The sequence below is a fragment of the Mesorhizobium subarcticum genome (genome assembly GCF_055456085.1).
This window is the reverse complement of the sequence record NZ_CM144237.1, coordinates 2,672,896-2,788,238: the sequence shown is the minus strand read 5'-3', so window position 1 is coordinate 2,788,238 and position 115,343 is coordinate 2,672,896. Positions and strand designations below refer to the sequence as shown.

Here is a 115,343-nt window from a genome sequence, read left to right as displayed (position 1 = left end):
TCGACGGAAACCGGACATTGCGCGTCATCGCCGCCCATCTCGGCCTGCTGCGCCACTCGCGCTCCCAGCAGGCCCGTGTCGTGCTCGACATCATGAGCAGCGCCGATGAAAAGCCGACGCTGCTGCTTGGCGACCTCAACGAATGGCGGCTCGGCAACCGCTCCGCGCTCAACACGCTGCATGCAACGTTCGGGCCGCAGCCACCCGCAGTCCCCACCTTCCCCTCGAACCTGCCGCTACTGGCGCTCGACCGGATCATGACCAATCGGCATGGAATGATCGCGGCGGTGGAAGCGCATGATACGCCGCTCTCGCGCGTTGCCTCCGATCATCTGCCGCTGACGGCGTTTGTTCGTCTGGACCGTATGGTTTCCGCCGATAACGCCATAATATCCTAGAGCATGATGCCGAAAAGTGTGAAGCGGTTTTCGGATGACATCATGCTCTATCTCTTTGATTTAGAGGCGGATTCAGATTTCAGGTCGATTCGACCTGAAATCATCCGACTCTAGGCGTCGCAAAGCGTGTAAATTTACGGTGGAACGCTCCGTTCTTCCGCGAGTTTATATGTCGAGTTTATGTCTTAACTCGCAGGAGGACGAAATGAAAAAGTTGATTTTAGCTTCCCTTTTGGCATTGAGCGCAACGGCGGGATTCATTGCGCCAACGCAAGCTGCAAGCGTGATCATCCAGTCTGATGACGGCAACCAGTACTCACCCGATAATAACGACCAGGTCGTCGTTCGCCGCCATCACCGGCAGAACAACGACAACCAGTATGGCGACGACCAAAACGTGCAATATGATAACAACAACGATGGCGAGTATCGTCGCCACCACCGGCACCACCGCTGTCATATGGAGACAGTCGTGCATTGGCGCCACCATCACAAGGTGGTCGAAGACGTTCGCGTCTGCGGCTGATCGATAAGAGCAGACCCGAAACAAATAGGCCTGTCCCAACTCCATTGGGATAGGCCTATTCGTTCGCGCTCCTTCACGGGCGTGGCCATGCCGCATTGCACAATCCTGCGGCCTTGCCCACACTGCAGGCATGGTCCGATCTTCCCTAGCCGTGCTGGTGATCGATGAAAATCGCATCCGCGCCTCGATTATCGAGGCCGGCCTGCGCGAGGCCGGCCATCAGCGGGTCACGGTCATCCATGACGTGACCGGCATTGCGCGGCGGATCGCGGAGATCGAGCCCGACGTTATCGTCATCGATCTCGAAAATCCCAACCGCGACATGCTCGAAAACATGTTCCAGCTGTCGCGCGCCGTGAAGCGCCCGATCGCCATGTTCGTCGATCGTTCGGACCAGGCCTCGATCGAGGCGGCCGTCGATGCCGGCGTCTCAGCCTATGTCGTCGATGGGCTGAGACAAGAGCGCGTCAAACCGATCCTCGACATGGCTGTCAGCCGCTTCAACGCCTTCTCGCGGATGGCGCGCGAGCTGGAAGAGGTTCGCGGCGAGCTCGAGAGCCGCAAGGTGATCGACCGCGCCAAGGGCATATTGATGAAGTCGCGTGGCCTCTCCGAAGAGGCCGCCTATACGCTGCTGCGCAAGACAGCGATGAACCAGAACCGCAAGATCAGCGATATCGCCCAGAGTCTGGTGACTGCCGCCGGGCTGCTGGGACCGGCGGAGGATGAATGAGCATGACTGCTGCGCACCAGATCAACGCCGGCTTCATGCCACTCTTCGACAGCGCCGTGCTGGTCGCCGCAAGTGAGCTTGGCTTCGCCGCACGCGAAGGCGTCGACCTCACGCTGCACCGCGAGACGTCCTGGGCCAACATCCGCGACCGTATCGCCATCGGCCATTTCGATCTCGCGCATATGCTGGGACCCATGCCGCTCGCCTGCAATCTCGGGCTGACGCCGCTCGCTTCCAAGACGATCGTGCCGTTCTCGCTCGGGCTAGGCGGCAATTGCGTCACCATCTCCAACGCCGTCTGGGCCGGCATGGCAGCGCATGGCGCCGAACCCGATCTCGATCCGGGGCGCGCCGGTGCCGCCCTTCTCGCGCTCATTCGCGAGCGTGTCGAGACCGGCCGCGATCCACTTCGCTTCGCGGTCACGCACCCGCATTCAGGGCACAATTACGAACTGCGCTACTGGCTCGCGGGCTGCGGCATCGATCCAGAGCTGGAGATCGAGATCGTCATCGTGCCGCCGCCTTTCATGGCCGACGCGCTGGCCACAGGCCGCATCGACGGCTATTGCGTCGGCGAGCCCTGGAACAGCGCCTCGGTCGCCGCCGGCACCGGCCATATCGTCACCGTCAAGGCGCTGTTGTGGAAGAACAGCCCGGAGAAGGTGATCGGCGTGCGCAAGGCCTGGGCCGACGAGAATCCCGAGGCTCTCGCGGCACTGCTGCGTGCGCTGCATCATTCGGCGCGCTGGTGCCAGGATCCGGCCCACCACGCCGAATTGGCCGATGTGATGGCGCGCCCGGGTTTCCTCGGCCTGCCGCCGGCCGTGCAGATGCCGATCCTGACCGGCCATCTCCGATTGGGCGGCGGGGCGGAGCTGGACATCGACGACTTCTTCCTGCCCTTCGACAAGGCGGCGAACTTTCCGTGGACGAGCCATGCGCGGTGGTTCTACACGCAGATGGTGCGCTGGGGGCATGTCACGCACACGCCTGAGAACCTCGCCATCGCGCGGGATTGCTACCGCCCCGACCTCTACCGCTCGGCGCTGAAGCCGCTTGGCGTCGCGCTTCCCGGCGCCAACGCGAAGGTCGAGGGCGCGCTCAAGGTCGCCACCGCCGTCGGCGCCACCGGGGCCGGCCTGGTGCTCGGCCCGGACGGTTTCTTCGACGGCCAAATCTTCGATCCCGACGAGATCGAGGCGTATATCGCGCGCCAGAAATCGGCTCACGCGGAAGCCTGATGATTTCCGCGCCATTCTTGTGCATTGCACAACAATTGTGCTGATGGCGGCTCTAATGAACAATCTTTGGCCTGCTCACCATAGTGCTTGGCACGCCGTCAACAGGCACGAGTCGCTGATTTCATTGATGGTTTTCCCTTCTCCGCAAACTGGCATGGTTCCTGCGTTGGCATAATCAGGCCCTTTGTGGGTCATGGAACAGGCGTCCAATGGCGGGCGCCACAGGCAAAGCTGCCGCTCAGGTCAAGACGCGCTCCCGGTCTCTCGGGCGCGAAGACCTGGCCGGCGGCTTTTTTGTTTTGCAATCGCGTTCAACCGGAGACGACGATGAAGAAGACGATGAAGAATTGGATAGGGACTGGCACATCGCTCGGGGATGTGACGCGCCGCGATTTTCTTGTCAGCAGTGCCATGACGGCCGGGCTGTTCGTAGCGGCCCGCAAGCTCTTCCCCTCCGGCGCCTATGCCGCCACAACCGCTCCGGAAGTCACCGGCGCCAAGCTCGGCTTCATCGCGCTTACCGATGCGGCACCGCTGATGATCGCCAAGGAGAAGGGGCTGTTCGCCAAATTCGGCATGCCCGACGTCGAGGTGCTCAAGCAGGCTTCCTGGGGCGCGACGCGCGACAATCTGATGCTCGGCGGCGCCGCCAACGGCATCGACGGCGCCCACATACTGACGCCGCTGCCCTACCTCATGCACACCGGCAAGGTGACGCAGAACAACCAGCCTATGCCGATGGCGATCGTGGCGCGGCTCAACTACGACTGCCAGGGCATTTCGGTCGCCCAGGAATATGCCGGCACCGGCGTCGGCCTCGACGCCTCGAAACTGAAGGATGCCTTCGCCGCCAAGAAAGCGGCCGGCAAGGACATCAAGGCCGCCATGACCTTCCCGGGCGGCACGCATGATCTCTGGCTGCGCTACTGGCTGGCCGCCGGCGGCATCGATCCCGACAACGACGTCTCAACCATCGTCGTGCCGCCACCGCAGATGGTCGCCAACATGAAGGTCGGCAACATGGACGTGTTCTGCGTCGGCGAGCCGTGGAACGAGCAGCTCGTCCACCAGGGCGTCGGCTTCACCGCCGCCACCACGGGCGAGTTGTGGAAGGGCCACCCGGAAAAGGCGCTCGGCCTGCGTGCCGAATTCATCGAGAAGAACCCGAACGCCACCAAGGCGATCCTGATGGCCGTCATGGAAGCCCAGCAATGGTGCGAGGCCAAGGAGAACAAGGACGAGATGGCCGCCATCATTGGCAAGCGGCAATGGATGAACGTGCCGGTCGCCGACATCATTGGCCGCCTCAAAGGCGACATCAACTATGGCAATGGCCGCGTCGCCAACGGTACCGACCTTTACATGAAGTTCTGGAACGGCGGCGTCTCCTACCCGTTCAAGAGCCACGACAGTTGGTTCCTCGCCGAAAATATCCGTTGGGGTAAGTTCGCGCCGACCACCGACATCAAGGCGCTGGTCGATCAGGTCAACCGCGAGGATCTGTGGCGCGAGGCGGCCAAGGATCTTGGTGTTGCGGCCGCCGATATACCGGCTTCTTCGTCGCGCGGTACGGAAACCTTCTTCGACGGCAAGGTCTTCGATCCGGCCAACCCGTCCGCCTATCTCGACAGCCTGAAGATCAAGGCATCCGCCTGATCGCCGGCGCTCCCACGGAGTTTTTCCCAGACATGTCGATCCAGACTATCGAGGACACCAAGGTGAAGGCATTCCCCGCCAAGCCGGCCGAGGTGATCGCCTTCACCCCCAGGGCGCGGCACCGCTTCGATGTCGTCGCGATCGCCGGCAAACTGGCGAGCACGCTGGTGCCGCCAATCATCGTCATCGCCCTCATGCTCGTCGTCTGGCAGATCGCCTGCTCGTCGCCCACATCAAGCCTGCCGCCGCCAAGCCAGGTGTGGAACGAGGCCTACGATTTGATCGCGCATCCGTTCTTCAACAATGGCCCGCAGGATATCGGACTGGCGTGGCGGGTGCTGATATCGCTGCAGCGCGTCGCCATCGGCTTTGGCCTGGCGGCGATCGTCGGTGTTGCGCTTGGCGCGCTGGTCGGCCAGTCGATCTGGGCGATGCGCGGCCTCGATCCGGTGTTCCAGATTCTGCGAACCGTGCCGCCGCTGGCATGGCTGCCGCTGTCGCTGGCGGCGTTCCGCGATTCCAGCCCGTCGGCGCTGTTCGTCATCTTCATCACCTCGATCTGGCCGATCATCATCAACACCGCCGTCGGTGTCCGCAACATCCCGCAGGATTACCGCAACGTCGCGCGCATCCTGCGGCTCAACCAGTTCGAATTCTTCGTCAAGATCATGGTGCCGGCCGCCGCGCCCTACATCTTCACCGGCCTGAGGATCGGCATCGGCCTGTCCTGGCTCGCCATCGTCGCCGCCGAAATGCTGACCGGCGGGGTCGGCATCGGCTTCTTCATCTGGGACGCGTGGAACTCGTCGCGGCTGCCCGACATCATCGTCGCGCTCGCCTATATCGGCGTCACCGGCTTTTGCCTCGATCGCCTGGTCGCTGGCCTCGGCGCCTTCGTCACTCGTGGCACAACGGCAAAGTGAGGACAGCGCGATGACCGCCTATCTGAAACTCGACCATATCGACAAATCCTTCGCTCGCGGCGGCCAGGTCAGCGAGGTGCTCCGCGACATCAGGCTGACCATCGACAAGGGCGAATTCGTCTCCATCATCGGCCATTCCGGCTGCGGCAAGTCGACCTTGCTCAATTTGATCGCCGGACTGACCAAAGTGTCCGCCGGTGCCGTGCTGCTCGAAGACAAGGAAGTCGACAGCCCCGGACCCGAACGTGCCGTGGTGTTCCAGAACCACTCGCTGCTGCCGTGGCTGACCGTGTACGAAAACATCAACCTGGCGGTATCGAAAGTCTTCAGCCGTTCGAAGAGCAAGGCCGAGCGGCATGACTGGATCATGCGCAATCTCGACCTCGTGCAGATGGCGCATGCCCTGGACAAGCGCCCTGCGGAGATATCCGGCGGCATGAAGCAGCGCGTCGGCATTGCCCGGGCGCTGGCCATGGAGCCGAAGATCCTGCTGCTCGACGAGCCGTTCGGCGCGCTCGACGCGCTGACCCGCGCCCATCTGCAGGACGCGGTCATGGACATCCATTCCAGGCTCGGTTCGACGACAATCATGATCACGCACGATGTCGACGAGGCGGTGCTGCTCTCCGACCGCATCGTCATGATGACCAACGGTCCCGCGGCGACCATCGGCGAGGTGCTGCCCGTGCCGCTGGCACGGCCGCGCCGGCGCGTCGAACTCTCGTCCGACCGCACCTTCCTGCGCTGCCGCGAGGCGGTGCTGAAATTCCTCTACGAACGCCACCGCTTCGTCGAAGCCGCGGAGTAACGCCATGACCGAAAGACTCGTCATCATCGGCAACGGCATGGCTCCCGGGCGCATGCTGGAGCATCTCCTGGAACAGGCGCCGGGCCGCTACGCTGTCACCATCTTCAACGCCGAGCCGCGGGTCAATTACGACCGCATCATGCTGTCGCCCGTGCTGTCGGGTGAAAAGGCGTATGAGGAGATCATCATCCACGGCGACGGCTGGTACATCGCCAACAACATCACCCTCTACAAGGGCCACAAGATAACAGCCATCGACCGGACGGCCAGGACGGTCACCTCCGACCACGGCGTCACCGAGCCGTACGACAAGCTGGTCATCGCCACCGGCTCGGTGCCATTCATCATTCCGGTGCCCGGCCATGATCTGCCGGGCGTGCTCACCTATCGCGATCTCGACGACGTACAGGCGATGATGCTCGCCGCGCAGTCCAGAGCCAAGGCAGTGGTCATCGGCGGCGGCCTGCTGGGTCTCGAGGCCGCGGCCGGCTTGAACCTGCAAGGCATGGAGGTCACCGTGCTGCACGTCAATCCGACCTTGATGGAGCGTCAACTCGACCCGGCTGCCGGCTACCTCCTGCAGCGCGCCATCGAGGAGCGCGGCATCAAGGTCATCACCAAGGCGAACACAAGGGCGATATCAGGCAATGGCAAGGTCGAGCAGGTCGAGCTTGCCGACGGCACCATCATTCCAGCGACGCTCGTTGTCATGGCGGTTGGCATCCGGCCGAACGCCGCTCTGGCCAAGGAGGCCGGCATCGCCGTTAACAGAGGCATCGTCGTCGACGCCGGCATGCGCAGCAACGACCCCGACATTTACGCGCTCGGCGAGTGCGCCGAGGTCAACGGCATGGTCTACGGGCTGGTGGCGCCGCTCTACGAAATGGCGCGCGTTGCCGCCAGCCAGTTGGCAGGCAACGAAGCAGCCGCGTTCGTCCATATGGACACACCGACCAAGCTCAAGGTCACCGGCATCGACCTGTTCTCGCTTGGCGACTTCGCCGAGGGCGAGGACCGCCAGGAGATCGTGCTGCGCGATGCCTCGGCCGGTGTCTACAAGCGCCTGGTGCTCAAGGACGACCGCATCATCGGCACCGTGCTCTATGGCGAGACGGCGGATGGCGCCTGGTTCAACGACCTGAAGAAGAAGCAGACCGACATTTCGCAAATGCGCGATACGTTGATCTTCGGCCAGTCCTACCAGGGGGGTGCCCCGCTGGACCCTATGGCGGCCGTTGCAGCCTTGCCGGATGATGCGGAAATCTGCGGCTGCAACGGCGTTTGCAAAGGAAAGATCACGGGCGCGATCACGGCCAAGGGCCTGACTTCGCTCGACGATGTGCGTGCCCACACCAAGGCCTCGGCCTCCTGCGGTTCCTGCACCGGGCTGGTCGAGAAGCTGATGGTGATGACGATCGGCGACAAATACAATCCGGCCGCCGTCCAGCCGATGTGCGGCTGCACGACGCTCGGCCATGACGAGGTGCGCCGGCTGATCATCGCCAAGCGCCTGAAGGCCATTCCAGCCGTCATGCAGGAACTGGAATGGACGACCTCCTGCGGCTGCGCCAAATGCCGGCCGGCGCTCAACTACTATCTCGTCTGCGACTGGCCCGACGACTACGCCGACGACTACCAGTCGCGCTTCATCAACGAGCGGGTCCACGCCAACATCCAGAAGGACGGCACCTATTCGGTGGTGCCGCGCATGTGGGGCGGGGTGACGAACGCCGCCGAACTGCGCGCCATCGCCGACGTCGTCGACAAGTTCGAGATTCCGATGGTCAAGGTCACCGGCGGCCAGCGCATCGACATGCTGGGCATCCGCAAGGAAGATCTGCCGGCGGTGTGGGCCGATCTCGGCCAGGCCGGCTTCGTCTCCGGCCATGCCTACGCCAAGGGCTTGCGCACCGTGAAGACCTGCGTCGGCTCTGACTGGTGCCGCTTCGGCACGCAGGATTCGACGGGGCTGGGCATCCGCATCGAGAAATTCATGTGGGGCTCATGGACACCGGCCAAGGTCAAGATGGCGGTGTCGGGCTGTCCGAGGAATTGCGCCGAGGCGACCTGCAAGGATGTCGGCGTCATCTGCGTCGATAGCGGCTACGAGATCCACTTCGCCGGCGCCGCCGGTCTCGACATCAAGGGCACCGAAGTGCTCGGCATGGTCAAGACAGAAGACGAGGCGCTGGAGCACATCGTGGCGCTGACGCAGATGTACCGCGAGCAAGGCCGCTATCTCGAACGCATCTACAAATGGGCCAAGCGCATCGGCATCCCCGAGATCAAGCGCCAGATCATGGACGATGCCGACAAGTGCCAAGCCTACTACGAGCGCTTCGTCTTTTCGCAGAAATTCGCGCAGGTCGATCCGTGGTCGGAACGCGTTTCCGGCAAGGACAAGCACGAATTCCGGCCAATGGCTTCGGTTGGGTTTGCCCAGGCGGCGGAGTGATGGAGATGTTAGCGCGAGGCACCCCCCTCTGGCCTGCCGGCCATCTCCCCCTCAAGGGTGGAGATCGAATGTCGTTTCGGCTTTCGCCAATCTCCAACGTTGCCGGACGGTCGCCGTCATTGAGGCTGCCAATCTCCCCCCTTGAGGGGGAGATGTCCGGCAGGACAGAGGGGGGCGCCCTGGCGCAATCCCATCAAGCAAAGGCACGTCAATGAAATGGATCGCCATCGGCTCCCTCTCGGACATTCCGCGACGCGGCGCGCGCTGCGTCGATACGCCTGAAGGCAAGGTTGCGGTGTTCCGCACCCAGGACGATCAGGTCTATGCTATCGACGATCATTGCCCGCACAAAGGCGGGCCGCTCAGCCAGGGCATCGTGCACGGCACGGCGGTGACCTGTCCGTTGCACAATTGGGTGATTTCGCTGGAGACCGGCAAGGCGCTCGGTGCCGACGAGGGCGTGGTGCGCACCATTCCTGTCAGAATCGAGGGCGAGCATCTGTTCCTGGCGCTGGAAGCGCTGGCCAGCCGCGCCGCCTGACCATGGAGATAGACGCGGCACGCGAGGTGAGGACCACTTGCCCCTATTGCGGGGTGGGTTGCGGCGTGCTGGCGAAAGTCGCTGCGGACGGGCAAGTGTCCGTCCGCGGCGACCCCGATCATCCCGCGAATTTCGGCCGGCTCTGCTCGAAGGGCTCGGCACTGGCCGAGACCATCGATCTCGACGGCAGACTGCTTTATCCGGAGATCCACGACCACCGGGCCGGCTGGGACGACGCGCTCGACCTCGTCGCTTCGACCCTCTCGCAGACCATCGCCGAGCACGGCCTGGACGCGGTCGCCTTCTATGTCTCCGGCCAGTTGCTGACCGAAGATTACTACCTCGCCAACAAGCTTATGAAGGGATTCATCGGCTCGGCCAACATCGACACCAATTCGCGTCTGTGCATGGCCTCATCGGTGGCCGGCCACCGCCGCGCCTTCGGCTCCGATACTGTGCCAGGGAACTACGAGGATCTCGAACTCGCCGACCTGATCGTGCTGGTCGGCTCCAACCTCGCCTGGTGTCATCCGGTGCTCTATCAGCGCATTGCGGCGGCCCGGGAAAAGCGGCCGCAGATGAAGATCGTGCTCATCGACCCGCGCCGCACCATGACCGCTGACATCGCCGACATGCATCTGGCCATCGCGCCGGATGGCGATGTCGCTCTGTTCACCGGCCTGCTCGCCTGGCTCGGCCAGCACAATGCGCTGGACCGCCCCTACATCACCGCGCACACGACCGGTTTCGGGCAAGCCCTCTTCGCGGCCTCGAAACTCGACCTTGCCGGCATTGCTGCGGCCACAGGCTTGAACGAAGACGAACTGGACAGCTTCTATGGCCTGTTCGCCGCGACCGCCAAGACAGTGACCGTCTACAGCCAGGGCGTGAACCAGGCATCGTCGGGCACCGACAAGGTCAACGCCATCATCAACTGCCATCTCGCCACCGGCCGCATCGGCAAGCCGGGAACCGGGCCGTTTTCGGTGACCGGCCAGCCCAACGCCATGGGCGGCCGCGAGGTCGGCGGCATGGCCAACATGCTGGCCGCCCATATGGAGATCGAAAACACCGAGCACCGTGACCGCGTGCGGCGCTTCTGGAATGCGCCAGCCGTTGCCGAAAAGCCCGGTCTGAAGGCGGTCGAAATGTTTCAAGCCGTGGCCGACGGGCGCATCAAAGCACTGTGGATCATGGCCACCAACCCGGTCGATTCGATGCCGGATGCCGACGCTGTCGAAGCGGCGATCAAGGCTTGTCCTTTCGTCGTTGTCTCGGACGTGCTGGCCAGCACCGACACCATCCGCCACGCCCATGTCCGGCTGCCCGCCGCCGCCTGGGGCGAGAAGGACGGCACCGTCACCAATTCCGAACGCCGCATCTCGCGCCAGCGCGCGTTTTTGACGGCACCCGGCGAGGCGAAGCCAGACTGGTGGATCATCGCGGAAGTGGCGCGGCGGATGGGATTTGGCAAGGCGTTTGGGCACGAGACGCCGGCGGAGATTTTTGGCGAGCACGCGACACTGTCCGGGTTTGAAAATGATGGTGCGCGCGATTTCGATATTGGGATTTATGGTGGGGTCGATGATGCGACCTATCAAAAATTAGCGCCATTCCAATGGCCAGCGCCTGCCCGAGGCACCCCCCTCTGGCCTGCCGGCCATCTCCCCCGCAAGGGGGGTGTTCAAGCTCGACATCGGCTGGAAGAAACCGCACACACTCCCTCCACCATCCGCTTCTTCGCCAACGGCAATTTCTACACCCCCGACGGCAAAGCCCGCTTCATCGCCATCCGCACCACCACGGAAACTCGCACCAGCCCCGATTTCCCGCTCATCCTCAACACCGGCCGGATCCGCGACCACTGGCACACCATGACACGCACCGGCAAAAGCCCGCGCCTGTCCCAGCACATCGCCGAGCCCTTCGTCGAAATCCACCCGGCGAACGCGCGGCAGCACGGCATCGGCGACGCCGACATCGTGCGCATCTCCAGCCCGCGCGGTGACGTGCTGGTCCGTGCCCTGATTACACCCCGCCAACGCCGGGGCAGCGTCTTCGCGCCGATGCATTGGACCGATCAGTTCGCCGCCAGGGGCCGGCTCGACGCGCTGACCACGCCGCTGACTGATCCTGTTTCCGGCCAACCGGCGCTAAAGCATATCGCAGCCCGCATCGAGAAATTTCCCGCCAAGGTCTTTGGTTTTGCCGTAACGCGGCAACGTCCCGAAGCGATCAACGCCGACTATTGGGCAGCAGCCCGCTGCAAGGGCGGCTGGCGGGTCGAACTGGCCTTTGCCGACGATGACATTGACTGGGCAGCCTTCGCCGGCTCGCTCTTCGATATACCCGGAGCAGAAATGCTCGCCTATCACGACCGCGACGCAGGCCAGCATCGCATCGCCGCCTTCGACGGCGATCAACTGGCCGGAGCCCTGTTCATCGCACCCGGCCCGGTCGCGGTGTCGCGCGGCTGGGCGGCACAACAACTCGAAGAGGTCCACGCCAGCCAGCGCGAGCGCTTCCGGATCGTCGCCGGCCGCGCCGGCGCCCATCGGCCTGATGCCGGTGCCACCGTCTGTTCCTGTTTCAACGTCGGGGTCAACCAGATCGTGGCGGCGGTGGCGGCCGGCCGCACGACCGTTGAAGCTATCGGCGGCGCTGTGAAGGCCGGCACCAATTGCGGCTCCTGCCGGTCCGAGATCCGCGCGATCATCGAGGCAAACCGGGTTCAGGCCGCCGAGTGAGCGGCATCCAGGGCGATTAACCGGTCCGCAACGCCGCGCCAAAACCTGTCCAACTGTTAATTCGACTTCGTCAGGGTTCGGTCATATTGGTTGCGCTGGGGGGTGAAAGATGCCGCCATGGACCAGCAACTGGAAATGCCCCTGCAGACGACCGTCACGCCACGCCGTTCGCGTGGCTGGATCCCGTGGCTGATCTTCATTGCCATTGTCGCCGCGACTGGCGCCTATCTCTATCAGCGTCCGCATGTCGAGGCCAGACAGCCCGGCGGCAGGCGGGGCGGGCAGCCGACGACGATCGGCGCCGCCGCCATCGAAAAGGGCACGATAGACGTCATCCTCAACGCTCTCGGCACAGTCACGTCGCTCTCCACCGTCACCGTCAAGTCGCAGGTCACCGGCCCGCTCATCCAGGTGAATTTCAAGGAAGGCCAGGACGTCAAGAAGGGCGACCTGCTGGCAGAGATCGATCCTCGCCCCTTCCAAGCGACGCTCGCCCAGGCCCAGGGCCAGCTGGTGCATGACGAAGCCATGCTCAAGGATGCCCAGCTCGACCTCGTTCGCGACCAGAAGCTGGTCGCCCAGGGGGCTGTAACGTCGCAGACCCTCGATGCGCAGGTCGCCCTTGTCGCGGAGGACCAGGGCACCGTTCAGGTCGACCAGGCGACGATACAAACCGCCACCCTCAATCTCGACGATTGCCGCATCCTGGCTCCGGTCGACGGACGCGCCGGCCTGCGCCAAGTCGATCAGGGCAACTATGTCACCTCCGGCGATGCCAACGGCATCGTCATCATCACGAAGGTGCAGCCGATCAGTGTGCTGTTCACCGTGCCCGAAGACGAATTGCCCGCGATCGCGCATCGCATGCAGCAGGGCGCCACGCTGCCCACATCAGCCTTCGACCGCGCCGGCGCCAAGAAGCTCGCTGACGGCCAGCTCGAGACCTTCGACAGCGAGATCGACACGAGCACCGGCACCATCAAATTGAGGGCGAGCTTTGCCAACGAAACACGCGTCCTCTATCCCAACCAGTTCGTCAACGTCGCGCTGCTGGTCGACGAGCACAAGGACGTGGCGATCGCCCCGATCGCCGCGATCCAGCGCGGCCTGCCCGGCACCTTCGTCTACCTGGTCAACCCAGACAGCACCGTCTCCGTGCGCAAGATCACGCTGGGCGTCACCAATGGCGAGCGTGTCGAGATCCTCGCCGGCCTGAACCCCGGCGACCGTGTCGTCGTCGATGGTGCCGACAAGCTTCGCGACGGTGCCCATATCAACCTTCAGCAAGACGGCCAGGCGCCGAGCCCGGCGCAGCCCTCGCCACAGGCACCGTCGCTGCCATCAACACCCGCAGCGGCAGGGACAACCCCGCCAGCTCAAGCCCAATCTGACGCTCAATCCCCACCCGAGCAGCCGGCAGCGGGTGCGCCAGATCCGGACAACTCAGGCAAGCACAAGGGCAAGGGCCACAAGCATCGGCATGCGGACTCGGGGCAGCCGGAGTCGGGGCAGCCAAGTTCGGGGCAAGCGGAGTCCGGGCAGGAGCAATGAGCCCGTCGCGAGCCTTCATCCTGCGGCCGGTGGCGACATCTTTGTTCATGGTCGCCATCATGCTGTCTGGCCTGCTGGCCTACCGCTATCTGCCCGTCTCGGCCCTGCCCGAGGTCGACTATCCGACCATCCAGGTGCAGACCTTCTATCCCGGCGCCAGCCCTGACGTCATGACGTCGTCGGTCACCGCACCGCTGGAAGTCCAGCTCGGCCAGATCGCCAACCTCAACCAGATGAACTCGGTGAGTTCGGCCGGCTCCTCTGTCATCACGCTGCAGTTCAGCCTGGCCGTCTCGCTCGATGTCGCCGAGCAGGAGGTGCAGGCCGCCATCAACGCAGCCGGCAATCTTTTGCCGGCTGACCTGCCGGCGCCGCCGATCTACGCCAAGGTCAATCCGGCCGACGCGCCGGTGCTGACGCTCGGCCTTACCTCGGCGACGATGCCGCTGCGCGACGTGCAGCAGCTTGCCGACACCAGGCTGGCGCAGAAGATATCGCAGCTGCCGGGCGTCGGCCTGGTCAGCCTCAGCGGTGGGCAACGGCCCGCCGTGCGCGTCCAGGCCGATCCGCGCAAGCTCGCCGCCTACGGCCTCAACCTCGATGATCTGCGCACCACTTTGGGCAGCGCCAACGTCAACACGCCGAAGGGCAATTTCGACGGACCGTCGCGCGCCTACACGATCAACGCCAACGACCAGCTGAAGAGCGCCGACGAGTATCGTTCGCTGATCGTCGCCTACAAGGATGGCGCGCCGGTGCGGCTGAGCGATGTGGCCGACGTGATCGACGCCACCGAGAACAACCGGCTCGCCGCCTGGATGAACAGCACGCCGGCGATCATCCTCAACATCCAGCGCCAGCCTGGCGCCAACGTCATCGACGTGGTCGATCGCATCAAGGCGCTGCTGCCGCAGCTCCAGGCCTCGCTGCCGAACGCCGTCGACGTGAAGGTTTTGACCGATCGCACCACGACCATCCGAGCCTCGGTGCGCGACGTCGAATATGAGCTGACGCTGTCGATCATCCTGGTCGTACTGGTCATTTTCGTCTTCCTGCGCAGCGCGCGCGCCACGCTGATCCCGAGCCTCTCGGTTCCCCTGTCGCTGGTCGGCACGCTTGGCGTCATGTACCTGTTCGGCTTCAGCCTCGACAATCTGTCGCTGATGGCGCTGACCATCGCCACCGGCTTCGTCGTCGATGACGCCATCGTCGTCATCGAGAATGTCGCGCGCTATGTCGAGGAGGGCGCGACGCCGCTGGAAGCGGCGCTGAAAGGCTCCCAGCAGATCGGCTTCACCATCATCTCGCTGACCGTTTCGCTGATCGCGGTGCTGATCCCGCTTCTGTTCATGGGCGATGTCGTTGGCCGGTTGTTCCGCGAATTCTCCATCACACTGGCCACCGCCATCCTGATTTCGGCCGTGGTGTCGCTGACCCTGGTGCCGATGGCCTGCGCCAAGCTGCTCAAGCCGGTGGCGGCTGTGCGCGAGAACGCCCTGCAGCGCGCCAGCCGCGACTTCTTCGACTGGGTGATCCGCGGCTATGGCCGGGCGCTGACCTGGGTGCTCGACCGGCAGACGCTGATGCTGGTGGTGGCGGCGGCGACGCTGGTGCTGACGGCCGCGCTCTACGTGGTCATTCCCAAGGGGTTCTTCCCGGTGCAGGACACCGGCGTCATCCAGGCCATATCAGAGGCGCCGCAGTCGATCTCCTATGCCGCCATGGCAGAGCGCCAGCAACAGCTGGCCGCCATGATTCTTAAGGACCCGGATGTCGACAGCCTGTCGTCCTTCATCGGTGTCGACGGCACCAACACCACGATGAATGTCGGCCGCATCCTGATCAACCTCAAAGCGCATGAACAGCGCACCGCTGATATCACGCAGGTCATCGCGCGCCTGAAACAGGAAGCCGCTTCGGTGGCGGGCGTCACGCTCTACCTGCAGCCGGTTCAGGACCTGACCATCGACGGCCAGGTCAGCCGCACCCAGTATCAATTCGTGCTGCAGGACGCCAATGCCGACGAACTGGGAGAATGGACGCCGAAGCTGCTCGCAAAGTTGAACACGCTGCCGCAGCTTGCCGATGTCGCCAGCGACCTGTCGAACAGCGGCCTTGCCGTCTTTGTCGACATCGACCGCGACCAGGCCGCGCGTTTCGGCATCACGCCAGCAACCGTCGACAACGCGCTCTATGATGCTTTCGGCCAGCGCATGGTCTCGACCATCTACACCACGTCAAGTCAGTACCGCGTCATTCTCGAGGCCGCCCCGTCCGAACAGGATTCGCTCAAGGCGCTCTCCTCCGTCTATCTGCCGTCGTCGACGGGCGGCGCGCCGGTGCCGCTGTCGGTGGTGGCCACCACCCATATCGCCACCACGCCGCTGCAGATCACCCATATGGGTCAATTCCCGGCCACCACCGTCTCGTTCAACCTGGCGCCCGGAGCGTCGCTCGGCGAAGCCGTCACCGCGATCGGCCAGGCGCAGGCCGACATCGGCATGCCGCTCAGCATCATCACCAGCTTCCAGGGCGCGGCGCGCGCCTTCCAGGCCTCGCTCGACAACACGCTGTTCCTGATCCTGGCGGCGGTGGTGACCGTCTACATCGTGCTCGGCGTGCTCTATGAGAGCTTCATCCACCCCATCACCATCCTGTCGACGCTGCCTTCGGCCGGCATCGGCGCACTGCTGGCGCTGATGATCGCCGGTCAGGACCTGACCATCATCTCGATCATCGGCATCATCCTGTTGATCGGCGTTGTCAAGAAGAACGCCATCATGATGATCGACTTCGCGCTCGACGCGCAGCGCCATGAAGGCAAGACGCCGCGCGAAGCCATCTACCAGGCCTGCCTGCTGCGCTTCCGCCCGATCCTGATGACGACGCTGGCGGCGATGCTGGGCGCGCTGCCGCTGATGCTGGGCACCGGCGTCGGCTCGGAACTGCGCCATCCCCTGGGCGTCTCCATCGTCGGCGGCCTGCTGCTCAGCCAGTTGCTGACGCTGTTCACCACGCCGGTCATCTATCTCTGGTTCGATCGCCTTGCCGCCCGCTTGCGAGGTATCGAACCCAACCTGCCCCGTGTCCCTGATCGTCCCCACATCCCCGATCTTCCCCGCGGACATGGCGCGGACGCCAGGCCATGAACCTGTCGGTTCCCTTCATCCGGCGGCCGGTGGCTACGACGCTGCTGACCTTCGGTCTGCTGGCGGCCGGACTGGTGGCGTTTCCGCAATTGCCGGTGGCGCCACTGCCGGCGGTCGACTACCCCGTCATCTCGGTGTCGGCCTCGCTGCCGGGTGCGAGCCCCCAGGTGGTGGCAAACACCGTCGCCAGCCCGCTCGAGCGGCATCTCGGCGAAATCGCCGACGTCAACGAGATGACCTCGTCGAGCAGCGTCGGCAGCGCGCGCATCACCTTGCAGTTCGGGCTGGACCGCGACATTGACGGCGCCGCGCGTGATGTCCAGGCAGCGATCAACGCCGCCCGCGCGGACCTGCCGTCCAGCCTGCGCTCCAACCCGACCTATCGCAAGGTCAATCCGGCAGACGCCCCGATCCTCATCCTGTCGATGACATCGGACACTTTGTCCAAGGGCCAGCTCTTCGATGCCGCCAGCACCGTGCTGGCGCAGAAACTCTCGCAGGTCGACGGCATTGGCGAGGTGTCGGTGGGCGGCAGTTCACTGCCGGCGGTGCGCATCGAGCTCAACCCGCAGGTGCTCTATGACTACGGCATCGGCCTGGAGGATGTGCGTGCCGCCCTTGCCTCGGCCAACGCCCACAGCCCCAAGGGCGCCATCGACGTCGGCCAGCAGCGCTATCAGATCTACGCCAACGACCAGGCCAACCAGGCGGATGCCTACCGCTCGCTGATCGTCGCCTATCGCAACGGCGCGCCAGTCAGGCTTTCCGATGTCGGCCAAGTCAATGATTCCGTGGAGAACATACGCAATGCCGGTCTGGCGAACGGCAAGCCGGGGGTGCTGATCATCCTCAACCGCTCGCCCAACGCCAACATCATCGCGACGGTCGACCGGGTGAAGGCGCTGTTGCCGACGCTGCGCGCCTCGATCTCGCCGGCCATCGACCTGTCGCTGGCGGTCGACCGCTCGACCACCATCCGCGCTTCGCTAAGCGAAGTCGCGCAGACGCTGATGATCGCCATCGGCCTGGTGATCCTCGTCGTCTTCGCCTTCCTGCGCGACGTGCGCTCGGCGCTGGTGCCGATCGTGGCGGTGCCGGTCTCCCTGGTCGGCACGCTGGGCGCCATGTATCTGATGGGCTTCAGCATCGACAATCTGTCGCTGATGGCGATGACGGTGGCGACCGGCTTCGTCGTCGACGACGCCATTGTCGTGCTGGAAAACATCTCTCGCCATACCGCTTCCGGCATGGGCCGCATGGAGGCGGCCATCAAGGGCTCCCAGGAAGTCGGCTTCACCGTGCTGTCGATGAGCCTGTCGCTGATCGCCGTCTTCATCCCCATCCTGCTGATGGGCGGCATTGTCGGCCGGCTGTTTCGCGAATTCGCCGTAACGCTCTCCGCGGCGATCCTGGTCTCGCTCGCAATTTCGCTGACCACCACCCCGATGATGTGCTCGATCCTGCTGCGCCCCGAGCGAGAACTTGAACACGGCCGGCTCTACCGCTTCAGCGAGCGTATCTTCGAGGGCATGCTGGCCTTCTATCGTCGGACGCTGTCCTGGGCACTCGACAATCCGCTGCTGATCATGGCGGTGCTGGCGGCCACGCTCTGCCTCAATGGCTACCTCTATGTCACCATCCCAAAAGGCTTCTTCCCGCAGCAGGACACGGGACGGCTGACCGGCTCGATCCAGGCCGACCAGGCGACGTCCTTCCAGTCGATGTCGCGGAAGCTCAGCCAGTTCGCCGGCATCATCAGCAAGGATCCGGCCGTCGACACCGCGGTCGGCTTCACCGGCGGCGGCCAGACCAATTCCGGCTTCATGTTCGTGTCGCTGAAGCCGCTGGCCGAGCGCAATATCTCCGCCGACCAGGTCATTTCCAGGCTGCGGCCCGAACTGGCGGTGGTGCCGGGCGCCACGCTGTTCCTGCAGGCTGTGCAGGATATCCGCGTCGGCGGGCGGCAGTCGAACGCGCAATACCAGTACACCTTGCAAGGTGACAATTTCGACGAGTTGGCGGAATGGGCGCCAAAGCTCGCCGCCGCGCTGCAGACGGAACCCAGGCTCACCGACGTCAACTCAGATCAGCAGAGCAAGGGCCTGGAAGCCGATGTCACCATCGACCGCGATACGGCGACACGCCTCGGCATAACGGCCAGCCAGATCGACAACACGCTCTACGACGCCTTCGGCCAGCGCCAGGTGTCCACGATCTATGTGGCGCGCAACCAGTATCACGTCATCATGGAAGTGGCGCCGCAATACTGGCAGAACCCGGACGCGCTGAACAAGGTCTATGTCAGCACATCAGGTGGCTCGGTGCATGGTTCGCAGGCAAGCAATGCGGTCGCCGGCACCTTCGCTGTCACAGGCCGGTCCACCAACGCCCAGTCGGTCGCATCGGACGCCGCGCGCAACCAGGCCAACAATTCCATCACCAGCACCGGCAGGACGGCGACCTCGACCGGCTCGGCGGTCAGCACCGGACAAGAGACGATGGTGCCGCTGTCGGCTGTCGCGCATTACGGCCCCGGCAGCACGCCGCTTTCGGTCAACCACCAGGGCCTGTTCGTCGCCACCACCCTGTCGTTCAACCTGGCGCCGGGCGTAGCGCTTAGCGACGGCGTCGCGGCCATCAACGCGGTCGCTGACCGCATCGGCATGCCGGCCACCATCCATGGCAGTTTCCAGGGCACGGCGCGCGTCTTCCAGGACTCTCTCTCCGATCAGCCGCTGCTGATCCTTGCCGCGCTGATCGCCGTCTATGTCGTGCTCGGCATTCTCTACGAAAGCTACGCGCACCCGCTGACCATACTCTCGACCTTGCCCTCGGCCGGCGTCGGCGCCTTGCTGGCGCTGACCCTGTTCAACATCGAGTTCTCGATCATGGCGCTGATCGGCATCATCCTCCTGATCGGCATCGTCAAGAAGAACGCGATCATGATGATCGACTTCGCGCTCGCCGCGGAACGCAACGAAGGCAAGCCGGCGCATGAGGCCATCTATCAGGCGTGCCTGCTGCGCTTCCGTCCGATCATGATGACGACCATGGCAGCACTGTTCGGCGCCGTGCCGTTGGCCATCGGCCTTGGCGAGGGTGCCGAACTGCGCCAGCCGCTCGGCATCGCCATCGTCGGCGGCCTGATCCTGAGCCAGATCCTGACCCTCTACACGACGCCAGTGATCTACATCTATGTCGACCGCTTCGGTCGCTGGGGCCAGCGGTTGCGCTTGGCGATGCCACGCCTGCGGACGCTACGCCCACAGCCAGGTGAATGAACGCCGCCGGGCAGCGTCCTATTGCACCGAGCCGGCGCTACAGACAGCCGCGATCTCGCCGATATTCTGGCAGAAGGCAGGGCCGTCGAGACGCGGGTCCTCGACCAGCGCTTGGGTTTCGCCGGCGGCTGGCAGTCCGGTGAAGAAAACCGGGACAGGCTGCCCGCCACCATGGCTGGCCGCACTGTAGGCGACCACACTGGCGGTGTCGGCCGATGGCGCAACGCTGCTTGGCTGCACCACCAGGTCGGCGCCGACATAGGTCAGGTCGTAATTAGTCGATGCGGCAAGGCTGCCCTGTTCGATGGCGTAGCTGCCCGGCGCACTTGCCGTGGTCGCATCGGTCGAGAGCGAGCCGGCGAGCGTGTCGCTGCCAACCAGCCCGAGCCCGCCGATCGTGTAAGTGAGCGGAGGATTGGCCGAGCCCCGCAGCCGGCTTTGCGCGTCAGCCAAGACGGTAATGGACCGCTTGCCAATTGTGAAATCAGCGCCGGCATAGGTGATGTCGTAGTTCGCGTTTGCCGCATTGGTCAGCGTGCCCTGGCCGATCGCGTAACTGCCGGCATTCTCGCCGGCGACCCGGTCGAGAGCACCAACCAGTCCGACACCATTGCCGAGATCGGAATAGCTGTAACCGTAAGACGACGGATCGGCATTGCCGTAGGTCTTGCCTTGCCCGGCAGTCGCCGTCACCGTCACTGACCGCTTGCCGATGCTGAAATCCGCCCCGACATAGGTGATGTCATAGTTGGAGTTGGCGGCGTTGGTGATCGTGCCCTGGCCGATCGCATAGGTGCCGACATCCTCGCCGGTTGCCCGATCGAGCGCGCCGACAAGCGCCGCCCCACTGCCAAGGTTGGAAACCGAATAGCCCAGGGATGGATCGGCATCGCCGTAAGTCTTCCCCTGCCCGACAGTTGCCGTGACCGTCACCGCCCGCTTGCCGATGACGAACTCCGAACCGACATAGGTGATGTCGTAGTTTGAGTTGGCCGCATCCGTCAGGGTGCCGCGGCCGATGGCATAGGCGTTGGCATCCTCGCCCGCCGCCCGATCGAGCGCGCCAACCAGTGCCGCACCGCTGCCGAGATCGGAAACACTGTAACCGTAGGACGACGGATCGGCGTCGCCATAGGTCTTGCCCTGGCCGGAATTGGCCGTCACCGTAATGGCGCGCTTGCCGATGCTGAAACCGGCGCCGACATAGGTGATGTCGTAGTTCGAATTGTTGCCGTTGGTCACCGAGCCTTGGCCGATGAGGTAAGTCCCGGCATCCTCCCCGTTCGCCCGATCAAGGGTGCCCACCAGCGCAACACCATCGCCAAGATCGGTGTAACTGTAGCCATAGGACGACGGGTCGGCATCACCGTATGTCTTGCCTTGCCCGGCATTGGCCGTGACCGTCACCGCGCGCGGCGTCACGGAAAGGTTCGCGCCGACATAGTTGATCGCGTAGTTGCTGTTGGCGAGCGTGCCCTGCGTGATGCCGTAACCGCCCACACCAGATGTAGTCGTCGCTGTTGTTGCTAACGATCCAGTGAGGCTGTCGCCATTGACGAAATTGCCCGAGGTCAGCTGGTAGGTCAGTGCCGGATTGCCGTCGCCATAGGCACGGCTCTTGGCATCGGCGGTCACTGTGATGGCGCGCTTCGTCACCGACAGGTTGGCGCCGACATAGCTGATCGTATAGTTGCCGTTGGCAAGCGTGCCCTGCGTAATGCCGTAGCTGCCGACGCCGGATGCCGTCGTCGCTGTTGTCGCCAACGAACCGGCCAGGCTGTCGCTGTTAACCAGGTTGCCCGATGTAACCTGATAGGTCAGCGCCGGATTGGCGTCGCCATAGGCACGGCTCTGGGCATCGGCTGTCACCGTGATGGCGCGCTTTGTCACCGACAGGTTGGCGCCGACATAGCTGATCGTATAGTTGCCGTTGGCAAGCGTGCCTTGGGTGATGCCATAGCTGCCGACACCGGATGCCGTCGTCGCCGTTGTCGCCAGCGCACCGCTCAGGCTGTCGCCATTGACGTAGCTGCCTGAGGTCAGATGATAGGTCAGCGCGGGGTTGGCATCGCCATAGATGCGGGTCTTGGCATCGGCTGTCACCGTGATGGCGCGCGGCGTCACCGACAGGTTGGCGCCGACATAGGTGATCGTATAGTTGTTGTTGTTGAGCGTGCCTTGCGTGATGGCGTAGCTGCCAACGTCAGACGTTGTTGTCGCCGATGTCGTCAGGGCGCCGGTCAGGCTATCGCTGCCGACAAGACTGCCCGATGTGAGCTGATAGGTGAGCGCTGGATTGCTGCTTCCGTAGCTGCGGCTCTTGCCCGCGGCAGTCACGGTGATCGCCCGCTGGCCTATGGTGAAATTGCCGCCGACATAGGTGATGTTGTAGTTCGAATTGTTGGCATTGGTGATGGTGTTCTGGGTGATAGTGTAAGTCCCGGCATTGTTCCCGCCCGTGCGGCTAAGGCTGCCGACCAGAGCCACGCCGGCGCCGAGATCCGAAACGGTGTAGGCATATGATGGGTTTGCATCGCCATAGGTCTTGCCCTGGCCAGGCGTCACCGTCACCGTCACCGCGCGCTTGCCGATGGTAAGCAGGCCCGCGCTGTTGTAGGCGAAGCCATAGCCGCTCAACGCCGCGAGGTTGCCGGCGCTGACCGTGATTGCATACGACCCGGCGCCGGCCTGTGTGTTGCTCGGCGGGTTGACGGACGTCACGCTTGGGCCGCCGCTGAACGTCGTGGTGGCGGTGTCGCCGAGATAGGCGCCGATCACGCCCGTCTGGTAGCCGGCCACCGAATAGGTCAGCGGAGGCAGGGCGGTGTCGCCATAGGTCTTCGTCGCATTGTTGGAGGTGAAGGTCAGTGTCGGTTGATAGGCAAAGACGTAGCGGTTGCCGGCTGCGCTCACCGCTCCACCGGCCGTCGTGTTCCAGATCGCCGTGTTGCCGCTGTCCAGATTACCGAATGTGTTGCCGGTCGGACTTGCCGCATAGACCAGCCAGCGTCCGCTGGAAGCGGTGACGGCATCGCTGCCCCGGTTGTTGATGAATTGGCCGCCAGCGGCAAGCACAGGGTTAGCTCCGCTGACCGGCGCGTTCGCCGCGATGCTCAGGTCGCCCGTCGTCTGCAGCTTGACGGAACCTGTGGCGGTCACGCCACTTGCACTGACGCCGCGGGCATTGGAGGCGCTTGCGACCGTCAGGCTTGCGCCGTCGCGCAGATCGACGGAACCGGCGTTGCCGGCGACGGTGCCGATCTGGTTGCCCTCGCCATTGACCGCGAACGAGCCCGTGCCGCCGAGCCACAGCGATCCGGCGGTGATGGCGTTACCGGTCGCCCCTTGCGTCACCGCGCCGTTCGACGATAGCGCCAGCGTGCCGGTGCCGACCGTCTGCGCCTGGTTGAGGGCGAAGGTGGTGGCCGCCGTTTCAATCTGGCGATTGGCGAAGGATAGGCTGCCGACAGAGGTGGATCCGACGGCGGAGGCATAGGCGCTGTTCAGCGCCGACAGCGAAGCGATCGAGCCATCCGCCTCGTCGAGGCGCCAGTCGCCATAGATGTTCAGGTTGGCAGCATTTCCGGAGACGCCGGTCCGGAAGGTCACGCCATTCCTGGCGCCTGAGCTATTGTCCGGATCGGTGTCGGCAGCCGTATAGGCGAGCACGCTGCTGGAAATCTGACCGGTCGGCACAACGATGTAGTAGTAGCCATTGACCCCGGTAGACACCGTGCCGAGGGAGACGCCGTTGGAGACGGCCGACACAAGGCCGGGATTCTTTGTGTAAAAGGGCTGGCCGGTGCCGGAGATCAGCGGTGTGTTGCCGGCGTCCCGGTAGGCAATTCCTGAGATCGCCTGGGCACCATTCGGGTAGAAAGCCTTGAGATAGGGGTAGAGGCCACCCGCGCCGCCGCCATAGGCAGCGCTCAGGCCGCTCAGGCCGCCATTCTGGAAGCTGGCGGTTGACAATCCTACGATATTGACATTGGGACCCGTGGTGCCGCCGCCGATCGCAGGCTTGGCTGACGATGAGGTGTTATAGGGACCGGATGTCGACGTGTCATAGGCGCCGGTGATCGTGCCGTCATAGAGATTGTTGCCTATGAATGCTCCGACATTCCACCCGCCACTGACTGCACCGGTCGAGTAGCTGTCGGTGATCCTGCCACCCTGGCCGACAAACGAGTAGCCATAGTTCGCCCCGACGAGACCGCCGGCATTGGCGCCCGCGCTGCCGCCATCGACGGCGCCCATGGCATAGACGCGATCGATGGTTCCGAAATTGTTGAAGCCCACCGCTCCGCCAGCGCTGTTACTGTCACGCGCATTGACAACAACGGTGGAGAAGCTGTCGGACAGTGCGCCATCATTTTCGCCGATCAGGCCGCCAGATGTGCTGCCATATTGCGTTACGTATATCTGGCCGCTCGAATAGCTCTGGGTCAACGTGCCCGCATTGTAGCCCACGATCCCGCCGAGCGTCCTGAACCCGCGGACCGTTGCATTGGTGACGCCGATGTTTTGGACAAGCCCGCCGGCGCCGACAAAGCCGAACAGGCCGACATATTGGGCGGTTGGCTGCGTCACTGACAGTTTGTCGACGGCATGGCCAAGCCCGTCGAAGGTTCCGGTGAAGCCGTTGGTGTCCAGAATATTGCTGTTGCCGTCGGTGCCCAGCGAGATAAAGCCGAGACCGCTGTTCCAGCCCGACGTGGCGCTGGCATCAATGTTCTTCGCCAGCGCATAGCGGCCGTTCAGTCCGCTGTTGATCGCCTGCAGTCCGTTGACGTCATAGATCAGTGTGTAGCTCTGCCCGTTGATCGACAGCCCCTGGGCTCCGGGCGTGCCGGTGAAGGTAGCCGATGCACCCAGCGCATAGGAGATCGTGCCGCCGCTGCCGCCATTGTTGGTGACCAGCGAAATGCCGCCGACACCGCCGATCGTGGCGCTCGCGTTGAACACAATCGAATGATAGGCGCTGAGCGTCAGCGTGTTGGCGTTCCAGCTGATCGGCGCGGCGATGGTGATGTCGCCGGCCTGTGAGCCACCGCTGCCCGTCGAGATGGTGACGTTCGCCGTCGCCAGCAGGTTCTGCAGCGTGGTGACGTTGATGACACTGTCATTGGTGTTGGCGGACATGCTGCCGCCGGTGTTGCCGGCGGCGTTGGAGATCGTCAAGTTGTAGGGATCGAGCAGCAGATCGCCGGTGTCGCCGAAGCGGGCCCGCAAGTCGACCGAGCCGGTGAAGTCGAGCCGCTGCTTGCCGGACACTTCCGTGAAACCGCCGTCGCCACCACTGTCGCCGCCGCGCGCGGAAATCTTGCCGGCGAAATTCGTCTGCTCGTCGGACCAGACAATAACCGTGCCGCCATCGCCGGTGCCGGTGGCGTCGGCGTTGATCGTCGTGGCTGCATCGATATCGGTCGTTGCCGCGCGCTGCAAGGTACCGGAGCCCTGCTTGTCGCCGCCGATCTTGACCGTGCCGCCGCCATCTTTGCCAGAGGCATCGACCACGGCATGCTTGAGTTTCAGCTTGCGGCCGGTGACGGTGATCTTGCCGCCATTGCCGTCGGCTTTGGCCGAGGCGTCGAGCTTGCCGGAAACTTCGACCGAGCCATCGCCACCGCCCAGCAGGATGGCGCCGGATTGACCGGAGACGGTGCGCGCCTCGATGACACCAGACATGTTGACCGCCTGGCGCGCCGCGTTCCGCACCGCCGCAGCCTTGAGCTCGACCGTTCCGCCGTCGGCGCTGATCAAACCGGAATTGCTGACCAGCGCAGTGCTGCCGTCAACCTTGGTCGGCACGGAGACCTGCAGAAAACCGTCGCCGGAAAGGTCGAGCGTTGCCTTCTCGCCCGAGCCTAGCCCGACCCTGCCCAGCGGCACGCTGATCGAACCGGCATTGTCGACGCTGCCGCCGATCAGAGCGGCATAGCCGCCACGGCCGATGCTGATCGAGCCCTGGTTGGAGACAGCAGCGGAGGCACCCTTGCCCTGGAACTGCAGCTTGCCGGCCTTGAAATCGTCATCGCTGATGTCGAGCGACGAGCCGACAAAGCCGGCGGTGCTGACCTTGCCGGTTTTGGAGATGGCGATGCCGTTGGGATTGACCAGAAAGACCTGGCCGTTGGCGTTGAGCTGGCCGGCTATGGTCGATTTGGTGCCGCCGGTGACACGGTTGAGCATCGTTGAGGTCGACGTCGGCTGGTCGATGTTGACGGTCGCACCCGCACCGATCGAAAAGCTCTGCCAGTTGACGATGGCCAAGCTGGTCGACTGCTTGATACTCAACTGCGAGGAGGACGGGTTAGAGATGGTGACGCCACCGGAGGCCGCCTTGCCGCCTGTCGGCAGTTCCTGCGCTCGCGCCGATGTGAACCCGACAAGCGCCGTCGAGGCCAGCAGCAGCGCCATCAGCGGCGCGCTGGTGCGGTTGAGGTGCCGTGGGGAGAAGGTGTGGCGCTGCATGATCATGTCTTAGAACTGGATAGCGCCGGCGAGCGAAAAGCGGTCGCTGATCGGGACATGTTCATCGCGATGCTGGCGGCCCCATTCCAGCGTCAGGCTGGCATTGGTTGCGTCACCCGCAAGGGCGGTGCCGACTTTCAGGCCAAGCCCGTATGACGCGCCAACGATATCCGCTGTCTCAAGCGCGGTCGGCATTTCGAGATGGACCTGGCCAACGGCGCCGAAGACATAGGGCGACAGCGAAACGATGCCGCCGGTGAACGGCACGTACCATGGCGAGGACACCTCGCCGCGCACCACATAGCCGGAATCACCTTGTAGCGCGCCGGCGTCGAAGCTCGACAGGCCGTTGGCGCCGACCAGTCCGATCTGCTCCGATTGCAGCAGCGGCTTGCCGAACGAGGTCTGCGCGCGGGCATAGAGATCGAGACCGAGATGGGTGGCCAGCGGCTGGCTGTAGCTGGCCTCGACCTCCAGCTTCTGGAAGTCGGCGTCCGCCCCTTGGCGCGACAGCGGCAGCAGCGGCGTGGTGTCGGCGGCGGAGCGCGCACCGAGCCCGTCAATGCCGAACGAGGCCACGACATTGCCGGTGAAGACCCCGCCGAGCGGCGTGAACCAGGTGGCGTCCGTGCCGAACCTGATGATCCTGAGCCGATCCTCGGCGATCGGCAGCGAGATTGGCGTCACCGCATTGAGAAAATCGTTCTGCGCGTCGAAAGAGAGTTCGCTGCTGATGGTCAGTTCGCGGCTGCGGGTCCAGGGATAGCGAAGCCTGGCTGAATAACGCTCGAATTCACTGCCAAAGCCGAGCGTGCCGGGCTCTGCGGTCGGGTTGGCCCGCGTGCGGGTGGCCTCCAGATTGAGCGTCAGCCCGTCATAGCCGATCGGCAGGACGATGCCGGCGGCATAGTTGCGGTTACGTGGACCGTCGGTGAAAACGCCATTTTCGCCACCATTGGGATAGCCCCCAGCGCGCACATAGATGAGTTCACCGAGGCCAAGCAGCGAGTTGAAGTCGACGCCGACACCTGTCGACCAGCGCTGCAGCGACGGCGACAGCGAGTTGTCCACAGTCACCTGGCCACCTATCGGACGGTATTTTCCGTCGATGACCAGCACGCTGGCGCCCTTCGCCGTCCCGGCCTGCAAGGTCGAACGCAGCCTGGCGCCTGGTATGTCGCCAGCCAAAAGCAGTTTGCGCTCGATCGCCGACAGCTTGATGCTTTTTTGCCCGACAAGCGGCGAAAGCGTTGCCTCGACCCGTCCGCGTATGCGCGCGGGCAGGTTGCTGGTGTCGATCCGTTCCAGATAACCATCGATGACGACGAGCCTGAGCCGTGCGCCATCGTTGAGCTTCTGCGCCGGCAGTACGACCCGCACCAGCGCGTAACCCGCCCGGCCATATGCGGTCTCCAGCGCCCGCGCCGCGGCAAAGATCTCCGCCGCCGTCACCGTGCGATGGGCAAGGCCTGCAACAACCTTGCGCGTCGCCTCGGCCATCTCGGGCAGGCCACCTTCGACACTAGCATCCCCGAGCTTGACCTTGAGCTTTTCGGCGCCCGCCGGGGCCTCGAGGCCCGAACCTTCGGGGATGGAGACACCTGCTGTGTTGGCTTGCGACGGCGGCCGGAAGCTTGGCGGCGTGATCTGGCTGGCGGTCTGGGCGAATGCGCCCGACTGAACCGACAGGCATGCCGAGGCGGCCAACACGGCCAGCCATGTTCGACGTGCCGACGACCCGCCGAAAACAGGCGGGCAGTCGGCACTTTTGCCAATCGCGATCTTCTTTCGATAGTTCACTCAGTCACTCGCATTTCGAAGTAGAACGCGGCAAAGCTTCGCCGCCGCGCGATGTCATATCGCTCGTCAAAACCACGGTTGGTCTGCACTCTTGTCCGAAAGGCGTGCCCCCGCCGGTCGGATGAGGCGGAAACTATGCCTGGCCCTTATGAAGGTCAATTCAACGGGCGGCGGTTCGGCTGACTATTATTGGGAGGGGTTTTCCAAGCTATAGCAATCAGTTAGCAAGTTGCGCCGCCAACCTGTCGCACTTTGACCGGTCCTGTCCTCGGCATTTGGTACCTCTGGACACAGGTGTTGAAGGCTGAAAAATGGGGAACGAGACCCCGCTGTCAGAGTTGACTCGGATGAGCAGGAGGATGGCGCTGAATTTGGAAGATATTGCCGGCCATCCGGCGTTGCATCGCTTCGTTCAGGAGCAGTCGCTGGCGTTGATCCGGATCTATGAGGAGAGCCCGCGTCTGGCTTCCATTTTTGCCACGCAGCAGCGCTGGCTTATGGCTCACGTCGGCCTTGCCATGCACTTCAGGCGCGACCCGAACGACCGCCGCAAGGAATTGACGGTATCGCGTTTCATCGAGGTCGTGCACAAGAACGCGGTCGCCAGCCGCAACACAGCGGACGCCTTTATCAAGGAGATGCTGCACTACAACATCGCCGAGTATGTCGCGGGCGGGGATGGTCGCACGCATCCCCTGCAGCCAACGGCGGCCACCATTGAGAGATTTACCGGCTGGGTGGTTGCCCATCTGCGCACGCTCGACCATATCGATGGCGGCGACCGGCTGGCCAGATACCTGGACCGGCCCGACATGCTGGCCACGCTGCAGCCCCTGGTGGCCGACGGCCTGCTTGCCTCAAAGCCGGTGCGCGAACCCAACCAGACCTTTTCGCTGTTCATCTGGCTCAACAATGGCGGCATCGTCATGGACTGGCTGATGTCGGGCATCGATCCCGACCATGCCGGCCTGGAGCGGATTCCGACCAGCGTGGTTTCGATCGGCGACTTCGCCAAATGGCTCAAGCTGTCGCGGACCCACCTCGGCCGCAAACTGCGCACCGCCGAAGAACTCGGCAGCATTGGCTGGCTTGGCCAGCGCGGCCATTCGGTGATGTGGGTGTCGCACAGGTTCTATGAGGAATACATGACCGTCCAGGCCGCCAAGCTGGCCGTCGTCGACGGCGCCTTCGAAGCCTGTTTTCCGCCTTCGCCAGGCGGCGGCTGAGGAGCGCCGCTCCCGCAATTTGCGCCCGCTGTACACATTCAACCACTATTCGCGGCCAGCGTCTGGACACAGGCAGCGAAGGCTGAAAATGTGTTTTTGCGTCTTCGCGGCAAGGGGGCTTATCGCAGCGGGGGAGAATGGCGCTGACGTTGGAGGAAATTGCCGGTCATCCGGCCCTGCATCGCTGTGTTCGCGTCCAGGCGCAGGCGATGAACCAGACCTATGAGACGAACCCGCGGCTTTCCTCGGTGTTCGCCACGCAGCAGCGCTGGCTGATGGCGCATATCGGTCTCGCTTTGTATTTCAGGCGCGAGCCCGACGACTATCGCAAGGAATTGACGGCGGCACGTTTCATCGACGTCATCCGCCAGAATGATGTGGCCAGCCGCAACACCGCCGACGCCTTCATCAAGGAAATGCTGCACTACGGTTTCATCGAATATGCGCCCGCGACACAGGACGGCCGCATCCGACCTCTGCAGCCGTCGGTGGCCTCGCTGGAGCCGGTTACCCGCTGGATGATGGCACATCTGCATACGCTGGACAGTCTCGACGGTGCGAACCGCCTCGCTCTGTTCCTGGCACGGCCGGACGCGCTGGCCATGGTGCAGCCTGGGATTGCCGATGGTTTGCTCTCGTCCAATCCGGTGCGTGAGCCCAAGCAGACGTTTTCCCTGTTCACCTGGCTCAACAATGGCGGCGTCGTCATGGATTGGCTGATAGCGGGCGTCGATCCGGATCATGCCGGTCTCGAGCGAATCCCGACGGGTATCGTGTCGATCGGTGATTTCGCCAAATGGCTCAAACTGTCTCGAACCCATCTGGCGCGCAAGCTGCGCGATGCCGAAGACCTCGGCAGCATCGGTTGGCTCGGCCAACGAGGCAATTCGGTGATGTGGGTGTCACGCGATTTCTACGGGGAATACATGACCGCACAGGCGGTGAAGCTGGCCATCATCGATGCTGCCTTCGCCGAAGCGTTTGCTTCGACGACAGAACACTGACCGGTGCGGCATCCCCCGTGTGGGGGATGCACGAATGCGCGATGGCCGCTAGCACTTCAGTTATCGCCATGCGCGGCATTACGATTGAAGAGGGACCTGCATGAAAAAACGCTACGAAAAGCCGACCCTGGACAAGCGCGAAAGACTGTCCAGCGTCACCGCGTTGTGCACGCCGTCGACCTGCGTGAATTGATCGCCGAAGCGCCGGCGACTGCCTATGGGCCAGCCGCTGGCATGACCACGCACAGGGAGAGGACCGACATGAAGACGGTACGAAAAGCCGACGCTGGACAAGCGTCAGAAGCTGTCCAGCGTCACGGCCGTCTGTGGCCCGTCATGTACATAGACTGATCGCCAGTAGCACTCGCACCTGCGAGAAGCGGGCGCCGGCGTTCTCAATCGATGTCGAATGAGACGCCCTGGGCAAGCGGCAGCGCCTTCGAATAATTCACCGTGTTGGTGGCGCGCCGCATATAGGCCTTCCACGCATCGGAGCCGCTCTCGCGGCCACCGCCGGTTTCCTTTTCGCCGCCGAAGGCACCGCCGATCTCGGCTCCGGATGTGCCTATGTTGACGTTGGCGATGCCGCAGTCCGAACCGTCGACGCCAAGGAAACGCTCGGATTCCTGCAAATCGCGGGTGAAGATCGAAGACGACAGGCCGGCCCCCACCGCATTGTGCTCGTCGAGCACGGCGTCGAAGTCGGAATATTTCATGACATAGAGGATCGGTGCAAAAGTCTCTTCGGTGACAGGAGCCACCTGCTTCGGCATCTCGACCAGCGCCGGATGCACGTAGTACGCATCGGGATGGCCGTTCTCGACCCGCGTGCCGCCGGTCACCTTGCCGCCATGGGCGGTGGCCTCCTTCAATGCCTTCTGCATGGCGTCATAGGCTGCCTTGTCGATCAGCGGCCCGACCAGCGAAGACGTTTCCAGCGGATTGCCGACCGAGACGCTTTCGTAAGCCTTCTTGAGACGTGGAACCAAGGCGTCATAGACGCTGTCATGCACAAACAGGCGCCGCAGCGTCGTGCAGCGCTGGCCGGCCGTGCCCATCGCTCCAAAGGCAATCGCGCGCAAAGCCATGTCGAGATCGGCGGTCGGGCAGACGATGCCGGCATTGTTGCCGCCGAGTTCCAGCACGGCGCGGGCAAAGCGCTTGGCCAGGCGCGGCCCGACATCCCTGCCCATGCGGGTCGAGCCGGTGGCCGAGACCAGCGGCACCTTGGGATGGTCGACCAGGATCTCGCCGACGGCACGGTCACCGATCAGCATCGGCGCCAGGCCCTGGGGCGCGTCGGCACCGAAACGCTTCACTGCGCGGGCAAAAATCGCCTCGCAGGCGAGTGCCGTCAGCGGCGTCTTTTCCGACGGCTTCCACACCACGGCGTCGCCGCAGACCAGCGCCAGCGCCGCATTCCACGACCACACCGCTACGGGAAAATTGAAGGCGGAAATAACGCCGACCACGCCAAGCGGATGCCAGGTTTCCATCATGCGATGGCCCGGACGCTCGGTCGCAATAGTCAAGCCGTACAATTGCCTGGAAAGACCGACGGCGAAGTCGCAGATGTCGATCATCTCCTGCACTTCGCCAAGCCCTTCGGACGGGATCTTGCCGACTTCGATCGAAACCAGCCGGCCAAGCTCGGTCTTGTGCGCGCGCAACTCCTCGCCGAGCAGGCGCACCAGTTCGCCGCGCCGGGGACCCGGCACCATTCGCCAGGCCTGGAACGCCTTGTGCGCGGCATCGATGGTCTTGGCCGCATCGGCGGGCGAGATCGTCTTCAGTGCCGCGATCTGCTCTCCCGTCACCGGGCTGTGCACGATGAGGTCGCCGCCGACAAGCGCGTCCTTGGCCACGCCCAGTTTCGCCAGCAGCTCGGCCGTTTCCTTCGCTATGGTCATTCTTGTCCCTTTCAGATCCGATCATATGGCGTCGGGTCAAAGCCTGGCGCCATGCTTCCCGCGTGCCGAACGGCACTTCAGGCGCAGTCATGGCGTGGCATTACTCGTTTCAGGGGAAAATCGCCACCCCGGCATGGTCCAAGGCCAAGTTACACGATTGAGCCAGAAGACTCTCAGTTCGCCTTTTTCGCCGGCGCGCGTACGGCACCGTCCTTCATCAGCCGGTCGATATGCATGCGGATATGAGCTGCCTCGGCCGCCGTATTGGCCAGCGCGATGGCGCGGTCAAAGGCGACCCGCGCCTCCTCGCCCCGGTCGAGCTGCATCAGCAGTCCGCCCTTGAGGCCGAAGAAGTGGAAATAGCCGGAAAGCCTTTCTTCCAACGGCTCGATCATGGCGAGCGCCTCTGCCGGTCCGCGCACCTTGGAGACCGCAACCGCCCGGTTGAGCGTGATGACCGGCGACGGCTGCATCTGCTCGAGCAAGCGGTAGAGCAGGTCGATCTCCACCCAGTCGGTATCCTCGGCCTTGTCGGCCCGGGCATGCAGCGCGGCAATCGCCGCCTGCACCTGGTAGGGGCCGGGCTTGCGATGACGCAAGGCCTTGTCGACCAGTGCCAGTCCCTCGTCGATCATCTTGCGGCTCCACAGGCCGCGGTCCTGGTCCTCGAGCAGCACGATCTCGCCGTCTTCGTCGAAACGCGCCGGGGCGCGCGCGTGCTGCAGCAAAAGCAACGCCGTCAGCCCCATGATTTCCGGTTCGGTCTGGAACAGCCGCAGCAGCAGGCGGGCAAGCCGGATCGCCTCTTCGCACAGCGGCGCGCGGGCCGGCGCCTCGCCGCTGTTGGTCGAATAGCCTTCGTTGAAGATCAGGTAGACCATGGCCGCAACCGCCGCGAGCCGCTCCGAGCGCTCGACAGCGCCCGGCGTCTCGAATGGCACGCCGGCGTCGGCAATGCGCGCCTTGGCGCGGGTGATGCGCTGTTCCATGGCGCTCTCACCGACCAGGAAGGCACGCGCGATCTGCTTGACGGTGAGGCCGGAGACGATGCGCAGCGCCACCGCGATCTGCTGCGTTGCCGGCAGATCGGGATGGCAGCAGATGAACAAAAGCCGCAAGATGTCGTCGCGGTAATGCGCGCCATCCAGCCGTTCGGCGATGTCGCTCTCGGCATCTTCCAGATCGGAGATCTGGTCCTCTTCCGGCATCGGCGCCTGCTTGGCGCGCTTGCGCACGGCGTCGATGCCGCTGTTGCGGCCGACAAAGATCAACCAGGCCGCCGGATCGCGCGGCGGCCCGTTCTGCGGCCAGTTCTTCAGCGCCCTCAGGCACGCGTCCTGGAAAGCTTCCTCCGCTGTATCGAGATTGCGGAAATAGCGCAGCAGCGCACCCATCGCTTGCGGGCGGGCGACGCTGATCGCCGAGCTGATCCAGGCAAGTTCGGTCATACCGCTACCTTGGTGGGATTAAAGATCGAGACCGGCCGGATCTCATAGGATCCGCCGCTCGGGTTGACCTCGGAGAGCTCACGGGCAAATTCGACGGCCTCGTCGAGATCCGCACATTCGAGCGTGTAGAAGCCGAGGAACTGCTCCTTGGTTTCGGCGAACGGACCATCGATGACCACCGATTCGCCCTTGACCTTCCTAAGCGTCGTCGCCGCCGTGGTCGGCAAAAGCCGCGCCACGGGGCCAAGCCGACCGGCTTTGGCGTACTTGTCCTGGACATTGAGGAGATTGGCCATGACTTCGTCGTCCTGCGCCTTGCTCCACGAGCTGACGACGTCTTCGGAGGCATAGCAGAGGATGGCGTAGAGCATGTCAGATCCTTTTCTGTTCCAAAGGACGAAACAGTAGGACCGATCCCGACACGCAGTCGATAAAAAAATCCGACCGCTGTGGATTTGACAGTCGGCAGTCGCCGCGAGTCAGCTTTCGTGCGTTTCCAGCCACCGCAGCACCAGCGCCTCTTCTTCGTCGAGGCCGTCTATCGAGCGCTTTCGTTTGTTGGCGTCCGCCATTTCGGCAAGCAACCTTCCTTCAGACCAGGCCTCGAAAACCTGCGGATGGATGTAGCATTTGCGGCAGACGGCGCGCGTGTTGCCGAGCCGCTCGGCCACCTTGTCGATGACGCTGTTCATCACCCGCTTCTGCTGTGGCTGGCTTTCCGGCAGTTCCGTCTGTGCAAACAGCGACGCGGCATGGATGGTGCCGCCCCAGGTGCGGAAATGCTTCGAACTGAACTTGTCACCAACCGCCTCGCGGATGTAACGGTTGACGTCGTCGGAACTGACCGGCCGTCTGTTGCCGTCCTCGTCGAGATACTGGAACAGTTTCTGCCCCGGCAGGTCCTGCGCGCCCCGCACGATCCCGGCGATGCGGCGATCGACCAGCTTCAGTTTCCATTCCTTGCCTGACTTGCCCTTGAAGGCAAAGCGCAGGCTCGATCCCTTGATGTCGACATGGCGGTCGCGCAGGGTCGTCAGGCCAAAACTCTTGTTGTCCCTGGCGTAGGCCGCATTGCCGACACGGATCATCGTGTTGTCCAGCAGCCAGACGACCGCGGCGACAACCCGCTCGAACGGCAGGCCGTGACGGCGCAAATCGCTGTCGATCGTGTGCCGCAGCTCGGCCAGGTTTTCGGCGAAAGCGACGAGGCTTGAATATTTGACGCCGTCGCGTTGTTCTGCCCATTGCGGATGATAGCGATACTGCTTGCGCCCGCGTTGATCCCTTCCGGTCGCCTGGATGTGGCCATCCGCGTCGGGCGAGATCCAGACATCCGTCCATGCCGGCGGGATGACGATGGCGTCGATACGCGCCTTGACGTCAGCCGAGACCGGTTGTCCGTCCGGCTTCCTGTAGGAAAATCCCTTGCTTGCCTTCAGCCGGCGTATGCCGGGCTCGGCATCGCTGACATAGGTCAGCGCGGCGTCCTTGGCCGAAATCTGCGCCCGCCCCTGTATGGTGTTTTCCTGCCCGGTCGATCGACCAACGTGCGGCTCTGATTTGTCCAGCATGTGTACTCCACCGGATTTATCGGAAGATAAGCAACGGAGGGGCTGCTGGTTCCGGGGCGGGGCCGAAAAAGCTATCCTTGGGACTCGGCCGTTATATCGCCATCCACATCCCGCCATCATCGATATGCGGTGGCGATAGTCGAGACCAGGCGCGATTGTCTCCAAGGGGAGCATGCCTCTCGTCTGTCAAATAGTCGTATCCAATGTCCTGCATCTCATGTTCGGGATCGAAATACCGGTAGAGGCTTGTCGGCCTGAGCGTCGCCTGGGCTCAATGCGCATCGTAGCGGTAGCTGAACGCCGCTAGCGTTCTTGTGCGCGTCCAGAAAAACCTGTCGCGCCGCCACCGCCTCGGCTTGATATGGCAGTTAATCATCGTGTCTTTTTCAGGTCATTTTTCAAGCGATCGCGAGCGCCCAAATAGATGCCAAGAGACTTCGCAAACAAAGCCAACATGACAATCGGCATCGAACGCATGGCGAAGCTCAACTCCGACCCAGACAGCCCGATCCTCGCCAGCTTTCGAATCTGCCGCCGATCCCTGAAATTGTTGCGGGCAAGTCGAAAGGGCTTGGCCCCGGTCGTCCCGATGTAACAGGCGCCACTGCGATAGCCACGCTTGTACTGGTCGAAGAGCAAACCACGCAATCGCGTTTCGTTGCGATGGATCGTTCTTATCTCCGGTTCCCAGGCCGGCTCAAGCTCCGGGGGCAGCCGTGCGAGAAATTCGGTGTCCTCGGCAACCCGCATCGATTCGTCGAACAGGCCGTATTCCTCGAACAACCGCCGGTCGAAGGAGACGCCGTAGCGCAGCGCCAGTTCCGCGGGAAGGCCTGGAAGACGGCGCGCGAACAGCGCGAGATATGCGGCGCAGGCATAGGGATTGCGAGGATGGCTGTTAGAAATCGCGCTCGAAACCGTGGCAGTCCCCGCAAGGTGCCGGCGAAGCCGTGCCGCCGCCCAACCCGGGCAAGCCAGGCAATCGTCGGCAAGGAATGCAACGAAGGGCGCCTGCGTGGCAACAATCCCGACATTGCGCGCGGTCCCAACGAATACCCGCTTTGCGATTTCAATCACCGGCACTTCGATGCCGGCATCGTGCAGGAGCGACTTCGCATCCCCTCCACCAGAGTTGACTACAAGGATCTCGAGGGGCATGCCCTGATCGATAAGAGATTTGACTGAACCGACGATACTTGCCGGGGCTCGACACCCGATTACAACAACCGCCAATTCTGGCTCGGCTGTCATAAAGCACTTTGCAAGTGAATTCCTGACCGCGAAAACCAGCGTCGGGACCCGATCTTCACCTTGTAGCGCACACAGCGCCAAGCATCCGACCGTCGCTTCGGCGCGGCCACGGCCACCGCCAGGAATCTTGCCGCCATGTCCAGGTCACCGCGCGCATAGTGGACGCGGGCGATCTTGAGGGCGACCAGCCCCTCCCTGGTCTTCAGCGCCGAGACAGGGACGTTGCAATCGGTGAGCGTGTGCAGCTCGCGGCGCCAATCCAAGAAGCGCTTCACCGGCTTGATCGTAAAACGATCGTCGGAGCGCATCGGCGAGACCTCATAAACCATCACAGGCTGCTGGATCATGGCCAGCGACGCCGTGCTCATCAGCCGCGCCCAAAACAACGTGTCCTCATCATAGGCCAGCCTGACAGGAAACCGCGTTTGGCCGATCAGGTGCCGCGATGCAAGCACACTGCCAACCGCGACCGACCTGATATCACCTTTCACATAGGCCGCGGCGTTTGCCAGACAGCCGGTCTGATATCCGTTCGGCACCTTGATCTGCCGGTCCTGGCCATTCACCCGACGCCGGTAAGCGCCAACGATCATGTCGGCCTTTGGCTGGCGTTCGGCCTGCTGGAGCAGCGCCCGCAAGCCGCTCTCAAGATGCAAATCGTCGGCGTCGATCAGGTACACCCAGGGATGCAGCACCTGCGCCAGTGCAACGTTGCGCGCGCCCCCGGCATCGCGACAATTGGCCGGCAGCACGCGCAGCGGCAGGGACAATTTCGCGGCGGCCTGCATCGCCACGGCAGCCGTACCGTCTGACGATGCATCATCGACGAGAAGTATCTCGCCGATAACCCCGGCCTCGCTGGCGAGCGACGCCAGCGTTGTAGCGATGGTTTTCGCCGCATTATGGGCCGGAATGACGACGCTGACCGCTTTCAATACCAAACCCCGCGCCCGCGCGCATCAATACTGCAACTATTGGTCCCCTCGAAACCAACCTAAGGTAGCTGCCACTTCACCATTTGAGAAGTCAACTTTGTTGGCGCTGAATTGTACCCAAGGGGCACCTGGTGCGGACCCGTCCGCTTTTACGCTTTTTCGAGCGCGACCGGAATGACGTCGACAGCCTGCTCGCCAACCTGTCCGCCGGTGGTTTTCAGCACGCCGACGATCGGCGCGACATCGGAATAGTCGCGGCCATAGCCGACGGTGATGTGATCGTTGCTGGCCCGCATGCCATTGGTCGGGTCGAACTCCTGCCAGCCGGCATCGCGTCCGCACCATACCTTGACCCAGGCATGCATGGCATCGGCGCCCTCCAGCCGGGGTTTGCCCTTCGGTGGAATGGTGCGCAGGAAGCCGCTGACATAGCCGGCCGGAATGCCGAGGCCGCGCAGGCCGGCGATCATGATGTGCGAAAAATCCTGACAGACACCCCGCTTCAATTTGAAGGCATCGCTGGCCCGGGTCCGCACCGTGGTCGCCTCGCCGTCATAGGTGAAATCGCGATGGATGCGGTTGCAGAAATTCATCGCCGTGCCGATGGCCGAGTTGCCGACGCTGTCTCGCGCATAGGCGGTGATCGCCGCATCGATGCTCACATGGCCGCTGGCGGCCAGAAAATGATGCGGCGAGGCCGACCCCAGGGATCGCGTCGCGGCCAGTTCCTGCCTGAGCCGGCCGATATCGGGCGACACGTCGAGCCCTGGCTCAGGCCGTGACACGGATATGCGTGCGCTCATCCTTATGTCGAGCGCATCATGTGCGTCGCGAAAAGCGATCGAGGTGACGTTGTTGCCGAAAAAGTCTGAGAAATCAGAACGTTCATTGGGCGCAGGCGAAAAGGAGAGTGAGGCGGCGATAACACGCTGCACCCCTGATATCGTCGATGGCAGCACACGGATCTGATGGCGGCTACCGCCGGCAGCGGCCGCGTAGTCGTAATGAAGATGAAGCCTGATGTCGTAGAGCATGTTCTGCTTTTCTTGTCCTGGCACAGGTTCTTCTTGGCAAAGGTTCTGGTCGCAAAACCGTGCCGAACCTGCTTAGCCGAAATAGGCCTTTGCGAGGCTATTGTAGAGGCCGCCGATCTCATAGGCGAGATCGTCCAGCGCCTTTGCCGTCATGTCGGAAGGCTCCTTGATGGCGATGGCTGTGTTGAGCTGCAGGATCTCCTTCGCCGCCGGCGACATGTGCCCCTCGCCGCCAACCGATGGCAACAGGCCGATCTCGGCCTTCAGTCGTTCGAGCTGGAACAGGATGGAGCGCGGGTTGAGCGGGTCGAGCGCCAGGAGATCGATCACCGTGCGCCGGCCGGTCTGCACCGGATATTGCCGGCGATGGGTCATCACGCTGTCGCCGATCTCCAGCATCATGTCGAGCGCCCCGTCCGGCGCCTTGGCGCGGGTCAGCCGGGACAGCGTGCGGGCAATCTGGATGCCGCGCTCCAGCCGCCGGCCGATTTCGAGGAACCGCCAGCCGGCGAAGCGGTACATGTTCTCGTGCAGCAGGCCGGAGAAGCCGGCCAGCTTGCGCAGGATCACGGTCATGGCCCGTGTCGCATCGTCGCCGGGCGCCACTGTCGTGGCGAACTGATGGATGGTCTTCGACAGGTCCTTGAGCGCCAGCCAGCCATCGGGTGAGAAACGGTCGCGGATCTGCCCGGCGCTGTAGACCGCGCTGTCCAACGTGCCGATCAGTCCAGACGGGATCGCCGTCTCGACGTCGATGCTGAACGGTTCGAGATAGTCCCTGATGTCGGCCAGCAGCGGCATGTCCGGGTCAGAGGTCTCGGCCAGCCGCACATGATAGGCGCGCAGGATGCGCACCGTGTCTTCCGAGCGTTCGATATAACGGCCAAGCCAGGTCAGGTTCTCCGCTGCGCGGCTGGGCAGGCTGCCCGGCCTTGTGCGGCTGAAACTGTCGCCCTCCTGTGGCAGCAGCGTTTCGCGCTCCACCGGCCGATCGCTGACCACCCAGACATCGGCCGCCTGGCCGCCGCGCTGCATGGCGATCGCGGTTGGGTCGAGCGACAGGCCAACGCGGGCAAACCCGCCCGGCATGACCGTCCAGCCCTCCGGGGTCCGCGCCAGATAGACGCGCAGGCTTGCCGGCCGTGGCTCCAGCCAGCCGCCGACAAAGACCGGTGTCGTCGACAGCGTCACCGCTTCCTGGCCGACAAAGGCACCGCCGTCGCGTTCGATGCGCGCCACCAGCTCGGCCCGCTCCCCGGCCGACAACGCCGAGCCGAGCGTGGTCTGGCCATCATCCTCGAAGGCAAGCCGCGTCGACAGCGCCGGCCCGATCACCATGCGGTCGATATTGGCAAGCACATGGGCTCGTTCGGCCTCCTGCCCGCACCACCACGTCGCGACGCTTGGCAGCAGCAACTCTTCGCCGCGCAATTCGCGCGCGATTTTGGGCAGGAAGGCGAGCAGCGCCCGCGTTTCCATCAGACCCGAGCCCAACGCATTGACGGTAGCGACCGCACCCTGGCGGATCGCCTCGACCAGGCCCGGCGTGCCGATCTGCGAATCCGAGCGCAGTTCAAGCGGGTCCGCGAAAGCGGCATCGAGCCGCCGCCACAAAACGCTGATCGGCATCAGGCCGGAGACGGTGCGCACCATCAGCCTGCCGCCGGAAACAGTCAAATCCTCGCCTTCGAGCAGCATGATGCCGAGATAGCGGGCGATGTAGGCGTGTTCGTAATAGGTCTCGTTGAGCGGCCCCGGCGTCAGTATGGCGACCCGGCCGTCGGTGGCCATGCCGATCAGCGCATCGCGAAAACGGCGGAAGAAGCCGGCAAGCCGGTGCACATGCATCTCGCCATAGATGTCGGACAGAGCGCGCGTGGTGGCGACGCGGTTCTCCAAAGCAAAACCGGCGCCCGACGGTGCTTGCGTGCGGTCACCCAGCACCCACCACTGGCCGTCTGGCCCGCGGCCAAGTTCGAAGGCACAGAAATGCAGGTAGTGGCCACCGGCCGGCGTGGCACCCACGACAGGCCGCAAATATTCAGGGCTGGCGGCGATCAGCCCCGCCGGCAGGATGCCTTTTTCGATCAGCCGGTTGCGCCCATAGATGTCGGCGACGGTTTCCTCGAACAGCTCGGCCCGCTGGACGAGCCCGGCACTGATCGCAGCCCATTCGGCGTCTTCGATGAGCAGGGGTACATGCGCCAGCGGCCATTCGCGCTCATTGGCGCCGGCCTTGTCATAGACACGGTAGTAGACGCCGGCATCACGCAGATACTGGTCGGCGCGGGCAAAGCGCTGGCCGAGCTTTTCAGCGCCGAGATCGTCGAGCGCCTCGATGAAACGCTTCCAGACCGGACGCGGATTGCCCAACGCATCGACCATCTCGTCGACGACGCCGTCAATCGGCTGGTAGTGCTCCAGCAAACTGCGGATCTGCGGCTTGCCGCGTACCCTCTTGTGATTCCCCTTTGCCATGTTCGATCACAGTCTGGGTGGACGCCGAAGGTCAAGGGTCATCGGGAAATCTTCCGTGGGTTGTTCCTCGCGCAGCACATAGCTTGACGGCGTATGGCCGCGCGGCTCGAAGCGCGCAAGCCGTCGCGCTTCCGCCTCATTGCCGTTGACCGGGAAGGTGTCATAACTGCGGCCGCCGGGATGGGCGACATGGTAGACACAGCCGCCAACCGCCCGGCCCGACCAGCGGTCGTGGATGTCGAACACCAGCGGTGTGTTGACCGGCAGCGCCGGGTGCAGGCCCGAAGCTGGCTGCCAGGCCTTGAAGCGCACACCCGCCACCGCGACTTCCCGGTTGTCGGTCACCTTCATCGGCACGATGCGGCCGTTGCAGACGATGGCGTGGCGCTCCGGGTTGAGGCCTTCGGTCCTGACCTGCAACCGTTCGACCGAGGAATCGACGAAGCGAACCGTGCCACCGATCGCGCCCTGCTCGCCCATCACATGCCAAGGCTCCAGCGCCTGCCGCAGTTCCAGCTTGATGCCGGCATGCTGGACCTCGCCGCAGAACGGAAAGCGGAATTCGAGCTGCGCGTCGAACCATTCCGGTCGGAATTCGAAGCCATTCAGCTTGAGCTCGTCGAGCACATCGAGGAAGTCAGCCCAGACATAGTGCGGCAGCATGAAACGATCATGCAACGAGGTGCCCCAGCGCACGAAGCGACCATCGAGCGGGTTTTTCCACGCACGGGCAATGATCGCCCTGACAAGCAATTGCTGCGCAAGGCTCATGCGCGCGTTGGGCGGCATCTCGAAGCCGCGGAACTCGACCAGCCCCAGACGACCGGTAGGACCATCCGGCGAAAACAGCTTGTCGATGCAGATTTCCGAACGGTGCGTATTGCCGGTGACGTCGGTCAAAAGATTGCGGAAAAGCCGGTCAACCAGCCATGGCGGGGGTGCCGCGCCATGGTCCGGATGCGGCACCTGCGCCATCGCGATTTCGAGCTCATAGAGCGAATCGTGACGCGCTTCATCAAAGCGCGGCGCCTGGCTGGTCGGACCTATGAACAGGCCGGAGAACAGATAGGACAAGGACGGACGCCGCTGCCATTGCAGCACCAGGCTCTTCAACAGGTCGGGCCTGCGCAGGAACGGGCTGTCATTGGGTGTCGCGCCACCGACGACGACATGGTTGCCGCCGCCAGTGCCGGTATGACGGCCGTCGATCATGAACTTGTCGGCGCCAAGCCGGGTTTGCCGCGCTTCCTCATAGATCGCCGTCGTGGTCGCCACGCAATCCTGCCAGTTGGAAGCCGGATGAATGTTGACCTCGATGACACCGGGATCGGGCGCGACACGGATGACGTTAAGGCGCGGATCATGTGGCGGGCCATAGCCCTCGATATGCACGGGAAGGCCAATCGCCTTGGCCGCGTTCTCGGCGGCGGCGACCAGTTCGAGATAATCCTCCAGCGCCTCGACCGGCGGCATGAACACGCAGAGCCGCCCGTCGCGTGGCTCGACCGAGAGTGCCGTGCGCACCGCGCCGCCGATCTCGGTGATCTCCTGTTCGACCCGGTCTTGCTGGCCGGTTGCTGCGGTGAAAGACGCCGCCTGCTGGCGCCGCGCCATTTCGTCGGCGCCTTCGAGTTCGGCCGGCGCCGCTGCTGGGAGAATAGCTTCACGCGCGGGCAGAGCCCCGCGCGGCAGCGATGGATCGACCGGCACGATGTAGGGGAATTGCGCCGGCGGCACATAAGGCAGCGTGCCGAGCGGCAAGCGGTAGCCGACCGGTGAATCGCCCGGCACCAGGAACAGCCGGCCACGCCGCGTCTTCCATTTTTCCGAGCGCCAGCGTGGCCCCGACGCCTGGCTGTTCCAGCGCTGCACCGGCAGCACATAGCCCGAAGGCTTGGTCAGCCCGCGCTCGAACACTTTCGCCATGCGGCTGCGTTCTTCCGGGTCTTCCAGCTTGGAGTTGGATGGGTCGACATTCTCCGGCAGCTTGCCTTCCTTCAGCAGCCATTCGGCCGGATCCTCATAGGCTTCGCTGACCATGGTCTTTTCGATGCCAAGCTCGCCGGCGATCGCGGTAAGCAGGCTTTCGGCCTGTTTCGGGCCGATATCAGCCGAGCTCTTTTCCCGCGCGATCAACGACGGGTCGCTCCACACCGGCTGGCCATCGGCGCGCCAGTAAAGCGAGAAGGTCCAGCGCGGTAGGCTCTCGCCCGGATACCATTTGCCCTGGCCGTAATGGAGAAAGCCGCCCGGCGCGAAGCGTTCGCGCAGTTTGCGGATCAGCGCATCGGCCTTTTCGCGCTTGGTCGGTCCGACGGCGGCGGTGTTCCACTCGGCCGATTCGAAATCGTCGATCGACACGAAGGTTGGCTCACCACCCATCGTCAGCCGCACGTCGCCGGCCGTGAGCGCAGCGTCGACCTTGTTGCCCAGCGCATCGAGCGCCTGCCAGCTTTCATCGGAGAATGGCTTGGTGATGCGCGGATGCTCAGCGATACGGTCGACGCGCATCTCGAAGCCGAATTCGACATTGGCAAAGCTCGCCATGCCGGAAATCGGGGCTGCGTTGCGGAAATGGGGAGTCGCCGCCAGCGGCACGTGGCTTTCGCCGGTCAGCAGGCCGGAAGTCGGATCGAAACCGATCCAGCCGGCGCCGGGAAGATAGACCTCACACCAGGCGTGCAGATCGGTGAAATCGACTGATGTCCCGGCTGGCCCGTCAAGCGCGACAAGGTCGGGCTTGAGCTGGATCAGGTAGCCGGAGACGAAGCGCGCGGCAATGCCGAGATTGCGCAGGATCTGCACCAGCAGCCAGCTCGAATCCCGGCACGAGCCCTTGCCGGCGGCCAGCGTTTCCTCTGGCGAGAACACGCCGGTCTCCATGCGCACGATATAGGCGATCTCGCGCTGCAGCCTGGCATTGAGATCGACGAGGAAATTGACGGTGTTGGTGGCGCTGCGGTCGACAGTCCTGAGGAAGGCCTGGAGCAGCGGACCCGCCGGCTCAGGCGTACGGTAGATGGCGAGATCGTCGCGTATCTCTTCCGGGTAGTCGAACGGGAACGCCTCGGCCGACGGCTCGACGAAGAAGTCGAACGGATTGTAGACCGTCATGTCGGCGACGAGATCGACCTCGATCTTCAGCTCGCTCACCGGCTCCGGGAAGACGAAACGGGCGAGAAAATTGCCGTAGGGGTCCTGCTGCAAATTGACGAAGTGGTTCGCCGGCTCGACCTTGAGCGAATGGCTGAGCACCTTGGTGCGCGAATGCGGCGCCGGCTGCAGCCGGATGATTTGGGGCCCGAGAACCACCGGCCGGTCGTATTTGTAGTGGGTCAGGTGGTAGACGGCTGCCAGAATTGCCATGGGGCCCCGGAGTTCAGCGTTTAAAACGAAGTCGCTGAACCCTGACACATCTGCTGGCCATTCTCCAAGCAGAGATGTTGCGGTGCACCTAATTTAAGCAGCCATCACCGGTTGAGCACAGCTTTAGAAAAACGCCTGAATGCCCGTCTGCGCCCTTCCCAGGATCAGCGCGTGCACGTCATGCGTGCCCTCATAGGTGTTGACGGTTTCCAGGTTCTGCGCGTGGCGCATGACGTGGTAGCCGATCTGGATGCCGTTGCCGCCATGCATGTCGCGCGCCTGGCGGGCGATGTCGAGCGCCTTGCCGCAATTGTTGCGCTTGACGATCGAGATCATTTCCGGCGCCATCTTGCCTTCATCGAGCAGGCGCCCGACGCGCAACGACGCCTGCAATCCCAGCGCGATCTCGGTCTGCATGTCGGCGAGTTTCTTCTGGTAAAGCTGCGTGCCGGCCAGCGGTTTGCCGAACTGCTTGCGGTCGAGGCCATACTGGCGGGCGCGGTGCCAGCAATCTTCCGCCGCACCCATCGAACCCCAGGAGATGCCATAACGGGCCCGGTTGAGGCAGCCGAACGGGCCGCCAAGGCCCTTGGCGTTGGGCAGCAGCGCGTCTTCGCTAACCTCGACGCCTTCCATCACCACCTCGCCGGTGATCGACGCCCGCAGCGACAGCTTGCCGCCGATCTTCGGCGCCGACAGCCCCTTCATGCCCTTTTCCAGCACGAAACCACGGATCTCGTCCTTGCCGTTCTCGCCCTTCAACTTCGCCCAGACGACGAACACGTCGGCGACCGGCGCGTTGGAAATCCACATCTTGGAGCCGGAAATCTTGTAGCCATTGGCGGTCTTCTCGGCGCGCGTCTTCATGCCGCCGGGGTCGGAGCCGGCATCCGGTTCGGTCAGGCCAAAGCAGCCGATCCACTCGCCGCTGGCGAGCTTGGGCAGATATTTCTTGCGCTGCTCGTCCGAGCCGTAGGCGTAGATCGGATACATCACCAGCGACGACTGCACCGACATCATCGAGCGATAGCCGGAGTCGACGCGTTCGACTTCCCGCGCCACCAGCCCGTAGGTGACGTAGTTGGCACCAAGCCCACCGAATTCTTCCGGTATGTTGATGCCGAGCAGGCCGGCATCGCCCATCTCGCGGAAGATCGCAGTGTCGAAAGTCTCATTGAGATAGGCGTCTTCAATGCGTGGCGCGAGCTTGTCGGCCGCAAAGGCCGCCGCACCGTCACGCACCATGCGCTCTTCTTCCGAAAGCTGGTCCTCGATCAGGAACGGATCTTCCCAGACGAATGCATTCTTGTCGGCGGCCATGGCTTCTCAGTCCTTGAAACGGGTGAAGCCCGGCTTATCGGCCCGTGGCCTTAAAAAATCAAACGAAATTGCTTCACCGATCAATGAGCGTTAGGAATGGATCATGAGTGTCCAGCGCCGCCTCTTGCCCAACATCAGCGCCCTCGCCGCCTTCGAGGCGGTGGCCCGTCTTGGCAGTTTCACCGCCGCCGCCCAGGAACTTGATCTGACCCAGGGCGCCGTCAGCCGGCAGATCAGGCTGTTGGAGGATCAGTTCGGGCGCCGTCTGTTCGAGCGCGACAGCCGCAATGTCCGGCTGTCGACAGCAGGCGAAATCTATGCGGAAGCGGTGCGTTCAGCGCTTGGCCAGTTGCGCGATGCAGCCTTGGGATTGATGAGCAATCGGCATAGTGGTATCCTGAACCTCGCTATGTTGCCAACCTTCGGCACGCGCTGGCTGATGCCGCTGATCCCCGATTTTGTCGAAAACAATCCCGACATCACCATCAACTTCGTCACCCGCGTCGGCCGCTTCGACTTCGCCAGGGAGCGGCTGGATGCTGCCATCCACTACGGCCTGCCGGACTGGCCGGAAGCGGACTCCACACTTCTGGTGCGTGAAACGGTGGCGCCGGTGGTCTCACCCGAATTCCTCGCCGGCCGTGCCATCGCCACGCCGGCCGATATTGGCCGCCTGCCGCTGCTGCATATGGCAACGCGGCCCGGCGCCTGGACCGAATGGTTCGAACATCAGGGCCTGAGCGCACCGACCGGGCCCGGCATGCAGTTCGAACAGTTCGGCACCGCCGCCCAGGCCTGCATGGCCGGCCTCGGCGTGGCGCTCCTGCCACTGCTCCTCATCGCGGGCGAATTGCAGCGCGACCAGCTCGTTCCCGCGCCCGGCCAACCCATGCAAAGCCGCAGCGCCTATTATCTCGTCGTTCCGCGCGACAAGCGCGGCCATCCGCCCGTCGCCAGTTTTCGCGACTGGCTGCTGGGCCAGATTGAGAAGGAGCCGGCTGTCCTGGCTTGGTAGCTACTTCCGCTTCAGCGCATCCGCCAAGGCGGCACCAAACGCGCCTTGCTGTGCCGGCCGCTCCGGCTGGCGTTGTGGCGCCGGCGAGCGCGGCGGCGGCCTGCCGCCACCATTGTCGCGCGGCCCGCCTTTGGATGCACCGCCCTCACCGCCGTCCTTGCGCATGGTAAGGGCAATACGCTTGCGCTTGATGTCGACGTCGACGACGCGCACCTTGACCACCTCGCCGGCCTTGACCACCTCATGGGCATCCTTGATGAAACGGTCGGCCAGTTGCGAGACATGCACCAGCCCATCCTGATGGACGCCAATGTCGACGAAAGCGCCGAAGGCGGCGACATTGGTGACCGTGCCTTCCAGCAGCATGCCGGGTTTCAGATCCTTGATGTCGTCAACGCCGTCGGCAAAGGTCGCCGTCTTGAAGCCGGGGCGCGGGTCGCGGCCGGGCTTTTCCAACTCGGCAAGAATGTCGCGCACCGTCGGCAACCCAAAGCGTTCGTCGACGAAGACGCGCGGGTCGAGGGCCTTGAGCGCGGCGCTGTCACCCATCAGCGAGCGCACATCGCGGCCGCAGGCGGCAACGATCTTCTTGGCCACGCCATAGGCTTCCGGATGCACCGACGAGGCATCGAGCGGCTCGCTGCCATTGGCGATGCGCAGGAAGCCGGCGGATTGTTCGAACGCGCGCGGCCCGAGCCGTGGCACCTTGAGCAAATCCTTGCGGCTGGCGAAGGGGCCGGTCGCATCTCGGTGCGCGACAATGGCGTCGGCCAGCGATGCGCCAAGGCCTGAAACCCGTGCCAGCAACGGCGCCGAGGCGGTGTTGAGGTCGACGCCAACAGCGTTGACCGCATCCTCGACCACCGCTTCAAGCGAGCGGCCGAGCCGGTACTGGTCGACATCGTGCTGGTACTGGCCGACGCCGATCGATTTCGGCTCGATCTTGACCAGTTCGGCCAGCGGATCCTGCAAGCGCCGCGCGATCGACACCGCGCCGCGCAAAGATACGTCGAGGCCCGGAAACTCCGCCGCCGCCGTCGCCGATGCCGAATAGACCGAGGCGCCGGCTTCACTGACGATCACCTTCAGTGGCTTCGGCCCGCCATCGGAAGGCATGTCGGACAGCATGTCGGCAACCAGCTTCTCCGTCTCGCGACTGCCGGTGCCGTTGCCGATCGAGATCAACTCGACCTTGTGCAGGCGGATGAGCTTGGCGAGTTCCGCCTGCGTGCCGCGCACATCGTTCTTTGGCGGAAACGGATAGACCGTCGTCGTCGTCAGCACTTTGCCGGTGCCATTGACCACCGCCACCTTGACGCCGGTGCGGATGCCGGGGTCGAGGCCCATTGTGGCACGCGAACCCGCAGGGGCCGCCAGCAGCAAATCCTTGAGGTTGCGGGCAAAGACGTGGATCGCCTCTTCCTCGGCCCGCTCACGCAGGTCGCGCATCAGATCGAGCGTCAGGTGTAGGGAGAGCTTGATGCGCCAGGTCCAGCCGGCGACGTCCATCAGCCAGCGGTCGCCCGGCAGGCTGCCGCCAATGGCATAGGCATTGGCGATCATCCGCTCGACCGGCTTCACCGGCGACGTGTCGTCGGCATCGACCTCGATGTCGAGCGACAGGACCTCTTCGTTGCGGCCGCGCAGCATGGCCAGCGCACGATGGCTCGGCACATTGGCCCAGCGCTCGACATGATCGAAATAGTCCGAGAATTTCGCGCCGGCCTCCTGCTTGCCGTCGACCACCCGGGCACGCATGAAGGCGCGGTCCTTCATATAGGTGCGCAATTTACCGACCAAATCGGCATTCTCGGCGAACTGTTCCGACAGGATGTCGCGCGCGCCGTCGAGTGCCGCCTTGGTATCGGCCACCTCTTCGGTGACATAGGCGAGAGCCAGTTCAGCGGGCACCAGCGAGCGGTTGGCAAGAATGGCCTCCGCCAGCGGCCCCAGCCCACGCTCCCTGGCAATCTCGGCCTTGGTCCGGCGCTTCGGTTTGTACGGCAGATAGATGTCTTCGAGTTCCGCCTTCGTGGCGGCGGCGACGATCTTGGTCTCGAGCTCGGTGGTCAGCTTGCCCTGCTCGCGAATGGAACCAAGGATGGTGTCACGGCGCGCGTCGAGCTCGCGAAGATAGGCGAGCCGCTCGGCAAGGTCGCGCAGTTGCGTGTCATCAAGCCCGCCGGTGACTTCCTTGCGGTAGCGCGCCACGAACGGCACCGTCGCGCCCTCGTCGAGCAGTTCGATCGCCGCGGCCGCCTGTTCAGGCCGTGCCTTGATCTCGGCCGCGATGACCGCTGCGATGCGCTTGATGTCGGATGCCATGTCGTTCCTGCTCCAAGCAATTCCAGGAAAAGTGTGAAACGGTTTTCCGTCCGGAATTGCGTCAAACCACTCTGATCGAAAAGAGCGGCGACCATAGGCGTTGATGACTGCGCCGCCAACCGCCGCGTTTTCAACGGCTGAAGGGGTCCACAGGAAAGCGAGCGCTAAAGTGGTGGCTCCCGGAGGATCAAACCATACGGCTCAGCGCCTCGAAGAACGCGACTATCTCGAGATCCAGCGGGTCATCGACCGGCTCTGGCTGCGACGACATCTTGGATATGACGACTTCGGTCGTGGGGTCGACATAAAGCCACTGGCCGTGGATGCCGATGCCGCAATAGGCGCCGTTCTCGTGTCCGGCCTGGTACCATTTGTTGCGGTAACGGCCCTTGGGAAACAGCGGCAGCATCGCGCCGCGCTGCCAGGCTTCCACACTGCCGCCGGTGCTGGTCGTGTCACGAACCCAGGCTTCCGGCACGATGCGGCGGCCATTGGCAGTTCCACCTTGCCGCATCATCTCGCCGATGCGCGCCAGGTCGCGCGGCGTCACCGAGATGCCGCCAGCGGTGCGTGCCGTGCCTTCCATGTCGACGCCGATCGAGGCTTCACTGACGGCGCCAAGCGGTAGCCACAGCTTCTCGCGCATCAGGTCGGTGAAGCGCTGGCCCGACGCGCGTTCCAGCAGCAGGCCGAGCAGGTCGGAATTGGGCGAACGGTAGCGGAAGGTCTGCCCGTGCGGCTCGGCAAGCCGCTGCAGGCTCAGGATGAATTCGCGCAGGCTTTCCGTGCCGCCACCCGGGTTCCACAGCGTGGCACGGCGGTAGCGGGCAAAGGCGCTTTCCGGATCGAGATAGGCCTCCTCGAAATCGAGGCTGACGCTCATATCGAGCACATGCCGGCAGCTCGCATCGCCATAGGCAGAGCCGGCGGCTTCCGGAATGTACTGCGTTACCGGCGCTTCCGGATCGAACACCCCCTCGCCTTCCAATATGCCGGCGATGATTGATGTCACCGACTTGCTGATCGAGAAGATGATGTGGCGGGCGCCGAAATCCATATGCGGTGCGAACCAGTCACCAATGATCTTGCCGCCCTTCATCACCGTCAGCGCATCGGTGCTGGAGCGCACGAGGAAGTCGGCCACTGTCTCCGGCGCGCTGGCGACCGAAACCTTTTCACCGAGCAGGCCACCCATGTCTTGTATGGGGACTCGGTCCCACCCGGGATTGCCGTCACGCGCGCCGTCGGCACCAGTTCGCCGAGGTTCTGGAACGACCACCGGTTGAACGGGTTTTCGCGCCAGTTGGCGAGCAGCACGTCGTTGCGGCGGAAGCCGTAGCGGGTCTCGAACGCGGTCTTGCCGGTCATGGCGTTTCCTCAGGGTCTTTTCGTCTTGAGATTCAGGCGAGCGCGGCGGCGATAGTGTGCACCGCCTTCAGCGTCGCCGTGCCGTAGGCGAGATTGCTGAAATCCGGCCAGGTCGAAAGCTTCACCACGACCATTCCCGTGTTCCAATCGATATGGATCATCTGTCCGAATACGCCCCGGCACATCAGCGCGCGCGAGCTGGGATTCTCGATCCAGAACTGGTTGCGGTAGCTGCCTTCAGGCAGGCTGGGGCCGAAGTCCGCCCCATGCTTGCCGTTACGCGTCGCCTCGATCCAGTCGGCCGGCACGATGCCGCCGCCATTGTCGAGGATCATCTGGCCGAAGCGGCTATAGTCGCGCAGCGTGGCGTTGAAGCCGCCATCGGCCACGGCATAGCCGGCGCTGTCGACGGTGAAGCAGGCGCTTTCGTCGACACCGAGCTTTTGCCAGAGCTCTTCGGAAACCAGCTGCGGCAGACGCTTGCCCGTCACCCGCTCCATGATGAAGGCGAGCACGTCCGTCTCGATCGAGCGGTACTCGAACTGGGCGCCATGCGGACGGACCGTGTCTTTCAAGCCCAGGATCAGCTCATACATATGCGAGGGCCAGCGGAACTCCGGATCGCTGCCCGGCGGCACCGGCTTCCAGCCCGTCGCGACATCGACCTGGCCGATATCGGAATAGCGGTCGGTGTATTCCTCTGAGAACCGCACCCCGGTCGTCATGTCGAGCACATGCTGGACGCTGGCGCCGGCCCAGCCAGTGCTGGCGAGTTCCGGCAGGTAATCAGTGACCGGCCTGGCTGGATCGATCAGGCCGCATCCGGCAAGTATGCCGAACACCGCGCCGGTGACGGACTTGGCCATCGACTGCGACAGATGCAGCGTCCGCTCATCCATGCCGTTGAAATAGCGCTCATAGGCGACCATGCCGTGCTTGAGCACCAGGAAGCCGTCCGTGTAGGTCTCGTCGAGCAGCCCGGCGAGCGTTGTCGGCTTGCCCTCGCTGTCCTCGACCGCCAGCCCGTCGAGATCGACCTCGGCGCGTTCGAGACGGTGTCGATGGCCGTTGCCGCGCCAGACTTCGGCGGTCGGCAGAATTTCCCTGATGTGCTGGAACGCCCAGCGGTTCCACGGCGGCCGGTCCCAGTCGAGCTTCGGTGGCACCATGGCGGGCGGAGAGCCCTGCATGATCGGCGGCCGCGGATCGCTGTTGCGGTAAGATGTCATCGAACCCTCCCACGATGCATGCCGCCCAAAAGTGCGTAGCGGTTTTGGGACAACGACATGCATGAAAACAAGAATTTGCAGCGTCGCGTGAGCCCTCCACATGCGACGCGTCGCAAAGAAGGGAGGCCGAAGCCTCCCTTCCGCTGGACTTTAGACCGAACCTATTTGCGCAAATTGGTCCAGATCTTGTTGTAGATCTCCACCACATCCGGCGGACAGGGCGGGACGAATTCCGGCGTCGGCGCGCCTGCCGGCGGATTGATCTCCGGCGAATTGGCGAAATCCGCCTGCAGGAACTTATGGCTGCCGGCAATGCCATTGTCGTAGCCGGCGAATTCCGAGATCAGCGCCGCATTTTCCGGGGCCATGATGAAGTCCTGGAACAGCTTGGCGTTGTCGAGGTTCTTGGCGCCTTTCAGCACCGCGACATTGTCCATCCAGCCTTCGATGCCTTCCTTCGGATAGGCGTATTTGATGGCCGGGATTTTCTGCCGCGAGCGATAGGTCGCGCCGTTCCACTGCTCCGTCACAATCACATCGCCGGAAGTGATCTTGGTGATGGTGTCGTAGCTGAAGGTTTTCCATGACGGTTTGGCGGCCGTCAGGATGTCGTTGACCTTTTTCAGATTAGCCTTGTCGGCGCCGCAGCGCGGCACGCCGGCGTAACGCTCGGCCGCATGCATGACGGTGTTGACGTCGTCGAGAATGTTGATCTGGCCCTTCAGCTCAGCCGGCGGGTCGAAGAGGATGGCCAGCGTGTCGATGTCGCCCTTGAACTTGTCCGTGTTGACCGCGAACGCGGTGGTGCCGAACTGCCACGGCACGGTATAATGGCGGCCGCTGTCCCAATAGATGTTGAGGAAGCGCGGGTCGATGTTCTTGCCGTTCGGCATCGCGTTGGGCTCGGTCTTTTCGAGCAGGCCCTCATCGACCATGATCTTCACCGTGTAGTCGGACGGCACCACGATGTCGTAGCCGGAGTTGCCGGCGCGCACCTTTGACAGCATGGTTTCGTTGGAATCATAATCGTCCAGCGTGACCTTGATGTTGTACTGTTTCTCGAACTTTTCGATCAGCTTGGGATTGGTGTAGTCACCCCAATTGTAGATATGCAGTTCGCCATCGGCGAGTGCGGGCACCGCCCACAACAGCACTGCCGTCGAAACGGCAGCCATCAGCTTCCTAGACATTTTTGTTCTCCTTTGCCTTCCCATTGATTCACTTGGCGCGTCGGCGCGCGATCAGGAACGATACCGAGACGAAGAGGATCGAGACCAGGAGCAGGATGGTGGAGATGGCATTGATCTCCGGCGTCATCGGCCGCCTGATCTGGTTCCAGATGTAGAGAGGCAGGGTCGTCTGGCCGGGGCCGGCGACGAGCTGCGTGATGGTGAAATCGTCGAAGGAGACGATGAACGCGAGTGCCGCACCCGACATGATGCCGGGGACAAGCAACGGCAGCGTTATGCGCCGGAACGCGTGCCACGGCGTGGCGTAGAGATCGGCGGCGGCGTATTCAAGCGTCAGATCCATATCCTCGAGACGCGCCCGGATCGGCATGTAGGCGAAGGGAATGCAGAACACGGTATGGGCGAGGATCAGATTGCCGATGCCGAAATTCAGACCGAAGGCCCCGGCGATCAAGGCGAAGAAGGACAAGGTCGCCACCGCCGTGATGATCTCGGGAACCATCAGCGGCAGGTTGATGACCATGAAGGCGGCCGGCAGGCCACGCCACGGCTTCACCCGGGTCATACCGATCGCCGCCAGCGTGGCGCAGATCGTCGAAACGATCGTCGCGCTCACCGAGATGATCAGTGTGTTCTCGGCGGCGTTATGGAATTCCTCATTGAGCAGTGCGGTGCCATACCAGGTCAGGCCGACGCCCTCCCAATGAGTAACGAGCGAACCCGTGTTGAACGAAAAGATCATCAGGATCAGGATCGGGACGTAAAGCACGGCAACGCAGATGATGGCGATCGTGCGGAATCCGGGCTGGTCCTTGATATCGACGTTGCGGGGATCAGCCATGCTGGATCTTCCCCGACGTGGTGCGAACATAGAAGTAGAGGGCGACCAGCACCGCGGCCATCAGGATCAGCGCTTGGGCGCAGCCGAGCGGCCAGTTGCGCCCGGAACCGAATTGCTGGGCGATGAGATCGCCGATCATCAGATGGATGCCGCCGCCAAGGATCAGCGGCGTCACATAGGCGCCAAGCGCGGGGATGAAGACGAGCAGACAGCCGGCGATGATGCCGGGCAGCGACAGCGGAATGATTATCCGCCAAAGAACTTGCCGGCGTGTCGCGTAAAGGTCGTTGGCTGCCTCGACCAGCCGGAAATCCAGTTTTTCCAGGCTGGCATAGAGCGGCAGGATCATGAACGGCAGGAACGAGTAGAGCAGGCCGAGCTGAATAGCGAAGTTGGTGTAAAGCATGGTGATCGGCTTATCGATCACGCCAAGCCCGATCAGCAGGTTGTTGATGAGACCTTCGTCGCGGATGATGAACATGATGGCCAGCGTGCGCACCAGAAGGTTCGACCAGAACGGGATGGTGATCAGCAGCACCCACCAGTTGCGCTGCGCCGGCGTGCGCGTGGCCATGAAGTAGGCGGTCGGAAAACCCAGCAGCAGGCAGATGACCGTCGTCACCACGGCGAACAGAAACGAGCGCAGATAGATGATCAGGAAATCCGGCGTGAACTGCAGCGTGTCGTCGAAAATATCCTGCTGGAACAGGAAGTTCAGATAGGCGTCCGTCGAAAACTTCCATTGCACGCCGCCGTAGGGCGCGGCCTGGAGAAACGAATAGACCAGAATGATCAGCAGCGGCAGCACGCCGAAAATTCCGATGACGATCAGCGCCGGCAAGGAAAGCAGGCGGTTGCGCCTGGCGCTTGCTTTCTCGGCCTTGGCTTCGAACAACGCGGCTTGGGAAAGCGCCATTGTCATCAGTCCTTCAGTATCCGCGCGCCGTCGTCTTCGAACAAGATGCCCACCTTGGCGCCCGGCTCGAATGTCACTGCGCCGGACCGGCTGTTCTGGTAACGCACGATGAAGTTGTCACCGCCGTCGAGCTTGACGTGGTAGTGCGTGTCGGTGCCGAAATAGACGACATTCGCCAGGGTTCCTGAGACCGTGCCCTTGGACACATCGGCGATCAGATCCGCATGCTCGGGCCGCACCACGACCGTGACTGCACCCGAAGGATCGAAGTTCTCCGGGAACCCTGCCGCCACGGTTGCGCCGGAGGCGAGCTTCACGGTGGCGACGCCGGATTTCTTCGACACCACGGTACCCTTGAGGAAATTGGTCTCGCCGATGAAGTCGGCGACGAAGCGTTCGGCCGGTCGGTCGTAGATGTCGCGCGGCGCGCCTACCTGCAGGATCTTGCCGGCCGACATGACAGCGATGCGGTCCGACATGGTCAGCGCTTCTTCCTGGTCGTGGGTGACGAAGATGAAGGTGATGCCGGTTTCGTGCTGCAGCCTCTTCAGCTCGATCTGCATTTCCTTGCGCAGCTTGTAATCGAGCGCGGAGAGCGGCTCGTCGAGCAAGAGCACCTTCGGCTGTGGTGCGAGCGCCCGCGCCAGCGCCACGCGCTGTTGCTGGCCGCCGGAGATCTGGCTGGTGCGGCGATTGCTCAGCGCTTCCATCTTGACCAGTTTCAGCATCTGGGCGACGCGCGCCGCAATCTCCGCCTTCGGCTTGCCCAGCATTTCCAGGCCGAAGCCGATATTGTCGGCCACCGTCATGTGGGGAAACAGCGCATAGGACTGGAAGACGGTGTTGACCGGCCGCTTGAACGGCGGCAGCGGCGCGATGTCCTGTCCGTAGAGCAGGATTTCGCCGGCACTCGGAAAATCAAAGCCGGCTATCAGCCGCAACAACGTCGTTTTTCCGCAGCCGGATGGTCCCAGCAGTGTGAAGAACTCATTCTCGCGGATCGATACCGAGACCGTGTCGAGGGCAGCGACCTGCCCCTCACCCGACCCGAAAATTTTGCTGACGTTTACTACTTCAATCGCATTCCGATCCGGTTTGTCCGGCACGATTACGCCTCATCGTTGACCCCGCTCTTGCTGGCGGAGCTGTTCCCCTGTTGGATGTGATCATACGCCCGGTATGTTGGCAAGCCCGGCATTGAATCACAGTTCAGTTAGTGGTCTTGGCGTAGCAAGCCCCATGCCACAGTCAGGCTTGGTAGGTGATTTTGCCGCCACAGATGGTCGTCACCGGCCGCACCGTATGCAACGCTTCCGGGGCAGTGCTCTCGATATCGGCCGACAAAACGACGAGATCCGCCAGATAACCCGGCTTCAGCACGCCTTTGCGGTCTTCCATGAATTCGCTGTAGGCGCCCTCAACCGTATAGCCGGCAAGCGCTTCATGCAGCGAGAAACTCTGGTCCGGCAGGCCTTCTGCCCAAGGTTTGCGCATGACCGCTGCTTGGATGCCCAGGATCGGATCAACCGGCGAGACTGGCCAGTCGGAAGCGAACACGACGCGGGCGCCAGCATCCTTGAGCGTGCGCCACGCATAGCTCAGCGGCCACCTGTCGCGGCCGATGCGCGAAATCGTCGGCTCCAGCGGAAAGTTCATGGCGCCGGGCGGATGCGGCGGTTGCATCGAAGCGATGACGCCAAGTTCGGCGAACCGCGGCACATCCGTCGGGGTGGTGACCTCGATATGCTCGACGCGGTGACGGCTGTCCCGCTTGCCATTGGCCTTTTGGGCCGCCTGATAACCGTCGAGCACTGCGCGGACCGCGCCGTCACCGATCGAGTGAACGGCGATCTGCAGACCTCTGCGGTCGGCCTCGACCGCCACCTCGGCGAAGTGCTCGGGCGTGAACAATGGCTCGCCGCGCCAGCCGGGACGGTCGGCATAGTCGTCGACCATCACGGCGGTCCAGGAATCGAGCACGCCGTCATAAAACACCTTGACCATGCCCGAGGACAGCCATTCGGACTTGTAGGTCGCGGCCATGGCAGACGCTTTTTCAAGTATCCCCAGCTCCATGAAGTTCTTGAAATGGAACGGGATTTTTGTACGGCATATGAGCCGCCCTTCTTGCTCCAGGCCGGCAAGCAGCTCGAGCTGGTAGAGGTTGCCATCCATGTTCTGGATCGACGTGATGCCGTGGCGGGCGCACCATTCCAGGCCGCGATGCATCAGATCCCGATCGGCGGCAAGCTCCTCGGCGGACGGATAGGGTTCCGGCTCGCCGCCCGTAAGACCGAGCCGTGTGCGGTTTTGCCCGAAGTGCTCCAGGATCGGACCGAAAGCCTCGCCCTCGCGCAATTCGCCCGCCGCGAGGCCATCGGTACCCATCACGATCTCATTGCCTGGTCCCAATTCCCTGCCATGCAGGAGGCCCGCCTCTTCCAGCGCCTTGGTGTTCGCCCACATCGTATGATGGTCGGAGGCCGACATGGCGAACGGGCGGTCGGGGATGATTTGGTCGAGATGGTGGCGCGTGACCGGCTCGGGCAGGATCGAATAGTCGACGCCAGCGCCGATCAGAAGCCTGGCGTTGGGCCGCGCCGCGGCAAAAGACTGGATAGCATCGCGCAAGGCATCGAAGCCATGCACGCCAGCCAGATGCAGATTGTCGAGTTCAGCCGCGCCGCCGAACAGATGCATATGGGCTTCGATGAAACCCGGCAGGACCGAACCGCCCTTGGCGTCGATCACCTGTGTGGCCGTCCCCTTGAGCTCTTCTATTGCGGCACGGCTGCCGATGGCGATGATGGCGCCGTCCTTGACGGCAACGGCCTCGGCGGCGGGATTGCCTTCGTCCATCGTCAGCACACGACCGTTGATGACGATCAGATCCGCATTGTGATCCGCACCCGTGACAGACATCGCGACTCCGCGCTTTTGATGACCGATTGAGACCGACAATCCTGCTCCCGACGGCTTGCCACTCCAGCGGAGCGGCGCCACGGGAAAAAAACGATGTCAGTACGCCGGCTTTGAAATTCCCCTTGTGATCCCAAGAGACAGCGTGGATAAAGAATGCGACTGATTATTCGCGTTTGTCAACATGCGGAATTTAGAATGTATTGTGGACAGCACCCTGCGCCTGTGGTGAGACCGGGCGGGGAACGAGGACATCAAGCAGTGAAGCGCAGTCTCGATCGCAAAACCAAAATAGCGCTCGAACCGCGCAAGCAGCCGCGGCAGCAACGGTCGAGCAAGGTGGTCGACCGCATTCTCGACGCGGCACTGATCTTGACGCGCGAGCAAGGAACCAGGACGCCGACGACGCTCGCCATTGCGCAGCGCGCGGGCCTGTCGGTCGGTTCGATCTATCAATACTTCCCCAACAAGGAAGCCATTCTTCTAGACCTCGCCCGGCGCTGGCTGTCCTCCTTTCCCGAGGTGATCGCGAAGCGCATCAAGGTCGCCCGGCCCACCAACCGCGAAGAGTTCCGGCAGGAAGTGCGCAAGCTCTTCATCGATACCTCCAGGATATATCTCGAGAACGCCACCCTGATGCCGGTGATCGAGGCCATTTCAGGCAATGCCGACCTCAGGCCTATCCAGGACGAATATGACGAGCAGATCATCGCGCTTTACGCCGCCTGGCTGCGGCACGTGAACCCTGCGCTGGAAGACAAGATCGCCAAACGGCTCGGCCTGGTGATGATGGAGGTCGGGCACGCCTGCCGGCTTGTCGGCATGAAAAGAGATCGCAAGACATTCGACCTCATCGAGGACGATGTCGAATCCATGTGGCTGGCTCTGGTGAGCCCCTATCTCAACCTTGACTGATTTCGCACCTTGAGAGGACCCTTATGAAGACTGTCTATTCGCCGCTTCATGCTGGCCATGCCGGCCAGATGGAATTGGTCACATCAGCCATCGTGCCGGGTTTTGAAAAGCCTTCGCGGGCCGAATTCATCAAGGCGCGGGTCGAAAGCGAGAAGCTCGGTCCGATCGTGCTGCCGCTCGAGCATGACCTTGCCGCCGCCAAGCGTATCCACAAATCAGACTACATCGACTTCCTGCCGACGGTCTGGCCGCAATGGGTGGAAGCGGGCCTCAGCGGCACGGCCATGCCGTTCACCTGGCCGACGCGCGGCCTGCGCGGCGACGTGCCGCCGAAGCGCATTGACGCTTTGCTTGGATACTATTCCTTCGACGGCGGCGCCACCTTCGTCGAAGGCACATGGGCCGCGATCAAATCGTCCTATGACGTCGCGCTGACCGCCGCCGGCCTGGTCAAGGGCGGCGAAAGATCGGCCTTCGCGCTCTGCCGTCCGCCGGGACACCATGCCGGAGCCGGCTTCATGGGCGGCTATTGCTATATCAACAACGCCGCAGTGGCCGCGCAGTGGTTCCTCGACCAGGGTGCCAAACGCGTCTCGATCCTCGATGTCGACTACCACCATGGCAACGGCACACAGGAGATCTTCTACGACCGCGCCGACGTGCAGGTCCTCAACCTGCATGGCGATCCCATGGTCGAATATCCGTTCTTCCTCGGCCATGCCGATGAACGCGGCGCCGGTGCCGGCGAAGGTTTCAACATCAATTATCCGATGCCCTTCGGCACCAGTTGGGACGCCTGGAACGCCTCGCTGGAGGACGCCTGCAGCAAGCTCGCCGCCTATGCACCCGACATCGTCGTTGTCTCGCTCGGCGTCGACACGTTCGAGAAGGACCCGATCAGCCAGTTCAAGCTGAAGAGCGCGGACTATCCCAAGATCGGCCGTCGCATCGCCAGGCTCGGCCTGCCGACGCTGTTCGTCATGGAAGGCGGCTATGCCGTCGAGGAGATCGGCGTCAACGCCGTCGGCGTGCTGACCGGTTTCGAGGATCGGTAAGCCTGCCCGCGAGTACAGGCTGGCACGATAGCTATGAACGAAAAAGGGCGGCACATGGCCGCCCTTTCTTCAAGCTACGTTGCAGCGCCGGTGCTCGGCGCGGCCATTGGTGCGGCCGCCTTGCGTGAGCGGCCGAGATAATAGACCGCCGCCGCGGCGATGACACCGGCGGCCAGGATGCCTGCCGCCAGAACCGGCCGATACCAGAACCAGGCAATCGCGATCGTCGTCGTGCCGACCAGGATCGCCATGAAGAAGGCGATGATGCCGGTTCCCATCCGCGCCATGCTGCCGAGGAACGGAATGACGTCGAGGATCACGCCGATCGGGCTGAGGAACAGGGCAAAGCCGATGGTCAGCAGCAACAGGCCGGCGGCGCGCAGCAGCCAGGTGATCAGCGTGTTGGCGCTGACCGCCTCGGCGAACATCTTGTCGGCCGGCACCTGGCCGGTATCGACCATCAGCAGCGCATCGCCGGCTTGCGTCTGGTAGGGCTCGAACCGGCTGCCGGCCTGTCGCGCGACAATGCTGACCACGCCGAGCGGCGCCAATTCATAGCCAATGCGATAGTCACCCAATGCGGGTGTTGTGTTGTCGCTGCCGAGATAGATCTTGCCATCGACGATGCTCAGCGGCTTCGTCCCGGTATAGGCAGCCTTGATCGCCGCCGATTGATTGGCCGACAGCGAATAGTCCTTGTCGCCCTCGATGCGATCGAGCACCGGCGTGTCGAGATCGAAAGCCACGAGCTTGCCTTGCGGGATCTGGAAGGCGCGGCTGTGGATCGCCATTGGCGGGTTCTGATGGCCGTCAGGCTTCTTGAAATCCGACGAATCGATCTGCTTGTCGTCCCACACCCTGGAATAGCTGTAGGTGGTTTCCGTCTCCTCGCCGCCGCCAAGCTTCTTGGTGGTCTCGGATTTGGATTCTTCCTTCCACTGGTACATCTCGACGCGGCGCGACAACCGCAGCCCTTGGGCGGCGATGCCGAAATCCGGATCGGACACACCACTATCCGCCGTCACCGGCCCGCTGACATGCACCAGTTTGCCGTCATTGGCGGCATCGACGCTGTCGGCGTTGACCGAAACGACCGCGCCCGACCCTTCGGCCAGTGAGCGCGCCGTCTGTACCGCGCGGCCCTCGTTCCAGAACAGTCCGATCACCATCAGCACGATCAACAGCAGGCCGAAGATGACCCCACCAACGGCGCGCTTGATCCGCCCGAACCACGAGACTGAAGTAACTTCCCGAAATGAATCGCTCATTGTTTCCCCCGAAACCAAAAATAACAATAATTATGCGCGGCCGGCGGCCGCGCCTAGGGCCGATCAATCGGCGTGGATCTGTGCGCCGCAGTCCTTGGCGCCGGCGCAAGAGTGCACCGCCCGCGTCGTGCCGCCATCGCCGACCCGCCATGGTGAAGCAGACAACGGCGCCTGGCCGTTGGCGCCGAGAAGGTCGAGCGCCCGCATGGCCGTCTGCTCGCCTTCATCGTCACGCTTGACGATCTCGACATCCTTGAGGCCGATCGCGGCAAGCTGCGGCATCACCACGTCGGGATCACCGGCAACCACGATCAGCGACGGCTCCAGCGACGACAGTGCCAGCGCCTGTTTCTGCACGGCATCGAGCGTCAGCCGGGTGCGCGCCGTCATGCGGCTTTGCTGATCCTCCAGCGTCGAACCGCTGCCGACCGCTGAAATCAGTGAGCCGAACAGGCCGGCAGATGTTTCCGCCGATCCGGCCAGCGCCCGGCGATAGACCGTCACCGTACGGTCGACCTCATCTTGTGCCACCGGCAAGGTGGTCAGGCCGGCAAAGCCTTTCAGGATTTCGGCGATCGCAGGACCGGTGTTGGCGCGCTCAACGGTCGTTGCCACGACAAGGCCCGAACCGGCCTTCATCGGGCTGAGCAAATAGCTCGACACGCCGTAGGAATAGCCCTTCTCCTCGCGGATCACCGAATTCAACCGGCTGGAGAAATCATCGCCGAGCAGATTGGCGACAGCGGTCGATTCCGCGCGCTCGCCTTCGTCGGTGCCGGGTGCCGGCCGCGCCACGAACAGAGCCGACTGGCTGGCGCCGGGTTCGGGCACCAGCAACACCTTCTGGCCAGTCTTGAAATGTGCTGCCGGCGACGGTTCGACGGCATAGGCTGTAGCATCGCTTTTCCATGTGCCGAATGCCTTTTCAAGGCCGGCAGCGACCGTCGCGACCGACATCGGGCCGACGCTATAGAAGATCACCGTCTTCGGTGTGAACTCCGCCTTGAATGCGGCTTTCGCCTCGTCGAGCGAGATCGAGGCCAGCGCCTTTGCCGACCAGTCGACCGCGGCCTTGCCCGGCACTTGCGGAATAAGCGTCGCCTTCGCAACGCGGCCGGCAACGCCCGGCAGGTCCGCCTCGCGCCCATTCAGCCAGTCGACCGTCTGCGCCATCAGCACGGTCCATTCGGTCTTGTCGAAACGCGGCTTCACCACCGCGTCGGCAAGCAGGCCCAGACCTTGATCCAGTTTTTCGGGCGGCACGCCAAGCGTCATTGTCGTGGTCAGCGCACCGGCCTGGTAGCCGATCCCGGCGCCGATATCGCTGGTCGCCTTGGCGAAGTCAGCCGCGCCACGCTCAGCAGCGCCGCGGGTCGCCATGCTTGCGGCAAGCTCCAGCAGCCCCTCCTTGCCTTCCGGCACGCTGTTCCAGCCGCCTTCGGCACTCGCCGCGATATAGGCCATCGGCGCTTCCGGCATTGTGTAGTGGACGAGCTTGATGCCGTTGGAGAGCGTCGCCGTTTCCATGACCGGCAACACCGCAGAAGGTGCTTGCCCGGCCGGGTGCTTCGGAATGTCGATTGCCACCCGCTCCGGCGCCGTGAACGGCTGCGGCGTGCCCGACGATCCGATCAGCGCGTCGGGATAACCACCGCGCGGGCCCGGCTTCAACACCAGCACACTGGCGTCTTCGGGTTTAAGCAGCCGCTTCATCGTCGCTTCGATATCGGCTGCACTGGCATTCTTGACGCGCGGATCGTCGACCAGCGCGCTCTGCGCATCGCCAAGAATATCGGCATTGTAGGAGACGGTGCCGGCACGATCTTTCAGCGCCTCGTTGCCCAGCCGCGAGGCCTGCAATATGCCGTTGCGCGCGCGTTCGACATCCGCCGGGTCGAGCGGCGTCTTCTGGAAATCCACGAAGGCCGCTTTCATCGCGCTTTCCAGCGCTTCTGGCGTAACACCAGCCGCCGCGCCCGCCTCGAAGGTGAAGCGACCGCCGAGCAGGCCGCCCGTCCAGCTAGCGCTGGCGTAAGTGGCGATGCCCTGCTCTGAGACCAGGCGGTTGCGCAGAAATCCATAGTCGCCATTGCCGAGCAGTTCCGCGGCGATACCGAGCGCGCCATTGTCAGGCGACTGCGCCGCCGGGCCGCTGAAGCCGACTACCACGACGGGGCTCGGCACGCGGTCTTCCAGCACCAGCTTCAGCCGGGCCTGCGTCGGCTCCGGCACTTTGGGCCGCGCCACGTCTGCCCCGCGCGGCACCCGGCCGAACGTGTCGGCAATCAGCGCCTTGGTGTCATCGACCTTGACGTCGCCGACCAGCACCAGCACCGCATTGTTGGGCAGATAGTAGGTGTTGAAGAAACCTCTGACATCGTCGAGCGTCGCCGCATCGAGGTCGGCGACCGAGCCGATGACCATGCGGCTATAGGGATGCGGCTTCGGGAACAGCCCGGACCAGAAAGCCTCCCAGCCGGATGCGCCGGCCTTGTCGAGCACGTTCTGGCGCATCTCGTTCTTGACCACCGAACGCTGCAGGTCGAGCTTGGCCTGCGTCACCGAACGGCCGAGATTGGCCATGCGGTCAGCTTCCAGCGACAGGATCATCGGCAGCGACGACGATAGCCCGTCGACATAGAACACGGTGCCGTCCTCAGTGGTCCAGGCATTGATCTCGTTGCCCAGTGCCGCATGCGCGCCGAACACGTTCGGCCAGGCCGGCGTGCCGGAAAACATCAAATGCTCGAACAGATGCGCGAAGCCGGAGCGGCCAGCCGGTTCATTCATCGAACCGACGCGGTAGCGCAGGTTCATCACCACCTTTGGCGCACGATGGTCCGGCACCAGCACCACCTGCAGCCCGTTGTCGAGCGTGTAGGTGACGATTGGCTCGGCCTTTGCCGCCGTTGCCGCGCCGGCAAAAAGCGCAAGCACCACAGTGAACGCCAGGAAAACCTGCTTCATGATCACCCCCCAATCGATATGGCCGCAAACAAGCGCCGCCACCCTAGCCCAGTCCGATCGAAGGGAAGCCCACCCTCCTGTCGATCGCCGAGAACCTATCGGAATCGATCGGTCCTCGATACGGCAGCTTCGCAACAACCTCTGGCTTTTTCGTGTCAGTGTTTTCAGGCGGCCCCGATGCAGCGAAAGTGTGTTGGGCGTTACTCTGAGTCGCACGCGAGTCCGTCGGTTTCGATTTTGTCAAATCGCGTTTGATGTCGGATTCATCTGCGGGTAGATTAGACCCGAATCAGCCGGTCCTGGGGGGCGCGGCGACCACCCAAAGTCTCACGGTCCGGAATTTTCCGGCGCCAGACGCGGACGGTTTCGCGTTCCCTGAATGGATTCCGTCTGGTTGGCGCGGCCCCGCGCCGCGTGTGCGTCTCGTGAAAGTAACGCGTTTTCGGTTTCGGCGGCTGGCTCCCCAGCATCCGGACAGCAGAAACGATTCCGGCCAAAAGCAAAAAATGAGCAGTCCCGCCGCGCTTCTTCAATCCGACACATTAGGCTCGCGCCTGACGTCGCGCGGTGATCTGACCAGTTTCTTCATGGAGTTGATCGCCGAGATCGGCGCCGACAGCTACATGCTGGTCGCCATCGTCCACGACCAGGACCGCAACGACGCGCGCATCGTTTCCTCGAACTGGATCTTCGACGCCATCGAACTGACTGGCAAGCGGCTGATCGCCAGCCTTGCCCAGGGCGCGCTCACCGTCGCGCCTGGCATTCGTCCGCGACCGCTGGTGGCGGCAAACGCGCCCGACAGCGACGGGCTGGTTTCCGGCGAAGAGGCGCGCCTCCTCGACGTGCTCGGCCATGCCGAAGTCTATTCGCTGCGGCTGAATGTCGGTCGCCAGCGCCTGTTCGCCCTGTTCTCGGCGGCGACCGCAGGCCAGATCGACCAGCCGGCGCTGATGAAGGCGCAGCTGAAATGCTGCTACGCGCTCTCGCATATGCCGCAGTTGATCGCAGCGGCGGCGATGCAGGATCCGCTGTCGGATCGCGAGCGCGAATGCCTGTTCTGGGTCTCCGAGGGCAAGACCACCGATGAGGTGGCCGTCATCCTTGGCGTCTCCTCCAACACCGTCAACAGCTACATCACCCACGCCATCCAGAAATTCGCGGCCTCGAACCGCGCGATGGCCATCGCCACGGCGATCAGGAGTGGCATCATTTGAAACAGGCCGATATCAAGGAAGCAGCGGAAGCCCTTTTCAACGAGCAGCGAAACCCTTTCGGCGCCTTCTCGCTCAGCTCCGAAACGCATCACGCCGTCACCATTCCCGATGCCGTGCGCCGCTGCCGCTGGATATCGATCGACATCAACGCCACTGCTTTCGGCCTGTACTTCGTCAGCCCGTCGCCGGAACGTGCGCGGCTGGTCCCGTGTTTCGATTCCGACTATCCCGGCATTGCGGTGGCGACGAAGTTCATCGCGGGCGCCAATGGCGAGGAGATCGTGCGCCACACCCACAACTCGACGGAGCCACGTTGGTGGACGGATGACGGCATCGCCGCGATGGCCGAGACGTTCGGCAGCCTCGCCTGGACCGAGCAGATGGCGCCGCTGGCGCCCGGCACCAGCGGCATTGCCTTTCCCGTCCACGCCGATCGCGGCCAGTGCGGCCTCGTCGTCTTCCTTGGGTCGGAGATCGCACTGCCGCAGGATGCGCTTTACGAGATCCACGCCCGCTGCTTTTCGCTGTTCGCCGCCGTCGCCCGTATCCGTCCGGGCGACGCCGGCAGGATGCGCGCGATTTCCAAGCGCGAACTCGAATGCCTGAAGCTGACCGCCAACGGCAACACCAGCGAGGAAATCGCACGGCTCCTGAAGCTGTCGGTTCATACCGCCAACCAGTATCTCACCCAGTCGACCCAGAAGCTCAACGCCGTCAACCGTAACCAGGCGGTCGCCAAGGCGCTGCGGTTAGGCCTGATCGAATAATGCTTGTCGCCTGATGGGCGCGCTTCAGTAAGCCAGCGGTTCGACCTTGCGGATGCGGGCCTGTTCGATCACCGCCTCCAGCAGCGCCGTATTGTGCTCGGGGTCCTCGCCGGGCTTTTCGAACGACACGTAATTGACGGCGACCGAGTTGCCGATATCGCTCAGCGTCAGCTGGAAATAGACGGTCACGCCTGGCGGCCGCAGTTCCAGGTCGAGCACGATGCGCGGGCTGCCGCTCCAGTCGACATGCGCCTCGCCGCCATGGCCGAGCCTGAGCGTGCCCGGCATGAAGAACAGTTCCACCGCCGAATCGACCAGGTCCGACAGGCAGGCGAAGTGCTCCAGCCGGATGAAGGCGATGTAGTCGGCGACATCGATCAGCCTCAGTTCGCCGACCACTTGCTCGATGGCGCTGGCGACGATGATCTCGCGGGATTTTGCGTGCGGTTGGCGGTTCATGAAATCTGTCTGCGCTCAGCCTTTTTTGAGTAGACGATCCGCACCAGTTCGGCGACGGCCTGGTAGAATTGTGACGGGATCACATTATCGACCGAAACTTGCTTGTACATGGAGCGGGCGAGCGCCACGTCCTCGAAGATCGGGATGTTGTGCTCCTTCGCGATCTCGCGGATTTTCAGCGCCACCAGATCTTGCCCCTTGGCCACCACGAGCGGCGCCGAATCCTCGTCGCGTACATATTTCAACGCGATCGAGAAGTGGGTCGGGTTGGCGATGATCAGCGTTGCGCGCGGCACCGCCGTCATCATCCTCTTGCGCGCCCGGTCGCGCGCCAGCGAGCGCAGCCGCGACTTGACGATCGGGTCGCCCTCGGACTGCTTGAACTCGTCCTTGACCTCCTGCTTGCTCATGCGCAGGTCCTGCTTCCAGTGGAAACGCGACCAGACGATGTCGATCGCCGCGATCAGTCCCATGACGAAAACGATCGCCACCAGGATGTCGACTGCGATGCCGCGGATGACGAGACCGAAGGCGACGGGATTGGTGATCATGCCGGCAAGCAGCTTGCGGTGATCCTCCGACAGCGTGAAGGTGAGCACGGCGATGGCGAAGCCGACCTTTGCCAGGGATTTCAGAAACTCGACCCAGCCCTGGACGCCGAACATCCGGTTCCAGCCCTTGACGATCGAGATACGCGAAAGCTGTGGCCTGATCCGCTCGCCGACGAATTGCGGCATGTTCTGGAACACCGAGGCGCCGATGCCGGCAACACTCAGCAGCACCAGCAGGCTGAGGACGGCCCGGCCCACTTCCAGCATGACTTGCTTGTAGAGCGCGATGACGTCTGTCTCGGTGTCCATCGGCCAGGCCTCCGGCTTCTCGAGGAACATCGACAGGAACATGCTGAGGTCGATGACGGCGTCCTTGGCATAGAAGACGGTGAACACCAGTATGGCCACGAACGAGGCGAGGAGCGCGGTTTCCTTCGAATGGGGCAGCTTGCCCTGTTCGATCGTGTCGCGGATCTTCTTTTCCGTCGCGTCTTCGGTTTTCGAGTCCTTGTCGGTGGCGTCGGACATGCCTAGAGCATGATGCCGAAAAGTGTGAAGCGGTTTTCGGATGACATCATGCTCTAATCCTTTGATTTAGAGCCGGATGGCTTCAGGTCGATCCGACCTGAAGCCGTCCGGCTCTAGGCGGCGTTCTGCGTCGAGGGAAGTTCGAATGCGCCTTCGCGCGACAGCCGGATGGTGGTCGTCACGATCGTCTTGCGCGCGGCCACGATATCAGCGGCAGGAACGCCTTCGGACCCCTGGCCGAGTTCGGCTTCGATCATGCGCCGCGACCGCGCGCCGATCGCCGACAGCACCGATTCGGCGAGTGCCGCCGACGTGCCGCGCAGCGCCAGCGTGACAAGCTCGCTCGACAGTCCGTCGAACAGCAGCACGCGCGCCTTCTGGGTGAGCAGCGGCAGGTCGTCGAAAGCGAAAAGCCTTGCCCGCACACCGTCGAGGTCGGGTGTGCCGGCGGCCTCCAGATCCTGCATGACTTCATCGAGCAGCGGCTTGTCCAGCTCGTTGAGCACGCTGGCGACGCGCGCCTGCCCCGCCGACGTGTCCTTGGTCGAGGTTTCCGACAGCACGCTGGTGCGCAGCCGGTTCTCGACGATCCTGGTCGCCGCGGCCGGAACATTGGCCATCGTCACCATGCGCTTGATGATTTCGCCACGCATCGGCTTGGTCAGCGTCAAAAGCACGCTTGCCGCCGCCTGCGGCGCCAGCTTCGACAGCACCATGGCCGCCGTCTGTGGATGTTCGCCGGCCAGGAAGGCGCCAAGCCGTGCCGGTTCGAGCTTCTCGAGCTCCGGCCAGATGGGCGGCGGTCCTTCCGGCGCGACTTCGAATTTCTTGTCGCCCATGATCGCGCTCATCTCTTCGGGCGACAGCGATTCATTGAGGATGGTGTCCATCCTGTCGGCGGAATCGAGCAGGCCCGCACCCTCTGTGAACTCGGCCTCGAATTCGGCGACGATGCGCTCGAGATCGCTCTGCGGAATGGTCCTGAGCAGCCGCGCACCCTCGATCAGCGCCTTCAGCTCTTCCTGCTTGAAGAATTTCAAGAGACGGCTGGCGGACGGCTTGCCCATCGCCACCAATATGGCGGCCGCCTTCTGAGCGCGCGTCAGGGTCGCTAGCGGCGTTGTCATGCCTTTCGCCTCCGCTGCCACCGGCAAGCCCCGTGCCTCATGTTTAGGCGCCCTTCGTGCCGGCGATGATTTCGGTCAGCCTGATGCCGAAGCGCGATGGGTCGCTTTCGAGCACCGTGATTTCGCCGCGCGCGATCTTGCGGCCGTTGACCACGACGTCGACCGGTTCGCCGATGCGGCGGTTGAGCGCCACCGTCGAGCCCTTCTGCAGCGCCATCAGGTCGGACACCGCCATCTCGGTGCTGCCGAGGATGATCTGGACATCGACGGGGATGTTCATGATGACGCTCGAATTGGCGCCCGCAGCAGCCCTGAACGCCGCGTCGGGGCGCTGCTCCTCTTCATGCAGGACGCCGCGCAATTCCTCGATGGCGCGATCGAGCTGCTCGTCCGGCTGGTCGAGCTCTGCTTCCACTTTGGTCTTGGCCATTCGTCGTCTCCAAAAGCTCAGGCGCGCCCGGCACCGGCCGGCATGAGCCCATCGATGAAATCCTGCCCGGCATCGAAGGGATGCCTGATTCGGACGGTGTAATTCTGCCCCAGTTTGCCGAACTCGCATACGAACAGCGTCTGGCCCCGCGCGCTGAGGCGAGCCCGTGATTGCGCCGTTTCGTCGAAGTCGATGACCTGGCCCACTTCAAGATTGGCGAGGTCGCCAAGCGTCAGCCGCGCTAGCGGCATGGTGGCTTCGAGCGCCACGGTCGAGCGCATCACCTCTTCCGAGAAGCGTGCGCGCCAACTCGTGCTCTGATCATCCTCGCTCACGCCCGTGGTGCCGTCGCGCCCAGTCAGCACGACACGCTGCGGCATCGTCACCGTGATCGAACCGCTGTCGACCGGCGTCGAGATGCCAAGGACGATGCGGATGGCGGCGCCATCGCGCAACACATGCCGCTTGGCCTCGATGCCGGACATGGCCCGTGGCGCGGGCAGCCGCAGGTCGAGCGAGCGCCGCCCCGATCCGTTCAGCGCCTGCGCCACCTCCTGGAACACCATGGTCGAGACATCGGCCTCGATTGGCGACAGGTCGCGCTCGATCGGCGACACCGGCATATCCGGATCGCCGCCGAACAGCGTGGAAACCATGATGGCGATCGCGGGCGCATCGATGACGAGCGTCATCGCGTCCGAGGACGCTGGCGAACCGATGACGGTCATGGCGAAATTCTCGCCGGCGCGCGAGCGCGCTTCGGGGACGCGGCTGACTTCGACCGCCTTGAGGTCGACGATCACGGGAACGCCAAGCTCGCTCGACAGCCCCTTCTGCAGCAGCGGCACGGCGCGTTCGGCCATGGCGCGGCCGGCATCGATAACCTGATCGGCCTCGCCGCTGTCGCCGACCAGACGCTCGATGATCAGCGAGCGCGCTTGCGCGGGACTGCCTGGACTGGTCATGACCGTGTCTGCACCGATCTGTCGTGCATCGTTCAAGCGGCCTTCTTCTCGGCACTGCCGGTGTTCATCGTGCTCTGCTCGACGGCGTCGATGGTCGGCCGCTCATACGATGAGATGGTCTTGCGGCCGAACTCGATCGCCACCTGCGGCAGCGCACCGTTCATGTAGGCGAGCAGCGTCTGCTTGACGATGATGTAGAGGCGGTTCTTCTTCTCGCGCACCGTCTTGATCTTGGTGGCGACAGGCCCGACCACGGCATAGGACAGGAAGATGCCAAGGAAGGTGCCGACCAGTGCGGCGCCGATCAGGCCGCCGAGGATTTCCGGCGACTGGTCGAGCGCACCCATCGCCTTGACCACGCCGAGCACGGCGGCGACGATGCCCAGCGCCGGCAGGCCGTCGCCGACCGCGACCAGTGCGTGATAGGCTTTCATCTTGTCGGACTTGATGGTCTGGATTTCTTCATCCATCAGCGCCTCGATCTCATGCGAGCGGGCATTGCCGATGATGATGATGCGGCAGTAGTCGCAGATGAAGGCCATCAGATCGTGATTCTTCAGCACCGTCGGAAAGGCCTGGAAGATGGCCGATTCTTCCGGATTGTCGATATGCGCCTCGACCTCGCTGCGCGACTTCGAGCGCAGTTCGCGCATCAGGCTGTGCAGCACACCGAGCGTTTCCAGATAGTCCTGCTCCTTCGGCACCGCCTGCTTGAAGGCTTCCAGAATGCCTCTGCCAGTATCCTTGACCGTCTTCATCGGATTGGCGACCAGGAAAGTGCCAAGTGCGGCGCCGCAGATGACCACGGCTTCCCATGGCTGGACCAGCACGTGCAGATGCCCGCCCATGGCCATGAAGCCGCCAAGGACGCAGCCGAGCGTCACCACAAGTCCAATCAGAATGCCCACGACAGGTCCTTCCGCATTTCAAGTCAGGAGCAAGGGATAGTCCCCGTGCCTTGTGTGAGGCTTGAATCGGAGCCGCCATGGAGCCGAATGTTGGCGATTCAGTTTCGCGCAAGGAAGTGAGGCTATTGTGCCGGCATTGCTCCGGCCGGAGGCACGTCCTTGCTCAACACCTTTACCAGCTACCAACTGATCGCCAAAGACATCAGCAAGTCGATCGATCGGATCGAAAAACAGCCGGTTGTTGATCGAGATACACAGTATTATCTCGCCAACATCACCAAGGTGAAATCGATCGACGATTTCGTCAACAATGATCGCTTGTTCAAATATGCCATGAAGGCCTTCGGGCTGGAGGACATGGACTATGCCAAGGCCTTCATGGTCAAGGCGCTCAAGGAAGGCGTCACCGACCCAAACAGCTTTGCCAACAAGCTGACCGACAAGCGCTATGCCGCATTCGTTACGGCCTTCAACTTCGCCGCCAACGGGCCCGATGCCACCATCTACAACACTGCCCAGCAACTGGTGACGAAAAATTACGCCACGCAGGCGCAGATCGCTGGCCTCGATCCGAACTCGGACTACGTGAAGGGCGAGACCACCTACTACCTCGCCAACATCACCAAGGTGAAGTCCGTCGACGACCTGATGTCGAACAATCGGCTCTACACCTACGCACTTGCTGCATACGGTCTCGACTCGGCAACCGAGGACAAGGACCTGATCAAGTCGGTCCTGCAAAGTAAGGTGAGCGACCCTAACAGCGTCGCCAACAAGCAGACGAACCCAGCCTACGCGGGACTGGCTTTGGCCTTCAATTTCGAAGCCAATGGCGAGAATGCCACCACCATCAATGCCGCTCAGCAGCCGACCGTCGACATGTATCTGCGCCAGTCGCTTGAAGAGGATGCCGGCAAGACTAACGAAGGCGTGCGGCTGGCGCTTTATTTCCAGCGCAAGGCGCCCGACATCAGCAACTGGTACGACGTGCTGGCCGACACCGCCCTTGCTAGTGTGGTGCGTACAGCGCTCGGCCTGCCCGATTCCTTCGCCACCGCCGACATCGATAAGCAGGCGCAGCTGTTCGAGCAAAAGCTCGATATTTCGGATTTCACTGATCCCGCCAAGCTCAGCAAGTTCCTGACCCGCTTCACCAGCATGTACGAGATCAACAACCCGACCTCGACCGCGGTGTCTTCGATCAGCGTGCTTTTCGCCAAGCCGGTCACGTCGGGCATCTCCACCGACCTGATGATGGCCATGCAAAAGATGAAGTTCTGACCATGCGGGACAGTCTCTACGTCGCCCTTTCCGCGCAGATGGCACTCGAGCGCCGGCTCGACACGATCGCCGACAATGTCGCCAACGCCAACACCGTCGGCTTCCGCGCCACCGGCGTGAAGTTCGAGGACGTGGTGACGGGCGCCGGGCAGAAGTCGGTGTCCTTCGCTTCGACCGGCAAGACCTATCTTTCCGGCGCTCACGGCTCGCTGACCGAGACCGGCAATCCCTTCGATTTCGCCATCCAGGGTGACGCCTGGTTTGCCATCGACACACCGGCCGGCACCGTCATGACCCGCGACGGCCGCTTCTCGATGAACGAGAATGGCGAGCTGATGTCGCTTGAGGGCCATCCGGTGCTCGACGCCGGCGGCGCGCCGATCCAGCTCGACCCCCGCAACGGCCCGCCCAAGGCCGGCGCCGATGGCTCGCTGCGTCAGAACGACCAGCTTGTCGGCTCGATCGGCCTCTACGATTTCGATCCGGGCGAGAATTTCGTGCGCTACGGCAATTCCGGCATCGTGCCCGCCCGCACCCCCGAACCGGTTACCGATCGCTCCGATGTCGGCATCGCTCAGGGGTTCGTCGAGGAATCCAACGTCAATCCGGTGATGGAGATGACGCGTCTGATCATGGTCCAGCGCGCCTTCGAGAACACCGCCGCCCTGATGCGGCAGACGGATTCCTCCACCGACGAGGCGATCAAGACGCTCGGCTCGAAGTCGTAGCATGTCATCAGGCCAGACATTGCTCCGCGCACCCGAGACACAGGGCCAGCCGGTGCCGGAAGACCGGCTGGCCGCTTTGGAGCGGATATGGCGGCGTTTCAACGGAGCCGATGGACTGGTCAAGCGTGGCGGTCTCGTTACCGAAGTCACACCGACGCACTATAAGGTGCGCGGCCTTTCCGATTTCGCCAGGCTGGGCGACATCGTTGAGCAGCGTGGACAGGCCGGAACGCGCCGCGGTGAAATCGTCAAGATCAGCCGTGACGAGATCGTCGTCGCGCCCTTCGAGCGCAGCGCCGATGCCGGCATCGGCGATGCTGTCTTTCGCCGCGGCCCGCTCGCCGTGGCGCCGCACGCCTCGTGGCGCGGCCGCACCATCGACGCGCTGACCCGGGCGATCGATGGCGGTCCGCCGCTGATCAGGGGCGACGACATGTCGGCCCACGCCACGACGCCCGGTGCCATGGCGCGGCAGCGCGTCGGCACCGCCTTCATGACCGGCGTCAAGGTCATCGACATCTTCACGCCGCTCTGCTTCGGCCAGCGCATGGGCGTCTTTGCCGGTTCCGGCGTCGGCAAGTCGACGCTGCTCGCCATGCTCGCCGGCGCCGACGCATTCGACACTGTCGTCGTGGCGCTGATCGGCGAACGCGGCCGCGAGGTGCGCGAATTCCTCGAGGACACGATCGGCGACAGCATGGCCAAGACCGTGGCCATCGTCGCCACCAGCGACGAGAGCGCCATGATGCGCCGGCGCGCGCCCGACACCGCCATGCGCGTCGCCGAGCACTTTCGCGACCAGGGCCACCGCGTGCTTCTGGTGCTCGATTCGATTACCCGCTTCGCCCACGCACTGCGTGAGGTGGCGACGGGAACCGGCGAGCCGCCGGTCGCCCGCGGCTATCCCGCCTCGGTCTTCACCGAACTGCCCAAGCTGCTCGAGCGCGCCGGACCTGGAGCCGAAGGCAAGGGATCGATCACTGCCATCATTTCCGTGCTGGTCGACGGCGACGACCACAATGATCCGGTCGCCGATTCCGTGCGCGGCATCCTCGACGGCCATGTCGTGCTCGACCGCGCGATCGCCGAACAGGGCCGCTATCCGCCGGTCAATCCGTTGTCGTCCATATCCCGTCTCGCCGGCAAGGCCTGGAGTGTCGAACAGCGCGCTTTGGTGACGCGGCTGAAGTCGATGATCTCCCGTTTCGAGGACACGCGCGACATTCGCCTGCTCGGTGCCTATCAGGGCGGCGCCGATGCCGAGCTGGATATCGCCGTGCGCCAGGTGCCGCTGATCTACGAGGCGCTGACGCAATCGCCGAGGGACCGTCCATCATCTGATCCATTCTCCGATCTCGCCCGCCATCTCAAGGGAAAGCTGAATGCCGAATCAGGAGACTGAACGCCAGTACACCGAGCGCATCCTGAAAGAGATGATCGCGGAGGCGAACGCGGCTGAGGAAGCTCGGGCGGAAGAGGCCAGGATTGCCAAGGCAAGGGCCGCCAACGCCATAGCTGCCAAGACCGCGGCTGTTCTGACCAGAGCCGCCAAGCCGGCCCTGCCCAGGTCCGAGCCTGTTCTGGCTCGGCCCACCGCCATGCATGAGGTTCCCCGCGTAGAGCCTGCCGAAATGACGCAGGCCAGCCGCGACTCGCTGATCGACGGCCTGTTTGCCGCCACCGAATGGCCCCAGCCGCCAAAGGCGCAATTTCCCAAATTGCGCAAGAAGGCAGACCGGCGCAGCGACTTCGTCTTCGCCGCGCTCGGCATTACGCTTGGCCTGACCTGCGCCCTGTTTCCCTGGTACATCTTCTTCAACCAGGAACAGTTCGGCGTGCAGGCGATCAAGTTCGGTGGCACCGGCACCAATTCGGGCCGCGCGGGTGGCGGCGTGGTCGCCGAACGCAGCGCGCCGCTGACGGCGAAGGATGTCCCGAGCACGGATCTTGATCTGCTGGCCACCGGAACGGTGCAGAATGATGCCAATCAAACGCCGCCTGGCGACCAGCCCTTCCCGGCCGACGTCGGAAAATTCCGCATGGTCCACGTCGCCAATGGCCGCGCCATGATCGAGGACGACACCGGCCTGTGGATGGTCCAGCGCGGCTCGACGCTGCCGGATTCCAGCAAGGTCTCGTCGATCGAACAGCGCAACGGCAAATGGGTCATGCTGACCAGCTCCGACCAGGTGATCCCTCTAGAGAAGTAAGACCTTGCAATCGCGCCTTACGGCCCTTCGCAAGGTCCACGCAAGACTGGCGGCCTAGTCTCCTCGGCACATGCCCGGAGATTCTCATGGAGCCCGTTTCCCTTTTCGATCTCGCCGCCAAGCAAGCGCAGTGGCTTTCCGTGCGCCAGTCGGCGATCGCCGGCAACATCGCCAACGCCAACACGCCGGGTTACACGGCCAATGATGTCGAGCCTTTCGAAAAGGTGCTCGACCGCACGGCGGTGTCGCTGCAGACCACTGAGGCCGGCCATCTCGGCAGCGCGGCCACCAATGCCGGCTTCACCATCAAGCCGCAGGAAGACGATGGCGTGGTCCTGCCGTCCAAGAACTCGGTCGTGCTTGAAGACCAGCTTCTCAAGGCCGGCGAGGTACGCCGTTCCTTCGAACTCAACACAGCCATCGTCAAGGCATTCCATTCGATGATGATGATGGCGGTGAAGAGCTGACATGGACGCACTGACCGCAGCCCTGAAAGTCGCAGCATCCGGCCTCGGTGCCCAGTCCGAGCGCCTGCGCGTGGTCTCGGAAAACCTCGCCAACGCCCAGTCGACCGGCACCACGCCCGGCGCCGACCCCTATCGCCGCAAGACCATCAGCTTTGTCTCCGAGCTCGACCGGGCCTCCGGCAGTTCGACGGTTGAAGTGAACTCGATCGATCGCGATCCGAGCGCCTTTCCGGTGGAGTTCCAGCCTGGCAACGAAGCCGCCGACGAAAAGGGCTACGTCAAGATGCCCAACGTCAACGTGCTGATCGAAATGGCCGACATGACCGAGGCCAACCGCTCCTACGAGGCCAACCTGCAAGTCGTGAAGCAGGCACGCGACCTCATTTCCATGACCATCGACCTGATGAGGAACCAATGATCGTCAACGGCATCGGCGCGCTTAACCTGAAGCCAGGGCTGGGCGATACGGCGACCGACCTGCTGCAGGGCGGTGTCGCGCCCGCGACTGCAGGCAATCTTGGCACCTCGTTTGCCGAAGCGGTGAGCCAGGCGGCCGCCAAGACCGTCAACACGATGCAGAATGCCGAACAGGTATCGCTCCAGGCGCTCAAGGGCGATGCCGACACCCGCCAGGTCGTCGACGCGGTGATGAGCGCGCAGCAGGCGCTGCAGACCGCCGTCGCCATCCGCGACAAAGTTGTTTCCGCCTATCTCGAAGTCAGTCGAATGGGCATTTGAGGAGTTAGGGCATGAAAGCACTCGCCATCGCCGCCACCGGCATGAATGCCCAGCAGACAAATCTGGAAGTCATCGCCAACAACATCGCCAACATCAACACCACCGGCTACAAGCGGGCGCGCGCCGAATTCTCCGATCTGCTCTATCAGGTCGATCGCACGCAAGGCGTACCCAACCGCTCGAACGCCTCGCTGGTGCCGGAAGGCGTCTCGATCGGCCTCGGCGTCAAGACGACGGCCGTGCGCAATGTCCACACCCAGGGCGAGCTGACCAGCACCGGCAACAGTTTCGACATGGCGCTGACCGGCAGGGGCTGGTTCCAGATCGAAGGTGCTGACGGCGGCACGCTCTATAGCCGCGCCGGTGCCTTCAACACCAACGCCACCGGCCAGCTGGTGACGGTGGACGGCGCCAGCGTCATTCCGGCCATCACCGTGCCGACCGATGCGGTCGAGGTCATCGTCAACAAGACCGGCCAGGTCTTTGCCCGCATCGACGGCCAGACCGCTCTTCAGAGCCTCGGCCAGCTCCAGATCGCCAACTTCGCCAACGAGGCGGGTCTCGCGCCGCTCGGCGACAATCTGTTCCAGGAAACGGCGGCCTCCGGCCCCGCCAATGTCGGCGTTCCCGGCGATCCCGGCTTCGCCACGATCCAGCAAGGCTATCTCGAGGCTTCCAATGTCGACCCGGTCAAGGAAATCACCGAGCTGATCTCGGCGCAGCGCGCCTATGAGATGAATTCCAAGGTGATCCAGGCCGCCGACGATATGGCCTCGGTCGTCTCGAAGAACCTGAGGTAACGGATGATGGCCATGCCGATCTCCTGCTCCGCATTCCGCCGCACCGCGCTCGTCCTTGCGCTGGTGGCCGGCGGCATGCCGGCTTTTGCCCAGGAGTCGGCCAACCAATCAACAGGCCAATCGGCAACGCAGATCGCCAGCAGCCAGCCTGCAGGCGAAGTCGTGCTGATCCCCAACCGGGTCATCTATCCCGGCGAAACCATCGAGCTCGCCGCCCTGAAACAGGTGACGCTCATTCCTGGTAAGCACAAGCCAGACGCCATGGCGACCAACGCCGAGGAACTCCAGGGCAAGATCGCCAAGCGCACGCTGCTGCCTGGCCGCTACATTCCCTCCGCCGCCATCCGCGAAGCCTGGCTGGTCGACCAGGGCGCTGCCGTGCAGGTCTTCTTCATCGCCGGTGGACTGACGATATCGGCCACTGCCGTGACCTTGCAGCCGGGTTCGGCCGGCGACCTCATCAAGGTTCGCAACAGCGACAGCGGCAAGATCCTTTCTGGCACGGTGATGGCCGACGGAACCATCCAGGTCAGCTCTTCATGATGCGCCCGCTTGCCCTTTTGCTTGCGGCCATGCTCGGCCTGCAGCCGGCGTTCGCCGACGGCCTGACACCCAAGGCCAAGCGCGAACTCGCCGCCAAGAATGGCGGCGTCTACGACGATCCCGAATATGACCCCGCCACCACCGCCCGCATGTTCCGCGTTTCACCGGGGCCAAGCTCGCTGCCGCCGGGCCAGGTCGCCTCGCGCATCAAGGATATTGCCCAGCTGCAGAGTTCGCGCGACAACCAGCTCGTCGGCTACGGCTTGGTCATCGGCCTCGCCGGCTCGGGCGACAGCCTGCGCAATTCGCCGTTCACCGAACAGTCGATCCGCGCCATGCTCGAAAACCTCGGCATCGCCACCGAAGGCGGCAGCGCGCGCGCCAAGAACGTCGCCGCCGTCATCGTCACTGCCAATATGCCGCCCTACGTAGAGTCGGGCGCCCGCATCGACATCGATGTGTCCTCGATGGGCGACGCCACCTCGCTTGCCGGCGGCACGCTGATCATGACGCCGCTGAAGGCGGCGGACGGCGAGATCTATGCCGTCGGCCAGGGCGCGGTCATCGTTTCCGGCTTCGTCGCCCAGGGTCAGGCCCAGCAATTGACGCAAGGCGTGCCGACCGCCGGCCGGGTGCCGAACGGCGCCATCGTCGAGCGTTCGGTGAAAGCCGAGTTTGACGACCAGTCGACGCTGACGCTGCAATTGCGCAATCCCGATTTTTCGACCGCAATCCGTATCGCTGATGCCATCAACGACTACACCAGCCAGCGTTTCGGCATGCGCGTGGCGGGCGAGCGCGATTCCCGCACCGTCCAGATCAGGCGGCCGAAGAACGTTTCGGCGGCCCGCTTCTATGCCGAGATCGAGAATCTGGTGGTCGAATCCGATACCCCGGCCCGCGTCGTCATCGACGAGCGCACCGGAACCATCGTCATCGGCAACGACGTCAAGATCTCGCGCGTCGCCATCAGCCACGGCACGCTGACGGTACGCATCACCGAAGCGCCGCGCGTCGTGCAGCCCGAACCCTTCTCCAAGGGCGAAACCGCCGTCGAACCGTTCACCGCCATTGACGCCAGCCGGCCCAATGGCCGCGTCGCGGTGCTTGACGGGCCTGACCTGCAAACCCTCGTTTCCGGCCTCAATCGTCTCGGCGTCAAGCCGGACGGCATCATTGCCATCCTGCAAGGCATCAAGTCGGCCGGCGCCCTGCAAGCCGATCTGGTTCTCCAATAGGCCATGCCGATGATCCATTCCCTTTCATTCAATCAAAGGCGCCACCCCAGCGCGATCCTGTTTGCGGCCGTTGCGCTCGCGGCTATGTCCGTGGCCAGCGGCGGCGCACGCGGCGAGGATGCCGTTCGCCAGGTTCTGCCCGGGGCGCAGCCCGCGGTGGCGCCGCAGCAATTGGCGCGGGAAAAGGCGCCGGACCAGAGCGAGATCGAGCGCTTCTGCTCCAACATCGCCGACGCCGCCCGCGACCGCCGCTATCAGTTGCAGGCTGAAGAACTGAAGCAGCTCCAGGTCGGCATCGACGAACGCATGAAAGCCCTGGACGCAAAGAAGGCCGAATACGAAACCTGGCTGAAGCGACGCGAGGTCTTCCTGGCCCGGGCCGAGGATGGTGTCGTCACGATCTATGCCGGCATGAAGCCGGATGCCGCGGCCGAACGCCTGGCAATCGTCAATGCCGACCTCGCCGCGGCCATCCTGATGAAGCTCGATCCTCGCAAGGCCAGCGTCATCCTCAACGAAATGGACCAGAAGGCGGCGGCGACGCTCACCGGCATCATGGCCAGCGCAGCCCGAAGGGTAGACCCGTCATGATCCGCAGAATGCTCATCCTGTGCGCGGTAGCGGCGCTGTCCGGCTGCGGCACGAACCTCAAGGAGGTCGGCAGGGATCCGGCGATGTCTCCGGTGGGTTCAGGCATCGACGGCGGCAACACCTCTTCCCTCTACAAATACCCCCAGCCACCTCGGGGGCCCGTAAAGAAGTTCTCGCTGTGGGACGACCGCCAGAGCCGACTGTTCACCGATCCTCGCGCGCTGTCGCAGGGCGACATTCTCACGGTCAAGATTTCCATCAACGACAGGGCCAACTTCAAGAACCAGAACGACCGAAGCCGCACCGCCAACCGCAAACTTGGTTACGACATCAGCGCGCAATGGGACAAGCTGAGCACCGCTGGCAAGGGCTCAGGCGCTCTCTCGTCCGGCACGGACACAACTGCCGACGGCGAGATCAAGCGGTCCGAAACGCTTGAGCTCAATGTCGCCGCCATCGTCACCGACGTGCTGCCCAACGGCAACCTGATGATCAGCGGCTCGCAAGAAGTGCGCGTCAATGCCGAACTCAGGGTGCTGACCATCGCCGGCATCGTGCGGCCGGCCGATATCGGTGCGGAAAACACGATCCCCTATGAACGCATCGCCGAGGCGCGCATCTCCTACGGCGGACGTGGACGCATCACCGAGATCCAGCAGCCCGCCTACGGCCAGCAGGTTCTCGATCAGGTTCTTCCGTTCTAGGGATTGGAGAACAACACCGTGGCCAATGTCGAACAGGTGCAGCCACGCAAGGGTCCTTCCCTTGTCGTCCAGCTGGCCATGCTGCTCGTGGTGACGGCCGCCGCCATCGGCATGGGCTGGATGTCGGGCGGCTATCTCAAGGGCATCGGCGCGCCGTCATCGGTACCGGTTGCGCCTGAAAATGAGGGCAAGGTCGATCAGCCCGCCGCCGCAAAAGAGCCAGGCACGGGGCAGACACTCGTCGCGCTGGCGCCGATCACCACCAACATCGCTTCGCCCGCCGACACCTGGATCAGGATGGAAGTGTCGGTGATCTATGACGCGCCGCAGCTGCCAGCGATGGCTGAAGACATCCAACAGGACCTTCTGGCCTATGTCCGCACCCTGAAGATGCATCAGATCGAGGGCGCCAGCGGTTACCAACACCTGAAGGCAGATCTCGAGGAACGCGCCTCGATCCGCAGCCAGGGCCACGCCAAACAGGTTCTCATCAGGACATTGCTGCTCGAATGAGAAAATTCCTTCTCGCTATCGCACTGATCGGCGCCGCCACCTCCGTCGCGGCGGCGCAGCAGCTGGACCTCGGCGGCATCGGCAAGGCCGACGGCACCACCGTCGGCTACATCATCCAGATGTTCGGGCTGCTGACCGTGCTGTCGGTTGCGCCCGGGCTGCTGATCATGGTGACGAGCTTCACCCGTTTCGTCATCGCCTTCTCGATCCTGCGTGCCGGCATCGGCCTGCAGTCGACGCCGGCAAATCTGATCCTGATTTCGCTGTCGCTGTTCATGACCTTCTATGTCATGGCGCCGACCTTCGATCAGGCCTGGAACACCGGCGTCAAGCCGCTGATGGACAACCAGATCAGCCAGACCGAGGCCTTCGAGAAGATCTCGGATCCGTTCCGCACCTTCATGCTGCACAATGTCCGCGACAAGGACTTCGACCTCTTCGCGGACCTTGCCCGCGAGCGCGGCCAGGTCGTGGCCAAGGAGACGGTTGACCTGCGCATCCTGGTGCCAGCCTTCATGATCTCCGAGATCCGGCGCGGCTTCGAGATCGGCTTCCTGATCGTGCTGCCATTCCTGGTCATCGACCTGATCGTGGCCACCATCACCATGGCGATGGGCATGATGATGCTGCCGCCGACCGTGGTGTCGCTGCCGTTCAAGATCCTGTTCTTCGTCCTGATCGACGGCTGGAACCTGCTCGTCGGAAGCCTGGTGCGTTCCTTCAACTGATCCCGCGCTCTCGGCTTGAGGCCAGGACTGCCCGGAAGAACCGGGCGGTGGCCGAGACGGCGTCGAATTTTTCTCAAATTATTTTCGATTAACCGTCCGATTTAGCCCTTTGGTAGGGACTCGCCGCCATAGTCGCTCGCAGATGGCGGGTGACCCAAACGCAACGGTCATTGGCATGATGCCGCTCCGTCATACCGGACAATCCGGTATGCCAAAAACACCTGTAAAAACAAGGTACGAGTAGCCATGGCCAGTATCATGACCAACGCTTCGGCGTTGACCGCTCTGCAGAGCTTGAATGCCACCCAGAAGAACCTCGACACCACCCAGGCCCGCATCTCGACGGGTTATCGCGTCTCCCAGGCTTCCGACAACGCCGCTTACTGGTCGATCGCCACCACGATGCGCTCCGACAACCAGGCCATGTCCACCGTTTCGGACGCGCTCGGCCTCGGCGCCTCGAAGGTCGACACCGCCTACACCGGCATGAGCAGCGCGATCGACACCATCAACCAGATCAAGGTCAAGCTGACCGCGTCGTACGGCCAGACGGACGCCGACAAGGCAAAGACCCAGACCGAAATCGCCGCGCTGCAGAAGCAGCTGAAGTCCTATGCCGATGGCGCCACCTTCTCCGGCACCAACATGCTCTCCGTCAACAGCGGCACGGCTACGGCTGCAGCCGACGTCAAGATCGTTTCGGCCTTCAATCGCGACGCTTCGGGCGCTTCTTCGATCTCGACGATCGACATCAAGGTGGAAAACACAAAGCTCTATGAAGCCGGCACCACCGCAGGCACGGCCAAGGGCATCCTCGACGCCGACCGCCTCGGCAGCACCGGTGCCATCACCACCACTGCGGTGGCCCCGACGGCGGGCGCTGCGTCAGCGGCCGGCGACACCTATTCGGTCGCCACGCTGAAGGTCTATGACACGACCACCGGCAAGGGCTTCAGCGACTCGCAGATCGCCGACCAGATGAAGGTCGTCGACGCCGCGCTGAAGGACATGACCAACGCCGCCACCACGCTCGGCGCCGCCAAGAGCTCCATCGACCTGCAGAAGACCTTCACGCAGAGCCTGATGGACTCCATCGACCGCGGCGTCGGCCAGCTCGTCGATGCCGACATGAACAAGGAATCGACCCGCCTCCAGGCCCTGCAGGTCCAGCAGCAGCTCGGCGTCCAGGCGCTGTCGATCGCCAACGGCTCGTCGCAGTCGATCCTGTCGCTCTTCCGCTAATCGACTTCGCTCAAACATAGTTCGCTCTAAGAAATCGGGCCGCGCCAAAAGCGCGGCCCGATTTGCGTTTGCTCCAGCCCCGCGCAACGCTCGTTTCCTTAACTCTCGAAAGCAGGTCTTTAACAGACCATTAACCATGTCGCCTTAGATATGGTTAACCAATAGCTTACATCGGATTGGCGAATTGGCCTGATTGGCACGACGGCGATCCATAGGCGGGCCGATCCGGCCCGTGAGGGTTATGCCGGTGAGGGCCGGCTTGGAAAAGGAGCGAGTTTCTTGGCGAGCATCATGACGAACGCTGCGGCGTTGACGGCACTTCAAAGCCTGAACGCCACCAATAAATCGCTAGAGCAGACACAGGCTCGAATTTCGACGGGCTACAGGGTATCCCAGGCATCCGACAACGCCGCCTATTGGTCGATCGCCACGACGATGCGCTCCGACAACCAGGCGCTCTCGACGGTGCAGGATGCACTCGGCCTCGGCGCTTCGAAAGTCGATACCGCCTACACCGGCATGAACAACGTCCTGACCACGATCGGCAACCTCAAGACCAAGCTGCTTTCGACCATCGGCCAGACGGATGCCGCCAAGGCTAAGACGCAGACCGAAATCACGGCGCTGCAGGCGCAGATGAAGTCGTTTGCCGACGCGGCCACTTTCTCAGGCTCGAACTATCTGTCGGTGACGTCCAAGCAGGTCGCCGCCCCCAATGACGGCGTCCAACCTGACTCCCAGATCGTCTCCTCGTTCAACCGCTCCTCGTCCGGCGCCATCTCGCTCGGCACGATCAATATTGATGTCGAGAGCACCAAGTTGTTCGACAGCGGGCTTTCCACCGATGTCAAGAACCAAGGCATTATCGACCGCAAGACGTCCGTCTACGCGACGGCGGCCGCCCAGAACCTGTACGACACCGCCTATGCGGCTGCGATCGCCGGCGGCGGCACGGACATCGCCGCCAACACCGCTGGACAAACGGCGGCAGGGGCGGTCGCCAAGGTCGACAACGTCTCCGCCTTCAATGTCGACATCACGGCATCAGGCGTGACCGACGACATCATCACCCAGATGGTCAACAAGATCGACAAGGTCATGAGCCAGTTGACCGACTCGGCCACCATCCTCGGTTCGGCAAAGAGCTCTATCGATCTGCAGAAGACTTTCACCCAAAGCCTGATGGACTCCATCGACCGCGGCGTCGGCCAGCTCGTCGATGCCGACATGAACAAGGAATCGACCCGCCTCCAGGCGCTGCAGGTCCAGCAGCAGCTCGGCATCCAGTCGCTGTCGATCGCCAACAGTTCCTCGCAGTCGATCCTGTCGCTGTTCAAGAACGGCTAATCTCCACTTAGCCGAGGGACCTCCTCCTCAAATCGATGGGCCGCGCCGCAAGCGCGGCCCATTTCATTTTCGCACAAGCTTCGAGGGCTAGTGTTCCGACGGACAGTCATGCTGGGAGTCGCTCAATCGTGCCGGAACAGATCCAGAGCATCATCTCGAATCTCCGTGGCTTTGGCGTCAGGCGCCTTGCCATGCTGGCCGGCATCGCCGTGCTGGTGATGGGTGTCATCGGCATTGCTTCGGTCTATCTCAACCGGCCGGCCTACGACACGCTCTATGTCGGGCTCGATCGCGCCGACGTGAACCAGATCGGACTGGTGCTGGGCGAGGCCGGCATCGGCTTCGACGTCGGCGCCGACGGAACCTCCGTGCTGGTGCCGGCCGGCACCACGGCGCAGGCGCGCATGCTGCTTGCCGAAAAGGGCCTGCCGACCAGCGCCAATGCCGGCTACGAGCTGTTCGACAATGTCGGCGCGATGGGCCTGACCTCCTTCATGCAGCAGATCACCCGCGTGCGCGCGCTCGAAGGCGAGATCGCCCGCACCATCCAGTCGATATCGGGGATCAAGGCGGCGCGCGTCCACATCGTCATGTCCGAACGCGCCAATTTCCGCCGCGACGAACAGCAGCCCTCCGCATCCGTCGTCATCCGCTATGCCGGCACCGATGCCGAGAAAAGCGCCCAGTCGATCCGCCATCTCGTCGCCGCCGCCGTTCCCGGCCTGTCGGCCGACAAGGTGACGGTGCTCGATTCCAACGGCAATCTGCTGGCCGCTGGCGATGATCCCTCCAACACCAGTGCCGCCCGCACGCTTGGCGTCGAGCAGACCGTGGAGGCGCAGATCGGCGACAACATCCGCCGTGCGCTCGCACCCTATCTCGGACCCGACAATTTCCGCGCCAGCGTCAAGGCCGATGTCAACACCGACACCCGCCAGACCGAGGAGACGATCTTCGATCCGAATTCTCGCGTCGAGCGCTCGGTGCAGTCGGTGCGTGCCAATGAGAACAGCAACCAGAAACAGGCCTCCACCCCGGCCAGTGTCGAGCAAAACCTGCCGGAGACCCAGGCGACCAGCACCGATGGCCCGCAGACGACTTCGGCGAACGACCGCAAGGAAGAGATCACCAATTACGAGATCAACTCCAAGAAGGTCGCCACCGTCTCCAACGGCTACACCGTCACCAAGATGTCGATCGCCGTCGTCGTCAACCAGGACCGGCTGAAAGCGATCCTGGGCAAGGACGCGACACCCGAACAGATCGCCAAGCGCGTCGCCGAAATCCAGAAAATGGTGAGCTCCGCCACCGGCTTCGACGACAAGCGCGGCGACGTCATCGACGTCTCGGCGGTCGAGTTCATCGACGGGCTGGATGGCGAGGCCATCCCGCAGGCTGGAATGCTCGATTCCATCGGCCAGCATGCCGGCACGATGATCAATGCCGGTGCCTTCATCATCGTGGTGTTCCTGGTCGCCTTCTTCGGCTTGCGGCCGATGGCGGCGGCGCTGACGGCAAAGGCGACACCCGCCTTGGCTGGGCCAAATTTCGATGAGGTCCAGCGTTCGCTGCCGACACCGGAGGCAGCCGCATCCGCCGATGCGGCGGCCAACACCGGCGCCTTGCCCGGTTCGCGGTCCGGCCCCACGCCGCTCGATGACCTTCGTCAGAAGATCAGGCCGGCACCACAGGAGCGGCTCGCTCGCATGGTCGACCTCAACGAGGAGCGCACCGCGCAGATCTTGCGCAAATGGGCAGCCCAGGAAGTAGCGGCATAGACCATGGCCTCCGCAGCCCTTTTCGATCTTCTCCCTGACTTCGGCACGCGCGCGCAGCGCGTCAGCCAGCCTCAGGCAGCGACCGACCCTCAGCACAAGCCGGAGCCGGCGGCTCCACGGGCCGATATCGGCACACTGATCGCCGAGGCGGTTGCCCAGGCTGAGGCAACGCTTGCAGAACGGCTCGTTGCTGCCCATGACGCAGCGCTGGAAGCCGAACGCCAGGCGAATGCCGAGGAAGCAAGAGCCTTTCTCGAAAGCTTCGGCGGTGATGTCGGCAAGGCGGTCTCGCTGCGTATCGACGCCATGGAGGCGCGCGTGACGGACCTTGTCGCCGCCACCGTCGCCCGCATCATCGGCGGCGTTGTCAGTGACGATCTGCAGAAGCGCTCGCTTGAAGCGCTCGCCGGCGCGATTCGCGAAGCCGCCGGCGATGGCGAAGCGGTGCGCATTGCCGTGCGCGGGCCGCTGTCGCTGTTCGAAACGCTGAAGGCATCGCTTGGGCAACGCGCTGCCAATCTCGACTTCGTCGAGGCACCCGGCTTCGACCTGACCGTGACCATTGACGAGGCCGTGTTCGAGACACGCATGGCCGAATGGTCGGCAACCCTTTCGGAGGTCTTGTCGTGAGTGTCGCCGATGCCGATCATGGCAGGCACGAGATCATCATCGTGCGGCGCGCCCATGGCGACCACGATGAAGGCCATCATGGTGGTGTCTGGAAGATCGCCTTCGCCGACTTCATGACCGCGATGATGTGCTTCTTCCTGGTCATGTGGCTGATCAACGCCGCCAACGAACAGACCAAGGCGGCCGTCGCCAGCTACTTCAACCCGGTAAAGCTGGTCGACCGCAATTCGAGCCGCAAGGGCCTTGAAGATCTTGGCGACGGGCCGAGCGCGATTGGCACGACAGCCCCAAACCCGCAGCAGGCGACAGCCAAGGCTGGCCAGGGCGGCAATGGTGAGGCGGGTTCATCCGACCGCAAGCAGGACAAGCAGGAGCCACAGCAGCCGCAACAGTCCGACGATCATCTCTTCGCAGACCCTTACGCGGTGCTTTCGGAAATCGCCACCGATACCGGCACCATGCAGAATGTCAGCCAGAAGGGTGATGGCGGCGCGCAGAGCGCCGGTCCAGCGACTGGCGCCTCCGGCGGCGCATCCTACCGCGATCCCTTCGAGCCCGACTTCTGGTCGCAGCAAGTCGCCACACCCATCGCCGAGGCAAGTGCCCAGCGCCCCAAGATCGAGGGCGATCCGCTCAAGCCCGGCGACAAAACTGCGGAGGCGCAGGTCGCCAAGGTCAAGGCCGTGCCGCCGGCACCGCCCATCGAGGACGCACCACTCGAGCCGTTGGCGAAGGATGGCAAGATTGCCATGGCCTCGGCCAAGTCTAGCGATGCCAAGTCTGGCGATGCCAAGTCCGGCGATGCCAAGGCCAGCGACACCAAACGCGCGGACACCAAGGCCGCAGCCAAGGCGGAAGCCGCCGCGGCACAGGACGCCGCAAAGCCTGAAGCCGCGGAAAAAGCGCCGACCGCCGCAGCGCTTAAGGCGGCAGCCGACGTCAAGCAGCAGCTGGCCGATGCCTTCAAACCCGGCGACAAGCTGCACGATGGCGTCTCGGTCGAAGCCACAGACAAGGGTGTCGTCATTTCGATCACCGATCAGCTCGACTTCGGCATGTTCGAAGTCGGGTCGGCGGTTCCCAGCCGCGAGCTGGTTCTGGCGATGGAAAAAATCGGCCGCATCGTCAACAGCCAGAAGGGTACCATCAGCATCAACGGCCACACCGATGCGCGCCCCTTCCGCAGCGCCACCTACGACAATTGGCGGCTGTCGACGGCGCGTGCGCATTCCGCCTACTACATGCTCGTGCGCGGCGGCGTTGACGAACGGCGCATCACCGAGGTCGCCGGCTTCGCCGACCGCCAGCCTAAGGATCCCACCGATCCCCTGTCGGCGGCCAACCGCCGCATCGAAATATTGATGACGAGCGGCGGATGAAGCGGGCGGCCGTCACCAGCCGGCTGATGGGCCTGTTGCTGCTGGCCGCCGGATATCCGTCGGTCGGCTTTGCACAGGATACGCTGCAGCCGTATCAGCTGGTGCGCTCGCTGCAGCTCATCCAGGACCGTATCGCCGCCGGCGATCACGCCGCGATGCCGATGCAGGCCAAGCTGCTCGAAATGACCGATGCGCGGCTGCGCGAAGCAGATGCCGAGGACTTCAAGGACCCCAGGAATTTTCGCGCGCTGCTGGTCTACGGCATGAGCGGCGGCAACCCGGCGACCGTCGAAGGGGCAGTGTCTCGCGCCACGTCGATTGATGCCCAGGACCTTGCGATCGCGAAGGGCATTATAAATTATCTGGTCGGCCGGCCGGCCGGTGCGATCGACGTTCTGAAGCCCATTGATCCTATGACATTGCCTAGCGATCTCGGCGCCTTCCTTGCCTTGGTCAAAGGGTCGTTGCTGGCGACGGATGAGCCGGCTACCGCGCTCACGCTGCTCGACGAGGCCAGGCTGCTCAGCCCCGGCACGCTGGTCGAGGAAGCGGCCTTGCGGCGCTCGGTCGGCATTGCCGTGGCGCAAGGCGATGCGGCACGGTTCGCGCTTGCCTCCACCCAGTATGTCGAGCGCTATCTCTATTCGCCCTATGCCAGCCAGTTCGCCGACTCCTTCGTCTCCGGCGTCATCGCGCTGCATATGTCGATCAGCCAGGACAAGCTGGCCGATATCACCTCGATGATGGATCCCGAGCGCGAGACGGTGATTTATCTGCGCATCGCCCGCCGTGCCGCGATCGACGGGCTGAGCGACTTGTCGGCCTTCGCCTCGGCGCGCGCCGTTAAGGGCCGTGACGGCAACACCAATCAGGGCGATCCGCGCGCCCTGCTCTACTCCAGCCTGTCCACCGTGACCTCCGGCACGATCGAGGATGTGCGCACCAAGCTCGGCAAGATCGACCGCAGCAAGCTGTCGGACGGTGACCGTGCCTTGCTCGACGCGGCCGAGGCGATCGCCGGTGAAGTGGTCGCGCCGCCAGCTTCCCTTCCAGCCCCGTCGCCCGCAGCCGTTGCACCGCAGCCCGGACCTGATGTCGCCAACGCACAGGCCGCCGACGCGGCCGGATTGCCGCCTGTCGAGGGTGCTGCCTCCGAACAGCCCGCTGTTGCGCCATCCGGAGCTAAAGCGGTCGCTGCGCCGAGTACGCCTGCGCCTTCAGCCGATGCCGCGACCGTCCTGCCGGCATCGGCGCCGGCGGCTTCAGCCAACGCTGACACGACTGACCCGACTGACGCCGCCATGATGAAAACCCGTCGACAGCTCGACCTGATCGACCAGATGCTTGGAGCCGCCCCGAAATGACCCCCAGCCTCGGCCCGGCCTTGCCAGGATTTACCGCCGCACGCACAACGGCGGAACAGCCGGCCGCGCCCGGAAAGAATGATGCTGGTTTCGGCAAGATGGTGGATGGCGGCGCAAGCTCTGCCCACCCGGAAAAACAGCCGGCGAAAGACGCCGGGCCGCGCGACCCGCGCTGGAGCAAGCTGGCAGCTGGCCTTGCGGCGCAAGCCGGCGAGGATGAACCGATGCCGGCCGGCAAGGCAAGGACCACGCCGAGCGGATCGACGGCTGCGAAATCCACGAAAGACGGCAAGGACGTTGGGGCGGACAAGGACGCCGACACCGAAAAATCGGCGACCGACGCAGGCGCAACGCCACTTGACGATCATCTGCCGCTGCTGATGGCGTACCATGATTTGCGCCATTTCTCGACATCGGCCAAGTCGGCGGCTGCGGGCGAAGCCGGACAGGAACCGGCACTCGACGGGAAGGTCCTACCGAAGGCCTATCAGCCGAAATCCGTCACCGGGCACGACGACCTCGAGCCCATGTCGAAACCTGAGCGGGTGTCGCTCGTCGACGGCCCGCTGACGAAGGTCGACGGCCAGTCCCTCCGCAATGCCGCCGCCGGCGCGCCACCGCGTGACAATGGCACCCCTGCTGGCCCGCTGCCCGAGGCACCGGCAGCCGACGTGCCGGGCGTGGACCAGAAGCAGGCAGCGCCACAACTGAAGTCCATTGCCGACGTTCAGTCCTCCTTACGTTCGGAGCCAGGAAAACAGCTCTCGGCGCAGGCGCGCATCGACGTGGTTTCCGAGCGCAGCTTCCCGGCCCCGCCACAGGCGCCGATGAGCCAGGCGGCGCTTAACGTAATCAATGCCGTAGCGGCCGACGTTGGCACAAAGCAAGCGTTCTCGACGGCCTCCGCGACCACCCAGCTGGCCAACTCTGTTGCCGTTCCGACACATGTGTTGAAGATCGAACTTCACCCGGCCGAGCTGGGCGTGGTCACGGCCCATCTTCGCCTCTCCGGAGAACAACTCTCGATTGAACTGATGCCCGAAACGCACGACGCCTACCGCCGCCTTTCCAGTGACAGCGAGGCGATCGTCAAGTCGCTGCGCGGGCTGGGCTTCGAGGTCGACAAGGTCACCATCCTGCAACCGTCAGTGGCCGTTCCGGCTACAACCCGGACGGATGCAACCGCTTCGCTGACCGCCGCACCTGGCCGCGACCAGTCATCCTTTCAGCCCGGAAACTCCAGCGGCGGCAACAGTGGAGCCGGCGGCCAGCAACCGGGCCAGCAGTCCGCAAGGGGTAACCATGATGACGCGCAAGCACACGGCCGCGCCGCTTCGCCTTCTCGCGAGCGCACTGGCAGCGATATGTTTATCTAGCCTCGCAAACAGCGCCGCTGCCGCGACCAATCCCTGCGAGCCCGAGATCCTGCGCGCCGCCGACCGCTATGGCGTGCCCGCCGGCATCCTCTATGCCGTCGGCCTGACCGAAACCGGAAAAAAGGGCAGCCTTCAGCCTAACGCCTTGAATATAGAGGGGAAAGCGGTCTTCCCAAAAAGCCGCGCCGAAGCCCTTGCCACCTTCGCCAATGCACAGCGCGAGGGCAAGACACTGATCGATCTCGGCTGCATGCAGATCAACCACCACTATCATTCCGCGCATTTCCGCAGCGTCGAGGACATGCTCGACCCGCGCCAGAACGTCGACTACGCGGCGCGTTTTCTGGCCGATCTGCATGCCCGCCACGAAACCTGGTCTATGGCTGTCGCCCGCTATGATGCCGGTCCTGACAACGACCCGGCACAGAAGGTCTATGTCTGCAGGGTGATCGCCAACATGGTTGCCACCGGTTTTGGCAAGTGGACCACCAACGCTCGCACCTTCTGCAACCCGTAAGCGTATCTTCTGCTTCTAATACACCAATTCGGGCACTTTGCGGGCGTCTGTTTTGACTTGATCAAGACTTGCCACCCCAAGCATATCTGGCTGCACGCTAATGCAACCGGTACGATTCCAGACTCCCAAGAAACTAGTTACAAGAAATGACGGTTGTTCAGGATTCCCGCCAGCGGTTACGCCTTTCCCCACGGGGCAGATGTGCTGATTCGGAAGGTGGGGCCGATGATTGTTATCGTGGACGAGCGAGAGCTCGTGACAGACGGATACAATTCACTTTTTGATCGCGAGGGCGTCGCCTGCGCGGGCTTCGCGCCCGGCGAATTCGGCGAGTGGGTGAACTCGGCCGCCGATACCGATCTGCGGTCGGTCCGCGCCTTCCTCATCGGTGACTGCCGCGAAGGCACGATCTCTCCACGCCAGATCCGCGATCGCACCGGAGCTCCGGTCATTGCGCTGAGCGAGCAGCATTCCCTGGAAAACACGCTGCGGTTGTTCGAGAGCGGCGTCGACGACGTCATCCGCAAGCCCGTTCATATCCGCGAGATCCTGGCCCGCATCACCGCCATCCGCCGCCGTGCCCAGGAGGACGTCGCCTATACCGAGATCGGCGCCATGCGCATCTTCATGGACGGCCGCGACCCCGAGATCGACGGCCAGCCGCTGCCCTTGCCGCGCCGCGAACGCCGCATCCTCGAATATCTGGCGAGCAACCGCGGCCGCCGCGTCACCAAGACCCAGGTCTTTAACGCCATCTACGGCATCTTCGACGAAGAGGTCGAGGAGAACGTGGTGGAAAGCCACATCAGCAAATTGCGCAAGAAACTGCGCGAGAAGCTGGGTACCGACCCGATCGATTCCAAACGCTTCCTCGGCTACCGGCTGGTGTTCTGATGCGTGGCCGCGCCAGCTTCGCGCAAGACAGGACGCGTAGCCTCGCAGCCAGTGGCATGGACATAGCGGAGACGTTTCGATGAGCCTCTACGGAATGATGCGGACCGGCGTTTCCGGAATGAACGCACAGGCCAACCGCCTGTCGACGACAGCCGACAACATCGCCAATTCCGACACCACTGGTTACAAACGGTCTTCTGCCGAATTCTCGACGCTGATCATGCCGTCGACGGGTGGCGCCTACAATTCCGGCGGCGTCACCACGACGATCCGGCAGGCGGTCAGCGATCCTGGCGTGCTCCAGTACACGACCTCGGTTTCCGACCTCGCCGTCAGCGGCGACGGCTTCTTCGTCGTCCAGGACCCGAGCGGCACACCTTTCCTGACCCGCGCCGGCGCCTTCGTTCCCGACGCACAGGGCAGGCTGGTCAACGCGGCCGGTTTCCAGTTGATGGCCTACAGCTACGCCAATGGCACGCCGGCAGCGACGGTGAATGGTTTCGAAGGCCTGGAGCCGGTCGTCATCTCCGATCAGGGATTGACCGCAACGCCGAGCACCACGGGGAGTTACAGTGGCAATCTGCCGGCGGGTGCGACACCGGTCGCCACTGCCAACCTGCCCGGCGCCAACGCCGCCACCGCGCAGTACACCTCGAAATCGTCGATGGTCGCCTATGACAATCTTGGCAACAAGAAGCTGCTCGACGTCTATTTCACCAACACCGGTGCCGGCACCTGGGAAGTGGCGGTCTTCGACCAATCGAAGGCAACGCCTGGAACCGGATTCCCTTATGCCGCCGGCGGCGCGCTCGGCTCAGCCAACCTGACGTTCGACACCACCACCGGCAAGCTGACCGGCACGCCCACAGGCATTTCATTCACCGTGCCGGGCGGCGCCAGCCTCGATCTCGACCTGTCGAAGCTGACCCAGCTGGGGACCGGCTTCACCGTTTCCGACGCCCAGGTCAACGGCAACGCGCCGAGCACCATCGACAAGATCCAGATCAGCAAGGATGGTACCATCTACGCCCAGTTCAAGGACGGCACCTCGAAGGCGCTCTACAAGATTCCGCTGGCCGATGTGCAGAGCCCTGACCAGCTCAAGGCGCTACCAGGCAATGTCTACGCGCAAGGCACCGACTCCGGTGCGGTCCGTGTCGGCTTTGCCAATGAAGGCAAGGCCGGCTCGATCATCTCCGGCGCGCTCGAAAATTCCAACGTCGATATCGCCGAAGAGCTGACCGACATGATTGCGGCACAGCGCAGCTACACCGCCAATTCGAAAGTCTTCCAGACCGGTTCCGATCTGATGGACGTCCTTGTTAACCTGAAGAGATAAACCGGGCTTCGCCCGTGAAAGACCAGCATGTCGCTTTCCTCCGCACTGAGCATCGCCCAATCGGCGCTTCTGGCCACCTCGCGGCAGACAAGCGTTGTCACCCGCAACGTGGCGGACGCCAACAATCCGGACTATTCGCGCCGCATCGCGCTGGTCACCAGCACGACGCCCGGCGCGCGTTCGGTTGATATTCAGCGCGCGACCAACGACCTGCTGTTCCGTCAGAACCTCGGCGCTCTGTCCGCCTACGCCGGCCAGAGCGCGCTCTACAGCGGCATGGATCAGCTCGACGTTTCGGTGAATGGCGTCGACAATGCGTCCTCGCCCTCGACCGCAATCGGCAATCTGCAGCAGGCGCTGCAGCTCTACGCCACCTCGCCGTCCAACCAGAACCTTGGCTCCAGCGTCATCGACGCGGCCAAACAGGTCGTGCGCTCCCTGAACGATGGCTCCAAGGCCATTCAGGATTTTCGTACCCAGACCGACGGCCAGATCGATACGGCCGTCAAGGACCTCAACTCGCTGCTCGGCCAGTTCCAGGATGCCAACACGGCGGTGATGTCCGGCACCCGTTCGGGCACCGACGTTTCCGATGCGCTCGACCAGCGCGATGCATTGCTGAAGAAGATCGCCAACTACATTCCGGTATCGACCTTCACGCGTGGCGACAATGACATGGTCATCACCACCGGTGACGGCACGACATTGTTCGAGACGATACCGCGCACGGTGAGCTTCACGCCATCGGCCGGCTATGCCGCCGGAGCCCCCGGCAACACCGTTTATATCGACAATGTACCGGTCTCGGCCGGCACCGGCGGCAACACCACCGCCAGCGGCACGATTGCCGGCCTGCTGCAATTGCGCGACGGCGTCGCCTCGACCATGCAGAGCCAGCTTGACGAAACCGCGCGCGGCCTGATCACCGCCTTCGCCGAAACCGCACCGTCAATGCCAAACGCCGCCGGCCTGTTCACCTGGTCGGGCGCGCCGGCAGTGCCGGCCGCGGGCACGCTCGTCAACGGCCTTGCTGGAACGATCAAGGTCAATGCCGCTATGGATCCCAGCGCCGGCGGCAATCCGACATTGCTGCGCGACGGTGGCGCCAACGGTGCCGCCTATGTCGCCAACACCACGGGCGGGGCTTCATACTCCAACCTTCTGGTTGCCTATGGCGACCAGCTCGACAAGCCGATGCCGTTCGATCCCTCGGCCGGAATTTCGGCAACATCCAGCGTTTCCGACTATGCTGCCAATTCGATCGGCTGGCTGCAGGGTGTGCGTCAGCAGGCTTCGACCGCCGCCGATGCCAAGGAAGCCCTGGCGCAGCGCAGCGCCGATGCCTTGTCCAACGCAACCGGCGTCAATGTCGACCAGGAAATGTCGCTGATGCTGGACCTCGAGCACACTTACCAGGCGTCGGCCCGGATGATGAAAACCGTTGACGACATGATGACGGCGCTGTTCAGCGCGGTGGGATAAGCCATGACTTCAGTCTCTACTGCTGCCCTTACCAATGCCATGCGCTATCAGCAGATGCGCATGCAGTCCGACCTGGTCAAAGCCACGAAGGAATCCTCGACCGGCAAGGTCGCTGATGTCGGCCTGGCACTCGGCGGTCGCACCGCGCAATCCGTGACCTTCTCGCGCGATCTCGACCGGCTCAACGTCATCGTCGATTCCAACGGCCTGGTCGCCGCCCGGCTTTCATCGACGCAGACCTCGCTCAGTCAACTCTCGGGGGTGGCGCAGACCTTCCTGTCCAGCCTGACATCGGCATCATCTGGGGATTCCTCGCAGAGCCTGACCCAGTCGGCTGGCAAGACCACCATCCAGCAACTCGGCTCGATCCTCAACACCAGCGTCAACGGCGAATATCTGTTCGCCGGCACCAACACCGACGTCAAGCCGATCAACGATTTCACGGCCGCCGGCTCTCCCGCCAAGGCGGCCTTCGACGCCTCCTTCGTCACCAAGTTCGGCTTCACGCCCGATGATCCGGCCGCCGCCAACATCACCGCGGCCCAGATGGACGATTTCATCACCAACGATGTCACACCACAGTTCATGGGCGCGGGCTGGCAGGCCAACATGTCGAATGCAACCGACCAGCAGATCGTCAGCCGCATCGCGCTCAACGAAACCACCGAGACCTCCACCGGCGCCAACAGCGACGGCATCAAGAAGCTTGCAATGGCGGCCGCCATCGTCACCAGCCTGATGTCCACCAACATCAGCCAGGCGGCCAAGGACACCATCGTCAGCCGGACGCAGACAATGGTCGGCGAATCGCTGAGCGGCATCGCCCAGGTCCAGTCGCAGACCGGCATCGTGCAGAAGCGGGTGTCCGACGCCAGCGACCGCATGAAGACGCAGACCGACCTGTTTGAGCGCCACATACTCGATCTCGAATCGGTCGATCCGGCGGAAGCCGCGACCCGCGTCGCCAATCTGACGCAGCAGATCGAAAACTCCTTTGCGCTGACGGCACGCCTCCAGCAGCTCAGCCTGCTGAATTACCTGACCTGAGAACACTCTGAACCGGATCGGTAGAGCCAACGATGTACCAATACTCCTACGCCGACATCCAGAGCACTTCCGTCTCGGACGCCAAGGATCGTGAGCGTGAACTCCTGACCCGTTCCATCGACATGCTGTCGGCTGCAGCAGCGGCCGGCCATAGTTCGATGGAGGCGGTGGAAGCGCTGCATTTCACCATGCGGGTCTGGACGGCCTTCGTCGAGGATCTCGGCTCGAGCGACAATGCGCTTCCCAAGGAACTGCGCGCCAATCTGATTTCCATCGGCCTGTGGCTGCTGCGCGAGACAGAGGATATCCGCCAGGGTCGCACCAACAATTTCGAAGGGCTGATCGAAGTGTCCCAGATCATCCGCGACGGCATTCAATGACCAACACGCTGAAGATATCGCTGAAACCCAACGAGAAGATCTACATCAACGGCGCCGTCATCCGTGTCGACCGCAAGGTTACCATTGAACTGATGAACGACGTGCAGTTCCTGCTCGAAAGCCATGTGATACAGGCCGACGACGCCTCGACGCCGCTCAGGCAGCTCTACTTCATCGTGCAGGTGATGCTGATCAATCCCGCCGGTGCCGGCGAGGCGCGCGAGATGTTCCGCCGCTCGCTGCCGCTGCTCATCGCAAGCTTCGAAGACGCTGATATCTGCAGCGGCCTGAAGCAGATCGACCGCATGGTCGGCGAGGATCATATCTACGAGGCACTGAAGGCGATCCGTTCGCTTTATCCTCTCGAACGCCGCGCGCTTGGCGGCAATGACGATGTTCCGGGCGCCGCGCGCCCGCTGGCCGTGGGAGCACGCTACTAATGACCGTGGACATGACGACGACGATACCGGTTGGTGCCAACCAGACCAGCACGCAGACCTCCAAGACAGCTGTCGACTACAACTCGTTCCTGAAGCTTCTGATCGCCGAGATGAAGAACCAGGATCCGACCAAGCCGATGGATTCGACACAATATGTCGCCCAGCTCGCCACTTTCTCGCAGGTCGAGCAATCGGTGCAGACCAACACCAAGCTCGACCAGATCATGCAGTCTTCGGCGCTGTCGCAGGCCGACGCTCTCATCGGCCGCAACATCACCTCGGCCGATGGCAAGACCACCGGCACGGTGGCCTCGGTGACGCTTGGCAGCAACGGACTGATCGCGGTGCTGCAGGATGGCACCACGGTTCCCGTCGGCGCGGGCGTGTCGATCAAGCCGGCGAGCTAGGCCACCCCTGACATGAACGAGGCCGACGCACTCGACATCGTCCAGTACGCGGTGTGGACGGTGCTGACCGCGTCCGCTCCGGTGGTGCTGGTCGCCATGGCGGTCGGCATCGGCATCGCCCTCATCCAGGCGCTGACCCAGGTCCAGGAAATAACCTTGACCTTCGTGCCGAAGATCGTCGCCATCATGTTGGTGGTGGCGCTCACCGGCCCGTTCATCGGTGGCCAGATATCGGCCTTCACCAACGTCATCTTCGAGCGCATCCAGAACGGCTTCTGAACCGTTCGAGGGAAAAGCTCCGGAGCCTCCGCAATTGCTTGAACCAGCCCTCCGCTTGCGGCTTGCCCGGTTCCGGCTCTAGCTCTTTGTTTGGACGCAACTCCGGACGGAAAACCGTTTCACACTTTTCCTAGAGTTGCTCTAGATTGCGGTGTCAGCCACTCCGGCCCGATGATCGTTCAGTCCCAATGGCTTCCCGCAGACCCCCGAACCAGACCAGATCGACCGGCAGACCATGTGCGGCATAGCCGGCGTCTGGCGCAAGCGGAACCCGATCACGGGCGGTGATCTCGGCGACGTCGGCCGCATGATGCAGGCACTGGCGCATCGTGGCCCCGACGATCATGCGACATGGAACGACAGCCGGCTGGCGCTCGGTCACCGGCGGCTCTCGATCATCGATCTCTCGACGCAAGCGCGCGAGCCGATGCTCACCGCCTGTGGCCAGGGCGTGCTGGTCTACAATGGCGAAGTCTACAACTACCGGGCACTGCGCGCGACACTTGAGGCCGAGGGCCGGCGGTTCCGAACAGTCTCGGATGCCGAAGTGGTCCTCGAAGCCTTGCACCATTGGGGGCCCGACAAGGCCATCCGGCTGTTCGACGGCATGTTTTCACTGGCTTATTTCGATGCACGAGCCGGCGCGCTCTGGCTCGCGCGCGATCGCCTCGGCATCAAGCCGATGTCTGTGGCCGAGACAGCTGAGCGAATCCTCTTCGCCTCCGAGGACAAGGCTATCCTTGCCTGCGACAGTCTCGCCCGCACCATCGACGCGCGCGAGATCACCTTGCGCCTTGCCTGGCAGAGCCGCGACTCCAGTTCCAGCCTGTTCGAGGGCATAGAGCGGCTGCCGCCGGCGGGTCTGTGGAAGATCTCCGACGCCGGCATCGAGAAGCGCTGCTTCTGGCATGTCCTCGACGAGCTAGACGCGTCCCGCATTGCCGGTGACACCGCCACCGACGCCGAGCACATGGCGACGCTGGAGGCGTTGATCCAGGACAGCGTCGGGCTGCATTGCATTGCCGATACAAGGCTGGCGGCCGCTTGCAGCGGCGGCGTCGATTCCGGTCTCGTCACAACGCTGGCGAAACGGTTCAGGCCGGAGATATCAGCCTATGTCGTTGATCCGCGCATCGGCCACAGCGAGGCCGAAGACGCCGAACGCACCGCGCGCCATGCCGGCGTGCCGCTGAACAGGGTGCCCATAGACAAGGACCGGTTCCTGGAATTGTGGCCAAGAACCATCTGGCATTTGGAAAGCGACGGCTGGCATGCAAGCCATGTCTGCCTGCTGGCGCTTGCCGAGCAGTGCCGCGCCGATGGCATTAAGGTGCTGTTGACCGGTGAAGGCGCCGACGAACTCTTTGGCGGCTACAACTGGCAGGCAGCCAGCATGCGCCCATGGCGGCCATGGGCATGGCCGCAACGCCTGTTTCGCTCCAAGGCCGGCCTTGCCCGCAAGTTCGAGCGCCAGCGTCACGCCCCTTTCCGCACATCGATCGCGAATGCCCATGGCTGGGACCGCAACATCGTTCTCAGGGCGTTGTCGCCGGAACTGAATTTCCTTCAGACGAAAATCTTCGACCGGCTCGAGCCGGTCGCGTCACTCAGCGACCGCGCCTTCCTGGGATGCTGCGTTCACGACATGTATGGGCATCTGCAGGATCTGTTGAACAGGCATGACCGTCTCAGCATGGCGGCTTCGGTGGAACTCAGGGTGCCGTTCCTCGAAAACCGGTTGATCGACTTCGCCATTCATCTGCCGAGACGTCACAAATACCGCCAGAAGCAAGGAAAATGGCTGCTGAAGAGAGTCGCCGAAAAGCACATTCCGCTTCAGAACGTGAACGCTCGCAAGAACGGCTTCCAGGTATCCGCTAATTTCACCACGGGCACCGAGAGCCTGCTGCGCGGTGGCTTGCTGCGCGACGTCATGAAATGGCCGGCAGCTTCGGTCGAAGACCTGGTCGATCTGGCAAGGCGGGACCAGCCGTCGCGGCTGCGGCTGGTCGGCATGGAGCTTTTCCTTCGCCTGCATGCCGGCGGCCAGACCACCAGCCATCTGACCGATGCGCTGCATGCGGCGGCCAGGGACGCGGGTTAAACCATGCCCTGAGGGGTCAGCACAGCGTGGCCCTCCGCTATCCCCTTGTTGGACCATGATCTTTCGCGCATGAGGTTCGCCCTTTGCGGCGCAATGCCATAGTTTCGGCAAACGATGCGGCGAAACCGCAAGGATCAGCACGCAGTGGCAGGAACCCACCCATGATTGACGAGAAGCCGGAAAGCGAGGGCGCCTCTGCGCTGGCGCCGTTCCGGCATGGCATTTTCCGCGCCGTCTGGGCCGCAAGTCTCGTCTCCAATTTCGGTGGCCTCATCCAGGGCGTCGGCGCCGCCTGGATGATGACGACGATCGCGACCTCGCCCTATCAGGTCGCGCTGGTACAGGCCTCGACCACCTTGCCGATCATGCTGTTTGCGCTTGTCGCCGGCGCCATCGCCGACAGCTTCGACCGGCGCAAGGTGATGCTGGTCGCGCAGACCTTCATGCTGGTCGTTTCGGTGCTTCTGACCGTGTTCACCTATTACAATCTGCTCACGCCCTGGACGCTGCTGGCCTTCACCTTCCTGATCGACAGCGGCACGGCGCTCAACAGCCCGTCATGGCAGGCTTCGGTCGGCGACATGGTGCCCCGCAACAAGGTACCGGCCGCCGTGGCTCTGAACTCCATGGGCTTCAACCTGACGCGCAGCGTCGGCCCGGCGATCGGCGGCATCATCGTCGCGGCTGCCGGCGCCGCGGCCGCCTTCGCGGCGAACGCCGTGAGCTATATCGGCCTGATCATCGTGATGGCGCGCTGGAAGCGTGACGTGCCGGTGTCGACCTTGCCGCGCGAGTCGCTGGGCGCTGCCATGGGTGCCGGTCTGCGCTATGTCGCCATGTCGCCCAACATCGGCAAGGTGCTGGTCAGGGGCGCGGCTTTCGGCTTCAGCGCCGGCGCCGTCCTGGCGCTGTTGCCGCTGGTGGCGCGCGACGTCGTAAAGGGCGACGCCCTGACCTACGGCATCATGCTTGGCGCCTTCGGCATCGGCGCCGTTGGCGGCGCGCTGATCAGCGTGCGGTTGCGGCAACTGCTGTCCAGCGAGACGATGGTGCGCTGCGCCTTCGCCGGCTTCGCGCTTTGCGCCTTCAATGCCGCCATCAGCCATCACGCCTGGCAGACGTCGCTTGGCCTGCTGGTCGGCGGTGCCTGCTGGGTGATCGCGCTTTCGCATTTCAACGTCACCGTGCAGATGGCGACACCGCGCTGGGTTGTCGGCCGGGTGCTGTCGGTCTACCAGACGGCGACCTTCGGCGGCATCGCGCTCGGCAGCTGGATATGGGGTGTCGTCGCCGATGCGCATGGCGCCGAGACGGCGCTGATCGCGGCCGCGTTCACCATGCTGGCGGGCGGCGCCATCGGCCTTTTGCTGCCGCTGCCGCAGCAGCAGGTGCTGAACCTCGACCCGCTCAACCGCTTCAAGGAACCGCATCTGGCACTCGACCTCAAGCCGCGCAGCGGTCCCATCGCCATCATGATCGAATATGTGATCCGCCACGAGGACGAGGCGGAATTCCTCGCCACCATGGCCGAACGCGGCCGCATCCGCCGCCGCGACGGCGCCCGCAACTGGACGCTGGCGCGCGATCTCGAAAATCCGACAATATGGATCGAGCACTACCACACGCCGACCTGGCTCGAATATGTCAGGCACAATGGCCGCATCACCCATGCCGACGCCATGGTCGGCGACCGCTTGCGGGCACTGCACAGCGGCGAGGAACCGCCGCGCGTGCGCCGCGTCATCGAGCGCCCGACGACCGCCGGCACAACGCTGATACCGGCCAAGGGGCCAATCGAGCACTGAGGCGTATCGCCCGGCGATCAGTGGAAAGTCCGCTGTTCTACTTTGCCAACAACGCGAGAAAATTATCGAGGCTTTGCCGCATCAGCAACTCGGCCTTCTCGGCGCCGCCCCATTGCGCAAACTGGCCGTCGATCCACATGCGGGCAAGCCCGTAGACCAGGGCTCGCGCCTGCAGGGGGACGCCTTCCATATCCATTGTTCGCAGTTGGCCGGCGGAGCGCGCGTCCTCCAGGATACGCACCATCATGCCGCGGATTTCTTCGTTGAGCTGAACAAGCGTCTCGGAGGCGTCGAAATCGATCGCCCGGCGCATCGAGATGATCTCGAAATGCGTCGGGTTGTCGATGACCCAGCGCAGATAGGCGATGCCGAGCGCCCGAAAGCGCGCCAGCGGATCGAGCTTCTCCGTTCGGTCCAGCTCAACCGTTATCTCGGCGCGAAACCGGCGCATCGCCTCCTCGGCTACCGCGGTCATCAGCGCGGTCTTGGTTGGAAAATGCCGGAACGGCGCTCCCGACGACACACCGGCTCGTTTGCCGGCTTCCCGCACCGTCACCTGGTCGACGCCATCCTCGTTGGCAATTGCAAGGGCCGCATCGATCAGCGCCTGCCGCAAACTGCCGTGATGGTATGTCTTGCGTTGCGTCTCCATGCCGCTGTCCGGAACGTCCTTTGATTTTCGAGCTGACGCCCTAATGCATGTCTCTCAAAAGTGGCCCCGGTTTTGGGAGAACGACATGCATAGAAACAACACCTAAAGCGCGTCGCCTGAGTCCGTTCAAACGCGACGCGCTTTAGCAGCCATCACAATTCCGCGATCGATGCAAGCACGACTTACTTCTGGGATTGCATTGGTCGCCAATCAATGTAAGTAGTGATTACATTGATTGCCCTGGAGGCACCATGACCGTCGTCACACCACCCCTTGCTACCAAGGCAACCAGCCGTTGGTGGCTGCTCTGGCTTTTGGCAGCGATCATCCTCGCGCTATCCGGGCTTGTCGCATATCGTGGCGATTTCTCGGTCGAGACCGTCCGCCAGGTCGTTCGGCTCACCGCACAGATGTCGCTCATCCTGTTCTGTACCGCCTTTTCAGCATCGGCGCTGGCACAGCGTCTGCCGAGCCCACCGACTTTGTTCCTGCGCCGCCATCGGCGTCAGATCGGACTTGCCTTTGCATTTTCGCACGGTATCCATGCGATCGCTCTTGTCACCTTCTTCCGGATAGATCCGGCGCAGTTCGATGACGCCACGGATAAGGCGATGTTCGTCTTCGGCGGCCTTGCCTATCTGTTCATCATCGCCATGGCCACGACGTCCTTCGATCGCACGGCGGGATGGCTCGGACCGCGCGCATGGCGCATCCTCCACACCGTCGGCGGTTACGACATATGGCTGACCTTCGTGATCGCCGAGGGCAAGCGTGCGGTGCACGACGTCCACTATTGGCCCTATGTAGCGCTTCTCGTCGCCGTCATGGCCATGCGCTGGTGGGGTGGCAAGACGCGAGCGGTTGCCCGCTAACCCTCACCCGACAGGTCCCGGCGCGCCTTTTCGAGTTCCTCGGCATAGCGCCGCATCAGATGGCCCTCTGTCAAAAGCCCGAGCACGATGTGATCGGTGAAATCCTCGACGACGGCCAGTTCCTCGGCGCCTGCACGCTGGAACGTCTCGGCGGCGGTTTGCACGTTCATGGAGGGCACCAGGACGGCATCCTTGTACTGGGCAAGATCGCGCACCGGCACCTCGCCGCCGGAGGGATCGCTGTGCAGTTCGGCGACGATCAGCACGCCGACATACTGGTCTCCTGGGTCGACAGCGATGACGCGCTGGGCGGAGCCGAGCGGGATTTGCTTGCGGAAGGCGGCCAGCGGCGTCGAGGCATCGATGGTCTTGATGTCCTTGCGCATCATCGAGCCGACGGTGAGGCTGCGCATCCAGCCGACATCGTGGGCGCTGCGGATCGTCTCGCCGCGCAAATGGAAGCGCCATGTCGAGAACGAATAGCCGAAGGTTTCGCGCACCAGGATCGCCGCCATGATGGACGCGGCCAGCACGACGCCGGTGAGCGTCAGGTCGCGAGTCGATTCCAGCGCCAGGAAAGTCATCGTCAGCGGACCGCCGACGACGCCGACGGCCAGCGACGTCATGCCGACGACGGCGGCGACAGAGGGATCGATGCCGGTCGCCGGCGAGACGAGCGCCATCACGCCCGCGAATGCCTTGCCGAGCAGCGCTCCAAGGAACAGCGAGGCGAAGAACAGGCCGCCGCGAAAGCCCGAACCGAGCGAGATGGCCGACGCCGCGAGCTTCAGTACGAAGACGCTGGCCACCACGGCCAGCCCGTAGTTCATGGCGAATTCGCGGTGCAGCGCGCCATGGCCGCTGGACAGGACCTGCGGCGTGATCAGTCCCAGCAGGCCAACGATGACGCCACCGATGACGGGGCGCAGCGAGGCATCGACCGACAATCTGTTGAAACCACGTTCGATCAGCGTCACCAGTTGCATGATGGCGATCGAAGCCGCGCCGCCAAGCAGCCCGAGCAGCAGGAACGGCACATACTGGCTGGGGGTGAGTTGCGGCAGCCCTGAAAGCTCCAACGGAAACGGCACGCCGCCGAACATTTCCGCTGTCAGCGAGGCTGAGATCGCGGCCGTCATGACAGGCGCCACATTGGCGACCGAGTAGATGCCGATGACCAGTTCGAAACCATAGAAGGCGCCGGTCAGCGGCGCGTCGAAGGCTGCGGCGATGGCGCCGGCCGCGCCACAGCCGACCAGGAGGCGGACATCGTTGCGGCGCAACTTGAATATCCGCGCCAGCCGCGATGCCAGGCCGGACCCGACCTGCGTGTAGCCGGCTTCGAGGCCGACCGAAGCCCCGAAACCGCTGGAGATCATCGTCTGGCATACGATGACGAAAGTATCGGTCAGCGACATGCGCCCGCCATAGAGCGCATTGGCTTCGATCGGGTCGACCGGCGTGCGGAATTTCCGAATTCTGAGCCAGATCACGCTCAGCCCGAGCAGGGCACCGCCGATCGCAGGGACCAGCGCCTGCAGCGGATTGGCAAGCGAGAACATGCCGGAAAGCCGCCCGCCCGCCTGAACGCCGAACAGCAGCCCGTGCAAATCCTGCACGATCTGGCTCATCGCGGTGACCAATATGCCCGCCATGACACCGACGACGCCGGCCAGGATGACCACGGCGATGCCGCGCGCCTCGAGCAGAGGAATTGACCTCAGAAGCACCGCGCGCAGCCGGCGGGCGTAGACTTGTGGTTGGCTTCTGGAAAGCACCGGGGCGGCTCGCCGATATCAAAAGGGACGTGGAAGGCTGATACGCCCAGCGATGCTGCATGGCAACCGCGATGCCGGCTGCCCTATGCAAGGATCGTTTTCGAACGGTTCAGAGGCTTCTTTTGGCCAATCCCTGAACCCAAGCGGCATAAGTTAGTCGGTCAACCGAAATCGGACAACGGATTCGCAGCGATGCCCCTCCTCAGTTCGCTTGCGCAATCGACGCATCACCTGACAAGTGGTATTTTAGTTTGTCCTTATTTTCCTCAAGGAGGAGAACATGAGTGCGCGGGGGTTTTTTTCACTAGCTGCTTGCACGATTTTTTTGAGTTCGTCCGCGATGAGCAGCTCAAGCATGGATATGCCGGCCAAGCAGGATATTTCACACGCCATGTTTCTTTTGCTCGGCGGCAATACGCAAAGACAGAGCCGGCCGACAGAAGAATTTCTTCAGCTTGCGCAACAGGATGTCTGCTGTCCTGGCGGTTATCCCTGGTACCGTAATTCAACAAACATGTGGTACGGCAGCTATGAAGATTGCCACGATACCGATGGCGGAGGTTGGTCCTGCAGACAGGTCAACGCCTGCTAGGCTTTTCGATGACATCTGCTGGCCAGCTTGAGCGATAGGCCAACCGTCAGTCAGGTATGGTCAGCGGCCCGCAATCGTCGTCGGCGATGAAGGTCGCCAGGAGTTCGGCGGGCTCCGTGGTGCTCGCATTCTCGGCGAACAGATGAACCGCGCCGGGCGGCTCGAACCATGTCTGTCCTTGCGTATACGTGCCGGCAGGGCCGCCTTCGAGCTGCGAGCGCAGCGTGCCCTTCAGGACGAAGGCGCTGACCGAGCCCGGGTGCCGGTGGCGAGGCGTAAAACCATTTGGCGGAAATGCCACGATCGCGGTGGTGATGGACTTGCCCGGCACGTTGGGCAGTTTTTCGCAGGAGATCGGCGTGACGACCGTCTTCGGCCGTGCTCCGGCAGCACCGTCCGCATCGGCGTTTGCCATCTGCATGTCCATGCCATCAGGCACGGTGCCAACAATACCCGGGCCGGCCCACTTTGTCGTGAGCGCGAAAATAACCCCGACGGCGCTGATGGCGATAAGAGATTGGCCGGTGCGCAAACGCGCTTGATTGCCGATCATGACGATATCTCCGAATTCAGGCGTGCAAACGGAAATCGGCACGCCATCCCAGTTCCTCGACCGCCTTTTGCGTCGAGACCGCAGGGTTGGGCTCCGCCACGTTGAAGGCGCCGGGCACACCCTTGTCGAGCGCGAGCAACGCGGCGTAGGCAGCCGCATCGACATGCACCGGCGATGCGCCGGTAGCCGCATCGGTTCCGGTGCCTGGGCCATAGAGCTGGCCATATCGCAGGACGACACCCGCGAATGGTGCGTTGAGAACAGAATTTTCGAGCGCAATGACACCGCTGACGCTGATGCCGCGATTGCCGCTCGCGCCACCATCCAGCGGATCGGTTTCGCCATACGGCTCCGGACCCGGCGCATAGGCCCAGGCGATGCTTTGCGCCACCATGCGCCGGACACCGGACGCGACGGCGGCCGCGACCAGATTGCGGGTGCCCTCGTTGCGGATGCGGGCATTGCGCACAATCGCTTCGCCCATCCGGCTCGGGTCGAGGCCCGACGGCAGATCGGTCAGCTGATGGATGACGATGTCGGGACGGACGGCAATCATCGCCCGTGACAGCGCGTCGGCATCAAAGACATCCACCACGAACGGTTCGATGCCAAACGCGAGGAGTTTCTCGGCCTTCTCCGCACTTCGCGTGGTTCCCATGACTTCATGGCCAGCGGCCAGAAGCTGTGGGATCAACCGCTGCCCTATGGCGCCCGAGGCGCCGGCAACAAAAATTCGATGACCCATCGTCATGGACTCCACATCGTCGTAGTATCAGTGCACGAACAACATATAAGAGCTCTTACATCATGCGCAAGCCAAATCCGCATCCATCGATTCCCGCTCCCGGCGAAGGCAAACGCGGCGAGGAAGGCTATCTCGGCTATCTCTTGCGGCAGGCCGCCGGCGCGCACAGACTCAGAATGGACCGGGCACTGGGTGATCTCGGTGTGACGCAGCCGCAATTTGCCACGCTGACCATGCTTGCGGCCTATCCCGGCCTCTCCAATGCCGATCTTGCCCGGCTGGCGCTGCTCACCCCGCAAACCCTCAGCGTCATCGTCGCCAATCTCGAACGGACCGGTTCGCTGGTGCGCAAGCCGCATGCCATCCATGGCCGCATCCAGCACATCGATCTCAGCGAGAGTGGCCGGGCACTGCTGAAGAAATGCCGCGAGCGCGTGCATCAGATCGAAGCGGACTTGATCAGCGATCTCTCCCCGGAAGAGGACCGGATCGTCAGGCGTTGGCTGGTCGGTGTCGCGACCACCACCGCCAGCAAGGCGCAAGCGGAATAGCGGTGAGTTGATGGCTCGCCTCGCGCAAACATCGACGGCCCGGTTCGGCTTGCAAAGGCGCGATACAACTTCATGGGAGACTGACGCTTGATCGAGAACGTGTTTGTCCTGCTTCTTGGCTTTCCCGGTGCTGGCAAGCTGACCATCGCACGGGAGCTCGTTTCACTGTTTCCCGCGCGCGTTGTCGATAATCATTGGATCAACAATCCTATACTTGCGTTGCTGGATGACGACGGCCACAAGACATTGCCTGATGCCGTCTGGGAGCAGACCGCAAAGGTCCGGCAGGCCGTGCTGGATACAATCACGACACTCTGCGATCCCGCAGCCAACTTCATCTTTACGAGTTCCGGCATCCAGGGCGATATCCGAAGCCATTCATCCTACGGCCAGATGAGAGATGCGGCCGAGAAGCGCGGCGCTCTTTTTGTGCCTGTGCGCCTGCTCTGCAGCGAAGCCGAATTGATCCGCAGGGTCGTGTCGCCCGGCCGGCGCGATCGACTGAAATCAATCGATCCGGAGGCAGCACGACACCGCAGCCGCAAGGCCGCCGTGCTTGCGCCAGAGCATGCCAACGGCCTGACCGTTGATGTAACGGCATTCAGCGCCGGGGAGAGTGCCCGCGCAATCCACACACACATACTTGACGTAGCCTCGAAGGACGCAGGGCCTTGACCGGTCAGGTCGGCGTGGGGTCGCCGGCCTCATAGAGCACAAGATTGCGCTCGCCGATGCCAAGCACCGGCCAGTTCGAGCGCCACTCGGCAATGTGCGGCGAGCGGAAATGCGCATCGAGTGCCGCCCTGTCGCGCCACACCTCGGTGACCCGGATCAGCCCGGCATCAAGCACATCCTGCGCATAGGAATATTCCAGGCAACCGGGTTCCGCGCGGCTACCCGAGATCATGCGCTCCATGACCGGCCTTGCCTCCTCCAGCTTTCCGACAGGCAGACGGATGGTGCCAACGATCAGGAGCATGGGTTTTCCTTCTTGCGAGGATTCGGGACGGCCACTCTCCCACCCTCGCGCAAGCTTGGCCAGCTACCCTCGCCGGGCTGTGGCATGCGCGGCAGTCTATGGTTCGAGGACTTGAATGGCGATCAGCGAAAGCATCCAGCCCGGCGCGGTGGCCAAGAACGGCCGCGACGTCTTCTTTGCGCTCGGCATCATCATCATCCTGGCCGTGCTGTTCCTGCCGATCCCGGCCTTTCTCATCGACATCGGCCTCGCCTTCTCGATCGCGCTTTCGGTGCTGATCCTGATGGTGGCGCTGTGGATCCAGCGGCCGCTCGACTTCTCCTCGTTTCCAACCGTGCTGCTCATCGCCACCATGCTGCGGCTGTCGCTCAACATCGCCACCACACGCATGATCCTGTCGCACGGCAATGAGGGCACGCATGCCGCCGGCTATGTCATTGCCGGCTTCTCCAAGCTGGTGATGGCCAGCGACTTCGTCATCGGCCTGATCGTCTTCATGATCCTGATCGTGGTGAACTTCATCGTCATCACCAAGGGCGCCACCCGTATCGCCGAAGTTGGCGCCCGCTTCACCCTCGACGCCATCCCCGGCAAGCAGATGTCGATCGACGCCGATCTTTCCGCCGGCATGATCGACGACAAGACCGCGCAGTTGCGCCGCCGCGAGCTGGAAGAAGAATCCTCCTTCTTCGGCTCCATGGACGGCGCCTCGAAATTCGTGCGCGGCGACGCCATCGCCGGCCTCATCATCACCGCCATCAACATCGTCGGCGGCATCGCCATCGGCTATATCAGGCACGGCATGGGCATGGGCGAGGCCGCCGACGTGTTCATCAAGCTGTCGGTCGGCGACGGTCTTGTCACCCAGATCCCGGCGCTGATCGTTTCGCTGGCCGCCGGCCTGCTGGTTTCCAAGGGCGGCACCCGCGGCTCGACCAACCAGGCCGTGTTCGGCCAGCTCGGCGCCCATCCGCGCGCTCTGTATGTCGCTGCCTCGCTGCTGGTGCTGCTCGGCCTGATGCCCGGCCTGCCCCTCTTCCCCTTCTTCGCGCTCGCCGCTGGCATGGCCGGCCTCGGCTACATCATTCCGCTGCGCGCGAACCGCGTGATCGCCGAGGCGGAAGCGCTCAAGAACCAGGAGAAGGCGACCAAGGTCGAAGAAGAAAAAACTCGGTCAAGGCCTCGCTCGCCACCGCCGAGATCGAACTGCTGATCGGCAAGCAGCTGTCGACCCGGCTCTTGGTGTCGCATCAGGAGCTGGTCTTCCGCATGGGCAAGATGCGCAAGAAATTCGCCCAGCAATACGGCTTCGTCGTACCGGAAGTGCGCGTCGCCGACGATTTCGCCATCCCGCCCAAGAGCTACCAGATCAAGGTGCACGGCACCGTGGTGGCCGAGTACCAGATGCGGGTCGGCGAGATCATGGTGCTGCTCGGCAGCCGCGACATCCCCCAGATACCCGGCGAGGAGATCCGCGAACCGGCCTTCGGCATGCGCGCTTATTCCGTCATTGAAACCTTCGCCGAGGATCTGAAGCGCGAGAATTATACCTTCGCCGACAACATGTCGGTGCTGCTCACCCATCTCTCCGAGGTCATCCGCAACAACCTGCCGCAGCTTCTGTCCTACAAGGACATGAAGGCGCTGCTCGAGCGCCAGGACCAGGAATACCGCAAGCTCGCCGACGAAATCTGCACCACGCACATCTCCTATCCCGGCCTGCAGGCCGTCCTGAAACTGCTGCTCGCGGAGCGCGTCTCGATCCGCAATCTGCATCTGATCATCGAGGCGATCGCCGAGATCGCGCCGCATGTACGCCGCACCGAGCAGATCGTCGAGCATGTCCGCATCCGCATGGCCCAGCAGATCTGCGGCGACCTCTCGGAAGGCGGCGTGCTCAAAGTGTTGCGCCTCGGCAACCGCTGGGACCTCGCCTTCCACCAGAGCCTCAAGCGCGACGCCAAGGGCGAGGTGCGCGAGTTCGACATCGATCCGCGCCAGCTCGAGGAGTTCGGCCAGGACGCCACCAAGGCGATCAAGAAACATCTCGAGGCCGGTGAGCGTTTCGTCCTTGTCACCGCTCCCGACGCCCGCCCCTATGTGCGCATGATCATCGAGCGCCTGTTCACCACGCTGCCGGTGCTCTCCCATGTCGAAATCGCCAAGGGCGTCGAGATCAGGGTGCTCGGGACCATATCGTGAGCGTTCTCTCGCAGAGCGTCGTCATCACGGCGTTCCTCGCCTTCTGCCGCATCGGCGCCTGCTTCATGCTGATGCCGGGCCTGTCCAGCGCCCGCGTGCCGGTGCAGGTCAGGCTGTTCGTGGCGGTCGCCGCCACCGGCGGCCTGCTCGCTTTCCTGTGGGACAAGATCTTTCCCTTTGTCGATCCACGCCCGCAGATCCTGGTGCCGATGATCATCTCGGAACTTCTGGTCGGCGGGCTGATCGGCGCCATGACCAGGCTCTACATGGAAGCGCTGCGCTTCATGGGCTCGGCCATCGCCATGCTGATCGGCTATGGCGGCTCGGGCGGACCGGCAATCGAGGAGCCGGAGCCGCAGGCGGCGCTGGCCGCCATCATCTCGTTCTCGGCACTGTTGATGCTGTTCGTCTTCGATTTCGACCACGAGATCGTGCGCGCCCTGGTGGCCTCCTACACCGTCGCGCCGGTCAACGTCTTCTTCAACCCGCAGGCAGCCCTCGTCGACGTCACCGACACGGTGTCGGACACGTTCTTCCTGGTCATCCGTCTTGGCAGCCCGTTTGTCGCCTATGCCATTCTGGTCAACCTGACGATCGGCTTCGTCAACAAGCTGACCCCGCAGATCCCGATCTACTTCATCTCCCAGCCCTTCGTCATCGCCGGCGGCATGATCATCTTCTATTTCGCCATCGGCACCATGCTGTCGCTGTTCGTCGACGGCTTCGTCGACCTGACATTGGCGAGGTGACATGAGCACGCGCAGGGACCGCCTGAAGAAACTGGTCAAGGTGCAGGAACAGCTGAAGGCGCTGCACGAGACCCGCCACGCCACCTTCCTCGCTGCCGCAAATGCTGCCGAGACCGAGGCCAGGGAATTGATCGGCCATTTCGACTTGGACAATTCGCTGTCCGGCCTGTTCCCTGATCTTTATCATCGCCGCATCGCCCAGGCGGTCGTGCGCCAGGAAGAGAATCTGGCAAGCGCCAGGCAGGAGGTCGGCCTGATCGCCACCGCGAACGCGCGCACCAACATGGTCGAACGCGCCTACAAGGATTTGCGCAACCGCGACGAACGCGCGAGTTCAGACCGCGAGCGGCTCGACCTGATCGCGCAGAAGCGGAACGAAGAGTAGGCCGGGGCTTACTTTCGAACGGCATCCGCCCGCGTCTCGTGGGGCAAGCTGTATTGGGTGCGACCTGCTACCTTCGGGCTCGCATGGAAGCGTGCGCCTTTCAGCCAGAGCTTCAGCGCTTCCCAGTGAATGCCGGCGACGATCTTCAACGTCAGAAACGGAAACTTGACCAGGCACGCGCCAAGCTCCGGCGTGGCTAGCGGGCGTGCGCTTCCGGCAAAGGTCGCCGCCAGCAGCGGCTCGCCATTTTCCGTCTCGTGGATGCGAAGCCTGACGGTCTTGCCCGGTGGCAGAATACGAAATTGGTAGCGTGCTTCCATGCCGATAAAGGGCGAGACGTGGAAAAGCTTTGGCTGTGTCTGCCGCACCCCGGCGGGGCCGAGTTCGCCTGGCCGGACCGGCGACACGTAAATATGCTGGCCACCGAACGTATTGCGCACAGCATAGATCAAGGCGATCAGCGCACCGACCTCGTCGTAGCAGAAATAGACCGAGATCGGATTGAAGACATAACCGAAGATGCGGGGATAGGCGAGCAGCAGCACACGCGCCGCCGGCCTCTTGAGACCGGCATCGGCAAGCAGCCTGTCGGCAAAGGTCCGCAGAGTTTGGCCCGGGGCGCTGACATGGTCGCTCTCATGAAAAGAGGCAAGGCCCGGCCGATTGACCCCCAACAGCCATGTCATGCGGCCGAGCTCGGCAAGCCTGTCTATGTCGACCAGCAACGAGAAAACACGATAGACAAAGCGGTGGCCGAACGGCTTCAGCCGCGCATGCATGACCTCACCGGGATAGAGCACGCCCGCCGCCGCTGGCGGCGGGCCGTTTTGCTCGAGTGTGGTGACGCGCTCCGCCATACCTGGGAAGCCTCTATTCCGCAGCTATGAGCGCGTTGGGCAAAGCTTCCGCCGCCCGCCGCCACGGCACTTTAGCGCCCAGCGCAATCGCCGCGTTCAGCCCGGAGCGCAGGCCGTCCTCATGAAAGCCGTGGCCGGTCCACGCGCCGGCGAAATAGGTGCCGCGCACGCCCTGTATATCGTCGAGGCGGGCTTGCGCCGACAAGGCGCGCGCATCGTACTGGGGATGGTCGAACATCCATTCACCGAAGACCAGTTCCGGGCGCGGCTCGACGACCGGATTGAGCGACACAAACAGCGGCTTTGCGGCATCGATCCCTTGCAGGCGGTTCATCCAGTAGGTCACCGACACCTCCGGTTCGTCGCGATCACAGGAGCAGCGCAGATAATTCCATGCCGCCCAGGCGGCCTGCCGCTTCGGCATCACGCGGGGGTCCCGGTGCAGGACAACCCGGTTGGGTCGATACAGTATATCGGACAGGATCGCTTCCTCGACGCTCGATGCGTCGCCGAGCATGGCCAGTGCCTGGTCGCTATGACCGGCGATGATGACATTGTCGAAACGCTCCGGCGCATCATTGCCGGCCCACACGGTAATGCCGAAGGCATCGCGCACCATTGTCTTAACCGGCGACGACAGGCGTAGCGTCGATCCAAGCGGCGCCAAGAGCTTCTGCAGATAGTTGCGAGAACCGCCGCTCACCGTGCGCCACATCGGCCGCGTATCATTGTCGATCAGCCGATGGTTCTCGAAGAAGCTGATGAAGCTTGCGGCCGGATAGTCCAGCATCTTGGCGCGCGGCGTCGACCAGATCGCAGCCGCCATCGGGATAAGATAATTGTCGCGAAAGCCTGCGGAGAAACCGCGGGTGCGAAGATAATCTCCGATCGAGACATTGCCCAGCGTGCCGCTGTCGCGCTCGGCGATACACGCCTTGTTGAAGCGCAGGATTTCGCGCAGCATCCACAGGAAGCCGGGCGAAAAGACATTGCGCTTCTGGGCGAATATGGTGCGCAGCGTCGAGCCGCACCATTCGAGCTTGCCGCCATCGAGCGAAAGCGAAAAGCCCATGTCGCTTTCATGCGTGGCCACGCCAAGATGCGAAAACAAAGCGGTGAGATCCGGATAGGCCAGCTCGTTGTAGACGATAAAGCCGGTGTCGACCGAAATCGGCGTGCCGTCATAGTCGATGTCGACGGTCGCGGTATGGCCGCCCGCGCGGTGCGAAGCCTCGTAAAGGGTAACGTCAGCGCTCGGATGCAAAGCCCATGCGGCAGCAGCGCCCGATATGCCCGATCCGACGACGGCGATTTTCTTCCTGCCGTTGGAGCCACCACGGTGAATGGGCACAATGTTCATCGAAAATCCTTGTTGGAAATCAACTGTGTAAGGCGCGGGCGGCACCCGGGAACCTTTGTAGATACGGGAGGATCCGGCGCGAGTTTCACTGTGCAGTCGAGGTATTTCGTCGCGAGGTGAACAGGTGCCGGATCGGACCTGTCGACCGCATCGTCAGCGGGCGCGGGACCAGTTGACCGACTTGCAAACCAGGCCGCCAACGACGCACCCGCGCGTGACAAGACTCTGGCCGGCCACCTTGAGCTGGATCGCATAGGTCATCGAACGCTTGGCATCGTAGGCCTTGCCGCTGAGCGTGTCGGCGGATTTCGGCTTCAGCGTCATCACAAGCTTGTCGCCGACGGCTTCACCGCCGCTGGTGTCCTTGATCCAGACATTTGTGGCGCAGATGTTCGAACCGCAGGGGGCGATCCGGACCTTCGCATTGCCGTCGCCGCGGTTCCATGTGCCGCTCGGATCAGGCGCAGATGCGGCAAACGCCGATCCGCAGAACGAGACAAAAAATACGAGGCCTGTCGCCACTGCCAGTCGGTTCATCAGTCGCCCTATCATCCGTTTTTAGAAGCTACGGACGATGGGGAGAGCGAGTTTCGGCCGGCCGAAACTATCGCCGATAAAAACCGTTTCTGGGAGCAACAGCCAAGGCCACTCGGGAGCGAAAATGATCAAGACCTACGGTATCGCCTATCTGACGACGGCGGTTGTGTTCCTGTGTATCGACGCCGTCTGGCTGACGGTGATGAGCAGCCGGCTTTACAAGCCGCTGCTGGGGCCGATCCTGCTCGACAATTTCAACGTCAAGGCGGCAGTGCTTTTCTACGCCATCTATATCGCCGGTGCCGTCTATTTCGCGGTGCAGCCCGCTTTCCAGAGTGGATCGTGGATGACCGCGGCAGTGAACGGCGCGGTGTTCGGCTTCTGCGCCTACGCCACCTATGATCTGACCAATCAGGCGACGCTGAAGAACTGGCCTGTCGCGATCACCGTAGCTGATATCTGCTGGGGAACCGTGCTGACCGCGATCGCGGCCACAGTGGGGTTTCTCGTCTCCAGTGCTCTGTCGCGAACTGCATAGTAGCAGTCAGCGCTTGGCCGGGCTGCCAATCAGGTTCATCACGAGAAGACCGATGAATGCGGTAAGCGTACCGGCGCTCAATGCGTTCATCTTCAGAAATCCTGCATACTCCTCTGCCGAATAGACATGGACGGGCGCGCCGTAGCGCCCGTGCAGGACCGTGAAGGCCAGCATGCCGACCACCGCTATGGCGATCGCAATGATGCGTTCGCGCGGCCTAAACAGCACGAAGCCGAGCAGCACGCATGGCAACAGAAAGATCTCCACGCCGGAGGCGACGCCGAACACCCTGGCGCTGAACACGGTGTTGCCGATTCCGACGAGCGGGAGCAACGCTCGCCCGGCACGACCGTTGAAGCGCGCAACTGCCGGGACTGCGAGGAAAAACGGCGTCGAGAGGAATGTGTAGAAGGTCGGCGCGATATCTGGGCCGACGGACCAGTAGACGTAGAGCGGATAGAAGGGCTGGTTCCACAAAACGACAAGGGCCACCAGATTCGCCGTGGCCACGAGAGGGTCATCATGCGCGAAGTAGGCCTTCGCCGCATTCCAGAATGTCGTCAGCATTCCTGATCGGACCGGCGTTTCCAATCTATGCGGCCGCGCGCAGGCGATAGTGGCTGACGCCCCATTCCTCGCCATTGGCATGTCCGAACAACCCGGCCGTTGCGAGGAAAAACAGGCGCCAGCGGCGGCGCCAGATCAGGGCGTCCTTGCCGTAGACCTCAGCCAGGATGCGGTCGACCTCGGGCAGGTTGGCGTCCATGTTTGCGAGCCACTGGTTTGCGGTGCGCTGGTAGTTGCGGCCATTCCATCGCCATTCCTGCTCTACATCGAACAGGGCCGGGAACTGCCG

The 115,343-nt window shown here is 63.3% G+C and carries 96 protein-coding genes and 2 pseudogenes (2 of these 98 only partly in view); 60 read left to right on the top strand and 38 right to left on the bottom strand.

Annotated elements, in window-relative coordinates; all coding sequences use genetic code 11:
* From ACZYHG_RS13520 to ACZYHG_RS13460, 13 genes are all read left to right on the top strand, one after another.
* On the top strand, positions 1–398 hold the 3' portion of the coding sequence (locus tag ACZYHG_RS13520; protein WP_464614207.1) for an endonuclease/exonuclease/phosphatase family protein. The gene continues 439 nt to the left of window position 1, outside the view; only the last 398 of its 837 coding nucleotides appear in the window; the start codon falls outside the window, past its left edge; it ends in the stop codon at positions 396–398.
* A 205-nt stretch (positions 399–603) separates the two neighbouring features.
* On the top strand, positions 604–924 hold the full coding sequence (locus ACZYHG_RS13515) for a hypothetical protein (RefSeq protein WP_464614206.1): 321 nt from the start codon (positions 604–606) through the stop codon (positions 922–924).
* Positions 925–1,054: 130 nt separating this feature from the next.
* Positions 1,055–1,657: an ANTAR domain-containing response regulator gene (locus ACZYHG_RS13510; protein ID WP_464614205.1), complete on the top strand. Its 603-nt coding sequence runs from the start codon at positions 1,055–1,057 to the stop codon at positions 1,655–1,657.
* A 2-nt stretch (positions 1,658–1,659) separates the two neighbouring features.
* The gene (locus ACZYHG_RS13505) at positions 1,660–2,898 is read left to right on the top strand and encodes a CmpA/NrtA family ABC transporter substrate-binding protein (RefSeq protein ID WP_464614678.1); all 1,239 of its coding nucleotides are present in this window, start codon (positions 1,660–1,662) and stop codon (positions 2,896–2,898) included.
* 327 nt (positions 2,899–3,225) lie between these two features.
* Positions 3,226–4,554, top strand: coding sequence for a CmpA/NrtA family ABC transporter substrate-binding protein (locus ACZYHG_RS13500; RefSeq protein ID WP_464614204.1), 1,329 nt, complete (start codon positions 3,226–3,228; stop codon positions 4,552–4,554).
* A gap of 32 nt (positions 4,555–4,586) precedes the next feature.
* On the top strand, positions 4,587–5,477 hold the full coding sequence (ntrB, locus tag ACZYHG_RS13495; RefSeq protein WP_464614203.1) for a nitrate ABC transporter permease: 891 nt from the start codon (positions 4,587–4,589) through the stop codon (positions 5,475–5,477).
* Between the two features lie 10 nt (positions 5,478–5,487).
* On the top strand, positions 5,488–6,285 hold the full coding sequence (locus ACZYHG_RS13490; RefSeq protein WP_464614202.1) for an ABC transporter ATP-binding protein: 798 nt from the start codon (positions 5,488–5,490) through the stop codon (positions 6,283–6,285).
* Between the two features lie 4 nt (positions 6,286–6,289).
* Complete coding sequence (gene nirB, locus ACZYHG_RS13485; protein ID WP_464614201.1) at positions 6,290–8,740, top strand: nitrite reductase large subunit NirB; 2,451 nt, start codon at positions 6,290–6,292, stop codon at positions 8,738–8,740.
* Positions 8,741–8,951: 211 nt separating this feature from the next.
* Complete coding sequence (gene nirD / locus ACZYHG_RS13480) at positions 8,952–9,281, top strand: nitrite reductase small subunit NirD (RefSeq protein WP_464614200.1); 330 nt, start codon at positions 8,952–8,954, stop codon at positions 9,279–9,281.
* A 2-nt stretch (positions 9,282–9,283) separates the two neighbouring features.
* Complete coding sequence (locus ACZYHG_RS13475) at positions 9,284–12,028, top strand: nitrate reductase (RefSeq protein WP_464614199.1); 2,745 nt, start codon at positions 9,284–9,286, stop codon at positions 12,026–12,028.
* A 117-nt stretch (positions 12,029–12,145) separates the two neighbouring features.
* Positions 12,146–13,579: an efflux RND transporter periplasmic adaptor subunit gene (locus ACZYHG_RS13470; RefSeq protein WP_464614198.1), complete on the top strand. Its 1,434-nt coding sequence runs from the start codon at positions 12,146–12,148 to the stop codon at positions 13,577–13,579.
* A complete protein-coding gene (locus ACZYHG_RS13465) occupies positions 13,576–16,728 on the top strand; it encodes an MdtB/MuxB family multidrug efflux RND transporter permease subunit (RefSeq protein WP_464614197.1) in 3,153 nt (1,050 codons plus the stop codon). The genes ACZYHG_RS13470 and ACZYHG_RS13465 overlap by 4 nt, the downstream gene beginning before the upstream one ends.
* The gene (locus ACZYHG_RS13460) at positions 16,725–20,009 is read left to right on the top strand and encodes an efflux RND transporter permease subunit (RefSeq protein ID WP_464614196.1); all 3,285 of its coding nucleotides are present in this window, start codon (positions 16,725–16,727) and stop codon (positions 20,007–20,009) included. The genes ACZYHG_RS13465 and ACZYHG_RS13460 overlap by 4 nt, the downstream gene beginning before the upstream one ends.
* Positions 20,010–20,027: 18 nt before the next feature.
* Here the strand turns inward: ACZYHG_RS13460 and ACZYHG_RS13455 are convergent, their stop codons facing one another.
* Both ACZYHG_RS13455 and ACZYHG_RS13450 read right to left on the bottom strand, forming a co-directional pair.
* Complete coding sequence (locus tag ACZYHG_RS13455) at positions 20,028–26,483, bottom strand: MBG domain-containing protein (RefSeq protein WP_464614195.1); 6,456 nt, start codon at positions 26,481–26,483, stop codon at positions 20,028–20,030.
* Positions 26,484–26,492: 9 nt separating this feature from the next.
* Complete coding sequence (locus ACZYHG_RS13450; protein ID WP_464614194.1) at positions 26,493–28,283, bottom strand: ShlB/FhaC/HecB family hemolysin secretion/activation protein; 1,791 nt, start codon at positions 28,281–28,283, stop codon at positions 26,493–26,495.
* A 359-nt stretch (positions 28,284–28,642) separates the two neighbouring features.
* Between ACZYHG_RS13450 and ACZYHG_RS13445 the strand changes: the two genes are divergently transcribed.
* Both ACZYHG_RS13445 and ACZYHG_RS13440 read left to right on the top strand, forming a co-directional pair.
* On the top strand, positions 28,643–29,509 hold the full coding sequence (locus ACZYHG_RS13445; protein WP_464614193.1) for a hypothetical protein: 867 nt from the start codon (positions 28,643–28,645) through the stop codon (positions 29,507–29,509).
* Positions 29,510–29,646: 137 nt separating this feature from the next.
* A complete protein-coding gene (locus ACZYHG_RS13440) occupies positions 29,647–30,513 on the top strand; it encodes a hypothetical protein (protein ID WP_464614192.1) in 867 nt (288 codons plus the stop codon).
* A 395-nt stretch (positions 30,514–30,908) separates the two neighbouring features.
* Here ACZYHG_RS13440 and amaB read toward each other — a convergent pair whose 3' ends face one another.
* From amaB to ACZYHG_RS13390, 10 genes are all read right to left on the bottom strand, one after another.
* Positions 30,909–32,423 carry an L-piperidine-6-carboxylate dehydrogenase gene (amaB, locus tag ACZYHG_RS13435; protein WP_464614191.1) on the bottom strand — a complete coding sequence of 505 codons (1,515 nt, stop codon included), beginning with the start codon at positions 32,421–32,423 and terminating at the stop codon, positions 30,909–30,911.
* Positions 32,424–32,596: 173 nt separating this feature from the next.
* Complete coding sequence (locus tag ACZYHG_RS13430) at positions 32,597–33,871, bottom strand: RNA polymerase sigma factor (protein WP_464614190.1); 1,275 nt, start codon at positions 33,869–33,871, stop codon at positions 32,597–32,599.
* Complete coding sequence (locus ACZYHG_RS13425) at positions 33,868–34,242, bottom strand: YciI family protein (protein WP_027030781.1); 375 nt, start codon at positions 34,240–34,242, stop codon at positions 33,868–33,870. The genes ACZYHG_RS13430 and ACZYHG_RS13425 overlap by 4 nt, the downstream gene beginning before the upstream one ends.
* A gap of 108 nt (positions 34,243–34,350) precedes the next feature.
* Positions 34,351–35,442, bottom strand: a complete 1,092-nt coding sequence (locus ACZYHG_RS13420; protein ID WP_464614189.1) for a DNA topoisomerase IB — start codon at positions 35,440–35,442, stop codon at positions 34,351–34,353.
* A gap of 372 nt (positions 35,443–35,814) precedes the next feature.
* The gene (locus ACZYHG_RS13415) at positions 35,815–36,693 is read right to left on the bottom strand and encodes a glycosyltransferase family 2 protein (protein ID WP_464614188.1); all 879 of its coding nucleotides are present in this window, start codon (positions 36,691–36,693) and stop codon (positions 35,815–35,817) included.
* On the bottom strand, positions 36,690–37,628 hold the full coding sequence (locus ACZYHG_RS13410; RefSeq protein WP_464614187.1) for a glycosyltransferase family 2 protein: 939 nt from the start codon (positions 37,626–37,628) through the stop codon (positions 36,690–36,692). Before ACZYHG_RS13410 ends, ACZYHG_RS13415 begins: the two co-directional genes overlap by 4 nt.
* 149 nt (positions 37,629–37,777) lie before the next feature.
* Entirely contained in the window at positions 37,778–38,662 is an 885-nt protein-coding gene (locus ACZYHG_RS13405) for a transglutaminase family protein (RefSeq protein WP_464614677.1), read from the bottom strand.
* A 72-nt stretch (positions 38,663–38,734) separates the two neighbouring features.
* On the bottom strand, positions 38,735–41,140 hold the full coding sequence (locus ACZYHG_RS13400; RefSeq protein ID WP_464614186.1) for a circularly permuted type 2 ATP-grasp protein: 2,406 nt from the start codon (positions 41,138–41,140) through the stop codon (positions 38,735–38,737).
* Positions 41,141–41,146: 6 nt separating this feature from the next.
* Complete coding sequence (locus ACZYHG_RS13395) at positions 41,147–44,506, bottom strand: transglutaminase family protein (protein ID WP_464614185.1); 3,360 nt, start codon at positions 44,504–44,506, stop codon at positions 41,147–41,149.
* A gap of 123 nt (positions 44,507–44,629) precedes the next feature.
* Entirely contained in the window at positions 44,630–45,826 is a 1,197-nt protein-coding gene (locus ACZYHG_RS13390; protein WP_464614184.1) for an acyl-CoA dehydrogenase, read from the bottom strand.
* A gap of 103 nt (positions 45,827–45,929) precedes the next feature.
* On the opposite strand from ACZYHG_RS13390, the gene ACZYHG_RS13385 reads away from it, so the two are divergent.
* Entirely contained in the window at positions 45,930–46,841 is a 912-nt protein-coding gene (locus ACZYHG_RS13385; RefSeq protein ID WP_464614183.1) for a LysR family transcriptional regulator, read from the top strand.
* On the opposite strand, the gene ACZYHG_RS13380 is transcribed toward ACZYHG_RS13385, so the two are convergent.
* From ACZYHG_RS13380 to ACZYHG_RS13345, 8 genes and pseudogenes are all read right to left on the bottom strand, one after another.
* Positions 46,842–49,166, bottom strand: a complete 2,325-nt coding sequence (locus tag ACZYHG_RS13380; protein ID WP_464614182.1) for a Tex family protein — start codon at positions 49,164–49,166, stop codon at positions 46,842–46,844.
* Positions 49,167–49,353: 187 nt separating this feature from the next.
* Positions 49,354–50,534: pseudogene (locus tag ACZYHG_RS13375) on the bottom strand (serine hydrolase domain-containing protein).
* A 32-nt stretch (positions 50,535–50,566) separates the two neighbouring features.
* The gene (locus tag ACZYHG_RS13370; RefSeq protein ID WP_464614181.1) at positions 50,567–51,763 is read right to left on the bottom strand and encodes a serine hydrolase domain-containing protein; all 1,197 of its coding nucleotides are present in this window, start codon (positions 51,761–51,763) and stop codon (positions 50,567–50,569) included.
* A gap of 161 nt (positions 51,764–51,924) precedes the next feature.
* A complete protein-coding gene (locus ACZYHG_RS13365; RefSeq protein ID WP_027030792.1) occupies positions 51,925–52,953 on the bottom strand; it encodes an extracellular solute-binding protein in 1,029 nt (342 codons plus the stop codon).
* Between the two features lie 28 nt (positions 52,954–52,981).
* On the bottom strand, positions 52,982–53,794 hold the full coding sequence (locus tag ACZYHG_RS13360) for an ABC transporter permease (protein ID WP_464614180.1): 813 nt from the start codon (positions 53,792–53,794) through the stop codon (positions 52,982–52,984).
* Positions 53,787–54,716 (bottom strand): ABC transporter permease, encoded by a 930-nt coding sequence (locus ACZYHG_RS13355; protein WP_464614179.1) that lies wholly within the window; start codon positions 54,714–54,716, stop codon positions 53,787–53,789. Before ACZYHG_RS13355 ends, ACZYHG_RS13360 begins: the two co-directional genes overlap by 8 nt.
* Positions 54,716–55,816, bottom strand: a complete 1,101-nt coding sequence (locus ACZYHG_RS13350) for an ABC transporter ATP-binding protein (RefSeq protein WP_027030795.1) — start codon at positions 55,814–55,816, stop codon at positions 54,716–54,718. The genes ACZYHG_RS13355 and ACZYHG_RS13350 overlap by 1 nt, the downstream gene beginning before the upstream one ends.
* 142 nt (positions 55,817–55,958) lie before the next feature.
* Complete coding sequence (locus ACZYHG_RS13345; protein WP_464614178.1) at positions 55,959–57,632, bottom strand: amidohydrolase; 1,674 nt, start codon at positions 57,630–57,632, stop codon at positions 55,959–55,961.
* A 258-nt stretch (positions 57,633–57,890) separates the two neighbouring features.
* Between ACZYHG_RS13345 and ACZYHG_RS13340 the strand changes: the two genes are divergently transcribed.
* Together ACZYHG_RS13340 and ACZYHG_RS13335 are read left to right on the top strand one after the other, a co-directional pair.
* Positions 57,891–58,544, top strand: coding sequence for a TetR/AcrR family transcriptional regulator (locus ACZYHG_RS13340; protein ID WP_027060099.1), 654 nt, complete (start codon positions 57,891–57,893; stop codon positions 58,542–58,544).
* Positions 58,545–58,567: 23 nt separating this feature from the next.
* A complete protein-coding gene (locus ACZYHG_RS13335; protein WP_464614177.1) occupies positions 58,568–59,599 on the top strand; it encodes a histone deacetylase family protein in 1,032 nt (343 codons plus the stop codon).
* A gap of 74 nt (positions 59,600–59,673) precedes the next feature.
* Here ACZYHG_RS13335 and ACZYHG_RS13330 read toward each other — a convergent pair whose 3' ends face one another.
* Both ACZYHG_RS13330 and ACZYHG_RS13325 read right to left on the bottom strand, forming a co-directional pair.
* The gene (locus ACZYHG_RS13330; RefSeq protein WP_464614176.1) at positions 59,674–60,867 is read right to left on the bottom strand and encodes a TMEM43 family protein; all 1,194 of its coding nucleotides are present in this window, start codon (positions 60,865–60,867) and stop codon (positions 59,674–59,676) included.
* Positions 60,868–60,930: 63 nt separating this feature from the next.
* On the bottom strand, positions 60,931–63,834 hold the full coding sequence (locus ACZYHG_RS13325) for a M16 family metallopeptidase (protein WP_464614175.1): 2,904 nt from the start codon (positions 63,832–63,834) through the stop codon (positions 60,931–60,933).
* A 506-nt stretch (positions 63,835–64,340) separates the two neighbouring features.
* On the opposite strand from ACZYHG_RS13325, the gene ACZYHG_RS13320 reads away from it, so the two are divergent.
* Positions 64,341–65,051: a helix-turn-helix transcriptional regulator gene (locus ACZYHG_RS13320; RefSeq protein WP_464614174.1), complete on the top strand. Its 711-nt coding sequence runs from the start codon at positions 64,341–64,343 to the stop codon at positions 65,049–65,051.
* Positions 65,048–65,818, top strand: a complete 771-nt coding sequence (locus ACZYHG_RS13315; protein ID WP_464614173.1) for a helix-turn-helix transcriptional regulator — start codon at positions 65,048–65,050, stop codon at positions 65,816–65,818. Before ACZYHG_RS13320 ends, ACZYHG_RS13315 begins: the two co-directional genes overlap by 4 nt.
* A 24-nt stretch (positions 65,819–65,842) precedes the next feature.
* Here the strand turns inward: ACZYHG_RS13315 and ACZYHG_RS13310 are convergent, their stop codons facing one another.
* The 6 genes from ACZYHG_RS13310 to motA form a co-directional block, all read right to left on the bottom strand.
* A complete protein-coding gene (locus ACZYHG_RS13310) occupies positions 65,843–66,277 on the bottom strand; it encodes a hypothetical protein (RefSeq protein WP_027030803.1) in 435 nt (144 codons plus the stop codon).
* Positions 66,274–67,356, bottom strand: coding sequence for a flagellar biosynthesis protein FlhB (gene flhB / locus ACZYHG_RS13305; RefSeq protein WP_464614172.1), 1,083 nt, complete (start codon positions 67,354–67,356; stop codon positions 66,274–66,276). The genes ACZYHG_RS13310 and flhB overlap by 4 nt, the downstream gene beginning before the upstream one ends.
* Positions 67,357–67,469: 113 nt before the next feature.
* The gene (locus ACZYHG_RS13300) at positions 67,470–68,483 is read right to left on the bottom strand and encodes a flagellar motor switch protein FliG (protein WP_464614171.1); all 1,014 of its coding nucleotides are present in this window, start codon (positions 68,481–68,483) and stop codon (positions 67,470–67,472) included.
* Positions 68,484–68,526: 43 nt separating this feature from the next.
* Positions 68,527–68,913 (bottom strand): flagellar motor switch protein FliN, encoded by a 387-nt coding sequence (gene fliN / locus ACZYHG_RS13295; RefSeq protein WP_027030806.1) that lies wholly within the window; start codon positions 68,911–68,913, stop codon positions 68,527–68,529.
* A gap of 17 nt (positions 68,914–68,930) precedes the next feature.
* The gene (locus ACZYHG_RS13290; protein ID WP_464614676.1) at positions 68,931–69,878 is read right to left on the bottom strand and encodes a FliM/FliN family flagellar motor switch protein; all 948 of its coding nucleotides are present in this window, start codon (positions 69,876–69,878) and stop codon (positions 68,931–68,933) included.
* 32 nt (positions 69,879–69,910) lie between these two features.
* A complete protein-coding gene (gene motA / locus ACZYHG_RS13285) occupies positions 69,911–70,786 on the bottom strand; it encodes a flagellar motor stator protein MotA (RefSeq protein ID WP_464614170.1) in 876 nt (291 codons plus the stop codon).
* Between the two features lie 159 nt (positions 70,787–70,945).
* Between motA and ACZYHG_RS13280 the strand changes: the two genes are divergently transcribed.
* From ACZYHG_RS13280 to ACZYHG_RS13125, 32 genes are all read left to right on the top strand, one after another.
* Positions 70,946–72,067 carry a DUF1217 domain-containing protein gene (locus ACZYHG_RS13280; protein ID WP_464614169.1) on the top strand — a complete coding sequence of 374 codons (1,122 nt, stop codon included), beginning with the start codon at positions 70,946–70,948 and terminating at the stop codon, positions 72,065–72,067.
* Between the two features lie 2 nt (positions 72,068–72,069).
* The gene (gene flgF, locus ACZYHG_RS13275) at positions 72,070–72,795 is read left to right on the top strand and encodes a flagellar basal-body rod protein FlgF (RefSeq protein WP_027060087.1); all 726 of its coding nucleotides are present in this window, start codon (positions 72,070–72,072) and stop codon (positions 72,793–72,795) included.
* Between the two features lies 1 nt (position 72,796).
* Entirely contained in the window at positions 72,797–74,197 is a 1,401-nt protein-coding gene (fliI, locus tag ACZYHG_RS13270; protein ID WP_464614168.1) for a flagellar protein export ATPase FliI, read from the top strand.
* Positions 74,178–75,005 (top strand): hypothetical protein, encoded by an 828-nt coding sequence (locus ACZYHG_RS13265; protein WP_027030812.1) that lies wholly within the window; start codon positions 74,178–74,180, stop codon positions 75,003–75,005. The genes fliI and ACZYHG_RS13265 overlap by 20 nt, the downstream gene beginning before the upstream one ends.
* A gap of 86 nt (positions 75,006–75,091) precedes the next feature.
* Positions 75,092–75,472, top strand: a complete 381-nt coding sequence (flgB, locus tag ACZYHG_RS13260) for a flagellar basal body rod protein FlgB (RefSeq protein WP_027030813.1) — start codon at positions 75,092–75,094, stop codon at positions 75,470–75,472.
* 1 nt (position 75,473) lies between these two features.
* Complete coding sequence (flgC, locus tag ACZYHG_RS13255) at positions 75,474–75,890, top strand: flagellar basal body rod protein FlgC (RefSeq protein WP_027030814.1); 417 nt, start codon at positions 75,474–75,476, stop codon at positions 75,888–75,890.
* Positions 75,887–76,210, top strand: a complete 324-nt coding sequence (locus ACZYHG_RS13250; RefSeq protein ID WP_027030815.1) for a flagellar hook-basal body complex protein FliE — start codon at positions 75,887–75,889, stop codon at positions 76,208–76,210. Before flgC ends, ACZYHG_RS13250 begins: the two co-directional genes overlap by 4 nt.
* A gap of 11 nt (positions 76,211–76,221) precedes the next feature.
* On the top strand, positions 76,222–77,010 hold the full coding sequence (flgG, locus tag ACZYHG_RS13245) for a flagellar basal-body rod protein FlgG (protein WP_027060083.1): 789 nt from the start codon (positions 76,222–76,224) through the stop codon (positions 77,008–77,010).
* Between the two features lie 6 nt (positions 77,011–77,016).
* Positions 77,017–77,553 (top strand): flagellar basal body P-ring formation chaperone FlgA, encoded by a 537-nt coding sequence (gene flgA, locus ACZYHG_RS13240; protein WP_464614675.1) that lies wholly within the window; start codon positions 77,017–77,019, stop codon positions 77,551–77,553.
* Positions 77,550–78,791 (top strand): flagellar basal body P-ring protein FlgI, encoded by a 1,242-nt coding sequence (locus ACZYHG_RS13235; protein ID WP_464614167.1) that lies wholly within the window; start codon positions 77,550–77,552, stop codon positions 78,789–78,791. The genes flgA and ACZYHG_RS13235 overlap by 4 nt, the downstream gene beginning before the upstream one ends.
* A gap of 3 nt (positions 78,792–78,794) precedes the next feature.
* The gene (locus ACZYHG_RS13230) at positions 78,795–79,382 is read left to right on the top strand and encodes a MotE family protein (RefSeq protein ID WP_464614166.1); all 588 of its coding nucleotides are present in this window, start codon (positions 78,795–78,797) and stop codon (positions 79,380–79,382) included.
* Complete coding sequence (flgH, locus tag ACZYHG_RS13225; RefSeq protein WP_027030820.1) at positions 79,379–80,086, top strand: flagellar basal body L-ring protein FlgH; 708 nt, start codon at positions 79,379–79,381, stop codon at positions 80,084–80,086. The genes ACZYHG_RS13230 and flgH overlap by 4 nt, the downstream gene beginning before the upstream one ends.
* An 18-nt stretch (positions 80,087–80,104) precedes the next feature.
* The gene (locus ACZYHG_RS13220; protein WP_464614165.1) at positions 80,105–80,599 is read left to right on the top strand and encodes a flagellar basal body-associated FliL family protein; all 495 of its coding nucleotides are present in this window, start codon (positions 80,105–80,107) and stop codon (positions 80,597–80,599) included.
* The gene (gene fliP / locus ACZYHG_RS13215) at positions 80,596–81,327 is read left to right on the top strand and encodes a flagellar type III secretion system pore protein FliP (RefSeq protein WP_027030822.1); all 732 of its coding nucleotides are present in this window, start codon (positions 80,596–80,598) and stop codon (positions 81,325–81,327) included. Before ACZYHG_RS13220 ends, fliP begins: the two co-directional genes overlap by 4 nt.
* Before the next feature lie 246 nt (positions 81,328–81,573).
* On the top strand, positions 81,574–82,569 hold the full coding sequence (locus tag ACZYHG_RS13210) for a flagellin N-terminal helical domain-containing protein (protein WP_464614164.1): 996 nt from the start codon (positions 81,574–81,576) through the stop codon (positions 82,567–82,569).
* A 279-nt stretch (positions 82,570–82,848) separates the two neighbouring features.
* The gene (locus tag ACZYHG_RS13205) at positions 82,849–83,916 is read left to right on the top strand and encodes a flagellin N-terminal helical domain-containing protein (RefSeq protein ID WP_027030824.1); all 1,068 of its coding nucleotides are present in this window, start codon (positions 82,849–82,851) and stop codon (positions 83,914–83,916) included.
* 128 nt (positions 83,917–84,044) lie between these two features.
* Positions 84,045–85,694: a flagellar basal-body MS-ring/collar protein FliF gene (gene fliF, locus ACZYHG_RS13200; protein WP_464614163.1), complete on the top strand. Its 1,650-nt coding sequence runs from the start codon at positions 84,045–84,047 to the stop codon at positions 85,692–85,694.
* Positions 85,695–85,697: 3 nt separating this feature from the next.
* Positions 85,698–86,324: a hypothetical protein gene (locus tag ACZYHG_RS13195; RefSeq protein ID WP_464614162.1), complete on the top strand. Its 627-nt coding sequence runs from the start codon at positions 85,698–85,700 to the stop codon at positions 86,322–86,324.
* Positions 86,321–87,703 carry a MotB family protein gene (locus ACZYHG_RS13190; RefSeq protein ID WP_464614161.1) on the top strand — a complete coding sequence of 461 codons (1,383 nt, stop codon included), beginning with the start codon at positions 86,321–86,323 and terminating at the stop codon, positions 87,701–87,703. The genes ACZYHG_RS13195 and ACZYHG_RS13190 overlap by 4 nt, the downstream gene beginning before the upstream one ends.
* Entirely contained in the window at positions 87,700–89,067 is a 1,368-nt protein-coding gene (locus ACZYHG_RS13185) for a chemotaxis protein MotC (RefSeq protein ID WP_464614160.1), read from the top strand. The genes ACZYHG_RS13190 and ACZYHG_RS13185 overlap by 4 nt, the downstream gene beginning before the upstream one ends.
* 98 nt (positions 89,068–89,165) lie before the next feature.
* Positions 89,166–90,443: a flagellar hook-length control protein FliK gene (gene fliK / locus ACZYHG_RS13180; RefSeq protein ID WP_464614159.1), complete on the top strand. Its 1,278-nt coding sequence runs from the start codon at positions 89,166–89,168 to the stop codon at positions 90,441–90,443.
* Positions 90,373–90,960: a transglycosylase SLT domain-containing protein gene (locus tag ACZYHG_RS13175; RefSeq protein ID WP_464614674.1), complete on the top strand. Its 588-nt coding sequence runs from the start codon at positions 90,373–90,375 to the stop codon at positions 90,958–90,960. Before fliK ends, ACZYHG_RS13175 begins: the two co-directional genes overlap by 71 nt.
* 225 nt (positions 90,961–91,185) lie before the next feature.
* On the top strand, positions 91,186–91,854 hold the full coding sequence (locus tag ACZYHG_RS13170; protein ID WP_027030831.1) for a response regulator transcription factor: 669 nt from the start codon (positions 91,186–91,188) through the stop codon (positions 91,852–91,854).
* Between the two features lie 79 nt (positions 91,855–91,933).
* Entirely contained in the window at positions 91,934–93,193 is a 1,260-nt protein-coding gene (locus tag ACZYHG_RS13165; protein WP_464614158.1) for a flagellar hook protein FlgE, read from the top strand.
* A gap of 27 nt (positions 93,194–93,220) precedes the next feature.
* Positions 93,221–94,675 (top strand): flagellar hook-associated protein FlgK, encoded by a 1,455-nt coding sequence (gene flgK, locus ACZYHG_RS13160; protein WP_464614157.1) that lies wholly within the window; start codon positions 93,221–93,223, stop codon positions 94,673–94,675.
* 3 nt (positions 94,676–94,678) lie between these two features.
* Positions 94,679–95,722 (top strand): flagellar hook-associated family protein, encoded by a 1,044-nt coding sequence (locus ACZYHG_RS13155; protein WP_464614156.1) that lies wholly within the window; start codon positions 94,679–94,681, stop codon positions 95,720–95,722.
* 32 nt (positions 95,723–95,754) lie between these two features.
* Entirely contained in the window at positions 95,755–96,102 is a 348-nt protein-coding gene (flaF, locus tag ACZYHG_RS13150; RefSeq protein WP_027030835.1) for a flagellar biosynthesis regulator FlaF, read from the top strand.
* Entirely contained in the window at positions 96,099–96,542 is a 444-nt protein-coding gene (flbT, locus tag ACZYHG_RS13145; RefSeq protein WP_464614155.1) for a flagellar biosynthesis repressor FlbT, read from the top strand. The genes flaF and flbT overlap by 4 nt, the downstream gene beginning before the upstream one ends.
* Positions 96,542–96,949, top strand: coding sequence for a flagellar hook assembly protein FlgD (gene flgD, locus ACZYHG_RS13140; protein ID WP_027030837.1), 408 nt, complete (start codon positions 96,542–96,544; stop codon positions 96,947–96,949). Before flbT ends, flgD begins: the two co-directional genes overlap by 1 nt.
* Before the next feature lie 12 nt (positions 96,950–96,961).
* Positions 96,962–97,228 (top strand): flagellar biosynthesis protein FliQ, encoded by a 267-nt coding sequence (gene fliQ / locus ACZYHG_RS13135; protein ID WP_013893193.1) that lies wholly within the window; start codon positions 96,962–96,964, stop codon positions 97,226–97,228.
* Positions 97,229–97,463: 235 nt separating this feature from the next.
* Positions 97,464–99,332: an asparagine synthase (glutamine-hydrolyzing) gene (asnB, locus tag ACZYHG_RS13130; protein WP_464614154.1), complete on the top strand. Its 1,869-nt coding sequence runs from the start codon at positions 97,464–97,466 to the stop codon at positions 99,330–99,332.
* Between the two features lie 161 nt (positions 99,333–99,493).
* Positions 99,494–101,137 (top strand): MFS transporter, encoded by a 1,644-nt coding sequence (locus ACZYHG_RS13125; RefSeq protein WP_464614153.1) that lies wholly within the window; start codon positions 99,494–99,496, stop codon positions 101,135–101,137.
* A 37-nt stretch (positions 101,138–101,174) separates the two neighbouring features.
* Here ACZYHG_RS13125 and ACZYHG_RS13120 read toward each other — a convergent pair whose 3' ends face one another.
* Positions 101,175–101,789, bottom strand: a complete 615-nt coding sequence (locus ACZYHG_RS13120) for a TetR/AcrR family transcriptional regulator (RefSeq protein WP_464614152.1) — start codon at positions 101,787–101,789, stop codon at positions 101,175–101,177.
* A gap of 251 nt (positions 101,790–102,040) precedes the next feature.
* On the opposite strand from ACZYHG_RS13120, the gene ACZYHG_RS13115 reads away from it, so the two are divergent.
* Positions 102,041–102,661, top strand: a complete 621-nt coding sequence (locus tag ACZYHG_RS13115) for a hypothetical protein (RefSeq protein ID WP_464614151.1) — start codon at positions 102,041–102,043, stop codon at positions 102,659–102,661.
* Here ACZYHG_RS13115 and ACZYHG_RS13110 read toward each other — a convergent pair.
* A complete protein-coding gene (locus tag ACZYHG_RS13110) occupies positions 102,658–104,439 on the bottom strand; it encodes a chloride channel protein (RefSeq protein ID WP_464614150.1) in 1,782 nt (593 codons plus the stop codon). The genes ACZYHG_RS13115 and ACZYHG_RS13110 overlap by 4 nt on opposite strands.
* Positions 104,440–104,719: 280 nt before the next feature.
* On the opposite strand from ACZYHG_RS13110, the gene ACZYHG_RS13105 reads away from it, so the two are divergent.
* Positions 104,720–105,031: a hypothetical protein gene (locus ACZYHG_RS13105; protein WP_464614149.1), complete on the top strand. Its 312-nt coding sequence runs from the start codon at positions 104,720–104,722 to the stop codon at positions 105,029–105,031.
* Between the two features lie 46 nt (positions 105,032–105,077).
* Here ACZYHG_RS13105 and ACZYHG_RS13100 read toward each other — a convergent pair whose 3' ends face one another.
* Together ACZYHG_RS13100 and ACZYHG_RS13095 are read right to left on the bottom strand one after the other, a co-directional pair.
* Positions 105,078–105,584 carry a cupin domain-containing protein gene (locus tag ACZYHG_RS13100; RefSeq protein WP_464614148.1) on the bottom strand — a complete coding sequence of 169 codons (507 nt, stop codon included), beginning with the start codon at positions 105,582–105,584 and terminating at the stop codon, positions 105,078–105,080.
* 16 nt (positions 105,585–105,600) lie between these two features.
* On the bottom strand, positions 105,601–106,329 hold the full coding sequence (locus tag ACZYHG_RS13095; RefSeq protein ID WP_464614147.1) for an NAD-dependent epimerase/dehydratase family protein: 729 nt from the start codon (positions 106,327–106,329) through the stop codon (positions 105,601–105,603).
* Positions 106,330–106,391: 62 nt separating this feature from the next.
* Here ACZYHG_RS13095 and ACZYHG_RS13090 point away from each other — a divergent pair, with 62 nt between their 5' ends.
* The gene (locus ACZYHG_RS13090; RefSeq protein ID WP_464614146.1) at positions 106,392–106,880 is read left to right on the top strand and encodes a MarR family winged helix-turn-helix transcriptional regulator; all 489 of its coding nucleotides are present in this window, start codon (positions 106,392–106,394) and stop codon (positions 106,878–106,880) included.
* A 90-nt stretch (positions 106,881–106,970) separates the two neighbouring features.
* Positions 106,971–107,555 (top strand): DEAD/DEAH box helicase family protein, encoded by a 585-nt coding sequence (locus ACZYHG_RS13085; RefSeq protein WP_464614673.1) that lies wholly within the window; start codon positions 106,971–106,973, stop codon positions 107,553–107,555.
* Between the two features lie 4 nt (positions 107,556–107,559).
* Here ACZYHG_RS13085 and ACZYHG_RS13080 read toward each other — a convergent pair whose 3' ends face one another.
* Positions 107,560–107,859 carry a putative quinol monooxygenase gene (locus tag ACZYHG_RS13080; RefSeq protein ID WP_464614145.1) on the bottom strand — a complete coding sequence of 100 codons (300 nt, stop codon included), beginning with the start codon at positions 107,857–107,859 and terminating at the stop codon, positions 107,560–107,562.
* Positions 107,860–107,974: 115 nt separating this feature from the next.
* On the opposite strand from ACZYHG_RS13080, the pseudogene flhA reads away from it, so the two are divergent.
* The 3 genes and pseudogenes from flhA (at position 107,975) to ACZYHG_RS13065 (ending at position 111,195) form a co-directional block, all read left to right on the top strand.
* Positions 107,975–110,061: pseudogene (flhA, locus tag ACZYHG_RS13075) on the top strand (flagellar biosynthesis protein FlhA).
* Positions 110,058–110,810, top strand: a complete 753-nt coding sequence (gene fliR, locus ACZYHG_RS13070) for a flagellar biosynthetic protein FliR (protein ID WP_464614144.1) — start codon at positions 110,058–110,060, stop codon at positions 110,808–110,810. Before flhA ends, fliR begins: the two are co-directional and overlap by 4 nt.
* 1 nt (position 110,811) lies before the next feature.
* Positions 110,812–111,195, top strand: a complete 384-nt coding sequence (locus ACZYHG_RS13065) for a hypothetical protein (protein WP_464614143.1) — start codon at positions 110,812–110,814, stop codon at positions 111,193–111,195.
* Positions 111,196–111,203: 8 nt separating this feature from the next.
* On the opposite strand, the gene ACZYHG_RS13060 is transcribed toward ACZYHG_RS13065, so the two are convergent.
* From ACZYHG_RS13060 to ACZYHG_RS13050, 3 genes are all read right to left on the bottom strand, one after another.
* Positions 111,204–112,052, bottom strand: a complete 849-nt coding sequence (locus ACZYHG_RS13060) for a DUF1365 domain-containing protein (protein ID WP_464614142.1) — start codon at positions 112,050–112,052, stop codon at positions 111,204–111,206.
* A gap of 13 nt (positions 112,053–112,065) precedes the next feature.
* The gene (locus ACZYHG_RS13055) at positions 112,066–113,412 is read right to left on the bottom strand and encodes an NAD(P)/FAD-dependent oxidoreductase (protein ID WP_464614141.1); all 1,347 of its coding nucleotides are present in this window, start codon (positions 113,410–113,412) and stop codon (positions 112,066–112,068) included.
* A gap of 153 nt (positions 113,413–113,565) precedes the next feature.
* Complete coding sequence (locus ACZYHG_RS13050; RefSeq protein WP_464614140.1) at positions 113,566–113,949, bottom strand: DUF2147 domain-containing protein; 384 nt, start codon at positions 113,947–113,949, stop codon at positions 113,566–113,568.
* Positions 113,950–114,076: 127 nt separating this feature from the next.
* On the opposite strand from ACZYHG_RS13050, the gene ACZYHG_RS13045 reads away from it, so the two are divergent.
* On the top strand, positions 114,077–114,487 hold the full coding sequence (locus tag ACZYHG_RS13045) for a DUF2177 family protein (protein ID WP_464614672.1): 411 nt from the start codon (positions 114,077–114,079) through the stop codon (positions 114,485–114,487).
* 6 nt (positions 114,488–114,493) lie between these two features.
* Here ACZYHG_RS13045 and ACZYHG_RS13040 read toward each other — a convergent pair whose 3' ends face one another.
* Both ACZYHG_RS13040 and ACZYHG_RS13035 read right to left on the bottom strand, forming a co-directional pair.
* Positions 114,494–115,054 (bottom strand): hypothetical protein, encoded by a 561-nt coding sequence (locus ACZYHG_RS13040; RefSeq protein WP_464614139.1) that lies wholly within the window; start codon positions 115,052–115,054, stop codon positions 114,494–114,496.
* A 25-nt stretch (positions 115,055–115,079) separates the two neighbouring features.
* Positions 115,080–115,343 carry the final stretch of an SAM-dependent methyltransferase gene (locus tag ACZYHG_RS13035; protein ID WP_464614138.1) on the bottom strand. Its footprint extends 765 nt past the window's final position, so 264 of the gene's 1,029 nt are visible here — the last part of the coding sequence; the start codon falls outside the window, past its right edge; the stop codon is at positions 115,080–115,082.

Bases quoted from the DNA above. Each gene is read 5' to 3' on its own strand.
- ACZYHG_RS13300 (WP_464614171.1), bottom strand. From the start codon at position 68,483: ATGACAACGCCGCTAGCGACCCTGACGCGCGCTCAGAAGGCGGCCGCC.
- ACZYHG_RS13355 (WP_464614179.1), bottom strand. From the start codon at position 54,716: ATGACAATGGCGCTTTCCCAAGCCGCGTTGTTCGAAGCCAAGGCCGAG.
- ACZYHG_RS13465 (WP_464614197.1), top strand. From the start codon at position 13,576: ATGAGCCCGTCGCGAGCCTTCATCCTGCGGCCGGTGGCGACATCTTTG.
- asnB (WP_464614154.1), top strand. From the start codon at position 97,464: ATGTGCGGCATAGCCGGCGTCTGGCGCAAGCGGAACCCGATCACGGGC.
- ACZYHG_RS13515 (WP_464614206.1), top strand. From the start codon at position 604: ATGAAAAAGTTGATTTTAGCTTCCCTTTTGGCATTGAGCGCAACGGCG.
- ACZYHG_RS13115 (WP_464614151.1), top strand. From the start codon at position 102,041: ATGACCGTCGTCACACCACCCCTTGCTACCAAGGCAACCAGCCGTTGG.
- ACZYHG_RS13360 (WP_464614180.1), bottom strand. From the start codon at position 53,794: ATGGCTGATCCCCGCAACGTCGATATCAAGGACCAGCCCGGATTCCGC.
- ntrB (WP_464614203.1), top strand. From the start codon at position 4,587: ATGTCGATCCAGACTATCGAGGACACCAAGGTGAAGGCATTCCCCGCC.
- ACZYHG_RS13290 (WP_464614676.1), bottom strand. From the start codon at position 69,878: ATGACCAGTCCAGGCAGTCCCGCGCAAGCGCGCTCGCTGATCATCGAG.
- fliN (WP_027030806.1), bottom strand. From the start codon at position 68,913: ATGGCCAAGACCAAAGTGGAAGCAGAGCTCGACCAGCCGGACGAGCAG.
- ACZYHG_RS13040 (WP_464614139.1), bottom strand. From the start codon at position 115,054: ATGCTGACGACATTCTGGAATGCGGCGAAGGCCTACTTCGCGCATGAT.
- fliQ (WP_013893193.1), top strand. From the start codon at position 96,962: ATGAACGAGGCCGACGCACTCGACATCGTCCAGTACGCGGTGTGGACG.
- nirB (WP_464614201.1), top strand. From the start codon at position 6,290: ATGACCGAAAGACTCGTCATCATCGGCAACGGCATGGCTCCCGGGCGC.
- ACZYHG_RS13065 (WP_464614143.1), top strand. From the start codon at position 110,812: ATGAGCACGCGCAGGGACCGCCTGAAGAAACTGGTCAAGGTGCAGGAA.
- ACZYHG_RS13455 (WP_464614195.1), bottom strand. From the start codon at position 26,483: ATGCAGCGCCACACCTTCTCCCCACGGCACCTCAACCGCACCAGCGCG.
- ACZYHG_RS13490 (WP_464614202.1), top strand. From the start codon at position 5,488: ATGACCGCCTATCTGAAACTCGACCATATCGACAAATCCTTCGCTCGC.
- flbT (WP_464614155.1), top strand. From the start codon at position 96,099: ATGACCAACACGCTGAAGATATCGCTGAAACCCAACGAGAAGATCTAC.
- ACZYHG_RS13095 (WP_464614147.1), bottom strand. From the start codon at position 106,329: ATGGGTCATCGAATTTTTGTTGCCGGCGCCTCGGGCGCCATAGGGCAG.
- fliI (WP_464614168.1), top strand. From the start codon at position 72,797: ATGTCATCAGGCCAGACATTGCTCCGCGCACCCGAGACACAGGGCCAG.
- ACZYHG_RS13265 (WP_027030812.1), top strand. From the start codon at position 74,178: ATGCCGAATCAGGAGACTGAACGCCAGTACACCGAGCGCATCCTGAAA.
- ACZYHG_RS13125 (WP_464614153.1), top strand. From the start codon at position 99,494: ATGATTGACGAGAAGCCGGAAAGCGAGGGCGCCTCTGCGCTGGCGCCG.
- ACZYHG_RS13310 (WP_027030803.1), bottom strand. From the start codon at position 66,277: ATGAACCGCCAACCGCACGCAAAATCCCGCGAGATCATCGTCGCCAGC.
- ACZYHG_RS13325 (WP_464614175.1), bottom strand. From the start codon at position 63,834: ATGAAGCAGGTTTTCCTGGCGTTCACTGTGGTGCTTGCGCTTTTTGCC.
- ACZYHG_RS13155 (WP_464614156.1), top strand. From the start codon at position 94,679: ATGACTTCAGTCTCTACTGCTGCCCTTACCAATGCCATGCGCTATCAG.
- ACZYHG_RS13415 (WP_464614188.1), bottom strand. From the start codon at position 36,693: ATGACAGCCGAGCCAGAATTGGCGGTTGTTGTAATCGGGTGTCGAGCC.
- ACZYHG_RS13390 (WP_464614184.1), bottom strand. From the start codon at position 45,826: ATGGCCGCCGACAAGAATGCATTCGTCTGGGAAGATCCGTTCCTGATC.
- flgC (WP_027030814.1), top strand. From the start codon at position 75,474: ATGGACGCACTGACCGCAGCCCTGAAAGTCGCAGCATCCGGCCTCGGT.
- ACZYHG_RS13385 (WP_464614183.1), top strand. From the start codon at position 45,930: ATGAGTGTCCAGCGCCGCCTCTTGCCCAACATCAGCGCCCTCGCCGCC.
- ACZYHG_RS13510 (WP_464614205.1), top strand. From the start codon at position 1,055: ATGGTCCGATCTTCCCTAGCCGTGCTGGTGATCGATGAAAATCGCATC.
- flgA (WP_464614675.1), top strand. From the start codon at position 77,017: ATGGCCATGCCGATCTCCTGCTCCGCATTCCGCCGCACCGCGCTCGTC.
- flhB (WP_464614172.1), bottom strand. From the start codon at position 67,356: ATGTCCGACGCCACCGACAAGGACTCGAAAACCGAAGACGCGACGGAA.
- ACZYHG_RS13175 (WP_464614674.1), top strand. From the start codon at position 90,373: ATGACGCGCAAGCACACGGCCGCGCCGCTTCGCCTTCTCGCGAGCGCA.
- flgK (WP_464614157.1), top strand. From the start codon at position 93,221: ATGTCGCTTTCCTCCGCACTGAGCATCGCCCAATCGGCGCTTCTGGCC.
- ACZYHG_RS13060 (WP_464614142.1), bottom strand. From the start codon at position 112,052: ATGGCGGAGCGCGTCACCACACTCGAGCAAAACGGCCCGCCGCCAGCG.
- ACZYHG_RS13500 (WP_464614204.1), top strand. From the start codon at position 3,226: ATGAAGAAGACGATGAAGAATTGGATAGGGACTGGCACATCGCTCGGG.
- ACZYHG_RS13090 (WP_464614146.1), top strand. From the start codon at position 106,392: ATGCGCAAGCCAAATCCGCATCCATCGATTCCCGCTCCCGGCGAAGGC.
- ACZYHG_RS13080 (WP_464614145.1), bottom strand. From the start codon at position 107,859: ATGCTCCTGATCGTTGGCACCATCCGTCTGCCTGTCGGAAAGCTGGAG.
- ACZYHG_RS13235 (WP_464614167.1), top strand. From the start codon at position 77,550: ATGATGCGCCCGCTTGCCCTTTTGCTTGCGGCCATGCTCGGCCTGCAG.
- ACZYHG_RS13250 (WP_027030815.1), top strand. From the start codon at position 75,887: ATGATCGTCAACGGCATCGGCGCGCTTAACCTGAAGCCAGGGCTGGGC.
- flgB (WP_027030813.1), top strand. From the start codon at position 75,092: ATGGAGCCCGTTTCCCTTTTCGATCTCGCCGCCAAGCAAGCGCAGTGG.
- ACZYHG_RS13370 (WP_464614181.1), bottom strand. From the start codon at position 51,763: ATGACATCTTACCGCAACAGCGATCCGCGGCCGCCGATCATGCAGGGC.
- ACZYHG_RS13440 (WP_464614192.1), top strand. From the start codon at position 29,647: ATGGCGCTGACGTTGGAGGAAATTGCCGGTCATCCGGCCCTGCATCGC.
- ACZYHG_RS13165 (WP_464614158.1), top strand. From the start codon at position 91,934: ATGAGCCTCTACGGAATGATGCGGACCGGCGTTTCCGGAATGAACGCA.
- ACZYHG_RS13050 (WP_464614140.1), bottom strand. From the start codon at position 113,949: ATGAACCGACTGGCAGTGGCGACAGGCCTCGTATTTTTTGTCTCGTTC.
- ACZYHG_RS13470 (WP_464614198.1), top strand. From the start codon at position 12,146: ATGGACCAGCAACTGGAAATGCCCCTGCAGACGACCGTCACGCCACGC.
- ACZYHG_RS13230 (WP_464614166.1), top strand. From the start codon at position 78,795: ATGCCGATGATCCATTCCCTTTCATTCAATCAAAGGCGCCACCCCAGC.
- nirD (WP_464614200.1), top strand. From the start codon at position 8,952: ATGAAATGGATCGCCATCGGCTCCCTCTCGGACATTCCGCGACGCGGC.
- flgH (WP_027030820.1), top strand. From the start codon at position 79,379: ATGATCCGCAGAATGCTCATCCTGTGCGCGGTAGCGGCGCTGTCCGGC.
- ACZYHG_RS13210 (WP_464614164.1), top strand. From the start codon at position 81,574: ATGGCCAGTATCATGACCAACGCTTCGGCGTTGACCGCTCTGCAGAGC.
- flgF (WP_027060087.1), top strand. From the start codon at position 72,070: ATGCGGGACAGTCTCTACGTCGCCCTTTCCGCGCAGATGGCACTCGAG.
- ACZYHG_RS13345 (WP_464614178.1), bottom strand. From the start codon at position 57,632: ATGTCTGTCACGGGTGCGGATCACAATGCGGATCTGATCGTCATCAAC.
- flaF (WP_027030835.1), top strand. From the start codon at position 95,755: ATGTACCAATACTCCTACGCCGACATCCAGAGCACTTCCGTCTCGGAC.
- fliP (WP_027030822.1), top strand. From the start codon at position 80,596: ATGAGAAAATTCCTTCTCGCTATCGCACTGATCGGCGCCGCCACCTCC.
- ACZYHG_RS13055 (WP_464614141.1), bottom strand. From the start codon at position 113,412: ATGAACATTGTGCCCATTCACCGTGGTGGCTCCAACGGCAGGAAGAAA.
- ACZYHG_RS13120 (WP_464614152.1), bottom strand. From the start codon at position 101,789: ATGGAGACGCAACGCAAGACATACCATCACGGCAGTTTGCGGCAGGCG.
- ACZYHG_RS13100 (WP_464614148.1), bottom strand. From the start codon at position 105,584: ATGATCGGCAATCAAGCGCGTTTGCGCACCGGCCAATCTCTTATCGCC.
- ACZYHG_RS13185 (WP_464614160.1), top strand. From the start codon at position 87,700: ATGAAGCGGGCGGCCGTCACCAGCCGGCTGATGGGCCTGTTGCTGCTG.
- ACZYHG_RS13330 (WP_464614176.1), bottom strand. From the start codon at position 60,867: ATGAGCGATTCATTTCGGGAAGTTACTTCAGTCTCGTGGTTCGGGCGG.
- ACZYHG_RS13425 (WP_027030781.1), bottom strand. From the start codon at position 34,242: ATGCTCTACGCCATCCTCTGCTATGCCTCCGAAGACGTCGTCAGCTCG.
- ACZYHG_RS13445 (WP_464614193.1), top strand. From the start codon at position 28,643: ATGGCGCTGAATTTGGAAGATATTGCCGGCCATCCGGCGTTGCATCGC.
- ACZYHG_RS13365 (WP_027030792.1), bottom strand. From the start codon at position 52,953: ATGTCTAGGAAGCTGATGGCTGCCGTTTCGACGGCAGTGCTGTTGTGG.
- flgD (WP_027030837.1), top strand. From the start codon at position 96,542: ATGACCGTGGACATGACGACGACGATACCGGTTGGTGCCAACCAGACC.
- ACZYHG_RS13320 (WP_464614174.1), top strand. From the start codon at position 64,341: ATGAGCAGTCCCGCCGCGCTTCTTCAATCCGACACATTAGGCTCGCGC.
- ACZYHG_RS13475 (WP_464614199.1), top strand. From the start codon at position 9,284: ATGGAGATAGACGCGGCACGCGAGGTGAGGACCACTTGCCCCTATTGC.
- flgG (WP_027060083.1), top strand. From the start codon at position 76,222: ATGAAAGCACTCGCCATCGCCGCCACCGGCATGAATGCCCAGCAGACA.
- ACZYHG_RS13395 (WP_464614185.1), bottom strand. From the start codon at position 44,506: ATGGCAATTCTGGCAGCCGTCTACCACCTGACCCACTACAAATACGAC.
- fliK (WP_464614159.1), top strand. From the start codon at position 89,166: ATGGTGGATGGCGGCGCAAGCTCTGCCCACCCGGAAAAACAGCCGGCG.
- ACZYHG_RS13105 (WP_464614149.1), top strand. From the start codon at position 104,720: ATGAGTGCGCGGGGGTTTTTTTCACTAGCTGCTTGCACGATTTTTTTG.
- ACZYHG_RS13405 (WP_464614677.1), bottom strand. From the start codon at position 38,662: ATGCTCTACGACATCAGGCTTCATCTTCATTACGACTACGCGGCCGCT.
- amaB (WP_464614191.1), bottom strand. From the start codon at position 32,423: ATGACCATAGCGAAGGAAACGGCCGAGCTGCTGGCGAAACTGGGCGTG.
- ACZYHG_RS13420 (WP_464614189.1), bottom strand. From the start codon at position 35,442: ATGCTGGACAAATCAGAGCCGCACGTTGGTCGATCGACCGGGCAGGAA.
- ACZYHG_RS13170 (WP_027030831.1), top strand. From the start codon at position 91,186: ATGATTGTTATCGTGGACGAGCGAGAGCTCGTGACAGACGGATACAAT.
- ACZYHG_RS13430 (WP_464614190.1), bottom strand. From the start codon at position 33,871: ATGACCGAACTTGCCTGGATCAGCTCGGCGATCAGCGTCGCCCGCCCG.
- ACZYHG_RS13505 (WP_464614678.1), top strand. From the start codon at position 1,660: ATGACTGCTGCGCACCAGATCAACGCCGGCTTCATGCCACTCTTCGAC.
- ACZYHG_RS13400 (WP_464614186.1), bottom strand. From the start codon at position 41,140: ATGGCAAAGGGGAATCACAAGAGGGTACGCGGCAAGCCGCAGATCCGC.
- ACZYHG_RS13460 (WP_464614196.1), top strand. From the start codon at position 16,725: ATGAACCTGTCGGTTCCCTTCATCCGGCGGCCGGTGGCTACGACGCTG.
- ACZYHG_RS13335 (WP_464614177.1), top strand. From the start codon at position 58,568: ATGAAGACTGTCTATTCGCCGCTTCATGCTGGCCATGCCGGCCAGATG.
- ACZYHG_RS13380 (WP_464614182.1), bottom strand. From the start codon at position 49,166: ATGGCATCCGACATCAAGCGCATCGCAGCGGTCATCGCGGCCGAGATC.
- ACZYHG_RS13195 (WP_464614162.1), top strand. From the start codon at position 85,698: ATGGCCTCCGCAGCCCTTTTCGATCTTCTCCCTGACTTCGGCACGCGC.